106 protein-coding genes, 1 tRNA gene and 1 pseudogene (2 of these 108 only partly in view) are annotated in these 111955 nt (G+C 66.1%); 52 read left to right on the top strand and 56 right to left on the bottom strand.

The window, feature by feature from the left end; genetic code table 11:
• The 3 genes from trxB to rpmG form a co-directional block, all read left to right on the top strand.
• On the top strand, window positions 1-909 hold the 3' portion of the coding sequence (gene trxB / locus QFZ83_RS21645) for a thioredoxin-disulfide reductase (RefSeq protein ID WP_307512789.1). The gene continues 51 nt to the left of window position 1, outside the view; the window shows 909 of its 960 coding nt (coding positions 52-960); the start codon falls outside the window, past its left edge; its stop codon occupies window positions 907-909.
• Window positions 910-1091: 182 nt separating this feature from the next.
• Window positions 1092-1325, top strand: a complete 234-nt coding sequence (rpmB, locus tag QFZ83_RS21650; RefSeq protein WP_007830293.1) for a 50S ribosomal protein L28 — start codon at window positions 1092-1094, stop codon at window positions 1323-1325.
• 11 nt (window positions 1326-1336) lie between these two features.
• Window positions 1337-1510 carry a 50S ribosomal protein L33 gene (rpmG, locus tag QFZ83_RS21655; RefSeq protein WP_007830291.1) on the top strand — a complete coding sequence of 58 codons (174 nt, stop codon included), beginning with the start codon at window positions 1337-1339 and terminating at the stop codon, window positions 1508-1510.
• 299 nt (window positions 1511-1809) lie between these two features.
• Here the strand turns inward: rpmG and QFZ83_RS21660 are convergent.
• A protein-coding gene (locus QFZ83_RS21660; protein ID WP_307502085.1) for an IS3 family transposase occupies window positions 1810-2960 on the bottom strand; the annotation gives its coding sequence in 2 pieces (ribosomal slippage) (window positions 1810-2714 and window positions 2714-2960; 1152 coding nt in all).
• Between the two features lie 66 nt (window positions 2961-3026).
• Between QFZ83_RS21660 and QFZ83_RS21665 the strand changes: the two are divergent.
• Window positions 3027-4385, top strand: a pseudogene (locus QFZ83_RS21665) (IS1182 family transposase); the annotation flags it as partial.
• A gap of 138 nt (window positions 4386-4523) precedes the next feature.
• On the opposite strand, the gene QFZ83_RS21670 reads toward QFZ83_RS21665, so the two are convergent.
• The 3 genes from QFZ83_RS21670 to QFZ83_RS21680 all read right to left on the bottom strand — a co-directional run bounded on the left by QFZ83_RS21670 (window position 4524) and on the right by QFZ83_RS21680 (window position 9024).
• On the bottom strand, window positions 4524-5738 hold the full coding sequence (locus QFZ83_RS21670; protein ID WP_307509942.1) for a fatty acid desaturase: 1215 nt from the start codon (window positions 5736-5738) through the stop codon (window positions 4524-4526).
• A gap of 132 nt (window positions 5739-5870) precedes the next feature.
• Window positions 5871-7142, bottom strand: coding sequence for an RsmB/NOP family class I SAM-dependent RNA methyltransferase (locus tag QFZ83_RS21675; protein ID WP_307509943.1), 1272 nt, complete (start codon window positions 7140-7142; stop codon window positions 5871-5873).
• Window positions 7143-7170: 28 nt separating this feature from the next.
• On the bottom strand, window positions 7171-9024 hold the full coding sequence (locus tag QFZ83_RS21680; protein WP_307509946.1) for a M48 family metallopeptidase: 1854 nt from the start codon (window positions 9022-9024) through the stop codon (window positions 7171-7173).
• A gap of 54 nt (window positions 9025-9078) precedes the next feature.
• Between QFZ83_RS21680 and QFZ83_RS21685 the strand changes: the two genes are divergently transcribed.
• A complete protein-coding gene (locus QFZ83_RS21685) occupies window positions 9079-9312 on the top strand; it encodes a DUF1653 domain-containing protein (RefSeq protein ID WP_307509949.1) in 234 nt (77 codons plus the stop codon).
• A gap of 20 nt (window positions 9313-9332) precedes the next feature.
• Here the strand turns inward: QFZ83_RS21685 and QFZ83_RS21690 are convergent, their stop codons facing one another.
• Complete coding sequence (locus QFZ83_RS21690) at window positions 9333-9809, bottom strand: I78 family peptidase inhibitor (protein ID WP_307509952.1); 477 nt, start codon at window positions 9807-9809, stop codon at window positions 9333-9335.
• Entirely contained in the window at window positions 9703-10299 is a 597-nt protein-coding gene (gene purN / locus QFZ83_RS21695) for a phosphoribosylglycinamide formyltransferase (RefSeq protein ID WP_307509954.1), read from the bottom strand. The genes QFZ83_RS21690 and purN overlap by 107 nt, the downstream gene beginning before the upstream one ends.
• 231 nt (window positions 10300-10530) lie before the next feature.
• Here purN and QFZ83_RS21700 point away from each other — a divergent pair, with 231 nt between their 5' ends.
• From QFZ83_RS21700 to QFZ83_RS21715, 4 genes are all read left to right on the top strand, one after another.
• Window positions 10531-11712 carry an acyl-CoA dehydrogenase family protein gene (locus tag QFZ83_RS21700; protein WP_307509957.1) on the top strand — a complete coding sequence of 394 codons (1182 nt, stop codon included), beginning with the start codon at window positions 10531-10533 and terminating at the stop codon, window positions 11710-11712.
• Window positions 11713-11724: 12 nt separating this feature from the next.
• Window positions 11725-12840, top strand: a complete 1116-nt coding sequence (locus QFZ83_RS21705) for an acyl-CoA dehydrogenase family protein (RefSeq protein WP_307509960.1) — start codon at window positions 11725-11727, stop codon at window positions 12838-12840.
• Window positions 12841-12922: 82 nt separating this feature from the next.
• The gene (locus QFZ83_RS21710; protein WP_307509963.1) at window positions 12923-14287 is read left to right on the top strand and encodes an alpha/beta fold hydrolase; all 1365 of its coding nucleotides are present in this window, start codon (window positions 12923-12925) and stop codon (window positions 14285-14287) included.
• 10 nt (window positions 14288-14297) lie between these two features.
• On the top strand, window positions 14298-15086 hold the full coding sequence (locus QFZ83_RS21715; protein ID WP_307509966.1) for an enoyl-CoA hydratase: 789 nt from the start codon (window positions 14298-14300) through the stop codon (window positions 15084-15086).
• 8 nt (window positions 15087-15094) lie between these two features.
• On the opposite strand, the gene QFZ83_RS21720 is transcribed toward QFZ83_RS21715, so the two are convergent.
• Window positions 15095-15655: an HNH endonuclease gene (locus QFZ83_RS21720; protein ID WP_013539832.1), complete on the bottom strand. Its 561-nt coding sequence runs from the start codon at window positions 15653-15655 to the stop codon at window positions 15095-15097.
• 167 nt (window positions 15656-15822) lie between these two features.
• On the opposite strand from QFZ83_RS21720, the gene QFZ83_RS21725 reads away from it, so the two are divergent.
• The 10 genes from QFZ83_RS21725 to QFZ83_RS21770 all read left to right on the top strand — a co-directional run bounded on the left by QFZ83_RS21725 (window position 15823) and on the right by QFZ83_RS21770 (window position 27979).
• A complete protein-coding gene (locus tag QFZ83_RS21725) occupies window positions 15823-16860 on the top strand; it encodes a bifunctional riboflavin kinase/FAD synthetase (RefSeq protein ID WP_306880026.1) in 1038 nt (345 codons plus the stop codon).
• Window positions 16861-16983: 123 nt separating this feature from the next.
• Window positions 16984-19836, top strand: coding sequence for an isoleucine--tRNA ligase (gene ileS / locus QFZ83_RS21730; protein ID WP_307509968.1), 2853 nt, complete (start codon window positions 16984-16986; stop codon window positions 19834-19836).
• Window positions 19836-20354, top strand: a complete 519-nt coding sequence (gene lspA / locus QFZ83_RS21735; protein ID WP_013539829.1) for a signal peptidase II — start codon at window positions 19836-19838, stop codon at window positions 20352-20354. Before ileS ends, lspA begins: the two co-directional genes overlap by 1 nt.
• A gap of 160 nt (window positions 20355-20514) precedes the next feature.
• Window positions 20515-21525 carry a LacI family DNA-binding transcriptional regulator gene (locus QFZ83_RS21740; RefSeq protein WP_307509973.1) on the top strand — a complete coding sequence of 337 codons (1011 nt, stop codon included), beginning with the start codon at window positions 20515-20517 and terminating at the stop codon, window positions 21523-21525.
• 43 nt (window positions 21526-21568) lie between these two features.
• Window positions 21569-22582, top strand: a complete 1014-nt coding sequence (locus tag QFZ83_RS21745) for an ABC transporter substrate-binding protein (RefSeq protein WP_306880030.1) — start codon at window positions 21569-21571, stop codon at window positions 22580-22582.
• 11 nt (window positions 22583-22593) lie between these two features.
• The gene (locus QFZ83_RS21750) at window positions 22594-23415 is read left to right on the top strand and encodes an iron ABC transporter permease (protein ID WP_307509975.1); all 822 of its coding nucleotides are present in this window, start codon (window positions 22594-22596) and stop codon (window positions 23413-23415) included.
• A gap of 13 nt (window positions 23416-23428) precedes the next feature.
• Window positions 23429-24229, top strand: coding sequence for an ABC transporter permease (locus QFZ83_RS21755; RefSeq protein WP_307509977.1), 801 nt, complete (start codon window positions 23429-23431; stop codon window positions 24227-24229).
• Window positions 24219-25280, top strand: coding sequence for an ABC transporter ATP-binding protein (locus QFZ83_RS21760; protein WP_307509980.1), 1062 nt, complete (start codon window positions 24219-24221; stop codon window positions 25278-25280). The genes QFZ83_RS21755 and QFZ83_RS21760 overlap by 11 nt, the downstream gene beginning before the upstream one ends.
• Window positions 25277-26134: a phosphodiesterase gene (locus tag QFZ83_RS21765; protein ID WP_307509982.1), complete on the top strand. Its 858-nt coding sequence runs from the start codon at window positions 25277-25279 to the stop codon at window positions 26132-26134. The genes QFZ83_RS21760 and QFZ83_RS21765 overlap by 4 nt, the downstream gene beginning before the upstream one ends.
• A gap of 186 nt (window positions 26135-26320) precedes the next feature.
• Window positions 26321-27979 carry a Na/Pi cotransporter family protein gene (locus QFZ83_RS21770; protein WP_307509985.1) on the top strand — a complete coding sequence of 553 codons (1659 nt, stop codon included), beginning with the start codon at window positions 26321-26323 and terminating at the stop codon, window positions 27977-27979.
• Window positions 27980-28613: 634 nt separating this feature from the next.
• On the opposite strand, the gene QFZ83_RS21775 is transcribed toward QFZ83_RS21770, so the two are convergent.
• From QFZ83_RS21775 to QFZ83_RS21785, 3 genes are all read right to left on the bottom strand, one after another.
• Window positions 28614-29612, bottom strand: coding sequence for a bile acid:sodium symporter family protein (locus tag QFZ83_RS21775; protein ID WP_307509988.1), 999 nt, complete (start codon window positions 29610-29612; stop codon window positions 28614-28616).
• Window positions 29613-29797: 185 nt separating this feature from the next.
• Complete coding sequence (locus QFZ83_RS21780) at window positions 29798-30196, bottom strand: response regulator (RefSeq protein WP_306880041.1); 399 nt, start codon at window positions 30194-30196, stop codon at window positions 29798-29800.
• Window positions 30197-30320: 124 nt separating this feature from the next.
• Window positions 30321-31307, bottom strand: a complete 987-nt coding sequence (locus QFZ83_RS21785; RefSeq protein ID WP_307509990.1) for a quinone oxidoreductase — start codon at window positions 31305-31307, stop codon at window positions 30321-30323.
• Window positions 31308-31414: 107 nt separating this feature from the next.
• Here QFZ83_RS21785 and QFZ83_RS21790 point away from each other — a divergent pair, with 107 nt between their 5' ends.
• Entirely contained in the window at window positions 31415-32323 is a 909-nt protein-coding gene (locus tag QFZ83_RS21790; RefSeq protein WP_307509993.1) for a DMT family transporter, read from the top strand.
• Window positions 32324-32342: 19 nt separating this feature from the next.
• Here the strand turns inward: QFZ83_RS21790 and QFZ83_RS21795 are convergent, their stop codons facing one another.
• From QFZ83_RS21795 to QFZ83_RS21815, 5 genes are read right to left on the bottom strand one after another with little or no spacing between them, the layout of a single operon-like run.
• Window positions 32343-34709, bottom strand: a complete 2367-nt coding sequence (locus QFZ83_RS21795; protein ID WP_307509995.1) for a DUF5672 family protein — start codon at window positions 34707-34709, stop codon at window positions 32343-32345.
• A gap of 29 nt (window positions 34710-34738) precedes the next feature.
• Window positions 34739-35530 carry an SDR family oxidoreductase gene (locus QFZ83_RS21800; protein WP_307509997.1) on the bottom strand — a complete coding sequence of 264 codons (792 nt, stop codon included), beginning with the start codon at window positions 35528-35530 and terminating at the stop codon, window positions 34739-34741.
• 11 nt (window positions 35531-35541) lie between these two features.
• On the bottom strand, window positions 35542-36507 hold the full coding sequence (locus QFZ83_RS21805; RefSeq protein WP_307510000.1) for a DMT family transporter: 966 nt from the start codon (window positions 36505-36507) through the stop codon (window positions 35542-35544).
• A 21-nt stretch (window positions 36508-36528) separates the two neighbouring features.
• On the bottom strand, window positions 36529-38142 hold the full coding sequence (locus QFZ83_RS21810) for a gamma-glutamyltransferase family protein (protein ID WP_307510002.1): 1614 nt from the start codon (window positions 38140-38142) through the stop codon (window positions 36529-36531).
• A gap of 13 nt (window positions 38143-38155) precedes the next feature.
• The gene (locus QFZ83_RS21815; protein ID WP_306880056.1) at window positions 38156-39133 is read right to left on the bottom strand and encodes a tripartite tricarboxylate transporter substrate binding protein; all 978 of its coding nucleotides are present in this window, start codon (window positions 39131-39133) and stop codon (window positions 38156-38158) included.
• A 97-nt stretch (window positions 39134-39230) separates the two neighbouring features.
• On the opposite strand from QFZ83_RS21815, the gene QFZ83_RS21820 reads away from it, so the two are divergent.
• A complete protein-coding gene (locus tag QFZ83_RS21820; protein ID WP_306880057.1) occupies window positions 39231-40154 on the top strand; it encodes a LysR family transcriptional regulator in 924 nt (307 codons plus the stop codon).
• A 48-nt stretch (window positions 40155-40202) separates the two neighbouring features.
• Here the strand turns inward: QFZ83_RS21820 and QFZ83_RS21825 are convergent, their stop codons facing one another.
• The 7 genes from QFZ83_RS21825 to QFZ83_RS21855 form a co-directional block, all read right to left on the bottom strand.
• Window positions 40203-41714 (bottom strand): tripartite tricarboxylate transporter permease, encoded by a 1512-nt coding sequence (locus tag QFZ83_RS21825; RefSeq protein WP_306880059.1) that lies wholly within the window; start codon window positions 41712-41714, stop codon window positions 40203-40205.
• A gap of 16 nt (window positions 41715-41730) precedes the next feature.
• Window positions 41731-42219: a tripartite tricarboxylate transporter TctB family protein gene (locus QFZ83_RS21830; protein WP_306880061.1), complete on the bottom strand. Its 489-nt coding sequence runs from the start codon at window positions 42217-42219 to the stop codon at window positions 41731-41733.
• Window positions 42220-42329: 110 nt separating this feature from the next.
• Entirely contained in the window at window positions 42330-44126 is a 1797-nt protein-coding gene (locus tag QFZ83_RS21835; RefSeq protein ID WP_307510005.1) for a GspE/PulE family protein, read from the bottom strand.
• On the bottom strand, window positions 44123-44905 hold the full coding sequence (locus QFZ83_RS21840; protein WP_307510007.1) for a spermidine synthase: 783 nt from the start codon (window positions 44903-44905) through the stop codon (window positions 44123-44125). Before QFZ83_RS21840 ends, QFZ83_RS21835 begins: the two co-directional genes overlap by 4 nt.
• Before the next feature lie 4 nt (window positions 44906-44909).
• Window positions 44910-45437 (bottom strand): DNA-deoxyinosine glycosylase, encoded by a 528-nt coding sequence (locus tag QFZ83_RS21845; protein WP_307510011.1) that lies wholly within the window; start codon window positions 45435-45437, stop codon window positions 44910-44912.
• An 80-nt stretch (window positions 45438-45517) separates the two neighbouring features.
• Entirely contained in the window at window positions 45518-45991 is a 474-nt protein-coding gene (locus QFZ83_RS21850) for a hypothetical protein (RefSeq protein WP_307510014.1), read from the bottom strand.
• Between the two features lie 130 nt (window positions 45992-46121).
• The gene (locus QFZ83_RS21855) at window positions 46122-46982 is read right to left on the bottom strand and encodes a TatD family hydrolase (protein ID WP_307510017.1); all 861 of its coding nucleotides are present in this window, start codon (window positions 46980-46982) and stop codon (window positions 46122-46124) included.
• Window positions 46983-47070: 88 nt separating this feature from the next.
• Between QFZ83_RS21855 and QFZ83_RS21860 the strand changes: the two genes are divergently transcribed.
• Genes QFZ83_RS21860 through QFZ83_RS21875 form a run of 4 tightly spaced genes read left to right on the top strand, consistent with a single transcriptional unit; the run spans window position 47071 to window position 51141 of the window.
• Window positions 47071-48078, top strand: a complete 1008-nt coding sequence (locus QFZ83_RS21860; RefSeq protein ID WP_307510019.1) for a S1C family serine protease — start codon at window positions 47071-47073, stop codon at window positions 48076-48078.
• Window positions 48079-48102: 24 nt separating this feature from the next.
• Entirely contained in the window at window positions 48103-49128 is a 1026-nt protein-coding gene (locus QFZ83_RS21865; RefSeq protein WP_307510021.1) for a MoxR family ATPase, read from the top strand.
• Complete coding sequence (locus QFZ83_RS21870; RefSeq protein ID WP_307510024.1) at window positions 49109-50107, top strand: DUF58 domain-containing protein; 999 nt, start codon at window positions 49109-49111, stop codon at window positions 50105-50107. The genes QFZ83_RS21865 and QFZ83_RS21870 overlap by 20 nt, the downstream gene beginning before the upstream one ends.
• Window positions 50104-51141, top strand: coding sequence for a VWA domain-containing protein (locus QFZ83_RS21875; protein ID WP_013539797.1), 1038 nt, complete (start codon window positions 50104-50106; stop codon window positions 51139-51141). Before QFZ83_RS21870 ends, QFZ83_RS21875 begins: the two co-directional genes overlap by 4 nt.
• On the opposite strand, the gene QFZ83_RS21880 is transcribed toward QFZ83_RS21875, so the two are convergent.
• Entirely contained in the window at window positions 51125-51715 is a 591-nt protein-coding gene (locus tag QFZ83_RS21880) for a TetR/AcrR family transcriptional regulator (protein WP_307510027.1), read from the bottom strand. The genes QFZ83_RS21875 and QFZ83_RS21880 overlap by 17 nt on opposite strands.
• 140 nt (window positions 51716-51855) lie before the next feature.
• Here QFZ83_RS21880 and QFZ83_RS21885 point away from each other — a divergent pair, with 140 nt between their 5' ends.
• A complete protein-coding gene (locus tag QFZ83_RS21885) occupies window positions 51856-52659 on the top strand; it encodes an SDR family oxidoreductase (protein ID WP_307510030.1) in 804 nt (267 codons plus the stop codon).
• On the opposite strand, the gene QFZ83_RS21890 is transcribed toward QFZ83_RS21885, so the two are convergent.
• The gene (locus QFZ83_RS21890) at window positions 52641-53291 is read right to left on the bottom strand and encodes a TetR/AcrR family transcriptional regulator (protein WP_307510033.1); all 651 of its coding nucleotides are present in this window, start codon (window positions 53289-53291) and stop codon (window positions 52641-52643) included. The genes QFZ83_RS21885 and QFZ83_RS21890 overlap by 19 nt on opposite strands.
• Before the next feature lie 67 nt (window positions 53292-53358).
• Window positions 53359-53961 (bottom strand): phenylacetic acid degradation protein PaaY, encoded by a 603-nt coding sequence (locus tag QFZ83_RS21895; protein ID WP_307510036.1) that lies wholly within the window; start codon window positions 53959-53961, stop codon window positions 53359-53361.
• Between the two features lie 151 nt (window positions 53962-54112).
• On the opposite strand from QFZ83_RS21895, the gene QFZ83_RS21900 reads away from it, so the two are divergent.
• From QFZ83_RS21900 to QFZ83_RS21975, 16 genes are all read left to right on the top strand, one after another.
• Complete coding sequence (locus QFZ83_RS21900) at window positions 54113-54916, top strand: enoyl-CoA hydratase-related protein (protein WP_307510039.1); 804 nt, start codon at window positions 54113-54115, stop codon at window positions 54914-54916.
• A 3-nt stretch (window positions 54917-54919) separates the two neighbouring features.
• On the top strand, window positions 54920-55372 hold the full coding sequence (paaI, locus tag QFZ83_RS21905) for a hydroxyphenylacetyl-CoA thioesterase PaaI (protein WP_307510042.1): 453 nt from the start codon (window positions 54920-54922) through the stop codon (window positions 55370-55372).
• A 22-nt stretch (window positions 55373-55394) separates the two neighbouring features.
• Window positions 55395-56705, top strand: coding sequence for a phenylacetate--CoA ligase PaaK (gene paaK / locus QFZ83_RS21910; protein WP_307510044.1), 1311 nt, complete (start codon window positions 55395-55397; stop codon window positions 56703-56705).
• 27 nt (window positions 56706-56732) lie between these two features.
• Window positions 56733-57740, top strand: a complete 1008-nt coding sequence (paaA, locus tag QFZ83_RS21915; protein ID WP_013539789.1) for a 1,2-phenylacetyl-CoA epoxidase subunit PaaA — start codon at window positions 56733-56735, stop codon at window positions 57738-57740.
• Window positions 57737-58036 (top strand): 1,2-phenylacetyl-CoA epoxidase subunit PaaB, encoded by a 300-nt coding sequence (gene paaB / locus QFZ83_RS21920; RefSeq protein ID WP_013539788.1) that lies wholly within the window; start codon window positions 57737-57739, stop codon window positions 58034-58036. The genes paaA and paaB overlap by 4 nt, the downstream gene beginning before the upstream one ends.
• Before the next feature lie 21 nt (window positions 58037-58057).
• The gene (gene paaC, locus QFZ83_RS21925) at window positions 58058-58837 is read left to right on the top strand and encodes a 1,2-phenylacetyl-CoA epoxidase subunit PaaC (protein WP_307510049.1); all 780 of its coding nucleotides are present in this window, start codon (window positions 58058-58060) and stop codon (window positions 58835-58837) included.
• An 11-nt stretch (window positions 58838-58848) separates the two neighbouring features.
• Window positions 58849-59367 (top strand): 1,2-phenylacetyl-CoA epoxidase subunit PaaD, encoded by a 519-nt coding sequence (gene paaD, locus QFZ83_RS21930; RefSeq protein WP_307512791.1) that lies wholly within the window; start codon window positions 58849-58851, stop codon window positions 59365-59367.
• 13 nt (window positions 59368-59380) lie between these two features.
• Entirely contained in the window at window positions 59381-60475 is a 1095-nt protein-coding gene (paaE, locus tag QFZ83_RS21935; RefSeq protein WP_307510051.1) for a 1,2-phenylacetyl-CoA epoxidase subunit PaaE, read from the top strand.
• 44 nt (window positions 60476-60519) lie between these two features.
• Entirely contained in the window at window positions 60520-61668 is a 1149-nt protein-coding gene (locus QFZ83_RS21940; RefSeq protein WP_306880085.1) for an ABC transporter substrate-binding protein, read from the top strand.
• A gap of 181 nt (window positions 61669-61849) precedes the next feature.
• A complete protein-coding gene (locus QFZ83_RS21945; RefSeq protein ID WP_307510054.1) occupies window positions 61850-62878 on the top strand; it encodes a branched-chain amino acid ABC transporter permease in 1029 nt (342 codons plus the stop codon).
• Window positions 62875-64776: a branched-chain amino acid ABC transporter ATP-binding protein/permease gene (locus QFZ83_RS21950; protein WP_307510057.1), complete on the top strand. Its 1902-nt coding sequence runs from the start codon at window positions 62875-62877 to the stop codon at window positions 64774-64776. Before QFZ83_RS21945 ends, QFZ83_RS21950 begins: the two co-directional genes overlap by 4 nt.
• Window positions 64773-65504 carry an ABC transporter ATP-binding protein gene (locus QFZ83_RS21955; protein ID WP_307510060.1) on the top strand — a complete coding sequence of 244 codons (732 nt, stop codon included), beginning with the start codon at window positions 64773-64775 and terminating at the stop codon, window positions 65502-65504. The genes QFZ83_RS21950 and QFZ83_RS21955 overlap by 4 nt, the downstream gene beginning before the upstream one ends.
• Before the next feature lie 164 nt (window positions 65505-65668).
• Entirely contained in the window at window positions 65669-67720 is a 2052-nt protein-coding gene (paaZ, locus tag QFZ83_RS21960; RefSeq protein ID WP_307510064.1) for a phenylacetic acid degradation bifunctional protein PaaZ, read from the top strand.
• Window positions 67720-68478 carry an SDR family NAD(P)-dependent oxidoreductase gene (locus QFZ83_RS21965; protein ID WP_307510066.1) on the top strand — a complete coding sequence of 253 codons (759 nt, stop codon included), beginning with the start codon at window positions 67720-67722 and terminating at the stop codon, window positions 68476-68478. The genes paaZ and QFZ83_RS21965 overlap by 1 nt, the downstream gene beginning before the upstream one ends.
• Before the next feature lie 30 nt (window positions 68479-68508).
• Window positions 68509-69069: an isoprenylcysteine carboxylmethyltransferase family protein gene (locus QFZ83_RS21970; protein ID WP_307510069.1), complete on the top strand. Its 561-nt coding sequence runs from the start codon at window positions 68509-68511 to the stop codon at window positions 69067-69069.
• Window positions 69069-69371 carry a hypothetical protein gene (locus QFZ83_RS21975; protein ID WP_306880096.1) on the top strand — a complete coding sequence of 101 codons (303 nt, stop codon included), beginning with the start codon at window positions 69069-69071 and terminating at the stop codon, window positions 69369-69371. Before QFZ83_RS21970 ends, QFZ83_RS21975 begins: the two co-directional genes overlap by 1 nt.
• 64 nt (window positions 69372-69435) lie before the next feature.
• Here QFZ83_RS21975 and QFZ83_RS21980 read toward each other — a convergent pair whose 3' ends face one another.
• On the bottom strand, window positions 69436-70053 hold the full coding sequence (locus QFZ83_RS21980) for a flavin reductase family protein (protein ID WP_306880097.1): 618 nt from the start codon (window positions 70051-70053) through the stop codon (window positions 69436-69438).
• 97 nt (window positions 70054-70150) lie between these two features.
• On the opposite strand from QFZ83_RS21980, the gene QFZ83_RS21985 reads away from it, so the two are divergent.
• Window positions 70151-71104, top strand: a complete 954-nt coding sequence (locus tag QFZ83_RS21985) for an SAM-dependent methyltransferase (protein ID WP_307510071.1) — start codon at window positions 70151-70153, stop codon at window positions 71102-71104.
• Between the two features lie 65 nt (window positions 71105-71169).
• Here the strand turns inward: QFZ83_RS21985 and QFZ83_RS21990 are convergent, their stop codons facing one another.
• The 5 genes from QFZ83_RS21990 to QFZ83_RS22010 form a co-directional block, all read right to left on the bottom strand.
• Window positions 71170-71505, bottom strand: coding sequence for a DUF3325 domain-containing protein (locus QFZ83_RS21990; RefSeq protein WP_307510074.1), 336 nt, complete (start codon window positions 71503-71505; stop codon window positions 71170-71172).
• 12 nt (window positions 71506-71517) lie between these two features.
• The gene (locus QFZ83_RS21995) at window positions 71518-73197 is read right to left on the bottom strand and encodes a PepSY domain-containing protein (protein WP_307510077.1); all 1680 of its coding nucleotides are present in this window, start codon (window positions 73195-73197) and stop codon (window positions 71518-71520) included.
• 34 nt (window positions 73198-73231) lie between these two features.
• The gene (locus QFZ83_RS22000) at window positions 73232-73528 is read right to left on the bottom strand and encodes an iron uptake protein (RefSeq protein WP_307510081.1); all 297 of its coding nucleotides are present in this window, start codon (window positions 73526-73528) and stop codon (window positions 73232-73234) included.
• A gap of 116 nt (window positions 73529-73644) precedes the next feature.
• Window positions 73645-74937 (bottom strand): aminotransferase class V-fold PLP-dependent enzyme, encoded by a 1293-nt coding sequence (locus QFZ83_RS22005; RefSeq protein WP_307510084.1) that lies wholly within the window; start codon window positions 74935-74937, stop codon window positions 73645-73647.
• A gap of 8 nt (window positions 74938-74945) precedes the next feature.
• On the bottom strand, window positions 74946-75842 hold the full coding sequence (locus QFZ83_RS22010; RefSeq protein WP_307510086.1) for an amino acid ABC transporter substrate-binding protein: 897 nt from the start codon (window positions 75840-75842) through the stop codon (window positions 74946-74948).
• 137 nt (window positions 75843-75979) lie between these two features.
• On the opposite strand from QFZ83_RS22010, the gene QFZ83_RS22015 reads away from it, so the two are divergent.
• Window positions 75980-76882, top strand: coding sequence for a LysR family transcriptional regulator (locus QFZ83_RS22015; RefSeq protein ID WP_307512793.1), 903 nt, complete (start codon window positions 75980-75982; stop codon window positions 76880-76882).
• A gap of 54 nt (window positions 76883-76936) precedes the next feature.
• On the opposite strand, the gene QFZ83_RS22020 is transcribed toward QFZ83_RS22015, so the two are convergent.
• From QFZ83_RS22020 to QFZ83_RS22060, 9 genes are read right to left on the bottom strand one after another with little or no spacing between them, the layout of a single operon-like run.
• Window positions 76937-78415 carry an amidohydrolase family protein gene (locus tag QFZ83_RS22020; RefSeq protein WP_307510089.1) on the bottom strand — a complete coding sequence of 493 codons (1479 nt, stop codon included), beginning with the start codon at window positions 78413-78415 and terminating at the stop codon, window positions 76937-76939.
• Window positions 78412-79329 (bottom strand): MurR/RpiR family transcriptional regulator, encoded by a 918-nt coding sequence (locus QFZ83_RS22025; protein ID WP_307510092.1) that lies wholly within the window; start codon window positions 79327-79329, stop codon window positions 78412-78414. The genes QFZ83_RS22020 and QFZ83_RS22025 overlap by 4 nt, the downstream gene beginning before the upstream one ends.
• A 10-nt stretch (window positions 79330-79339) precedes the next feature.
• Complete coding sequence (locus QFZ83_RS22030) at window positions 79340-80653, bottom strand: amino acid deaminase (RefSeq protein WP_307510094.1); 1314 nt, start codon at window positions 80651-80653, stop codon at window positions 79340-79342.
• Window positions 80650-81630, bottom strand: coding sequence for an ABC transporter ATP-binding protein (locus tag QFZ83_RS22035; protein WP_306880110.1), 981 nt, complete (start codon window positions 81628-81630; stop codon window positions 80650-80652). Before QFZ83_RS22035 ends, QFZ83_RS22030 begins: the two co-directional genes overlap by 4 nt.
• Window positions 81627-82673 carry an ABC transporter ATP-binding protein gene (locus QFZ83_RS22040; protein ID WP_307510097.1) on the bottom strand — a complete coding sequence of 349 codons (1047 nt, stop codon included), beginning with the start codon at window positions 82671-82673 and terminating at the stop codon, window positions 81627-81629. Before QFZ83_RS22040 ends, QFZ83_RS22035 begins: the two co-directional genes overlap by 4 nt.
• The gene (locus tag QFZ83_RS22045) at window positions 82673-83512 is read right to left on the bottom strand and encodes an ABC transporter permease (protein WP_307510100.1); all 840 of its coding nucleotides are present in this window, start codon (window positions 83510-83512) and stop codon (window positions 82673-82675) included. Before QFZ83_RS22045 ends, QFZ83_RS22040 begins: the two co-directional genes overlap by 1 nt.
• A gap of 3 nt (window positions 83513-83515) precedes the next feature.
• Window positions 83516-84469, bottom strand: a complete 954-nt coding sequence (locus QFZ83_RS22050) for an ABC transporter permease (protein ID WP_041943365.1) — start codon at window positions 84467-84469, stop codon at window positions 83516-83518.
• 5 nt (window positions 84470-84474) lie between these two features.
• The gene (locus QFZ83_RS22055) at window positions 84475-85731 is read right to left on the bottom strand and encodes a lactonase family protein (protein WP_307510102.1); all 1257 of its coding nucleotides are present in this window, start codon (window positions 85729-85731) and stop codon (window positions 84475-84477) included.
• A gap of 19 nt (window positions 85732-85750) precedes the next feature.
• Window positions 85751-87334, bottom strand: coding sequence for an ABC transporter substrate-binding protein (locus QFZ83_RS22060; protein WP_307510104.1), 1584 nt, complete (start codon window positions 87332-87334; stop codon window positions 85751-85753).
• Between the two features lie 190 nt (window positions 87335-87524).
• On the opposite strand from QFZ83_RS22060, the gene QFZ83_RS22065 reads away from it, so the two are divergent.
• Complete coding sequence (locus QFZ83_RS22065; RefSeq protein WP_013539755.1) at window positions 87525-87911, top strand: RidA family protein; 387 nt, start codon at window positions 87525-87527, stop codon at window positions 87909-87911.
• A gap of 25 nt (window positions 87912-87936) precedes the next feature.
• Here the strand turns inward: QFZ83_RS22065 and QFZ83_RS22070 are convergent, their stop codons facing one another.
• On the bottom strand, window positions 87937-88530 hold the full coding sequence (locus tag QFZ83_RS22070) for an ATP-dependent Clp protease proteolytic subunit (protein ID WP_013539754.1): 594 nt from the start codon (window positions 88528-88530) through the stop codon (window positions 87937-87939).
• Window positions 88531-88584: 54 nt separating this feature from the next.
• Between QFZ83_RS22070 and QFZ83_RS22075 the strand changes: the two genes are divergently transcribed.
• A complete protein-coding gene (locus QFZ83_RS22075; protein ID WP_307510108.1) occupies window positions 88585-89382 on the top strand; it encodes a sigma-70 family RNA polymerase sigma factor in 798 nt (265 codons plus the stop codon).
• A gap of 33 nt (window positions 89383-89415) precedes the next feature.
• Here the strand turns inward: QFZ83_RS22075 and lolD are convergent, their stop codons facing one another.
• Together lolD and QFZ83_RS22085 are read right to left on the bottom strand one after the other, a co-directional pair.
• Window positions 89416-90093, bottom strand: coding sequence for a lipoprotein-releasing ABC transporter ATP-binding protein LolD (gene lolD, locus QFZ83_RS22080; RefSeq protein WP_306880117.1), 678 nt, complete (start codon window positions 90091-90093; stop codon window positions 89416-89418).
• Window positions 90086-91342, bottom strand: a complete 1257-nt coding sequence (locus QFZ83_RS22085) for a lipoprotein-releasing ABC transporter permease subunit (protein WP_013539751.1) — start codon at window positions 91340-91342, stop codon at window positions 90086-90088. Before QFZ83_RS22085 ends, lolD begins: the two co-directional genes overlap by 8 nt.
• Before the next feature lie 55 nt (window positions 91343-91397).
• Here QFZ83_RS22085 and QFZ83_RS22090 point away from each other — a divergent pair, with 55 nt between their 5' ends.
• Both QFZ83_RS22090 and recJ read left to right on the top strand, forming a co-directional pair.
• Entirely contained in the window at window positions 91398-92360 is a 963-nt protein-coding gene (locus QFZ83_RS22090) for a hypothetical protein (protein ID WP_307510113.1), read from the top strand.
• Window positions 92357-94078, top strand: a complete 1722-nt coding sequence (gene recJ, locus QFZ83_RS22095) for a single-stranded-DNA-specific exonuclease RecJ (protein WP_306880120.1) — start codon at window positions 92357-92359, stop codon at window positions 94076-94078. Before QFZ83_RS22090 ends, recJ begins: the two co-directional genes overlap by 4 nt.
• A gap of 881 nt (window positions 94079-94959) precedes the next feature.
• Here recJ and QFZ83_RS22100 read toward each other — a convergent pair.
• Genes QFZ83_RS22100 through QFZ83_RS22110 form a run of 3 tightly spaced genes read right to left on the bottom strand, consistent with a single transcriptional unit; the run spans window position 94960 to window position 97357 of the window.
• Window positions 94960-96417 (bottom strand): sensor histidine kinase KdpD, encoded by a 1458-nt coding sequence (locus tag QFZ83_RS22100; RefSeq protein WP_307510116.1) that lies wholly within the window; start codon window positions 96415-96417, stop codon window positions 94960-94962.
• Window positions 96404-97048, bottom strand: coding sequence for a response regulator transcription factor (locus QFZ83_RS22105; protein WP_013539747.1), 645 nt, complete (start codon window positions 97046-97048; stop codon window positions 96404-96406). Before QFZ83_RS22105 ends, QFZ83_RS22100 begins: the two co-directional genes overlap by 14 nt.
• Before the next feature lie 42 nt (window positions 97049-97090).
• Complete coding sequence (locus QFZ83_RS22110; RefSeq protein ID WP_307510120.1) at window positions 97091-97357, bottom strand: hypothetical protein; 267 nt, start codon at window positions 97355-97357, stop codon at window positions 97091-97093.
• A 333-nt stretch (window positions 97358-97690) separates the two neighbouring features.
• Between QFZ83_RS22110 and QFZ83_RS22115 the strand changes: the two genes are divergently transcribed.
• Window positions 97691-98497: an SDR family oxidoreductase gene (locus tag QFZ83_RS22115; RefSeq protein ID WP_013539745.1), complete on the top strand. Its 807-nt coding sequence runs from the start codon at window positions 97691-97693 to the stop codon at window positions 98495-98497.
• Window positions 98498-98570: 73 nt separating this feature from the next.
• Here the strand turns inward: QFZ83_RS22115 and QFZ83_RS22120 are convergent.
• The 7 genes from QFZ83_RS22120 to QFZ83_RS22150 form a co-directional block, all read right to left on the bottom strand.
• Window positions 98571-98646 (bottom strand) — tRNA-Thr (locus QFZ83_RS22120).
• 45 nt (window positions 98647-98691) lie between these two features.
• A complete protein-coding gene (locus QFZ83_RS22125) occupies window positions 98692-99261 on the bottom strand; it encodes a ClpXP protease specificity-enhancing factor (RefSeq protein ID WP_307510123.1) in 570 nt (189 codons plus the stop codon).
• A 33-nt stretch (window positions 99262-99294) separates the two neighbouring features.
• Window positions 99295-99906, bottom strand: coding sequence for a glutathione S-transferase N-terminal domain-containing protein (locus QFZ83_RS22130; protein WP_013539743.1), 612 nt, complete (start codon window positions 99904-99906; stop codon window positions 99295-99297).
• Between the two features lie 95 nt (window positions 99907-100001).
• Complete coding sequence (locus tag QFZ83_RS22135) at window positions 100002-100787, bottom strand: cytochrome c1 (protein ID WP_307510125.1); 786 nt, start codon at window positions 100785-100787, stop codon at window positions 100002-100004.
• 39 nt (window positions 100788-100826) lie between these two features.
• Window positions 100827-102263, bottom strand: a complete 1437-nt coding sequence (locus QFZ83_RS22140; RefSeq protein ID WP_306880128.1) for a cytochrome bc complex cytochrome b subunit — start codon at window positions 102261-102263, stop codon at window positions 100827-100829.
• A gap of 14 nt (window positions 102264-102277) precedes the next feature.
• Entirely contained in the window at window positions 102278-102895 is a 618-nt protein-coding gene (gene petA / locus QFZ83_RS22145) for a ubiquinol-cytochrome c reductase iron-sulfur subunit (RefSeq protein WP_306880129.1), read from the bottom strand.
• Window positions 102896-103076: 181 nt separating this feature from the next.
• Complete coding sequence (locus QFZ83_RS22150) at window positions 103077-103790, bottom strand: LuxR C-terminal-related transcriptional regulator (RefSeq protein WP_373424162.1); 714 nt, start codon at window positions 103788-103790, stop codon at window positions 103077-103079.
• 575 nt (window positions 103791-104365) lie between these two features.
• Here QFZ83_RS22150 and QFZ83_RS22155 point away from each other — a divergent pair.
• The 3 genes from QFZ83_RS22155 (at window position 104366) to mscL (ending at window position 109492) form a co-directional block, all read left to right on the top strand.
• The gene (locus QFZ83_RS22155; RefSeq protein ID WP_307510129.1) at window positions 104366-106339 is read left to right on the top strand and encodes a YadA-like family protein; all 1974 of its coding nucleotides are present in this window, start codon (window positions 104366-104368) and stop codon (window positions 106337-106339) included.
• Between the two features lie 157 nt (window positions 106340-106496).
• Complete coding sequence (locus QFZ83_RS22160) at window positions 106497-108998, top strand: tetratricopeptide repeat protein (protein WP_307510131.1); 2502 nt, start codon at window positions 106497-106499, stop codon at window positions 108996-108998.
• A 59-nt stretch (window positions 108999-109057) separates the two neighbouring features.
• Entirely contained in the window at window positions 109058-109492 is a 435-nt protein-coding gene (mscL, locus tag QFZ83_RS22165) for a large conductance mechanosensitive channel protein MscL (protein WP_013539736.1), read from the top strand.
• An 8-nt stretch (window positions 109493-109500) separates the two neighbouring features.
• Here the strand turns inward: mscL and pdxA are convergent, their stop codons facing one another.
• The 3 genes in view from pdxA to QFZ83_RS22180 are tightly spaced (each overlapping or abutting the next) and all read right to left on the bottom strand, a layout consistent with a single transcriptional unit that may run on beyond the window.
• Window positions 109501-110541: a 4-hydroxythreonine-4-phosphate dehydrogenase PdxA gene (gene pdxA / locus QFZ83_RS22170; protein WP_307510132.1), complete on the bottom strand. Its 1041-nt coding sequence runs from the start codon at window positions 110539-110541 to the stop codon at window positions 109501-109503.
• Window positions 110538-111311, bottom strand: a complete 774-nt coding sequence (locus QFZ83_RS22175; RefSeq protein ID WP_306880135.1) for a Nif3-like dinuclear metal center hexameric protein — start codon at window positions 111309-111311, stop codon at window positions 110538-110540. Before QFZ83_RS22175 ends, pdxA begins: the two co-directional genes overlap by 4 nt.
• Window positions 111308-111955, bottom strand: partial view of an MFS transporter gene (locus tag QFZ83_RS22180; RefSeq protein ID WP_307510134.1) — the 3' portion only. Its footprint extends 705 nt past the window's final position; the window shows 648 of its 1353 coding nt (coding positions 706-1353); its start codon lies off the right edge, out of view — the gene reads right to left on this strand; it ends in the stop codon at window positions 111308-111310. The genes QFZ83_RS22175 and QFZ83_RS22180 overlap by 4 nt, the downstream gene beginning before the upstream one ends.

Here is a 111955-nt window from a genome sequence, read left to right on the forward strand (position 1 = left end):
GGCTATACCGCAGCCGTTTATGCAGCTCGCGCAAATCTTCAGCCCTTGCTCATCACAGGCATTGCCCAGGGCGGGCAATTGATGACCACCACCGAGGTCGACAATTGGCCGGCCGACGTGCATGGCGTGCAGGGCCCGGAGCTGATGCAGCGCTTTCTCGAGCATGCCGAACGGTTCAAGACGCAGATCGTTTTCGATCACATCAACAAGGTCGACCTGAGCAAGCGCCCGTTCACCCTGACCGGTGACAGCGGCACCTACACCTGCGATTCGCTGATCATCGCAACGGGCGCATCCGCCAAATACCTGGGCCTCGATTCCGAAGAGAAGTTCATGGGCCGCGGCGTCTCCGCTTGCGCAACCTGCGACGGCTTTTTCTACCGCGAGCAGGAAGTCTGCGTGATCGGCGGCGGCAACACCGCTGTCGAGGAAGCGCTGTACCTGGCCAACATTGCGAACAAGGTCACGCTGGTACACCGCCGCGACAAGTTCCGCGCAGAGCCGATCCTGATCGACAAGGTCAAGGAAAAGGTCGCCGAGGGCAAGATCGTGCTGAAGCTGCACAACGAGCTCGACGAGGTGCTGGGCGACGGCACGGGTGTGACCGGCATCCGCATCAAGAACACACAGACCGGCGAGATTGAGCAGATCGATCTCAAGGGCTGCTTCATCGCCATCGGGCACCACCCCAACACCGATATCTTCCAGGGCCAACTGGAGATGAAGGACAACTACATCCTGACCCGTTCGGGCCTGCAGGGCTTTGCGACGATGACCAGCATTCCGGGCGTCTTCGCCGCGGGCGACGTGCAGGACAACGTGTACCGCCAAGCCATCACAAGCGCAGGTACGGGCTGCATGGCCGCGCTGGACGCTCAGCGGTTCCTTGAGCAGGACGGCACGCTCTAAATCCGGGGCAGCCCAAAAGGGCTATAATCCAAGGCTTTGCCGAAACGGAGCCCTCTCACGGGGGCTTAAAGCATTCAGGCAAAGTCGGGGTACCGCCACCCGTTTCTGGCGAGGTCAAGCTGCAAAACACCTGCGATCGCCACGATTGCGCCGGTGCCAGCTGTTCAAGAAAGAGTGTCCACATGGCACGCGTATGCGACGTAACGGGCAAAGGCCCGATGGTCGGAAACAACGTTTCCCACGCCAACAACAAAACCAAGCGCCGGTTCCTGCCGAACCTGCAATACCGCCGTTTCTGGGTCGAGACTGAAAACCGCTGGGTTCGCCTGCGCGTTTCGAGCGCTGCACTGCGCCTGATCGACAAGAACGGTATCGACGCCGTGCTCGCAGACCTGCGCGCACGCGGCCAAGCTTAAGGAGCTGAATCATGGCAACGAGCAAAGGCGGACGCGAAAAGATCAAGCTGGAATCCACCGCGGGTACCGGCCACTTCTACACGACCAGCAAGAACAAGAAGACGATGCCTGAAAAGATGTCGATCATGAAGTTCGACCCGAAGGCGCGCAAGCACGTCGAATACAAGGAAATCAAGCTGAAGTAATTCAGCTCTGGTTTTCCAAACAAAAACCCGCTGCTTACCCAGCGGGTTTTTTGTTGCCTGTCGCTCTGATGCTTGCTTGATAGTGGGCATAAAAAAACCGGCCCTCACAGGCTGTGTAAATAGTCTGCATTGAGTCCGCGAGATATGCCCCTCAGGCGTTTGTCTGAGGGGCATTTTTCATTGGAGGCTGACCAATGGGACATCGACACGGGCAGCACCGAGGGCAAGCAATGCTGTTTCCTCTGATGCTCGATGAACTGGTGGGGCGGGACGCGTTGGTTTGAATCGCCCCGGATTCCCTAGACACTTTTGAGCCGTTGGAAATGGCGTCGCTCGAACTCTACGGGCGACAGGTCGCCAGCGGTGTTGTGGCGACGCCTGGGGTTATAGAACATCTCGATGTAGTTGAAGACATCTGCCCTGGCCTCATCGCGCGTCGAATAGATTTGTCGGCGAATGCGCTCTCGCTTGAGTAACTGGAAGAAGCTCTCTGCGACTGCGTTGTCATGGCAGTTGCCGCGCCGGCTCATGCTGCTCACCAGGTTGTGATCGCGCAGGAAGCTTTGCCAGTCATGGCTGGTGAACTGGCTGCCTTGGTCGGAATGCACGGTGACCGTCGCTTTGGGTTGGCGCCGCCACAAAGCCATCAACAAAGCATTGAGGGCCAATTCAGTATCGATGCGGTGCCCCATGGACCAGCCGATGACATGGCGCGAGAACAAGTCGATCACCACGCTCAGATACAGCCAGCCCTCGTGGGTACGGATGTAGGTGATGTCCGTGACCCAGGACTGGTTGGGCTCGCTGACTATGAAGCGTCGCTGCAGATGATTGGGGGCGACCACGGCAGGCTTGCCACCACGACTTCCAGGCCGTCGGCGGTAGCCCGTCTGGGAGCGCAGCCCCTCGAGCTTGAGCAGGCGAGCCACGCGATGCTTGCCGCATGTCTCGCCCAGATCGCGCATGTCCATGGTCAGCTTGCGGTAGCCATAGACGCCTCCACTCTCCAGCCAGGCGTGCTTGAGAAGGCCCAGCAGACGTTGATCGTCCTTGCCACGAAAACTCATCGGCTCGATCTTCCAGGCGTAGTAGCCGCTGGGGTGAACGGCCATGACCTTGCACAGCCTGCGAACGCTGTGCTCGCCTTCATGGCGCTCGATGAATGCGTACTTCACCCGGACTGCTTGGCAAAGTACGCTGCGGCCTTTTTTAGGATGTCGCGCTCCTCGGTCACACGCTTGAGCTCGGCCTTCAGCCGCCGCAGTTCGTCTGTCTGCGACACCTGCGCCTGCCGATCACCGGTGGGCATGCGCTGGGCCTTGATCCATTGATAAAGACTGTGCTGACTCACGCCCAGCCGGGCCGACACATCGGCCACCTTGTGGCCGCGCTCGGTGATCTGCTTGACCGCTTCGGCCTTGAATTCTTCGGGATATCTCTGCTTACTCATGGCACCTCCTATTGGGCCTCAGGTTTGAGGCTCAGAGGTGTCTAGAAAACCCGGGGCGATTCAGTTCGAGTGGTGGACGCTTGGGTGCAGGCGCTGGATTTGAAGGCACTGGGCTTTGCCAAGGCGCAAACGCAGCGCCTGGGTACACCGCCCTACGACCCGGGCGATCTGCTGCGGCTGTACATCTGGGGCTACCTGAGCGCGATCCGCTCCTCGCGGGCACTGGAGCGCGAGTGCCATCGCAACGTGGAGTGCATGTGGCTGCTGGGGCGCCTGGCACCGGATCACAAGACGATCGCCGAGTTCAGGCGCCAGAACACGGCTGCCTTGGTGGCCAGCTGCGCGGCGTTCGTGCAGTTCGCGCGCCAGAGCCGGCTGATCCGGGGCAGCACGGTGGCCATCGATGGCACGAAGGTGCAGGCGGTGGCCTCGCGCAAGGCGGTGGTGGGCCAGCGCGAGCTGGCGGCCCAGGCGCAGCGCAACGCGCAGGAGATTGCCGCCTACCTGCGGCTGCTGGACAGCCAGGACAGCGACGATGACCAAGGCGGCGAAGGGCCTGGCGGCGGCCCTGGCGCGCCAGATGAAGTGCGCGCCGCCCTCAAGCGCCTGAAGGCCCAGGGCCGAGCCATTGCCAACGAGGCGCAGCAGCTCATGCGCAGCGGCGCGAGCACCGTGGTGCGTGGCGAGCCCGAGGCACGTCCGATGCGCAGTCTGAACAGCCAGCCGGGCTACAACCTGCAAACGGCGGTGGAGACGCAAAGCCACCTGATCGTGGCCCATGAGGTGGTCTGCGAGGTGAGCGATCAGCGCCAGTTGCAGCCCATGGCCGAGGCGGCCAGCAGGGTCCTGGAGCAGCCCTGCACGGTGGTGGCCGACGCGGGCTATGCCAATGGGCAGCAGATCGCGGCGCTGCAGGCCCAAGGCATCACCAGTTACGTGGCGGTCAACCGTTCGGTGAACAACCAAGGCGATGGAAGCCTGTACCAGCCAAGTGCCTTCGTCTATGACGCAACCAGCGACAGCTTCACCTGCCCGGCGGGCCAGTTGCTCCAACGCAAGCAGCTCTCGCGCAAAAACAAGATGGTGATCTATGCCGCGCAGCAAAGCGACTGCGCCGACTGCCAGCGCAAGGCCCAGTGCACCACGGCCAAGCAGCGCTTCGTCTCGCGCCACCTGTACGAAGAGGCATTGCAGGCCAATGCGAGCAGATTGGCCGCGCAGCCCTGGATGATGGCGCTCAGGCGCCAGACGGTGGAACACCCCTTCGCCAGCATCAAGCACCTGATTCTGGGCAATGCCCGGCTGCTGATGAGGCACACGAGCGGAGCGCGCGCCGAGTTCAGCCTGGCAGTGATGGCCTACAACCTCAAGCGGGTGTTCAACATGAAGGGCGCCGCCTGGATGCACCAGGCGCTGCGGGGCTGAGGCCCTTCGCGCATTTGCTCGCCCAATGAAAAATGCCCCGCTATCGCGGGGCATCTCGACTCAAGCGGCCAGCAGACTATTTACACAGCCTGCTCAGGCCGGTTTTTAATGGGGGATGGGGATGCTGCGCTAGTTAGTTCAAGTGCGAGCAGAACGCAGGCGCGTAGAGAACTCGCGCAGACCAGCAATACCACTCGCTTCCGCACGGTGGCACCAAGCAGCAAGGTCGGCTGCCAGTTGCTCGCGCGATTGCGAGGTGTTCAGCCAGAGTTGGCGCAACTCTTCGCGCATCGTCACCATCTTGTCGAGCGCCGGATGGGCTGCGCGAGCCTGCACGATATGCGTGCGAGCCGACGCGGGCACCTTGTCATCGTCACGGTGCAGCCAACGCTTGGCCGCCTTGAGCACCGACAGGTCAGCACCCTTGGTCTTCAATTGAGCCAGTTCTTCACTGGTAGCGCGGCGCATTTCGCGGGCATAGCCCGCCATGACTTCGTAGCGATTGGCGATGACAGCTTCGAGCGTCTTCTCGTTGGCCACGGGCTGGATATCGCCCATCTGCATCTTCGGCGGCACCTTCTTGACCTTGGCCCAGCCGATGACCTGCATCGCCTGGATGTAGATCCAGCCGATGTCGAATTCGTACTTCTTGACCGAGAACTTGGCCGATGTCGGGTAGGTGTGGTGGTTGTTGTGCAACTCTTCGCCACCAATGATCAGACCCCAGGGCATGATGTTGCGGCTGGCATCGGGTGCCTCGAAGTTGCGGTAACCCCAATAGTGGCCGATGCCGTTGATGATGCCGGCGGCGGTAATCGGGATCCAGAGCATCTGGACTGCCCACACGGCCATGCCGAGCGTACCGAACAGCGCCAGGTTGATCACCAGCATCAGGCCCACGCCTTGCCAGCTGTAGCGCGAATAGAGGTTGCGTTCGATCCAGTCATCGGGCGTGCCGTGGCCGTAGCGATCGATCGTGTCCTTGTTCTTCGATTCCTTGCGATACAGCTCCGCGCCGCGCCAGAGCACTTCGTCGATGCCCTTGACCTGCGGGCTGTGCGGGTCTTCCTGGGTTTCACACTTGGCGTGGTGCTTGCGGTGAATGGCGACCCATTCCTTGGTCACCATGCCGGTGCCGAGCCACAGCCAGAAGCGAAAGAAATGCGAGGGGATCGGGCCCAGATCCATGGCCCGGTGCGTTTGCGTGCGGTGCAGGAAGATCGTGACCGCGGCAATCGTGATGTGCGTGGTGACGAGCGTGTACAGCACGACTTGCCACCATGTGAGGTCCCACAAGCCGTGTCCGAGCCATTGGATGGCCGCATTCAGAACGGCAGAGTCAGGAAGCAACATTGAGTCAGGTACTCCATAGCCACACGAAGGTGCAGCCTTAAGCTAACCCGCGATTTTAAAGGGGCCGGCCCAAAACAAGGCCGTTTACCCTTCAAGAAAATCGCTGATTAACCCTAGTTTGGAGTCCCGCCCCTATTTGCGGTTCCATACGGCCGCGAAGAAACCGTCGGTCGAATGGCGATGCGGCCACAGGCGCAGATAGCGCCTGCCGTCCGCCCCACCAGCGCAAAGTGCCTCGAAACCCTCCACTTTGAGGCCCTCCAGCAGTTCCGCGGCGTCCACGGGCTCGAAATCGGGATTCGCGGCGCCAAAAGCCTCGGCGATGGCCTCGTTTTCTTCCGGCAGCACGCTGCAGGTGGCATAAACCAGCCGCCCGCCCGACTTCACAAGCCGGGCCGCGCTTTGCAGGATGGCGGTCTGCTTGACCGTCAACTCCTCCACCGATTTGGGCGATTGGCGCCATTTCAGGTCCGGATTGCGCCGCAGCGTCCCGAGCCCCGAGCACGGCGCGTCGACCAGCACCCGGTCGATCTTGCCTGCCAGTCGCTTGATCCGGTCGTCCCGTTCATGAGCGATGGCAGCCGGGTGAACGTTCGACAGCTTGCTGCGCGCCAGCCGTGGCTTGAGCGCATCGAGCCGGTGCGCCGAGGTATCGAAGGCATAGAGACGCCCTGTATTCCGCATCGTGGCACCGATGGCCAGGGTCTTGCCCCCCGCGCCGGCACAGAAATCGACCACCATCTCGCCGCGCTTGGCGTCCAGCAGCAACGCGAGCAGTTGCGAGCCCTCGTCCTGCACCTCGACAGCGCCGCGAGCGAACGCGTCCAGCTTGGTCAGAGCCGGCTTGCCTTCGATGCGCAAACCCCACGGCGAGAACGGAGTCACTTCAGATTTGATAGCAGCCTTCGCAAGCTCCGCCTTCACCTCCGCGCGCTTGTCGGTCAGTGCGTTCACACGCAGATCGAGCGGCGCCGGCTGCTGCAGGCTTTCGACCAGCGGCCAGAACCCATCACCGAGCTGGGCCTTGAGCGGCGCCACCAGCCACTCGGGCAGGTTGTGGCGATGGCGCTCCAGCAGGTCTTCCGGCTTGACTGCATCGCAGTTGTCGAGCCAGCGCTTCTCGGTGTCGTTGAGCGCGCTCTTCAGAAAATCGCGTGGCCCGTGAAAGCCGAGGATCGCCATGCGGCGCTCCTTCGACCCACTGCCCGAAGGCGAGAGGTGGTCAAACAGCAGCTTCTTGCGAAGCACGGTGTAGACGGTTTCGGCCAGCGTGGCGCGCTCGCGCGGGCCGAACTCGCGGTGGTCGCGAAAGAAGCGGGAAACGACCTGGTCGGCCGGGTGATCGAATTTCAGGACAAGGCCCACCAGATCGGCGGTGGCCTCCAACAGGGCTTTGGGGTGCATCCCCCGATTGTCTCAGGCGCCCGCTGTGCTACGCCTCGCGCGTCCAGACCGCCCCGAAAGCATGCTGCTCGATGTCCGCCAGCGTGGGCGAATACCCAGCCCAGAGCACCAGCGCGGCGCCCGGCAGCGTCAGCGTCTGTTCCAGCTGACGACACAGCTGCCAGCGGTCGTCGTCGTCCAGCCCCGGCAGTTCGACGAACACGATATAGGCGCGGCGCCACGGGAATTCGCGCAGGTTCTTGCGCACCAGCCAAGCCCGCGACACGGGCAGGCAGCGAACTAAATCTGCCTTCAATTCACCCAGTTCGTGGTCGTTCAGGTCGTGCCGTCCGATCTGGCTGAAGAATGGGGTCTCGGTGATTTCCTCCCAGGCGCGCGCCTCGGCCTCCTCCGCCTCCTTGAGCCTGCCACGCCACAGCTTCAGTGCCTCCTCGTCGTGAGGTCCGGCGTCGGGGTCTTCCAGCGAAGCGACAGCGCTCTTGGCGGCCCACCAGCGGCTGGCGGCGCCCGACTGGTGCAGCCGCTCGAGCACCGCGAGCCGGCCGGCGCGGTCGCTCACGGGCAGCATCTGGACCAGCCCGCGCAAAGCACCCGGGTGCTCCGGCGCAATGCGCAGCGCGCTCTCGTAGCGCACGCGCACCGGCGCCGCCGGATCGAGCCGGCGCTCGGAATCGGCCCACTCGACCATCTCGTCGGGCGTGTTGCGCTCGCCCCGTGCCGCCAGCACCGTGATGCGCTCGCGGATGCGCGCGCGGTGCGCGTGGTGCTGCTTCCAGTCGCTGGCGTGGGCGCGGCGCCACTGATTGTCGAAATGCCCGATCCATTTCGCGCTGTCGGCCAGCAGATCGAGCGCCGGCCGCTCCGACCACGGCGGCAGGACCGCCTTTTGACCCAGCGATTCCAGCCGGTCGCGCAGCACCGGGTGCGTGTCGTCCAGATCGCTGACGCGGCGCATCGCCTCGCGCAACGCCTGGCGGGCGAAATCGTCGCTGGGCGGCACGTGCGCTAACTTGCGCAGGGCGGCAAAGGGCCCCGGGGCCTGCGGTTCCAGTTCGGCGCGAGCCCAGTGCGCGGGCCAGAACTCGTTGGCGTACCAGTCGCCCTTGATCGCGATTTCGGTCAGCGCGGCAGCCGCCACCGCGGTGCCCAGCAGCCGGCCCGAGATGCGGTCGGCCTCGTACTCGTCCTGCCGTGCCAGCGCGAACGTCTTCGCCGCGAAGCGCGGGAAGTACCAGCGGAAAAACGCGTGCGACACCAGCGCCATCACGCCTTCGTCGCTCTGCAGGCTCGCGTCCAGCTTGAGCCAGGAAAGCCGCGTGCGATAGATCCAGGCACTCAGCTTGCCGTGGTTGCCACGCAAGTGGCCGTACTCATGCGCCAACACCGACAGCAGCCGCTGCCGGTTCAGCATCATCAAAAGAGGCAAGCCGATGCTGAGCGAGTTGACCGCTCCGCCGAACAGCCCGAAGCGCGGTACCTGGCGAATGCTGGCGTTGAAATCGTCGTCCAGGTAGACGCGGTGGACCGGCGGGCCCTTGATCTTGCTGCGGATGCGGTCCAGCGCCTCGAAGAGCGCCGGCGCATCCTCCCGCAAGAGTTCCTTGCCCTCCGGCTCGTCGAAGCGCACCCAGAGTGCACGCACCGTGGCCCAGAGCAGCCCCAGCGCAAAGACCAGCAGCCAGCCGCGCGACACGCTGAAGCGCTCGCGCCCGAGCGACAAAACCACCCAGGCGATGATGCCCACCGAGAGCCCGAGGCAGCCCAGCACCCAGAGATAGCCGAGTGCGGCAAACGCCGCCACGCCGCGCCGGTAACGCGCGCTGTTGTCGGCACTGGCATGCTCGCTCAGTCGAACCAGGTGAACAAAATCCGCGCGATCCATTCGACTCCCGTCAAATCAAGCACCGACCGTTTTTTAAAAAGAAAGAAGCTCCCGTTGAACGACGACAACCTGCCACCCCTGATCGAAACGCCTCCAGGCCGCTACCGCCACTACAAGGGCGGTGAATACGAAGTCCTGGGCACCGTGCGACACAGCGAAACCCTGGAGCCCATGACGCTGTATCGCGCGCTTTACGGGGCTCAAGGCCTCTGGGTCCGCCCCGCGGCAATGTTCGGCGAAACAATCGAAATCGGCAGCGTGGTGCAGCGCAGGTTCGCGCCGATCTAACCGGGCTCGCGGGACACGGGTCAGCCGCAGCCAACCGCGGTCACGCGGTTGCGCCCATCGACGTGGAGGTTGAGCCGCCCGCCGTTGAATTCCATGGTGACTGCCTCGCCCGGCTTCAGCACGCGGACGATCCCGGCACCGGACCGGGCGCGGGCCGCGGCTTCCAGCTGCGGCGTCAGAGGCTGCCCGACGGCGAACTTGGCGCTATCGGCGTTGCATTGATAGACCGGCTCCGTCCGTGCGGCAGGCGCCGGAGCGGGGGCAGGTGCGGGCGCCGGTGTCGACGCTGCACAGCCCGCCACGAGAGCGGCGCCAGCGACAGTCGCCAGCAGGTTTGGGTATCTATTCCTCACTTCGAACTCCCCCGAAAACCTGCCAATATAAACAAAATTAACGAATGTGACTCGATGTATCCGCAAGCCATTCGGCAATGGCGCGTGGATACAACTGATGCTCCTGCGCCAGCACCCTGCCCGCCAGCGTGGCGGCGGTGTCATCGGGCAGCACAGGCACCACGGCCTGCGCGAGGATCGGCCCGTGGTCGAGTTCGGTGGTGACCTGGTGCACGGTCACACCGGCCACCTTGCAGCCCGCATCGATGGCGCGCTGATGGGTATGGAGCCCCGGAAAGGCCGGCAGCAGCGAGGGATGGATGTTCACCAGCCGCCCGGCATAACGCCCGACGAAGCCCGGCGTCAGGATGCGCATGAACCCCGCCAACACGACCAGCGCCGGCGAATACGCGTCGACAACCTTTGCCAGTGCCTCGTCGAAAGCCTCGCGCGTCGGAAATTCCTTGTGCGGAACGACTTCGGCGGCAATGCCCTGCGACCTGGCAAGCGCCAACCCTCCGGCGTCGGCTTTGTTGCTGACAACGGCGGCAATGCGCGCGCCGAAGCGCTCGGCCCAGCGGTCGCGCTCGGCGGCACGCACGATGGCCGCCATGTTGGAGCCGCCGCCGGAAATCAGGATCACGATGTTCTTCATGGGAGGGCGGGATTATCCGTGTACGGCGGCCGCCGCCGGGCCGCCCCAAGGCGAGCCGGCCTCCCCCTCGGGGGGTGGCGAACTACACGTAGCCAAGCGAAGTGAAAAGCCGGGGGGTACATGCCCGGCTTGTCGCAACGCGGACACCGGATCGCAGCACGACCGTGCTAAAACTCGCAGCTCCGGAGACACACCGCGTCGGCGGTGACCGATCAACACAGCGAGGCACGCATGGATTTGAGCTTCACGCCCGATGAACAGAAGTTCCGCGAAGAGATTCGCGCATGGGTCAAGGACAACCTCCCCAAAGAGATTTCGCACAAGGTGCACAACGCGCTCGAACTCACGCGCGACGATCTGCAGAACTGGGCCAAGATTCTTGGCAAGAAGGGCTGGCTGGGCTACGGATGGCCCACCGAATTCGGCGGTCCCGGCTGGACCGCCATCCAGCGCCACCTCTTCGAGGAAGAAACCGCCCTCGCCGGCGCGCCGCGCATCGTGCCCTTCGGCCCCGTGATGGTCGCCCCGGTGATCATGGCCTTCGGCAACGCCGAGCAGCAAAAGCGCTTTCTCCCCGGCATCGCGAGCGGCGAAGTCTGGTGGAGCCAGGGCTACAGCGAACCCGGTTCGGGTTCCGACCTGGCTTCCGTCAAGACCAAGGCCGAGCGCAAGGGCGACAAGTACATCGTCAACGGCCAGAAGACCTGGACCACGCTCGGCCAATACGGCGACTGGATGTTCAACCTCGTGCGCACCAGCAACGAAGGCAAGCCGCAAACCGGCATCAGCTTCCTCTTGCTCGACATGAAGTCGCCCGGCGTCACGGTGCGCCCGATCAAGCTGCTCGATGGCGGCCATGAAGTCAACGAAGTGTTCTTCGACAACGTCGAAGTGCCCGCCGAGAACCTGATCGGCGAAGAGAACAAGGGCTGGACCTACGCCAAGCACCTGCTCTCGCACGAGCGCACCAACATCGCCGACGTGAACCGCGCCAAGCGCGAGCTCGAGCGCCTGAAGCGCATCGCCAAGAGCGAAGGCGTCTACGACGACACGCGCTTCCGCGACGAGATCGCCAAGCTCGAAGTCGACATCGTCGCGCTCGAGATGATGGTGCTGCGCGTGCTCTCGGCCGCCACCTCGGGCAAGAACTCGCTGGACGTCGCGGGCCTGCTCAAGATCCGCGGCAGCGAGATCCAGCAGCGCTACAGCGAACTGATGATGCTGGCCGGCGGCGCCTATTCGCTACCGCTCATCCGCGAAGCGATGGAAGCCGGCTGGCAGGGCAACTTCCCGGGCGGGAATCCGGCGCTCGCACCGCTCGCATCGACCTTCTTCAACATGCGCAAGACCACGATCTACGGTGGCAGCAATGAAGTGCAACGCAACATCGTCGCGCAGACGGTCCTGGGCTGAGGAGACAAGAACATGGATTTCAATTTCACCGACGACCAGGAACAGCTGCGCGACGCCGTCCGCAAGTGGGTCGACAAGGGCTATGACTTCGAGCGCCGCCGCGGCATCGAGGCCAAGGGCGGTTTCTCGCGCGAGGCGTGGGACGAACTGGCCGAACTCGGCCTGGGCGGCCTCTACATCGCCGAAGACGACGGCGGCCTGGGCATGGGTCCGGTAGCCGGCATGGTCGTCATGGAAGAACTGGGCCGTGGCATCGTGCTGGAGCCCTTCGCGCAGACGCTGATCGCCGGCGCTGTGCTCAGCGGCTACGCCGACGCAGGCACCAAGGACAGCTGGCTGCCGCGCATCGCCGGCGGCCAGGCTATCGTGGTGCTGGCCTACCAGGAGCGCAAGTCCCGCTACCGCCTCGACGTGTGCGAGGCCACTGCAACCAAGTCAGGTAACGGCTATTCGCTGACCGGCGCCAAGAGCGTGGTGCCCGTGGGCGACGAAGCCGATGCGTACCTCGTCCCGGCGAAGGTGGACGGCAAGATCGCCCTCTTCCTGGTCGAGCGCAGCGCCAGCGGCGTCGAAGCCCGCGGCTACGGCACGCAGGACGGCGGCCGCGCGGCCGAGGTCGTGTTCGACAAGGCTGACGCCACGCTGGTCACGGCCGACGGCCTGGCTGCGCTGGAATACGCGGTCGATGTCGGCATCGCCGCCACCTGCGCCGAAGCGGTCGGCGTGATGGACAAGACGGTCGCCCTCACCGTCGACTACATGAACCAGCGCAAGCAGTTCGGCGTGACCATCTCCACCTTCCAGGCGCTGCGCCACCGCGTCGCCGACATGAAGATGCAGCTGGAACTCGCGCGCTCGATGAGCTACTACGCGACGCTCAAGCTCAACGCCCCGGCCGAAGAGCGGCGCCAGGCGCTGGCGCGCGCCAAGTACCAGCTGGGCACGTCGATGCGCTACGTGGCCGCCAACTCGGTGCAGCTGCACGGCGGCATCGGGGTGACCGACGAATACATCGGCAGCCATTACTTCCGCAAGCTCACGCAGCTGGAGATGACCTTCGGCGACACGCTGCACCACCTGGGCGAAGTGTCGGCACGCATGCAGGACACGGCCGGCGTCTTCGCCTGACAGCCGTTTTCCCATAGCATCCAACGCCCGCCCGCCTTGCGCCGGCGGGCGTTTTCACTTGGAACCCCGCCAGGAACGAAACATGCAATCACGCCGCACCATCCTCGCCCTGCCCCTCACCTTGGGGCTCGCATCGACCGCCATGCTGACCGCCTGCGCCACCGCGCCCTCGCCTTCGTTCACCGAACGCCCGCCGATCGTCTTCATGCACGGCAACGGCGATTCGGCGGCGCTCTGGCAGACCACGATCTGGCGCTTCGAATCGAACGGCTGGCCGCGCGACCGGCTTTTTGCGATCGACCAGCCGAACCCGCTGGCTCGCGACGACGACGCGGTCGCCCAGCCCGGCCGCAGCTCGACCAAGGATTCGGCCGTCTTCCTGAAGACCGAGGTCGACAAGGTGCTGAAGGCCACGGGCGCCAGCAAGGTCGTGCTGATCGGCAACTCGCGCGGCGGCAACACGATCCGCAACTACGTGCAGAACGGCGGCGGCGCGGCGGTGGTGAGTCATGTGGTGCTCGGCGGCAATCCGGCGCATGGCATCTGGGCGGTGAAGGGCTTCCGCGAAAACAACGAGTTCTCGGGCCTCTCGGGCTTCATGCAGCAGCTCAATGCGCCCAAGGGCGCGAACGGCGACGAGGTCACGCCCGGCGTGAAGTGGCTCACCTTGCGCTCGGACAACAACGACAAGTACGCGCAGCCCGACGGCGTGTGGATCGGCGCACCTGGCAAGCCGACCAACATCGGCTTCGACGGGCCGGCGCTCAAGGGCGCGACCAATGTCGTGCTGCCGCGCGTCGATCACCGCGAGACCTCGTTCTCGCCCGCGGCGTTTGCGGCGACGTGGCAGTTCCTGACCGGCCAGGCGCCGCGCAGCACGGCGGTGGCGGCCGAGACGAATGTCGTGCTCGACGGCCGTGCGATCGGCGCGGAGAACCTTTCGCTGAATGGCGGGCAACTCCGCGTCTACGCCGTCGACCCGGCCACGGGCGTGCGGCAGGGCGATGCGGTGCACAGCAAGAACATCGGTGCCGACGGCCGCTGGGGTCCGTTCAGTGCGCGCGGCGGCACGTCTTACGAGTTCGTCTTGAGCGCGCCCGGCTACGGCACCACGCACATCTACCGCAGCCCGTTTCCGCGCAGCAGCGGGGTCGTGAACCTGCGGCCCGAGCGCATCACGCCCAGTGACGGCAGCGCCAATGTGGTCGTGGTCTTCACGCGGCCGCGGGGGTATTTCGATGCGGAGCGCGACACGATGCGCTTCGACGGACAAAGCCTGCCGGCCGGGGTGCCGCCCAAGGGCTCGGGCGTGTCGAGTTCCAGACTGCGCATCGCCGCGAGCGAGCCGCAGCGCGCGGTCACTGGTGAATTCAACGGAGAGCGCATTACCGGCTTGACGTGGCCGGCGGTGAAGGAGCATGTGACGGTGCTCGAATTGACCTATTGAGGATCACGCCATGAACGACACGGCCTCTCCTTTCGTGCTCACAGCGCGCGACGCGCGCGGCGTGGTCACGCTGACACTGAATCGCCCGGCCTCTTTCAACGCCCTGTCGGAGGGCATGCTCGGCGCGCTCGAAACGGCGCTGGGCGATATCGCATCCGACGAGAGCGTGCGCGCCGTCGTCATCGCGGCCGAGGGCAAGGCTTTCTGCGCGGGCCATGACCTAAAGGAAATGCGGGCGGAACCGTCGCTCGGCTATTACCAGCAGCTCTTCGAGCGCTGCGGCGCGATGATGCTGTCGATCCAGCGGCTGCCCGTGCCGGTGATCGCACGGGTGCACGGCATCGCGACCGCTGCCGGATGTCAACTGGTGGCGGTGTGCGACCTGGCCGTGGCGTCGAGCGATGCACGCTTTGCCGTCAGCGGGGTGAACGTGGGGCTGTTCTGTGCCACGCCGAGCGTCACGCTGTCGCGCAACCTCGGCCGCAAGGAAGCGTTCGAGATGCTGGTGACAGGCGAATTCATCAGTGCTGAGGACGCGCGGGAGAAGGGATTGGTCAACCGGGTGGCGGTGCCCGCTGAACTCGATGGCGCGGTCGAGGCGCTGGTCGCCAGCATCGTCGCCAAGCCCCGCAAGGCGCTGGCGCTCGGCAAGGCCCTCTTCTATCGCCAGTTGGAAACCGGCATCGAAGCCGCGCTCGCCGACGCCAGCCAGACCATGGCCTGCAACATGATGGACGAGAGCGCGCTCGAAGGCGTTCAGGCCTTCATCGAAAAGCGCCCGCCGGATTGGAAGCGCTGAAAAAGAAGCTAGGTGTCGTGCAGCCGCGAGCTTTGCGGCAGGTGCGCCATCAGGAATTCCATCTGGTCCGCCAGGATGCGGCGGTTTCGCAGAATGAAATCTTCCCAGAGGCTGGGCACGTAGGGCGCATAGAGCAGCGGCATGTTCGCCTGCTCGGGCGTGCGGCTGCTCTTGCGGTGGTTGCACGGCTTGCAGGCCGTGACCACATTCATCCAGGTGTCGATGCCCTTCTGGGCAAACGGAATGATGTGCTCGCGCGTTAGCTCGTCTTCGTGGAAATGCCCGCCGCAGTAGGCGCAGACATTGCGGTCCCGCGAGAACAGCTTGCTGTTGGTGAGGCCCGGCCGCTGGGTGAAGGGATTGATGCGCGGCACGCCCTTGGTGCCGATGATGCTGTTGATCGCAATCTGCGACTGCTCGCCCGTGACAGCGTTGTGCCCGCCGCGAAACACCGCCACCTGCGCACCCACTTCCCAGCGAACTTCGTCCGCCGCGTAGTGAATCACCGCCTGTTCGAGCGATATCCATGACTGGGGCAGCCCTTGGGCCGACAGCTTCAAGACCTTCACACACGCCTCCTCAAGAAAGTGAGAGAACACGGAAAGACCAGGGACACGGAGCGCATCGGAGACCCACGCCAGGCAACGCACTGCGTCACAATATACCGGCTTTGTGACAAATCGGCCTGATTCGCCCAATTGGCGGGCGAAAGGCGCTATCAAAAAGATACTCACCGATGCAGGTTTTTCGCGGCTTCCGGCACCCAGGCGTAGCCCCTGCCTGCGCCCTCACCATTGGAAATTTCGACGGCGTGCACCGTGGCCATCAGGCCATGCTCGCGCTGCTGCAGACCGAGGCCCGCCAGCGCGGGCTGCCCAGTTGCGTGCTGACCTTCGAGCCGCACCCGCGCGACTACTTCGCCGCCCTGACCAAGAAGCCCGACCTCGCGCCCGCCCGCATCGGCACATTGCGCGACAAGCTCAGCGAGCTCGCGGCCTGCGGCGTGGCGCAGACCATCGTGCTGCCCTTCGACGGCCGGCTCGCCTCCCAATCGCCCGAGGATTTCATCCAGAACGTGCTGGTCGATGGCCTGGGTGCACGCTACGTGCTGGTGGGCGATGACTTCCGCTTCGGCGCCAAGCGGGCCGGCGACTACGCCATGCTCGATGCCGCCGGCGACGCGCGCGGCTTCGACGTGGCGCGCATGAACAGCTACGAGGTGCACGGCCTGCGCGTCTCAAGTTCGGCGGTGCGCGAGGCGCTCGCCGAAGGCCGGATGGCCGACGCCCAGACGCTGCTCGGCCGCCCTTACACAATCTCGGGCCACGTGGTCCACGGCCGCAAGCTCGGCCGCGCGCTGGGCGCCTCGGCACCGGGCCAGGACGACGGGTTTCGCACCCTCAACCTGCGCTTCAAGCATTGGAAACCCGCCGCCAGCGGCATCTTCGCGGTCCTGGTGCACGGCCTGGCCGACAAGCCGCTGCCGGGCGTCGCCAACCTCGGCGTGCGCCCCTCGCTGGACGCCAACGACGTCAACGCCGGCCGGGTGCTGCTGGAGACGCATTGCCTGGAGTGGCCCTCGCATCTGGGGTCCGAAGGGGCCTACGGTAAAATCGTCCGCGTGGAACTCCTGCACAAACTGCACGACGAATTGCGCTACACCAGCCTCGAGGCCCTCACTGCGGGCATCGCCAAGGATGGGCGCGACGCACGTGCGTTTTTCGCATCGACCCACGCCGAAACCCACCGCCAGACCACGCGCGACCGAATTTAGCCCTGCACGCCCCGTGCTGCCGCCCTTCGACAAGCTCAGGGCGAACGGCTATATCTTCCGCACCGACCGCTCAATGCAGTTCGGGCTGAGCCTGTCGAAGCCCCTCTGTTTCGCACTCCCAACATGTCTGACGCTGCCGCCACCCCCACCGATTACCGTTCCACGCTGAACCTGCCCGACACCCCCTTCCCGATGCGCGGCGACCTGCCCAAGCGCGAACCGGGCTGGGTGAAGGAATGGAACGACGAAGGCCGCTACCACCGCCTGCGGGACGCCCGCCACGGCGCGCCCAAGTTCATCCTGCACGACGGCCCCCCATACGCCAACGGCCAGATCCACATGGGCCACGCGGTGAACAAGATCCTCAAGGACATGATCACCAAGGCGCGCCAGCTCGAAGGCTTCGACGCGCTCTACGTGCCCGGCTGGGACTGCCACGGCCTGCCGATCGAGAACGCCATCGAAAAGCAGTTCGGCCGCAACCTGAGCCGCGACGAGATGCAGGCCAAGAGCCGCGCCTACGCCACCGAGCAAATCGCCCAGCAGATGCTCGACTTCCAGCGCCTGGGCGTGCTGGGCGAATGGGACCATCCCTACAAGACCATGGACTTCGCCAACGAAGCCGGCGAGCTGCGCGCGTTCAAGCGCGTGATCGAGCGCGGTTTCGTCTACCGGGGCCTGAAGCCCGTGTACTGGTGCTTCGACTGCGGCTCGTCGCTGGCTGAGTTCGAAATCGAATACGCCGACAAGAAGAGCCAGACCATCGACGTCGCCTTCAAGGCGCACGAGCGCGAGAAGGTGCTCAAGGCTTTCGGCACCGACCACACGATCCTGGGCGACATCTTCGCGGTGATCTGGACCACCACCGCGTGGACCATCCCCGCCAACCAGGCGATCAACCTCAACCCCGAGATCGAGTACTCGCTGGTCGACACCGAGCGCGGCTTGCTGATCCTGGCCAACTCGCTGGTCGAGATGTGCATGACGCGCTACGCGCTCGACGGCAAGGTGCTGGCCACGGTGAAGGGTGAGGCGCTCGGCGGGCTCGAATTCGAGCATCCGCTGTACGACGTGGATGCGGGCTACAAGCGCCTGTCGCCCGTGTACCTGGCCGACTACGCCACCGCCACCGACGGCACCGGCCTCGTGCACTCCTCGCCCGCTTACGGCGTGGACGACTTCAACTCCTGCATCGCGCACGGCGTGGCGTATGACGACATCCTGAACCCGGTGCAGGGCAACGGCAGCTACGCGCCCGACTTCCCGCTCTTCGGCGGCCAGAACATCTGGAAGGCCGTGCCGGTGATCATCGCCGCGCTGCGCGACGCCAACCGGCTGCTGACGACCGAGACCATCATTCACAGCTACCCGCACTGCTGGCGCCACAAGACGCCGGTGATCTACCGCGCGGCCGCCCAGTGGTTCGTTCGCATGGACGAGGGCGAAGGCGTGTTCACCAAGGACAAGGCGCCCAAGACGCTGCGCCAGACCGCGCTGGACGCGATCGAACAGACAAGTTTCTATCCGGAGAACGGCAAGGCGCGCCTGCACGACATGATCGCCGGGCGGCCCGACTGGTGCATCAGCCGCCAGCGCAGTTGGGGGGTGCCGATCCCGTTCTTCCTGCACAAGGATTCGGGCGAACTGCATCCGCGCACCATGGAAATCCTCGACCAGGCCGCCGACATCGTCGAGAAGGGCGGCATCGAGGCCTGGAGCCGCGTGACGACCGAAGAGATCCTGGGCGCCGAAGATGCGCCGAGCTACACCAAGAGCACCGACATCCTGGAGGTGTGGTTCGACTCGGGCTCGACCTTCTATCACGTGCTGCGCGGCACGCACCCGACGGTGCATCACGAGACGGGCCCCGAAGCCGACCTGTACCTCGAAGGCCATGACCAGCATCGCGGCTGGTTCCATTCGTCGCTGTTGATCGCCTGCGCGCTGGAAGACCGCGCGCCTTACCGCGGCCTGCTCACGCACGGCTTCACGGTCGATGCCAAGGGCATCAAGATGAGCAAGTCGCTCAAGAACGGCATCGACCCGCAGGAAATCAGCAGCAAGCTGGGCGCGGAAATCATCCGCCTCTGGGTGGCTGCAAGCGACTATTCGGGCGACATCGCGGGCGACGACAAGATCCTCGCGCGCGTGGTCGATTCGTACCGCCGCATCCGCAACACGCTGCGCTTCCTGATGGCCAACACCAGCGACTTCGACATCGCCAAGGATGCGGTGCCGCTCGATCAGTTGTTCGAGATCGACCGCTACGCGCTCGCGCGCGCCTCGCAGTTCCAGGCCGAGATCCTTGCGCACTACAAGGTGTACGAGTTCCACCCGGTGGTGTCCAAGCTGCAGATCTACTGCTCGGAAGACCTGGGCGGCTTCTACCTCGACATCCTGAAGGACCGCCTCTACACGAGCGCCCCCGGCTCGCTCGCGCGCCGCAGCGCACAGACGGCGCTCTGGCACATCTCGCAAGCCATGCTGCGCTGGATGGCGCCGTTCCTGAGCTTCACGGCCGAAGAAGCGTGGAAGTTCGTGAGCACCGGCAAACCGGGCGAATCGATCTTTGCCGAGACCTACTGCACGTTCGACGCACCCGACGAAGCACTGCTCGCCAAGTGGAGCCGCATCCGCGAGATCCGCGACGTGGTGAACAAGGACATCGAAGCCGTGCGCGCCGAAGGCAAGGTCGGCTCGTCGCTGCAGGCCGACCTGCAACTGAGCGCGCCGGCCGACGACTTCGCGCTCCTGAGCACGCTGGGCGATGACCTGAAGTTCGTCTTCATCACCTCGGCCATCGCGCTGGCCGCGGGCGACACGCTCGCGACCACCGTGGCGCCGAGCACCGCGCAGAAGTGCGAGCGCTGCTGGCACTACCGCGAAGATGTGGGCCACGATGCGGCGCACCCGACGATCTGCGGCCGCTGCACGAGCAACCTGTTCGGCGCCGGCGAATCGCGGAGCTTTGCCTGATGGCCACGACACGTTCCGCATCGGCATCGCGTTCGCGCGGTGGCAGCCTGGGCATCTGGCCCTGGCTCGGGCTGGCGGTGATCATCGTGATCATCGACCAGTTCACCAAGACGCTGATCCTGGGCTACTACAAGCTCGGTGATGCGACCTACGTGACGAGCTTCTTCAACGTCGTGCGGGCGCACAACACGGGCGCCGCGTTCTCGTTCCTGGCCGACCACTCGGGCTGGCAGCGCTGGTTCTTCACGGCGATCGGCGTGGCGGCGGCGATTTTCATCGTCTGGATGCTGAGGTCGCACGCGGGTCAGAAGCTCTTTTCGTTCGCGATGGCCTGCATCCTGGGCGGCGCCATCGGCAACGTGGTCGACCGGATGATGCACGGCTATGTTGTCGACTTCCTGAGCTTTCACGCGGGCAACTGGTACTTCCCGGCGTTCAATGCGGCGGACAGCGCGATCACGCTCGGGGCCATCTGCCTGATCGTGGACGAGATCCGGCGGGTTCGCCGGGGCAAGTAGAGCCAGTCAAGCAAATTACTCAAGGGCCTTCGGGCCCTTTTTCTTTGGGGCCGGCTCGCCCCTTCGCCGAGACGGCGAGGGTTTCTCCCCGCTTCAATCGATGTCATAACGAAGTCATACTGCCGCGGTTCAATGTAATCGATTACATGAACACTGCACGATGAGCATTCAAGCCGTAGCCGCCAAAGCCAAGGTCTCCGTGGCCACTGTGTCGCGGGCCTTCAATTTCCCCGACAAGGTCACGCCCGCCACGCGCGAGCTGGTGGAGCGCGTGGCGCGCGAACTGCACTACGTGCCCAACGCCAGCGCACGCACCTTGCGCACCCAGCGCAGCCGCACGCTGGGCGTGGTGCTGCCCACGCTGCTGAACCCGACTTTTGCCGAATGCCTGCAGGGCATCGCGCGCGCGGCGCTCGCAGGTGGCTACGCGATCCTTCCCGTTACCACGGGCTACCGGCTCGACGAAGAAGAGCGCGCGGTGCAACTGCTGCTCGCCGGCAACGTCGACGGCCTCATCCTCGTGGTCTCCAACCCTTCCACCTCGAAGGCGCTCGCACGGCTGCGAACCACCGGTACGCCTTACGTGCTTGCCTACAACCGGCATGCGGACCATCCTTGCGTCACCGTCGACAGCGAAGCTGCCGTAGCCGACGCGGTCGCGCGCCTCGTGCTGCTCGGCCATCGCCGCATCGCGATGGTCAACGGCACGCTCGCTGCGTCGGATCGCGCGCAGCAGCGTTACCGCGGCTACCAGAAGGGCATGGCCGATGCGGGGCTCAAGGCACCGCCGCTCATCGAAGTGCCCTTCGTCGAAAGCGCCGTCGATACCCTCGCCAGCGTGCTGCAGGGAGGCAACCGCCCCACCGCGCTAGTCTGCTCGAACGACCTGCTCGCCATCCGCAGCATCCGCGCCGCGCACCTGGGCGGGCTCTCGGTGCCCGAGGACCTCAGCGTGATCGGCTTCGACGGCATCGCGCTCGGCGAAGACCTGACGCCGGCCCTCACCACCATCGCCCAGCCCAACAGCGACATCGGCCGCCATAGCGTCGAGCTGCTGATCCAGTCGATGGCCGGCGGCGCCACGCTGCAGGCCGATGCGAGCCTGCTGCTGCCCCACACCTTCCGCGACGGCGAGTCGTGCGCATCCGCGTGCGACGTCGCCACCGATTGATCACCGCCTCACTCCCACCCACATCCATCCAAGGAGCTTCTTCATGTCCCTCCGTATCTCCCGCATCGCCCGCCTCGGGCTGATCGCCGCCACCTTCGTTGCCGCAGGCAGCGTCATGGCCCAGACCGCCATTTGCTACAACTGCCCCACCGAGTGGGCCGACTGGGGCACGCAGCTCAAGGCCATCAAGGCCAAGACCGGCGTCACCGTGCCGGCCGACAACAAGAACTCGGGCCAGTCGCTCGCGCAACTGGTCGCCGAGAAGGCGAGCCCCGTGGCCGACGTCACCTACCTCGGCGTGACCTTCGCGGTGCAGGCCGCGAAGGACGGCGTGGTCGAGCCCTACAAGCCCGCCGCATGGAAAGACATCCCCGACGGCCTCAAGGACCCGGCCGGCAACTGGTTCACCATCCACTCGGGCACGCTCGGCTTCATGGTCAACGTCGATGCGCTCAAGGGCAAGCCGATTCCCAAGTCGTGGGCCGACCTGCTCAAGCCTGAATACAAGGGCCTCATCGGCTACCTCGACCCCGCCTCGGCCTTCGTCGGCTACGTGGGTGCGGTGGCGGTCAACCAGGCGCGCGGCGGCACGCTGGACAACTTCACGCCGGGCATCGACTACTTCAAGGCGCTGCAGAAGAACGAACCCATCGTGCCGAAACAGACCTCGTACGCGCGCGTGCTCTCGGGCGAAATCGCGATCCTGCTGGACTACGACTTCAACGCCTACCGCGCCAAGTACAAGGACAAGGCCAACGTCGCCTTCGTCATCCCGAGCGAAGGCACGCTGGTCGTGCCCTACGTGATGAGCCTGGTCGCCAAAGCGCCGCATGCGGCCGACGCGAAGAAGGTGCTCGACTTCACGCTGTCCGACGAAGGCCAGGCGATCTGGGCCAAGGCGTACCTGCGCCCGGTGCGCGCGAGCGCGATGCCCAAGGAGATCGAGGCGCAGTTCCTGCCGTCGAGCGAATACGCGCGTGCCAAGAGCGTGGACTACGGCCGCATGGCCGAGGCGCAGCGCGCGTTCTCCGACCGGTATCTCAAAGAGGTGCGCTGAGGCCCCCTGAGATGAAGTCCGCCAACGCCTGGAACCCACGCTGGCGGCTGCTCGCCTGCGTGGCACCCGCAGCCGCCTTCTTCACCGCCTTCTGGCTGCTGCCGGTGGTGCGCCTGCTCGCCCTGCCGGCCGACAAAGGCTGGGCCACCTACTTCGCAGTGCTGACCGACGCGCGCTATCTGCAGAGCATGGTCAACACCGTGGTGCTGTCGATAGCAGTGACGCTGGCGACGCTGGTGCTCGGCGCGGCGGTGGGCATCTACCTCGCGCGCCATGCTTTCTTCGGCAAGCGCGTGCTGCTGTCGCTGCTCACGCTGCCGCTGTCGTTTCCGGGGGTGATCATCGGCTTCTTCGTGATCCTGCTGGGCGGCCGGCAAGGCCTCGTGGCCGACGTGAGCGACAGCCTGATCGGCGAGCGCATCACCTTCGCCTACGGGCTGCTCGGTCTCTTTCTCGCGTACCTGTATTTCTCGCTGCCGCGCGCCATTGCGACCTACGCGGCGGCAGCCGAGGCCATGAACGTGCAGCTTGAAGAAGCCGCGCGCTCGCTCGGCGCCTCGCGCCTGCGGGTCGCACGCGACGTGTGGATGCCCGAGCTCGCGCCCACCACGCTGGCCTGCGGCGCGATCCTGTTCGCGACGTCGATGGGCGCCTTCGGCACGGCCTTCACGCTGGCCAGCAAGTTCGAGGTGATCCCGATCACCATCTACAACGAGTTCACCAACTACGCCAACTTCGCGCTCGCCGCGTCGCTGTCGATTTCGCTGGGCCTCGTGACCTGGCTGGTGTTGTTCGTCGCGCGGCGTTTCGGGGCCAACCCGGTCGCTCGCTGAAGGAGACGCATGCATGAGCAAGAACACGCAACCCAAGGCGCCCTTCCTGCTGGCCATCACGGTGCTGGTGAGCCTCTTCATGATCGCGCCGATGCTGCTCTCGGTGATGGCAGGGCTGGTCAACAACTACAGCGCGGGCCTCAAGAGCGGCCTCACGCTGCGCTGGCTCGGCGAGGTGTGGGAGAACTACGGCGGCACCGTCGGCTGGTCGATCGGGCTCGCCGTCGCCTGCGTGATCTGCACCGTGCTGCTGGGCGTGCCCTGCGCCTATGCATTGGCGCGCAGCCGCTCGCGGGCCGCGCGCATCTTCGAGGAACTACTGACATTGCCCGTCGCCGTGCCGGGTCTCGCAACCGCGCTGGCGCTGATCCTCGCCTACGGCCAGCTCACCGCCTTTCGCACGAGCTTCGCCTTCATCCTCGTGGGCCACATCGTCTTCACGCTGCCCTTCATGGTGCGCACCGTGAGCTCGGCCTTCCAGCGCGACGATCTGCTCGCACTCGAGGAAGCCGCGCGCTCGTTGGGCGCGAACTTCCGCCAGCGCTTCATGGGCATCCTCGTGCCCGCGGTGTTCCCCGCCATCGTGGCCGGCAGCCTGATGGTGTTCACGCTCTCGGTGGGCGAATTCAACCTCACCTGGATGCTGCACACGCCGCTCACCCGCACGCTGCCAGTGGGCCTGGCCGACAGCTACGCCTCGATGCGCATCGAGATCGGATCGGCCTACACGCTGGTCTTCTTCGCCGTCATTCTTCCGGTGCTGTGGGGCCTGCAGTACCTTGCCAACCTGATGCAGAAACGCCATGGAACTTGAACGCATCCCCATCGACATCGCGAACTGCGCGAAGACCTATGCCGACGGCACGCGCGGCCTGCAACCCACCAACCTGCATGTGGAGGCCGGCGAGGTGCTCGCGCTGCTCGGGCCCTCGGGCTGCGGCAAGACCACGCTGCTGCGGCTGATCGCGGGGCTGGAGGCGCCCGATGCGGGCAGCCGCATCGTCTTCGGCGACCAAGACGTGACCGAGCGTCCCGTCGAGCATCGCGGCGTGGGCATGGTGTTCCAGAGCTACGCGCTTTTTCCGCAGATGACGGTGGCGGCCAACATCGGCTATGGCCTCCGCATCCGCGGCGTGTCGCCCGCTGAAGAGAAACGCGCGGTCGGCGAACTGGTCGACCTCGTGCGCCTCGGCGGGCTGGAGAACAAGCGCCCTGCCGAACTCTCCGGCGGCCAGCGCCAGCGCGTGGCCCTGGCGCGCGCCGTCGCCGTGCGCCCCCGCGTGCTGCTGCTCGACGAGCCGCTGGCCGCGCTCGACGCCAAGCTCAAGGAGTCGCTGCGCGACGAACTCGCCGAGCTGCTGCGCCGCCTGCACATCACCGCCATCCACGTGACGCACGACCAGCAGGAGGCGCTCGCCATCGCCGACCGCCTGGCCGTGATGCGTGCCGGCCGCATCGTGCAGGTCGGCCGCGGTGAAGACCTGTACCGCGCGCCGTCGCATCCCTTCGTCGCGGAGTTCCTCGGCCGGGTGAACCGGCTGGAGCGCGCGCCCGAGGCCATCGCGCAAGGCGTTGTCCGACTCGGCGGAAGCACCCTGCCTTGCCCGCCCGCCTGGCAGGGCCATGCGACGCTGTTGGTGCGGCCCGAAGACGTCGAGGTGAGCGCGCCCCGGCCCGACTGGGGCAGTGCCACCGTCGAGCGCCGCACCTTCCTCGGCGACCGCGTGCAGCTTCAACTGCGCGTGCACGACCAGCCGCTGCTCGTGGCCGACGTGGGGCGCGACAACCCCTTCGGTCCGGGCGATCCGGTCGGCCTTCGCGTCCATCCCGATCGCCTGATGACGTCGCAGGAGCCCACGGCATGAGCACAACAACGATGCAAGACACTTTTCTGGTCCAGTTGACCGACCTTCACATCCGCGAGCCGGGCCGGCTGGCTTATGGCCGCATCGACACCGCGCCGTATCTCCAGCAGGCGGTCCAGTCGGTGCTCGCCCTGCCGCAGCAACCCGATGCGGTCGTGATCACCGGCGACCTGACCGACTTCGGCCGCGCCGCCGAGTACGAGCACCTCGCGCGCCTGCTCGCCCCGCTCACCATGCCGGTCTACCTGATGCCCGGCAACCACGACGACCGCGACCAGCTGCGCAAGAGCTTTCCCGGGCATGCGTACCTCGGTACGGGCGAAGACACGGCCGGCTTCATCCAGTATTCGGTGCGTGTCGGCGGGCTGCGGCTCCTCACGCTCGACACCTGCGTGCCCGGCGCGAGCCACGGCACGCTGTGCGAGCGGCGCCTGGGCTGGCTCGAAGCCATGCTCGACGCCTGCCGCGATGAGCCCGTCGTGGTCGCGATGCACCACCCGCCCTTCACGACGCTGATCGGCCACATGGACGAGATCGGACTGCTCGAAGGCGCTGGCGCACTCGAGGCGCTGATCGCGCGCCATCCCAACGTCGAGCGCGTGATCTGCGGGCACCTGCACCGTGCCATCGACGTGCGCTTCGGCGGCTCGATCGCCTCGACCTCGCCGGCGCCCGCGCACCAGGTTTGCCTCGACTTGGCGCCCAGCGCGGCCTCGGCCTGGACGCTGGAGCCGCCCGCTTTCCGCGTGCATGCGTGGTCCGCGCGAAGCGGCCGCCTCGTCACCCATCTGGCGGCTTCCGGCCGCTTCGAAGGCCCCTTTCCTTTCCACGACAACGGAGCCCTGATCGACTGAAAAGGTGTGAATAAACCTGCTGCGCGGTCCGATCTCGCACCTGCGGTCCTCACCGTACAGAGTACGGCTCCGGTCCTCGGCGCAAGCTCGAACCGCTCGCTACGGTTTCTTCTCACCTTCTGAACCGCCACTTGTGGAAAATGGGGTCGAAACGAACCAAAACGAAAAGGACAGAACCCGACACCCATGAAGCATCTCCTGAATCTGCTCGCGGCAGTGGCACTGCTGGTGTGGGGCACCCATCTGGTTCGCACCGGCGTGCTGCGCGTGTTCGGCGCCAACCTGCGCAAGATCCTCGTGCAGAGCATGCGCAACCGGTTCACCGCCGCCCTCTCGGGCATCGGCGTGACCGCGCTGGTGCAGTCGAGCACCGCCACCTCGCTCATGACCTCGTCCTTCGTCGGGCAGGGCCTGGTCACGCTGCCCGCGGCGCTGGCGGTGATGCGGGGGGCCGACGTGGGCACGGCACTGATCTCGGTGCTGTTCTCGGCGGACCTGTCATGGCTCTCGCCGATGTTCATCTTCGTGGGGGTGGTGCTGTTCATCACGCGCTCGGCCACCGTGGCGGGGCGCGTGGGACGCGTGCTCATCGGGTTGGGGCTGATGCTTCTCGCGCTGCAGTTGGTGGTCGAAGCGACCGAGCCCCTGTTCTCATCGCCCGCGGTGCGTGCGCTGCTCGCGTCGATCAACAGCGACGTGCTGCTCGAGATCACCATCGGCGCGGTGCTGGCCATCGTGGCCTATTCGAGCCTCGCGGTGGTGCTGCTGGTCGCGGCCATGGCCACGTCGAACGTGGTGCCGCTGGACGTGGCGCTCGGCCTCGTGCTCGGCGCCAACCTCGGCAGCGGTTTGCTGGCCGTTCTGACCACGGCCAAGTCGGCCGTGTCGGTGCGGCAGGTGACGGTCGGCAACCTCGTCTTCAAGGCACTGGGTGTGGCGATCGTCGCGCCTTTCGTGGGCTTGTGGATCCGCTACGTGCAGCCCGAGCTGCCGAACCAGACGCACGGCGTGGTGCTGTTCCACCTCGCATTCAACGTCGTGATCAGCGTGGGTTTCATCGGCCTCACGCAGTGGATTGCGAAGCTCGTCACGCGCATGCTGCCCACCCCGCAGGCCTCGGGCACCAGCCGCCCGCACCACCTGGACCCCTCGGCGCTCTCGACGCCCTCGCTCGCCATCTCGAACGCCGCCCGTGAGGCGCTGCACCAGGCCGACATCGTGGAGACCATGCTGATCGGCGTGCTCGACGTGATCCGCAACAACGACACGCGGCTGTCGCAGGAGCTGCGGCAACTGGACGACACGGTGGACGAGCTGTACTCCGCGATCAAGTACTACATGACGCGCATCTCGCGCGAGGCGCTGGGCGAAGAGGAGAGCCGGCGCTGGACGGACATCATCAGCTTCACGATCAACATGGAGCAGATCGGCGACATCATCGAGCGGGTGATCATCGATGTGGAAGACAAGAAGATCAAACCGCAACGCAACTTTTCCGAAGCCGGGATGGCGGAGATCGTCGAGCTGCATGGGCGGCTGGTTGCCAACCTGCGGTTGAGCATGAGCGTGTTCTTGAACGGAAATGTTCGGGATGCGCAGAAGCTTCTGGAAGAGAAGGCTCGGTTTCGGGATCTGGAGCGGGCTTATGCGACGACTCACCTGGATCGGTTGTCGGATCGGACGACGCTGAGCATCGAGACGAGTTCGCTGCATATCGACTTGATCAGCGATTTGAAGCGGATCAATTCGCACATCTGCTCTATTGCTTATCCGATTCTGGAGTCGGCGGGGGCTTTGGCGCCTAGCCGGCTACGAGAGTCTCGGCTCGGGAAGATTGAGAGCTAGGTTTCTTTTTTTGTTCCGAGGCCGGGTCTCGCCCCGGCAGGCGACTTACTTTCTTTTGCTTCGCCAAAAGAACGTAAGCAAAGAAAAGGCGACCCTGCTGTCTGCGTCCCTACGCTTCGCTTCGGGCAACCTGCGGTGCTCACGTTTCGCGGGGTCTCGCCCAAACTCGCTTCGCTCAAACAAGGGCGAGCCCTCATCCGCGAAACGCTCCGCTCCTCGGCGCATACAGAAGGGCTTTCGTACGCGCCATCGCTGCGCTCGGCGTTCAACGCAATTCGGGCCGACGCTTCGCTTGGCCTTGCAACCGGCACAAGACCCACATCTACACCTCATTCAAGGCAGACGCGCACCAGCATGTCTGCCCCTCAAGCCGAGCGAAGCAATGGCCCGTTCGGTGCCCAAGCCCCTCTGGCTGCGCCGAGGAGCGCAGCGGTTCGCGGATCAGGGCTCGCAGCTGTTTGAGCGAAGCGAGTTCTGCGAGACCCCGCGAACCGCGAGCACCGCAGGTTGCCCCGTAGCGAAGCGCAGGGGTCGCAGACAGCGGGGTCGCCTTTTCTTTGCTTACTTTCTTTTTGGCGAAGCAAAAGAAAGTGAGTCGCCCGCCGGGGCGAGACCCGGCCTCGGAAAATAAAACCTACTCAGCCGTCTTCAAGACAGAACGCTCAACACGCCCTCGCCGCGCATACCTCTGAGCCAACACAGCACAAACCATCAACTGCATCTGATGAAACAACATCAAAGGCAGCACGATCGCCCCCACAGCATGCGAAGGAAACAGCACCTTCGCCATAGGAATCCCACTCGCCAGGCTCTTCTTGGAGCCACAAAAGACGATGGTGATCTCGTCCTCCAGATCAAACCCCAGCTTCCGCGCCATCAGCGTCGTCAAGCCCAGTGCGAGCCCGAGCACCACCGCACAGGCCACGAGCAACCCGACGAGCGCATGCGCCGGCACCTGCCGCCAAAGCCCCTCGATCACGGCCGCACTGAAGGCGGTGTAGACGACAAGCAGGATCGACCCCTGGTCCACGAACTTCAGCACCGAAGCCCGACGCTGAATCCATTTGCCGATCCAGGGGCGCAAGAGATGCCCGACGAGAAACGGCACCATCAACTGCAACAGGATCCGCCCGATCGACCCCAGCGAAGAACTCGCATGTCCTCCATTCGGCAGCACCACAAGATTGACCAGCACAGGCGTGATGAACACCCCCAGCAAGGTAGACGCCGACGCGCTGCAGATGGCAGCAGGCAGGTTCCCCCGCGCCATCGCCGTGAACGCAATCGCCGACTGCACCGTGGCCGGCAACACGCAGAGATACAGCACCCCCGTGTAGAGCTCGGGCGTCATCAGCGGCAGGAGCAGCGGCTTGAGCGCCAGCCCCAGCAGAGGAAACAGCACGAAGGTGCTGCAGAACACCAGCAGGTGCAGCCGCCAGTGCGTGATGCCGTTCATGATCGCCTCGCGCGACAGCTTGGCGCCATGCAGGAAGAACAGGAGGCCGATGGCGACGGTCGTCAGCAGCTCGAACAGATGCGCCACATCGCCGCTCGCGGGCAGCAGGCTGGCCAGGGTGACGACCGAGAGAAGTGCGAAGGTGAAGTTGTCGGGAAGAAAACGGGAGCGGGACATGGCGGGAAGGAGCGCCCCACGGATGCGACCCGTGCGGCAGATTCAGCAGCAGCAGAAAAATGAGTGATTTCCGCGCATGAATCTCGTCGCCAATTTGCGGAGCCCGGCGCGTGCTCCTCGCGCCTGAAAGGGTGATTTTCGCGAAGACCCGCATCGCTTGCAGGCCACCCGCCGAATGCCCGACCTCAGTGTGCTGCCTGAGAGCTGAACCGCTCCTGACGGCGGCGCTGGCAGTAGTCGATCAGGTCGTCGATTTCAGTGGCCTTGTCGAACACGGCATCGGCGCCCAGGTGCGCGCACTTGCGCCGGATCTCGGGCGTGGCGTAGTTGCTGAGCACCACGATTTTTTGCGCCGGGTTGCGCTGGCGGCAGGCTTCAAGCACGCGGAAACCGGTGCCGTCCTTCAGGAACAGGTCGACGATGGCCAGGTCCCACAGCGCCAGATTGCGCGTGAGCCAGCGCGAACCCTCGGCCTCCGTTTCCGCCTCGCCGACAGGATCGACCCGCGCCACCTCGCGCAGCGTGCCCACGAGGCTCTCGCGGATGGTGGGGTTGTCTTCGACGATGAAGGTGCGAATGTTCATGACGGGCTTGCCTCCTTGTGCTGGGGACAGCCTACAAAGTGCGCCCGTCACAAGTCGAAGGCATGACACCCCACCGCGGGTAGGACAGGACTGGCTGCACTTGTCCTGCCCCGCTTCGCCTCATTCAGAGCGTGAGGATCGTGCAGCCCGTGGTCTTGCGCGCTTCCAGGTCGCGGTGCGCCTGCTGCACGTCGGCCAGGGGGTAGCGCTGGTCGATGGGGATCTTCACCGCGCCGCTCGCGACCACCGCAAACAGGTCGTCGGCCATCGCCTGCGTGGCCTCGCGCGTGGCGATATGGGTGAACAGCGTGGGCCGCGTCACGTAGAGCGAGCCCTTGGAGGCCAGCGTGCCCAGGTTGATCGGCGGCACCGGGCCCGAGCCGTTGCCGAAGATCGCGAGCAGGCCGAAGGGGCGCAGGCAGTCGATGGAACCCTCGTAGGTGTCCTTGCCCACCGAGTCGTACACCACCTTCACGCCTTTGCCGCCGGTGATCTCCTTCACGCGGGCCGCGAAGTTCTCGGTGCTGTAGTTGATGGCGTGCGCCGCGCCGTGGTCGAGCGCCAGCTTGCACTTGGCGTCGCTGCCGGCGGTGCCGATCAGTTGCAGGCCCAATGCCTTGGCCCACTGGCAGGCGATGAGGCCGACACCGCCGGCCGCCGCGTGGAACAGGATGAAGTCCCCGGGCTGCAGGCCTTCGGCGGGCAGCGTTTTCTTGAGCAGGTACTGCGTGGTCAGGCCCTTGAGCATCATGGCCGCACCGGTCTCGAAGGAGATGGCGTCGGGCAGCTTGCAGACGTTCTTGGCCGGCATCACGCGCGCCTCGCAGTAAGCGCCGGGCGGTTGGCTCGCATAGGCGGCGCGGTCGCCTGCCTTCAGGTGCGTCACGCCCTCGCCCACCGCCTCGACCACGCCCGAGGCTTCCATGCCCAGCTGCAATGGCATCTGGAACGGATAGAGCCCGCTGCGCTGGTAGGTGTCGATGAAGTTCAGGCCCACGGCCTTGTGGCGGATGCGGATCTCGCCGGGGCCGGGGTCGCCGACTTCCACATCGACGATCTTCAGTTCTTCGGGGCCGCCATGGCGGTCGATACGGACAGCTTTGCTCAACATCGTTGAAGTCTCCACGCGCAGAAAAAGAAGAGGCGCATGGTGCCACGTTTGGGCCTTTGGCGAGGCCGCGGGGCGATGCCCACGCAGAGCCGGTAGAGTCGGCGGCCATGTCGACATCGCAGCCGCGCCTCACGTCCCTCACCGTTCTTCTTCTCACCGTGCCGCCGCTGCTGTGGGCCGGCAATGCCGTCGTCGGCCGGCTGGTGCGCGAGTTGGTGTCGCCGCTCACGCTGAACTTCGTGCGCTGGGTGATCGCGTTCGTGCTGCTGCTGCCGCTCGCGGCCTCGGTGCTGCGCAGCGGCAGTCCGCTCTGGGCGCACTGGAAGCGCTACGCGGTGCTCGGGCTGCTGGGCATCGGCCTGTACAACGCGTTCCAATACATGGCGCTGCAGACGTCCACGCCGATCAACGTCACGCTGGTGGGCTCGAGCCTGCCGCTGTGGATGCTCACTGTCGGCATGCTGTTCTTCGGCGCCCGCATCAGCACGCGCGAGATCGCCGGCGCGCTGCTCTCGATGCTCGGCGTGCTGCTGGTGCTGAGCCGCGGCGAATGGCGCCAGCTGATTGCGCTGCGGCTGGTGCCGGGCGACCTCTACATGATCCTGGGCACCATCGCCTGGGCTTTCTACAGCTGGCTGCTGGCGCGCACGCACGAACCGAAGCAGGTGCGGCAGGACTGGGCCGCCTTCCTGATGGCGCAACTGGTGTTCGGCCTCGCCTGGTCGGGCGCGCTGGCCGCCGGCGAATGGACGCTGACCGACGCCCACATCGACCTGGGCTGGCCACTGGTCGCCGCGATGGCGTTCATCGGCATCGGCCCCGCGGTGGTCGCCTATCGCTGCTGGGGCACCGGCGTGCAGCGCGCGGGGCCACAGGCGGCGAGCATCTTCATGAACCTCACGCCGCTGTTTGCGGCGGTGTTGTCGGCGGCGTTTCTCCGCGAGGCGCCGCACTGGTACCACGGGGTGGCGTTCGTGTTGATCGTGAGTGGGATCGTGGTGGCGTCGCGGCGCTGATCAAACAGCGCCCCCCAAGTCAAGACTTGCGGAACACGCCCGTCAGCAGGTCTTTCTGCTCGAACCGGTCGTCCTTGAAGCACTCGACGACCTCCAGGCCCGCCGCCTCCATCATCTGGATCAGGCTGGCCTCGGTATAGAAGCCGACATGGCAGGGGTCCGGGTAGGCGCGGTCATGGGGAATCGAGATGACGAAACAACCACCCGATGCGAGCGACTGGCATGCCGACGAAAGAAAGTCGGGCACGTCGTCGGCGTAGATGTGCTCCAGCGTATGAAAGCTCACGACGGTGTCGGCCGGCGGAAAGATCGGGCCGTCGCTGGTCATGTCGTGATCGACGAACAGGCTGGGCAGGGGCACCGACGCGAAGAGCTCGCGTGCGAGCGACAACGCCTCTTCGTTCAGGTCCACGCCGACCACTTCGGTCACCTGCGGGTTCTCGCGCAGCCAGTAGGTGCTCGCGCCGTGGTTGCAGCCGACATCGAGCACGCGCCCCCGGATGAAGGGCGCGCAGGCCTGAAGGATGTGGCGGTTCGCATGCCGCTCCCAGAAACCGAAGGGGCTCGGCTGGACGGTGACGTAAGACTCCTTGGCGTAGCGCGTTGCCTCGGGCGCCCCCCCAGCGAACAGATGCGCCAACTCCGGCTGGCCCGCCAGCCACTGCGGCGCCTCGTCGCGCCCGATCAGTCGCCACGCGTAACCCGGCCGGTCGTACAAGTCCTTCCCCGAAGCCAGAAGCGCCGGAATATCGATGGCAGCCAGGAACTCCGCCGAGTTGTATTCCTGGTGCGCAAAGCCACGGATCTTGGCCCGCACCGCAGCCTCATCCATCGCGAGGTACGAGAGATGCCAGCCGGCCTCCGCGAGGATCAGCGCAGGCTGCGCCCCGGTGCGCACTCGCATGCGCAACTGGTCCGGCGTGAGCACGTCCAGTTGCGCGCGCGTTGCCGCGACAGTCCAGACCGACGATGCCTCCGGCCCTTCGACATTGCGGTAATTGGCATAGAAGTAATAGAACGCCAGGCACAACCCGAAGATCGCGTGCCGCCGGTCGTCGCGCATCGCCTGCACCACCGACGCGCGCGGAATCTCGTCGGCATCGGAGATCAGGATCAGGTCATCGGGCGCCGCATCGTGCAGCCCTCGCACGATCTGGTTGCGCTGGAATTTCTCGCGGATCCAGAAGCCGGAGGTCGGCGTGTCGGAGAGCCAGTCGCCGACCACGGGCACCGCGTCCGCGGCTTCATCGACGACCGGCATGTCGTGTACCGCGACGTAGCGGATGCGCGGCAGGAACGCGGCAATGCGCGGGTCGGTGGCATCGAAGCGCAGGGCCTTCGGCTCACCGCTGAAGGTGCGGTCGGCTTCGACGATGACGAAGCAATCGACCACGTCGGCCAGCTCATGCAGCCGCGCCGCGAGGATGTCGGCCTCGCCGTTGTAGGTGATGCAGTCGTACACCCTGCGCGGCGCAGCATTGGGCGCCACCGGCTCGGGCGCGAACTCGATGCGATAGCCATTGCGCTCGAACATCTGCAGGATGTCGCGCTCGCCGTACCAGGCATCGAGCTGCGACAGCGGAATCAACGAACGCACCGTGAGCGGCGACAAGCTCGCCAGTTGCCGCACCTTCGCGTGGTGCCCGAACAGCAGCATCGCGTTGTAGCCATGGTGCAGCTGCGGCCCCGCATGCTCGATGGAAAAACTGCGCGCCAGCTCCAGTGGGGCGAAGCGCATGCCAACGGCTTCGAGCGCGGGACGCAGCACGCCGCTCAGTTGCACGTCTTCGAGCAGCGCGTTGTGCTGCCAGTGCATCTTCAGCGGATCGCCTTGCACCGCATCGGGCGGCGGAATCTCGACGCGGATGTGCGGGTGGTCGACCAGCGCGCGCATGAAGCGCCGGCTGCGCAGGCTGAAGCCGCCGTTCTGGATCGGCGTGACGCTGTGGCCGGGCTTGTGCAGTTCATCGGCCCACTCGAAGCGATTGCGCCAGTACGTGCCTTCGGGTGTATCGATCTTCGCGAGATGGATCGGCGCGCCGATGTAGTCGAAGTCCAGGAACTCGTCGCGCCAATTGTTTGCGTTGACGACCCAGCCGTCCTCCTGCACCACCAGCGCGAATTCGGTCTGCACCACCCGCCAGAGCGCGAACATCATGAACCAGCCGTACTCGTGGTAGTTCAGTGGTGCGATCGGCACGTGCGCGATACCCGCTGGCAGATCATGGGGCGCCTGCGGGCTGCACAGCAGGGCGCGGGCGCCGGGCATCTGTGCCCGGCTGTGCTTCAGCGTCATCGCCGCGCCACGTGCGTCGGGCAGCCCCGTGACCGACACCAGCGTGATCTTTTCGAAAGACCTGTTGCTGCTGTTGTTGTTGCTGCTCACGATGCGCCTCCCCTCGCCCGTGAGCCGACTCAGTAGGTGCCGGGGTAGGCGCCGCCGTCCGCCAGCACGTTCTGGCCCGTCATGTAACCGGCCTGCTGGCTGCAGAGAAACGCACAGATGGCGCCGAACTCCGCCGGCGTGCCGAAGCGCTTGGCCGGGATGTTCTTCTTGCGGGCTTCCCACACGGTGTCGAAGTCCTGGCCGGTCTTCTGTGCCGTGCCGGCCATCGTGCCCTTGAGGCGGTCGGTCTCGAAGGAGCCGGGCAAGAGGTTGTTGATGGTCACGCCCTGCGCCGCGACGGCCGTGCGCGCCACGCCGGCCACGAAGCCGGTGAGGCCGCTGCGCGCGCCGTTCGAAAGGCCCAGGATGTCGATGGGCGACTTCACCGAGCTCGACGTGATGTTCACGATGCGTCCGAAGCCGCGCTTGGCCATGCCGTCCACCGTCGCCTTGATGAGTTCGATCGGCGTGAGCATGTTCGCGTCGACCGCCTTGATCCACGCTTCCCGGTCCCAGTTGCGAAAGTCGCCGGGCGGCGGGCCGCCGGCGTTGGTGACGACGATGTCGAAGTCATGGCCCAGCGCGAACACGGCGGCGCGGCCGGCTTCGGTGGTGATGTCGGCCGCCACGTGCTTGACGAAGGGGCCCGATGCGCCGGCAACTTCGGCCAGCTTCTTCGCAGCCGCTTGCAGCGCCTCGGCGCCGCGCGCCACGATCACCACGTTGACGCCTTCCCGCACCAGCGCCTCGGCGCAGCCGTAGCCCAACCCCTTGCTCGCGCCGCACACCAGCGCGGTCTTGCCTGCAATGCCCAGATCCATGTTTGTTGCTCCTAACGTGCAGGGGCTTCGCGCCCCTTGCGTGTGAAAACGAAGATGCCCGCAATGACGAGCACCGTGCCGGCCGCGATCCACGCGGTGAACGGCTCATCGAGTATGACCACCCCCATGAGGATGGTCGACAGGGGCCCGATCATGCCGGTTTGCGCCGCCACCGCGGGGCCGATGCGCTCGATGGCCATCATGACCATCAGGACAGGCACCGCCGTGCACACCGTGGCGTTGAGCACCGAGAGCCAGATGACCTCGGGCGCGAGCTGCATCGCCACGCTGATCGGCCGCGTGAGCACGAACTGCAGGATGCACAGCAGGCAAGCCACGGTGGTGGCCAGGCCCACGAGCCTGAGCGAGCCGAGTCGCTTGACGAACTCGCCGCTGTAGACGAGATAGCCCGCATAACTCACCGCGCTCAGGAACACGAGGAACGCGCCCCAGGCCGCCGCTCCGCCGCCCTTGCCGCCGCCACCGGTCCAGAGCTCGTGGCCGAACACCAGCAGCACGCCCGCGTAGCTCACGACCATGCCCAGCACCTGCGGGCGCGTGGCGCGGCGCCGGTACAGGACCCAGCCGAACAGCAGCACCAGCGTGGGGTTGAGATACAGGATCAGCCGCTCGAAGCTGGCCGAGATATAGGCCAGCCCCGCGAAGTCGAGAAAGCTCGCGAGGTAGTAGCCCGAAAAGCCCAGGCCGACGACGCCGAGCCAGTCGCGAAAGGTGAGCGCCGGCTTGCCGCGCCCCGCCCACCATGCCATCACCGCGAACAGCGGCAATGCGAAGAGCATGCGCAGCATGATGAGCGTGATCGCGTCAACGCCGTAGCGGTAGGCCAGCTTGACGATGATCGCCTTGCCGCTGAATGCAATCGCGCCCAGCGAGGCGAGGATGAGACCGGGCGCAATGCTCTTTGCGCCGGCATGAGAAGAAGGGGGGATGCCGGTCTGCGCGGCGGTCTTGGTCATCCCCCGATCATCGCGCGCTCGTTAAAACCCTGCCGCCACGCCGTCGCGGCGCGGGTCGCTCGCGGCCACGTAGCCTTCGACCGACGGCTCGCCCGCGCGCCAGATGAACTGGCCGGCGCCGAAGTCCTGGTAGGAGTCGTTGATCACGTCCAGGTGGTGCCCGAGATCGCGCAGGCCCTGCACGGTGTTCGGGTTCATCGCGGCCTCGACGTTGATCTCCAGGCCCGCGTTAAAGCGCCAGCGCGGCGCATCGCAGGCGGCCTGCGGGTTCTGCTTGTAGTCGAGCATGCGCACCAGCGTCTGCATGTGGCCCTGCGGCTGCATGTTGCCGCCCATCACGCCGAAGCTCATGACCGGCTGGCCGTCCTTGGTGAGGAAGGCCGGAATGATCGTGTGGAACGGCCGCTTGCCCGGTGCCACCACGTTCGGGCTCTCGTCCTTCAGGCTGAAACCGTGGCCGCGGTTCTGCAGGCTGATGCCGAACTCGGGCTCCACACAACCAGAACCGAAGCCCATGTAGTTGCTCTGGATGAAGCTCACCATCATGCCGCTCTCGTCCGCCGCGGTGAGGTAGATGGTGCCGCCCTTGACCGGGTTGCCGGCCTTGAAGTCCTGCGCCTTCTTACGGTCGATGAGGCGCGCCTGCGAGGCAAGGTAGGCGTCGTCGAGCAGTTGCTCGGTCGTCACCGTCATCGTCTTGCGCTCCGACACGTAGTGGTAGACGTCCGCAAAGGCGAGCTTCATCGCCTCGATCTGCAGGTGCTGCGATTCGACCGAATCGACCGGGAGCGAAGCGATGTCGAACTTCTCGAGGATGCCGAGCGCGATCAGCGCCGCGATGCCCTGGCCGTTCGGCGGAATCTCGTGCAGCGTGTGGCCGCGGTACTCGCGCGAGATCGGTTCGACCCACTCGGGCTGGTAGGCCGCGAGGTCGGCCACGGTGAGCGAGCCGCCCTGCTCCTTCGCAAACTTCGCGAGCGCTTCGGCGATCTCGCCGTTGTAGTAGGCCTCGCCCTTGGTGCGGGCGATGGCCTTGAGCGCACGCGCCGCGGAGGCGAAGCGGAACAGTTCGCCGATTTCGGGCGCGCGGCCCCAGGGCAGGAAGGTCTGTGCAAAGCCGGGTTGCGAGCCCAGAAGCGGCGCGGCCGCGGCCCACTTGCCCTGCACCACCGGCGGCACGAGATAGCCGCGCTCCGCGATGTCGATGGCCGGTGCCAGCAGGTCGGCGAACGGCAGCTTGCCGAAGCGATCGCTCATCGCGACCCAGCCGCGCACCGCGCCCGGCACGGTGACCGAGTCGATGCCGCGCATCGGCGGCGTGGCGGCGTCGGCGCCGTACTTCGCCTTGAAGTACTCGGGCGTCCAGGCCTTGGGCGCGGGGCCCGAGGCGTTCAGGCCATGCAACTCCTTGCCGTCCCACAGGATGCAGAAGGCATCGCTGCCGAGGCCGTTGCTCACCGGCTCGACCAGCGTCATCACGGCCGCCGTGGCGATGGCCGCATCGACGGCATTGCCGCCCTGTTGAAGGATGCGCAGGCCCGCTTGCGAGGCGAGCGGGTGCGAGGTCGACACCACGTTGCGCGCGAAGATCGGGATGCGGGTGGAGAGGTAAGGATTGTTGAAATCGAAGTTCATTTCGGCGCTCTCTTTATTCGTTGGTGATCTTGCGTTCGACCACGATCTTTTTCCACTTGGCGGCGTCGATGGCCACCATCTTCGCGAACTGCTCGGGCGTGCCGGCAACGGCGGGCTCGATGCCCAGGCGCGCGAGCTTGTCCTTCACCTCCGGATCGGCAATGGCTTCGTTCGCCGCCTTGTTGACGCGCGCCACGATGTCGGCCGGCAGGTTCTTCGGGCCGTAGAAGCCGAACCAGGTGTTCGACTCGTAGCCCGGCAGCGTGTCGGCAATCGGCGGGAGTTCGGGCGCGAGCGGCGAGCGCTTGAGCGTCGTCACGCCCAGGGCGCGAAGGCGGCCGTCGCGCACATGCGGCATGCCGGTGGGGAGCGAATCGAACAGCACGTCGATCTTGCCGCTGATGAGGTCGGGAATCGCGAGCGCCGTGCCCTTGTAGGGAATGTGCGTCACGAACACGCCGGCCTGCGCCTTGAAGAGCTCGGCCGTGAGCTGCACGATGGTGCCGTTGCCGCTCGATGCGTAGTTGAGCTTGCCGGGGTTCTTCTTCGCGTAGTCGATCCACTCGCGCACAGTCTTGGCGGGCGAATTGACCGGCACCAGCATGATGCTGGGCGCATCGCCCACGTGGCCGATGGGCGTGAAGTCGCGCACTGTGTCGTAAGGCAACTTCGGCACGACGGCCGGCCCGATCGAATGCGTGCTGGTGGTGGCCAAGAGCAGCGTGTAGCCGTCAGCCGGAGCCTTGGCGGCCTGGTCGGAGCCGATGGCGCCGCCGGCGCCGGGCTTGTTGTCGATGATCAGCTGGGTGCCGAGCTTCTCGCCCATCTTCTGCCCGAGCGTGCGGGCGAAAAGGTCGGTGGCGCCGCCTGCGGGGAACGGCACGATGAGCCGGATCGGCTTGTTCGGATAGCCCTCGGCCAAACTGGCGGACGAGGCGGCCATGCACAGCAGCGCAACGGCGGCCCCTTGAAGGAACTGGATTCTTTTCATGGTGCTTGGATTCTGGCCCCGTGGGAAACCTCGCATGCTATGCAGCCGCCGTGCATCAAGCCAGATAATCCAGCTTATTCAACTATGAGCGCGGCTTATGACAAAGAACGCCACGGAAGAAGTCTCGCTGCAGCAGTTGCGGGCGCTGGCGGCGGTCGCCGAAACGGGCAGCTTCACATTGGCAGCGGAAAGCCTGCAGCTCACGCAGCCGGCCATCAGCCACCTGGTCAAGCGCATGGAAGAGCAACTCGGGCAGCCGCTGATCGTGCGGGGCCGCCGCATCCAGCTCACGAGCGCGGGCCAGGTGATGGTCGAAACGGCCGTTCGGGCGCTGCGGCTGATCGACGAATCGGTCGGCGCCTGCCGCTCGCAGTCGCAGTTGCGTGAAGGGCGCGTCGTGCTGGCCGTGGGCCACCTCACGGCGGGCGCCCTGCTGCCGCCGATGCTCGGACGCTTCTCGCAGAAGCACCCGACGCTCGCGACCACGCTGCTCGACAGCACGGCCGAGCAGATGATCTCGCGCATCCTCTCGCAGGAGGCCGATCTCGGCTTCGGCTCGGACATCGGGCAGAAGCACTCCGAACTTGCGACCGAGCCGCTGTTCACCGAACGCATGGCCCTCTTCGTGCGCGACGACCATCCGCTCGCGCAGCGCGTGGTGGTCGATGCGAAGCACCTGGACGCGCTGCCCTTCATCCACGTCAACCCCGACGCCAACATCTGGCGCGCGGTGAGCCGCCAATTGTCGAGCGTGGCGAACGTGTACCCGCACGTGGTGCATCACGTGTCGATGCTGTCGACGGCGTTCGGCCTCATCCAGGCGGGCGCGGGCGTGGCGCTGCTGCCGCGCTATGTGGAGGTGCTGATGCCGGGCAATCTTCGCGCCGTGGCGGTGACGCGGCCGACGCTCGAATACCCAGTTGTCGCGGTGCGGCTGGCCAAGCATCCGCTGAGCCCGGCGGCGCTGGCCTTCTTGGCGATGGCGCGGCAGCACATGAAACCGCCACGCGCAAACAAATGAAAACGGCGCCCGAAGGCGCCGTGTTTCCAAGACAGAGCCGAAGCCCGCTTATTCCTCGACGAAGGCTTCCTCGCGCTTCGACTTCACCGCAGGCAACAGCACGATCACCAGCAGCAATGCAGCGGCAGCCAGCAGGCTCGCGGAGATCGGACGCGTGACGAACACGCTCCAGTCGCCACGCGACAAGAGCAGCGAGCGGCGCAGGTTCTCTTCCATCATCGGCCCGAGGATGAAGCCCAGCAGCAATGGCGCAGGCTCGCAACCCAGCTTGAAGAAGGTGTAGCCCACCAGACCGAAGATGCCCACCATCCAGATGTCGAAGGTGTTGTTGTTGGTCGAGTACACGCCGATCGCGCAGAACAGCACGATCGCCGGGAACAGGAACTTGTACGGCACCGACAACAGCTTGATCCACATGCCGATCAGCGGCAGGTTCAGGATGATCAGCATCGCGTTGCCCAGCCACATCGAGGCGATCAGGCCCCAGAACAGCTCGGGGTTGCTGGTCATCACCTGCGGGCCCGGCTGGATGTTGTGGATGGTCATTGCGCCCACCATCAGCGCCATCACGGCGTTGGGCGGAATGCCCAGCGTCAGCAGCGGAATGAAGGAGGTTTGCGCACCGGCATTGTTGGCCGACTCGGGAGCCGCCACGCCGCGGATGTTGCCCTTGCCGAAGGGCACTTCGCCCGGCTTCAGCTTGGTCTTCTTCTCGATCGTGTAGGCCGCGAAGGCCGCCAGCAGCGCACCGCCGCCGGGCAGGATGCCCAACGCAGAACCCAGCGCCGTGCCGCGCAGAACGGCAGGCACCATGCGCTTGAAGTCTTCCTTGGTCGGGAACAGGCCCGAGACCTTGGCGGTGAACACTTCACGTTCGTCGTCGGGGCGCGAGAGGTTGGCAATGATTTCGCCGTAACCGAACACGCCCATGGCGATGGCCACGAAGCCGATGCCGTCGGTGAGCTCTGGAATGTCGAAGCTGTAGCGCGCGACACCCGAGTTCACGTCGGTACCGACCAGACCCAGCAAGAGGCCCAGCACGATCATCGCGATGGCCTTGAGCAGCGAGCCCGAGGCCAGCACCACGGCGCCGATCAGGCCCAGGATCATCAGCGAGAAGTATTCGGCGGGGCCGAACTTGAAGGCGAGCTCGGTCAGCGGCGGTGCGAAGGCAGCCAGGATCAGCGTGCCGACGCAGCCGGCGAAGAACGAGCCCAGGCCCGCAGCCGCGAGCGCGGGGCCCGCACGGCCCTTGCGCGCCATCTGGTAGCCGTCGATCACGGTCACCACCGAGGACGATTCGCCCGGCAGGTTCACCAGGATGGCGGTGGTCGAACCGCCGTATTGCGCGCCGTAGTAGATACCGGCCAGCATGATCAGCGCCGAGACGGGCGGCAGCGCGTACGTGGCGGGCAGCAGCATCGCGATGGTCGCGACCGGGCCGATGCCCGGCAGCACGCCGATCAGGGTGCCCAGAATGCAGCCGACGAGGCAATACAGCAGGTTGGTGAAGGTAAAGGCAACGCCAAAACCCATCGAGAGATGGTCAAACAATTCCATGTGCGCAGCTTTCTTCTCAACCGGTGATGAAGGTCGGCCAGACCTGGATCTGCAGCTTGAGCGCCCAGATGAATGCGATGTAGCTGCCGATGGCGAGCACCGTCGCCAGGATCAGCACGGTGGGCAGCTTGAACTCGTGGCCCGCGAGGCTGGAGATGATCACGAGCGCGTAGATCGCGATGATCATTCCCATGGCCGGCACGCCGATGCTCGGCAGGCCGCCGAGCAGGATGCCGAACGCGAGATTGGCGCCCAGGATGAACACCACCTGCTTCCAGGCCCACTTGCCGATTTTTTCGCCGTCGGTCGTTTCAACGGTGAGGCCGCTGAACATGATCCCGAGGCCGATCAAGGACATCAGGATGCCGAGCATCAACGGGAAGTAACCCGGACCCATGCGGGCGCCACTGCCCACGCTGTAGGTGGTGGCGCCCCAGGCGAACCCCACACCGACGACGGTGAACATCAGTCCCGAGAAAAAGTCTTTCTGACTTTTGATTTTCACGAACAGTCTCCTCGAACAAGTTTCGATGCGGGATTGTCCGGTCAGCTTGTGGTCAGGCGGATGTGGATTTCACTAACCAAACGGTTAGGGTTAACCCAAATGGCAACACATCACTCCAGGGGTGGCGTGGCGCTCAGAACCTCTTCGATGGTGGTCACGCCCTCGGCCACGCGCAGTGCGCCGGCAAGGCGCAAAGGCCGCATGCCGTCGATCACGGCCTGGCGCCGAAGGCCTGTGAGGTTGGGTTCCTTGGTGACCTTGTCCTTGAAGCCCTCGGTCACGCTCAGCAGTTCGTACAAGCCCATGCGGCCCATGTAGCCGGTCATGCGGCAATCGACGCAACCCACGGGCTTGTAGGCGCGCACGGAGCCGGTGATCTGCCATGGCTTGACGATGGCCTCGAGGCTCTCGCGCGTGACCGTGTCGTCGGGCTGCTTGCAATGCGGGCACAGCGTGCGCACGAGGCGCTGCGCGAGCACGCCCAGCATCACGGCGGTGATGAGGTACGACGGCACGCCCAGTTCCATCATCCGCGTGATGGCGCTCGGCGCATCGTTGGTGTGCAGCGTGCTGAACACGAGGTGGCCCGTGAGCGCGGCCTGCACCGCCATCTCGGCGGTGGCGAGGTCGCGGATTTCGCCGACCATGATGATGTCCGGGTCCTGCCGCATCAGTGCGCGCAGGCCTTCGGTAAAACCGAAGTCCAGTTGCGGCTGCACCTGCGTCTGGTTGAACGAAGGCTCGATCATTTCGATCGGGTCTTCCACCGTGCTCACGTTCACCTCCTCGGTCGCCACGCGCTTCAACGTGGAGTACAGCGTGGTGGTCTTGCCCGAGCCCGTCGGGCCGGTCACCAGGATGATGCCGTTGGGCCGCGTGACCAGTTGCTCCCAGCGCTGCGCATCGTGCTGCGCGAAGCCGAGCGCATCGAGGTCCTTCACCGCGGTGTCGGGGTCGAAGATCCGCATCACCATCTTCTCGCCGAAAGCGGTCGGCAAGGTGGACAGACGCATCTCGACTTCGTCGCCGCGCATGTTGCGGGTCTTGATGCGGCCGTCGAGCGGACGGCGCTTTTCCACCACGTCCATGCGGCCCAGCAGCTTGATGCGCGCGACCATCGCGTTCATCACGCCCATCGGCATCTGGTAGGCCGGGTGCAGGATGCCGTCGATGCGGAAACGGATCACGCCTTGCTCGCGGCGCGGCTCCAGGTGGATGTCGCTCGCGCGCTGGTCGAAGGCGTACTGCCAGAGCCAGTCGACCACCTGCACCACGCTCTGGTCGTTGGCGTCGAGCTGCTTGGTGCTCTTGCCGAGTTCGACCAGCTGCTCGAAGCTCGCGCCGCCGGTGTTGCCGCCGGCTTTCTGCGCGGCGCGCACCGATTTCGCTAGCGCGAAGAACTCGGCGGTGTAGCGCTGGATATCGGCCGGGTTCGCCACCACGCGCCGCACCGTGCGCTTGGACTGGCGCTCGACCTCTGCGATCCAGTCGGTGAGAAAGGGCTCGGCCGTCGCCACCACCACCTCGTTGGGCAGCACCTGCACCGGCAGCACCTTGTGGCGCTCGGCGTAGGCCGCGCTCATGGTGTCGGCGACCTTGCCCACGTCGACCTTCAGTGGATCGATGCGCAGGTACGTGAGGCCGGCACGGCCGGCGAGCCATTGCGTGAGGGCTTCGAGATCGAGCGGCTTGCTGTCGCTCTCGCGCGTCATCGCCACGTTGGCCAGACGCACCAGCGGCGCCTGGCGGCTTTCTGCCTGTGCGCAGCGCGCGATGGTGCGCTTGGCTTCGACGGGGGAAATGACGCCGTCGGTGGCCAGCCATTCGATCAGGCGGCGCAGGTCGAGCGGGCCTTCGTGGCGGGCGGCCAGGGGTGCGGGGGCGGAAACTGCGGGAACAGCGCTCATGGGCCGGAGGTTCGGGTGAGGGAAGTATTCAGGGGCTTGAACACCCGCAGCCACTTCGGTGCGGGAAGACTCCAGCGAGTCTGGATCGTTTGCGAGCGCTCGGCAAGCACCTCGCGCTTCGGGCGGCTCGGCGTGCGCTGCGCCAGCACCACCGTGTTGCCTTCGCGCGTCGGCTTGAAGGCCCAGACCGCATCGGCACCGAACGCGGCGGCGATCTTCTCGAGGCTGCGCTCGTAGCTCGACGAGCGGCCGAAGAGGTTGACCGTCATGCAGCCGTCTTCGGTGAGCAGCGCGCGACAGTCGGCATAGAAGTCTTCGCTGTCGAGCACAGGCGCCGCTGCTTCATGGTCGTACAGGTCGACCTGCAGCGCATCGACGGTGCCGTGCCACTCGGGCTTGCGGATCTCGACCGCCGCATCGGCAATCACCACGCGCAGCTTCGGATCGTCGGCCGGCAGCTTGAACCAGCCGCGGCAGGCCGACACCACCTGCGGGTTGAGCTCGACCGCCGTGGTGCGCATGCGCAGGGTCTTGCGGCTGAACTTGGTGAGCGTGGCCGCGCCGAGGCCGAGTTGCATCGCATGGCGGCTGGCGACGGTCTTGCCAGCGACGAAGAGCAGCCAGGCCATCATGCGCTGCACGTATTCGAGTTCGATCTCGAACGGCGCATCGAGCTTCATGGAGCCCTGGACCCATTCGGTGCCCAGGTGCAGATAACGGATGTCGCCCCAATCGGAAAAATTGACTTCGGGAAGGACGGGGGTGGTGCGCGTGGCCATCGGATCAGGTGAGTTTGTGGGCGTCGAAGACCTCGCGCCAGGCCGCGAGCTTGCGCTCGAAGCTCCACGACGCATTGGCGGGGCTGGTGGAAGGCAGCTGGTAGACCGGCACGCCGAGCGTGCGCGTGTGGCGCGCATGCTTGAAGCTCTCGCCACCGTTGTGCGCAATGGCGGCGAGCTTCGGCAGCTTCAGGCCGGCGATGTCGTTCGCGACCGGCGCGCGAATCGCCGAATCGAGGCTGCCTTCACGCTCGCAGGCCGCGTACACGTCCCACACGCCCAGGCCGCGATCGAGCAGCCATGCCTTCTTTCTTGCATAGCTGTCGGCGCCGGTCGGCAAAGGGTGGTCGGGCCAGACGGCTTGCAAGATCTTCCAGAACTGGTTTTGGGGATGCGCATAGTACTGCTGCTGTTCGAGCGAGCGCACACCCGGAAAGCTGCCGAGGATCAGCACGACGGTGGCGGGCGAGACGATGGGCGCGAGGCCTGTGAGCACCAGGTTGTCGGGGTCGGGTGCGGTGGATCGGTTCATGGACTGCATCTTGGCAGCACTGTCGCCGCCCACAAAAAAACCCGCCGAAGCGGGTTCTTTTCGAGGCCGCAGAGCAAGCCTTATTGCTTCTTGGCAGCCGCGTTCTCCGCCGTGCCAGGAATCTTCTCGCCAATGGCAGCACCTGTGCTGCGCATGCCGTCGGCCGTCTTGTGGCCGGCGGTTTCAACAGCGTCGCCGGTCTTGGCGGCCGCGTTCTTGGTGGCGTTGGTGGCCTTCTTGGTGGTTTTCTTGGTCGCGTTCCAAGCCTTCTTGGTGCCGCGCTCGGTCGCGTTCGCGGCCTTCTTGGTGGTGCTCTTGGTAGCGTCCCAGGCCTTTTCGGCACCGTTTTCGGTGGCGTTCACGGCCTTCTTGGTCGTGCGCTTGGTGGCATCCACTGCCTCGCTGCCGGCTTCCTTCACCTTCTCGGTGGTGGTCGGCTGGGCCGTTGCGGGTGTGGCGGCCGGGGCGGTGGTCTGTGCCACGGCGGACACGCCGATGGAGGCGAGCGCCAGGGCGAGCACGACAGGCATGTTGCGAACAAAAGATGTGGTCATGGAAGACTCCTTTTTGAGTGAAGTGTTGGAGTGACGGACTTGCCACTGTGCAAGCAACGCCACTTCGAACTTCAAGGATGACAGCAAAAACTCGCCCCATGCCACCCCAACCCCAACTCGGGACGTTGGCCTACGCAGCGTGCGGCGCGCGCTCCGACAAGGCCATCAGACTTTCAAGCTTCGGCAGCGTTTCGACCGCATTCCGGGTGGTGGCGTCGGCCAGCGCATCGATGCCGATGCCGCGCAATCCGGCCACCACTTGGGCGATGCGCGGCAGTTCGCCGGGGTCGTTCCGGCCCTGCGCTTGGCCGGCATCGCGCTCTGCCTGCGTGCGGTAGAGCCAGTGCGGCTGGATGTCGGGTGCATCCGTTTCCATCACGATCGAGGCAAGCGGCAACGTGGTCGCGAGGCGCCGCAATTGCAGCGCGCGTTCGAAGGTCACCGCGCCGCCGAAGCCGAGCTTGAGCCCGAGTTCGATGCATGCGTTGGCCTGTTGTTCGCTTCCATTGAACGCGTGCGCGATCCCTTGCCATGGCCGCCCGCCCGCCGTCTGCCGCAGATGCTTGAGCACCTTGTCGACCGAACGCCGCACATGGATGAGCACGGGTAACCCGTGCTTGCGTGCCAGTTGCAACTGAGTGTGAAAAAAGCGCTCCTGCTTCGGGCCGTCCAGGCCCTCGACGAAGTAGTCGAGCCCGATCTCGCCGACCGCCACGAGCCGGGGGTCGCCCTGTCGCGCGGTCAGCTCCGCATCGAGCCTTTCGAGGTCCGCGTCCTGCGCCTGGCCCGTGCAAAGTGGGTGGATGCCCAGCGCGTAGGCATCGCCCTGCTTGTGGGCGAGCTCCCGCACGGTCTCGAAGTTGAAGACGGCCACGGCGGGAATCACGCACAGGGAAACCCCTTGGGCCGCGGCGCGGGCACGGATCTGCGGCATCTCCGCACCGAATTCGGGCGCGTCCAGGTGGCAGTGGGTATCGACAAACGAAGCCATCGCGCCATGATGCCCGAAGGGATGCGCAGGCGCGGAAAGCGTGCTACTGTGAACTCCTTCACGCGTCTTTTTTGCCGGAGGTTCTCCGATGCGCAGGCCCGCTTTCTACAGCCGTTCGCCCCGCACGCCGCCGCCGGCCGCAGAACAAGCGGCCGATCAGACGGCGGATGCCGCGGCATCCCCGGACACGGCAGGCGCAGGTGGCACCGTGCAGCCGCCGCTCAACCGCACCGGGTGGCAACCCGGACGCAAGAGCTTCGCCCTCCTCCTCGTGCTGTGCGCGGCGCTGGTCACCGGCGGCACCGTGTGGTGGCCGCGCCAGGGCAAGGTGATCACGCAGAAAGACATCGACGCGGCCGTGCTGCGCACGATGCAGACAGCGACCCTCCCCTCTCCCGCGGCAAGAGCGGCCGACATCATCCGGCCCTCGGTCGTTCGCGTGGTGGGCTACGGCCCCGAGAAGGCCACGCCCGAAGCCAAGACCCAGAAGCGCGGCCGCAACATGGCCAAGGGCAAGCCGCCCGAGGCGCCGCTCGACGGTGCCGCGCCCGGGGAGGTCGAGCGCGGTGTCGGCACCGGCGTGGTCATCGTCGACAAGGGCGTGATTCTCACCAACCTGCACGTCGTGGCCGGCTCCGAGAAGATCAAGGTCACCTTCGCCGACGGGCTCGAAGCGGTGGCCGTCATCACCGGCGTGCAGCCCGAGAACGACCTCGCGGTGCTGCAGGCGCAGAAGATTCCCGACGACCTGATTCCCGCCGCGATGCGCTCCACCGCCGACCTGCGCCCCGGCGATCAGGTCGCGGCCGTGGGCTTTCCGTTCGGCATCGGGCCTTCGGTGTCGGCGGGCGTGGTGTCGGGCCTGAAGCGCTCGTTCCGCTCGCCCGAGGGCAAGCAGGAGCTGGGCAACCTCATCCAGTTCGACGCGGCCGCCAACCCGGGCAATTCGGGCGGCCCGCTCATCAACATGGACGGCGAGGTGCTGGGCATCGTCACCGCCATCCTCAACCCCACGCAGCAGCGCACCTTCATCGGCATCGGCTTCGCGGTGCCTATCGAGAACGCGGCCTCTGCGGCGGGTTCGCCGCCTTTCTGATTTCCTCGAAAGAAAGCCCTTCGCATGAGCACAGAGACAACTCCCATCTCGACCTTCGCCACGGCGCCTGCCACCGCCGAGCTGATGGAGCAGATCCTCTATGAGGTCAAGCGCGTGGTCGTGGGCCAGGACCGCTTTCTGGAGCGCGTGATGGTCGCTATGCTCGCGGGCGGCCACCTGCTGGTCGAAGGCGTTCCCGGTCTCGCGAAGACGCTCACCATCAAGACGCTGGCCGACACCGTGCGCGGCCATTTCAAGCGCATCCAGTTCACGCCCGACCTGGTGCCGGCCGACCTGGTGGGCACGCGCATCTACAACCAGAAGACGGGCGAATTCAGCACCTCGCTGGGCCCGGTGTTCGCCAACCTGCTGCTGGCCGATGAAATCAACCGCGCGCCGGCCAAGGTGCAGAGCGCGCTGCTCGAAGTGATGCAGGAGCGCCAGGTCACCATCGCCGGCGAAACGCACAAGGTGCCGCGCCCCTTCCTCGTGATGGCGACGCAGAACCCCATCGAGACCGAGGGCACCTACCCACTGCCCGAGGCGCAGGTCGACCGCTTCATGATGAAGGTGCTGGTCGACTACCCGAGCGACGAGGAAGAGTTCGTCATCGTCCAGCGCGTGATCGGCCCGCCGGTGGAGGCCAGCCCGGTCGCCACCACCGAGCAGCTTGCGGCGCTGCAGGCGGAGGCGCGGCGCGTGTATGTCGACCCGTCCCTCATCCAGTACGCGGTGAAGCTTGTCTCGGCCACGCGCACGCCCGAGAAGCACGGCCTGAAGGACATGCGCCGCTTCATCACCTTCGGCGCCAGCCCGCGCGCCAGCATCAGCCTCACCGAGGGCGCGCGTGCGCTTGCGCTGCTGCGCGGCCGCAGCTACGCGCTGCCAGAGGACATGACGGCGCTGGTCGCCGACGTGCTGCGCCACCGCGTGACGCTTTCCTACGAAGGCCTGTCCGAAGGCCTGACGCCGGACAGCCTGATCGAGAAGATCATGCGGGCGATCCCCGCACCACCCAAACCGCTCGAACATGAAAAGCTGGTGGCGTAAGGCCCCCGCGGCCGCGAACGACGAACGGCTTGCAACAGAAGCCGGCGGGGCCGAACGCGCGCTGCGCCGGCTCGAATGGACGGTCATTCGCCGCCTCGACGGCCTGCTGCAGGGCGACTACCGCACCCTGATGCGCGGCAGCGGGCTCGACCTGGCGGACCTGCGCGAATACCAGCACCACGACGACGTGCGCCACATCGACTGGAACGTCACCGCGCGCCTGCAGACGCCGCACGTGCGCGTCTTCACCGAAGACCGCGAGATGGCCGCCTGGTTCGTGCTGGATCTCAGCCGCTCGGTCGACTTCGGCTCGGGCCTGAAGGCCAAGCGCGAGATCTCGGCCGGCTTCGTCGGTGTGCTCGCACGGCTGCTCACGCGCCATGGCAACCGGGTCGGCGCGCTGGTCTACGGCAACGACCTCGAAGCCGTGATCCCGCCGCGCAGCGGCCGGCGCCATGTGCTGCATTTGCTGCACGCGATGGAGCGCCGCGCCGACAAGGCGGACGGCCCCGCGCAGAAAGGCATGACGCGCCTGGACGACCTGCTGAAATCCGCCGCGACGCTGATGCCGCGTCGCTCCACCGTCTTCGTCGTGTCCGACTTCCTGAGCGAGCCTGGCTGGGAGCGTCCGCTGGGCCAACTGGTGCAGCGGCATGAAGTGATCGCCGTTCGCCTCTTCGATCCGCTCGAACTCGAACTGCCTGACCTCGGCCTCGTGCCGCTGCGCGATGCCGAGACCGGCGAGCAGCTCTGGGTCGACACCCACGATGCCGGATTCCGCAAGCGCTTCGCGCGCCTGGCCGCCGAACGCGAGGCGACGCTGCGCGCCTCGCTCGCCAAGGCCGGCGTCGACGCCCTGGAGCTTTCGACCAGCGACGACCTGGTGGAAGCCATCGTTCGTTTCGCCGATCTGCGCAAGCGCCGCACGCGCGTCGGTTCAGGGGCAAGCTCGGGCAGCGTGAAGGCGGTGGCAGCATGACATTTCTCTGGCCTCAATTCCTCTGGTTGCTGGCGGCGTTGCCGCTGCTGGTGTTGCTCTATGTCTGGCTGATCCGCCGCAAGAAGAAGATGGCGGTGCGCTATGCCAGCCTCTCGATCGTGCGCGAGGCGATGGGCGCGGGCCAGAGTTTCAGAAGGCATCTTCCGCCCTTGCTGTTCCTCCTGGCCATGGCCGCCATGCTGGTGGCCGCGGCGCGGCCGATGGCGGTGGTGATGCTGCCTTCGAACCAGCAGACCATCATCCTTGCGATGGACGTCTCGGGCAGCATGCGCGCGGCCGACGTGCTGCCCAACCGGCTGGTGGCGGCGCAGGAAGCGGCCAAGAGCTTCATCAAGGATCTGCCCCGCACCGTGAAGGTGGGCATCGTCGCTTTCGCGGGCAGCGCGCAGGTGGCGCAGCTGCCCACCACCAACCACGACGACCTGGTGACCGCCATCGACAGCTTCCAGCTTCAGCGCGCCACCGCCACCGGCAACGCCATCGTGGTGTCACTCGCCACGCTGTTCCCCGATGCCGGCATCGACGTCGAGCAGTTCAGCGCACCGAGCCGCCAGCGCGGCACGCCGATCGACCAGACCGAGAAGAAGCTCAAGGACTTCACACCCGTGGCGCCCGGCTCCTTCACCTCGGCCGCGATCATCATGCTGACCGACGGCCAGCGCACCACCGGCGTCGATCCGCTCGATGCGGCCAAGGCCGCGGCCGACCGCGGCGTGCGCATCTACACGGTGGGCGTGGGCACGGTCGATGGCGAAACGATCGGCTTCGAAGGCTGGTCGATGCGCGTGCGGCTCGACGAGGAAACACTCAAGGCCGTCGCCAACAAGACCAATGCCGAGTACTTCTACGCGGGCACCGCGAACGACCTGAAGAAGGTCTACGAAACGCTGAGCTCCAAGCTCACCGTGGAGAAGAAGGAAACCGAAATCTCGGCGCTGTTCGCGCTCGGCGCGGCGGTGCTCACACTGCTGTCGGCGGGGCTGTCGCTGCTCTGGTTCAACCGGATTCTTTAGCGCTGGACTTCGACTTCGGCGCGGCCTCGAGGCCGGCGAGCACCTCGCGCAGGATTTCCTCCGACAGCGCCTCGTCGTCCACCGCGCGGGCCATCACAACGCCGCCATACATCGACGCCAGCGTGCGGATCGCATCGCCCCGCGCATTCTTCTTCGATCGCCACGGAAAGTTGCGGGCGAACCGGTCGATGACCGACTTCAGGTACGCCGTGAGCGACGCATTCACGCCTTCGCCGTTGCCCGCTTGGCCGGCGAACGCCGCGATCAAACAGCCCTCGGCGCGCGCGTCGCGGTGCTCGTGGCTCAGGTAGCTCTGCACGTAGGCGCGCATGCCCTCGGACGTTTCGCCGGCCACATCGAGATCGGCGAGCGCGGACGCGGCGGAGTGCGTGATGCACTCGGCCATCAGCGCCTCCTTCGAGTCGAAGTGGTTGTAGAAGGGCCCGTGCGTGAGGCCCGTGGTTTTCATGATCTCGCTCACGCTCACACCAAAGCCGCGCTCCTTGAACAGGCGCGAAGCCTCGGCAAGGATCTTCTGGTGCTTTTCGGCGGTTTCCGCTGCGGGGTATCGCATGTGACCTCTTTCTGTTCCGGGGTACTTCAGGACCTCGATTGACGCTAAGCATGATAACTATCATGCTTCGCCACTTCAAACATGATGGTCATCATGCTTTGAGCCACAACCCGTTGAACCAACTCTTGAATGGAATCGAAATGAGCGAACAAGCAACCCTCGGCACCGCCGTCGTCACAGGCGCATCGGCCGGCCTCGGCAAGATCTACGCGGACCGCCTGGCCCGCCGCGGCCACGACCTCGTGCTGGTGGCACGCCGCGCCGACCTGCTGGAAGAAGTCGCGACCGCCCTGCGCGCCAAGTACGGCGTGAAGGTGCAGACACTGGCGGCCGATCTGGCCGTTGCCAGCGACCTCGAGCGCGTCGTCAAGGCTGTGTCCACCGACGCGTCGATCACGCTGCTGGTCAACAACGCCGGCGTCTCGACGCTCGCGCCCGTCGCGCAGACCACGGCCGCGCAACTGCAGAGCATGCTCGACGTGAACATCAACGCCCTCGCGCACCTGAGCCATACCGCGCTCGCCGCCTTCAAGTCGCGCGACCGCGGCACGCTGGTGAACATCGGCTCGGTGCTGGGCTTTCACACGCTGCCGATCAGCAGCATCTACAGCGGCACCAAGGCCTTCGTGGTCGCGTTCACGCGCGGGCTGCAGGACGAAGTGGCGGGCACCGGCGTGAAGGTGCAACTGGTGTTGCCGGCGGCGACGGCCACCGACATCTGGGAACTCTCGGGCGTGCCGATGTCTGCGCTGGCCGAAGGCACGATCATGGCCGCCGAAGACTGTGTGGACGCGGCCCTGGCCGGCCTCGACCTGGGCGAGCCGATCACCCTGCCCTCGGTGAACGATGCGGCCCTGCTCGCGACTTTTGTCGATGCAAGCGCCAAGCTGTTCGGCGCCTCGCAGACCAGCAAGCCGGCCGCGCGCTACTTGAAGGCGGCCTGATCGGGCTCGGCCTCGGCCTTGATCGCCGCGTAGTCCGGCGACTTCACAGCGCCGATGCCTCCGAGGAAGAGATCGGCCACGATCGGGGCAATCGCCGCGTGGTCGAGCTTTCCGGTGGGCTTCATCCAGGTGAACATCCAGTTAATCATGCCGAACAGCAGCATGGTCAGTGGCTTGGCGAGGTCGTCACTCGGCGCGCCGGGCCGCAGCGCCGACACCGCGCGCGCAAAGCCCGCGACCACCTCGCGCTCCTTGTCGAGCACGCGTTCGCGGTCTTCCTCTTCGAGAAAGCGCACGTCGTCGGTGAGCACACGGTGCGCGTCCTGCGCGCCGGCGTATTCCTCGACGATGCGGTAGATGAAGCGGCGAAGGCGCTGCTCGTCCGTGTGCGTCGAGGCCTCTTCCTCTGCTACCAGCGCCGCCAGCTTCGACACGTGCGTCTCGGCGATGCTGATGAGGAGGCTGCTCTTGTCCTTGTAGTAGTGATAGAGCGTGGCCTTCGAGAGGTTGCACGCCTCGGCCACCTGGTTCATCGACGTGGCGGGATAACCCCGGCGCGCGAACAGCTGGGCGGCCTGCGCGAGGATCAGCTCGCGCTGGTCGTCGTAGGTGGCGGATCTTCCACGCGGCATCGGGTCGGGTTCCTTGGATTCAAGCGGTTGGGGACAACGCGCGATCTTGCATGAAGCACACGGCGAGTCAGCCGCGCCGCTTGGCGATGAGCGAACGCACATCGATGGCCGGCAGGCGCGGGCGGTCCGCTTCCATCTCGGCCAGCGGCGCCACTTCGCGCAGGCTCTCGAGGCTGCGCACCGTGAGCGCCTGGTAGACGTGCGTGCCTTCGAGCTTCCAGGCGATCTCGTCGTCGCTGAGCTCGCGTTTCACCTTCGCCGGAATGCCCGACACCAGCGAGCGCGCCGGGACCTTCATGCCGGCCGGAACGAAGGCGCAGGCCGCGACGATGGCCTTCTCGCCGATCTCGGCCTCGTCCATCACCACCGCGTTCATGCCCACCAGCGCATCGCGCCGCACGATGCAGCTGTGCAGGATCGCGCCGTGGCCGATGTGGCCGTTGACCTCCACCACCGTGTCGTTGTCGGGAAAGCCGTGGATGCAGCAGTGGTCCTGCACATTGGAGCCCTCCTCCAGCACGATGCGGCCGAAGTCGCCGCGCAGGCTCGCCAAGGGGCCGACATAACAGTTGGGGCCGACGATCACGTCGCCGATCAGCACGGCGCTGGGGTGCACGTAGGCGCTCGGGTCGACGACGGGAATCACGCCGTCGATGGAATAGCTGGGCATTCGGTCGGTCTCCTTTTTTTGGGGGGACTCAGGGTTTGCCCTGAATCGACCCGCTTGTGCCGGGATTGCGGTCAATCCTAAAATCAACCGAACGGTCGGTCAATAGTGTTTACTAGCCGATTCGTACCCACACAAGGATGAAAGACACGCCATGTCGGAACCTTTAGTTCTCGTTAGCAACGCCGGTGCCGTCCGCACGCTGAGCCTCAACCGCCCCGCGGCGCTCAACAGCTTCACGACCGGGCTGCATGCCGAATTGATGGCGGCGCTCGAATCGGCGGCCAGGGACGACAGCGTGCGCTGCGTCGTGCTCACCGGTGCCGGCCGTGCCTTCTGCGCCGGGCAAGACCTCGCCGATCCGTCGGTCGCTCCCGACCCCACACCCGGCGCGGCGCCCAAGGACCTGGGCCACGTCATCTCCACTTACTACGCCCCGCTGGTCGCGCGCCTGCGCTCGATGCCGGTGCCGGTTGTCGCCGCCGTGAACGGCGTTGCCGCCGGAGCGGGCGCCAACCTCGCGCTGTGCTGCGACCTCGTCGTGGCCGGCCGCTCGGCCAGCTTCATCCAGGCCTTCACCAAGATCGGCCTCGTGCCCGACACCGGCGGCACCTGGCTCTTGCCACGCCTCGTGGGCTCGGCGCGCGCGCTAGGCATCGCGATGCTCGGCGACAAGCTCCCTGCGGAAGAAGCCGCGCGCATCGGCCTGATCTGGCAGTGCGTAGACGACGCGGCATTGGCCGACACGGCCGCCGCACTCGCATCCAAGCTCGCCGCGATGCCGACCCGCGCCCTCGTCGCGACCCGCCAGGCGATGGCTGCTGCGCAGGACTTGGACCTCGACGCGGCGCTCGCCGAAGAAGCCCGCATCCAGCGCGAGATGGGCAACGCCAACGACTACCGCGAAGGCGTCGAAGCCTTCCGCGCCAAGCGCGCGCCCGTTTTCAAGGACCGCTGAGTCATGACCGAACCCACCCGCACACCGCAGCAGACGGCCGAGTACGTCCGCGACGGCATGCTCGCCAACGACAACGCCACCAAGGGCCTGGACATGCGCATCGTCGAGGTCGGCCCCGGCCAGGCCACCATAGAGATGCGCGTTCGCCCCGACATGCTCAACGGCCACGCCACCTGCCATGGCGGCTTCATGGCCACGCTGGCCGACTCGACCTTCGCCTTCGCCTGCAACTCGTACAACGAGCTGACCGTGGCCTCGGGCTTCTCGATCGACTTCATCGCCCCCGCGCGCGAAGGCGATGTGCTCACCGCGCGCTGCCACGAGGTCTCCAAGGCCGGCCGCACCGGCGTGTACGACACCGAAATCACCAACCAGCGCGGCGAGCGCATCGCGATGTTCCGCGGCCGTTCGTACACCGCCAAGGGCCGCCCCGCCGTTCCTGCCGTCCCTGCCTGAACGAAGAGACAAGAAGACCACCATGACCGCCCGACACCCCGCCCCCGGCGAACTCGACCTTATCGAAACCGCGAGCCGCGACGAGATCACGGCTCTGCAACTCACGCGCCTGCGCGCCACGCTGCAGCGCGCCTACGACAACGTGCCGCACTACCGCAAGGCCTTCGATGCGAAGGGCGTGCACCCCGACGATCTGAAGTCGCTCGCCGACCTGTCGAGGTTTCCGTTCACGGTGAAGAGCGACCTGCGCGACAACTACCCCTTCGGCATGTTCGCCGTGCCGCGCGAAAACGTGGCGCGCATCCATGCCTCGTCGGGCACCACCGGCAAGCCGACGGTGGTCGGCTACACGCTGAAAGACATCGACACCTGGGCCGATCTCGTCGCCCGCTCCATCCGCGCAGCGGGCGGACGGCCCGGCGACATGGTGCATGTGTCGTACGGCTACGGCCTCTTCACCGGGGGCCTCGGCGCGCACTACGGCGCCGAGCGCGCGGGCTGCACCGTCATTCCGATGTCGGGGGGGCAGACCGAGAAGCAGGTGCAGATCATCCAGGACTTCAAGCCGAACATCATCATGGTCACGCCCAGCTACATGCAGGTGATCATCGAGCAGTTCGAGCGCCAGGGCCTCGACGCGAAAGACAGCTCGCTGAAGATCGGCATCTTCGGCGCCGAGCCGTGGACCGAGGCGATGCGCCGCGACATCGAGGCCAAGGCCGGCATCGACGCGGTCGACATCTACGGCCTCTCCGAAGTGATGGGCCCCGGCGTCGCGAGCGAATGCGTCGAGAGCAAGGACGGCCCGGTGATCTGGGAAGACCACTTCTATCCCGAGATCATCGACCCCGAAACCGGCGAGCTGAAAGCCGACGGCGAAGAAGGCGAACTGGTCTTCACGTCGCTGAGCAAAGAGGCGATGCCGATCATTCGCTACCGCACACGGGACCTCACGCGCCTGTTGCCGCCCACCTCGCGTTCGTTCCGCCGCATGGGCAAGATCGTCGGGCGCAGCGACGACATGATGATCATCCGCGGCGTGAACGTCTTCCCCACGCAGGTCGAGGAGATCGTGCTCGCGCACAAGAGCCTGTCGGGCCTCTACCAGGTGCACGTGAGCCGTGTCGACAAGCTCGACCAGGTCGAGGTCCACTGCGAACTCAACCCCGCCGACGCCGCCTCGGCCGACCGCACCGCCGTCGGCGAATGGGTGCAGCACCGCGTGAAGACGCTCATCGGCATTTCGACGCGCGTGGTGGTTCACGCGCCTGACGAGATGGAACGCACACAGACCGGCAAGGCACGCCGCGTGATCGACACGCGCCCGCGCTGAATCCCCCACACACGAAAGGACACGCACATGTACACCCAGGCCATGGACACCATGGGCAAGGACGCAGGCGACGGCAAGAAGGCCGTGCGTTCCGCCGACGAGATGCGGCTCGAGGAGCGCTTCGACGCGCAGATCGACGCCGGCGAATTCATCGAGGCGAAGGACTGGATGCCCGAGCACTACCGCAAGACGCTGGTGCGGCAGATCAGCCAGCACGCGCACTCCGAAATCGTCGGCATGCTGCCCGAGGGCAACTGGATCAGCCGCGCGCCGACGTTGAAGCGCAAGGCGATCCTCCTGGCCAAGGTGCAGGACGAAGGCGGCCACGGGCTCTACCTGTATGCCGCCGCCGAGACACTGGGCACCTCGCGCGACCAGATGTTCGATGCGCTGCACAGCGGCAAGGCCAAGTACAGCTCGATCTTCAACTACCCCACCCTCACCTGGGCCGACATGGGCACCATCGGCTGGCTGGTCGACGGCGCGGCCATCATGAACCAGGTGCCGATCTGCCGCTGCTCGTATGCACCGTATGCGCGCGCCATGATCCGCATCTGCCGCGAGGAGAGCTTTCACCAGCGCCAGGGCTACGAGGCCCTGCTCACCATGATGACCCACGGCACCGACGCGCAGAAGGCGATGGTGCAGGACGCGGTCAACCGCTGGTGGTGGCCCTCGATCATGATGTTCGGCCCGCCCGACGACCAATCGCCCAACAGCGCGCAATCGATGCGCTGGGGCATCAAGCGCTTCAGCAACGACGAGTTGCGCCAGAAGTTCATCGACGCCGCCGTCGAACAGGCCGCCATCCTCGGCGTGACCCTGCCCGACCCCGATCTCAAGTGGAACGAAGAGCGCCAGGCGCACGACTTCGGCGCCATCGACTGGAGCGAGTTCTGGCGCGTGGTGGGCGGCGACGGCCCCTGCAACCGCGAGCGCCTGCAGGCGCGCGTCGACGCCTGGGAAGACGGCGAATGGGTCCGCGAAGCCGCGATGGCCCACGCCAACAAACAACCGATGAAGGAGGCCGCATGAGCGCCGATACAACCAAACAAGAGTGGCCCCTGTGGGAAGTGTTCGTGCGCAGCAAGGCGGGCCTGGACCACAAGCACTGCGGCAGCCTGCACGCGGCCGATTCGAAGATGGCGATCCAGATGGCGCGCGACGTGTACACGCGCCGCCAGGAAGGCAGCAGCATCTGGGTGGTGCGCTCCGAGCAGATCGTGGCGAGCGACCCGGGCGAGAAGGACATGTACTTCGATCCGGCCGAAGACAAGGTCTACCGCCATCCGACCTTCTACGCGCTGCCCAAGTCCGTGGACCACATGTGAGCGGCCATTGACGGGACCACCATGCAAGCATCGATCGAACTGAACCGCACGCCCGCCGTGCAATACCTGCTGCGCATCGGCGACACCTGCTTGGTGCTCTCGCAGCGCCTGGGCGAATGGTGCGGCCATGCGCCCGTGCTGGAAGAAGACATCGCGATGGCCAACATCGCGCTCGACCTCGTCGGCCAGGCCCGCGCGCTGCTCACGCATGCCGGCAAGCTCGAGGGCGTTGGCCGCGCGCACGACGAAGACCAGCTCGCCTACCTGCGCGACGAACGCGACTACTTCAACCTCACGCTGGTCGAGCTGCCGCGCGGCGACTTCGCTTTCGCCGTGCTGCGCAACACCATGGTCGCCACGCTGCTCAAGCTGCTGTGGCAGCGTCTCGCGGCATCGAGCGATGCGGAAGTGGCCGCCATCGCCGGCAAGGCGGTGAAGGAAGCGCGCTACCACCAGCAGCACTCGGCCGACTGGGTCGTGCGCCTGGGCGACGGCACCGATGAATCGCGCCGCCGCACCGAGAAGGCGTTGAAGCAGCTCTGGCTCTATGTGCCTGAACTCTTCGAGAGCGACGCAGTGGACGCTGAAGCCAGCGCCAGCGGCCTCGGCCCCGCATGGAGCGAACTGCGCGAGCCGTGGCACGCCGAGATGCAGCAGGTGCTCGATGCGGCTGGCCTCCCGATGCCCAAGGAGGCCGCCTTCCGCAGCACGGGCAAGCAGGGCGTGCACAGCGAGCACATGGGCTACATCCTCACGGAAATGCAGCACCTGCAGCGCAGCTTTCCCGGAGGCGTGTGGTGACTGCAGACGCGATGACCGCTTCGCGCATCGATGCGGCGTGGGCCGTTCTGCACACCGTGCTCGACCCCGAAGTGCCGGCCGTGTCGGTCTGCGACCTGGGCATCGTGCGCGAAGTGATCGAGCACGACGACGGGCTGGAGATCGTGCTCACGCCGACGTACTCCGGCTGCCCCGCGACCGAAGCCATCGAGCACGACGTGCTGGCCGCCATCGAGCAGGCCGGCCTCGGCCGTGCACGCGCAACGCTGCGCCGCGCGCCTGCATGGACGAGCGACTGGATCAGCGACGAAGGCCGCGCCAAGCTCAAGGCCTACGGCATCGCGCCGCCGGCGCACCTCACACCCGAAGTCGCCGCCAACACCGCGATGCCGATCAAGCTCTTCGGCCGCATCGCCGGCGAACGCATCGCCTGCCCGCGCTGCGCGAGCGAGCGCACCGAACGCCTCTCGGCCTTCGGCTCCACCGCCTGCAAGGCCCTGTACCGCTGCATGGCCTGCCGCGAGCCTTTCGAACACTTCAAGCCAATCTGAGACATCCCCCACGATGAGCACCCTCTTCCACCCCCTGCGCGTGAAGGCCATCGAGCCCGACACGCACGAGGCCGTCATCGTCTCGTTCGAGGTGCCGGTCGACCTGCAGGAAGTCTTCGGCTTCACGCAGGGCCAGTACCTCACGCTGCGCCACGACATCGACGGCCAGGACCTGCGCCGCTCCTATTCGATCTGCGCGGGCCTGGACGACGGCGAGCTGCGCGTCGGCGTGCGCAAGGTGCGCGGCGGCGTGTTCTCCAACTGGATCAACGCGAACCTGCAGCCCGGCGACACCCTGCAGGTGATGGCACCGCAGGGCCGCTTCTTCGTGCCGATCGAGCCGGCCTCGGCCCGGCACCACGTCGGCATCGCGGGCGGCAGCGGCATCACGCCGATCCTCTCGATCATGAAGACGGTGCTGGCGCGCGAACCAGCGAGCCGCTTCACGCTGATCTATGGCAACCGGCAGCTTCAGTCCACGATGTTCAAGGAAGAGATCGAGGACCTGAAGAACCGCTACATGACGCGCCTCGTGCTGCTGCACGTGTTCTCCGACGAGCACACCGATTCGCCGCTGGGCTTCGGCGTGATGAACCGCGAGAAGATCGGCGAGTTCCTGCAGTCGGTGGTGCCGGCCAAGCGCATCGACCACGTGTACGTGTGCGGCCCGTTCCAGATGAACGACGAGGCCGAGGCCGCGCTGCTTGCAGCCGGCGTGCCCGAGGACCGCATCCACATCGAGCGCTTCGGCGTGGCCCTGCCCTCGACGTCCTCCTCCGGGCAGGTTGGCGCCGTGGTGCACGAGCCGCAGCCCGGCGACGCCAAGCAGGCCCGCATCACCATCGTGCGCGACGGCCTGCAGCGCGAGATCACCTTCACCGAAGGCCAGCCCAGCATCCTCGATGCGGCATCCGCGGCCGGGCTCGAAGTGCCGTTCTCGTGCACCTCCGGCGTGTGCGGCACCTGCCGCGCGAAGTGCGTGGACGGGGAAGTCCGCATGGAAAGAAACTTCGCGCTCGACAAGAATGAAGTGGCCGCCGGGTTCGTGCTGACCTGCCAGGCCCATCCCCTCACCGACCGTGTCACCTTGTCCTTCGACGAGCGTTGACACCTCGGTCAAACAACGATTTTTCAACCCGGAGACAAGACCCAATGAAATTCTTCTTCCAGCCCCTTCTGATCGCCGCGCTGTGCGCCACCGCCGCCGCGGCGTGGGCCGACGTCAATGTCGGCGTGACGGTGTCGGCCACCGGCCCGGCCGCCTCGCTAGGCATTCCCGAGAAGAACACCATCGCGCTGATGCCCAAGACCATCGGCGGCCAGAAGATCAACTACATCGTGCTGGACGATGCCTCCGACACCACCGCGGCCGTGGCCAACACCCGCAAGCTGATCGCCGAGAACAAGGTCGACATCGTGCTGGGCTCCACCACCACGCCCAACTCGCTCGCGATGATCGACGTGGTGAGCGAAGCCAAGGTGCCCATGATCTCCATCGCCGCCTCGGCCCGCATCATCGAGCCGATGGATGCGAAGAAGAAGTGGGTCTTCAAGACGCCGCAGAACGACATCATGATGTCCCTCGCCATCGCCGAGCACATGGCGGCCAACGGCGTGAAGACGGTCGCCTACATCGGCTTCTCCGATGCGTATGGCGAAGGCTGGTCGGAAGAATTCGCCAAGGCCGCGGCGCTCAAGAAGATCACCGTGGTCGCCAACGAGCGCTTCTCGCGCAGCGACACCTCGGTGACCGGCCAGGCGCTGAAGATCATGGCCGCCAAGCCCGACGCCGTGCTGGTCGGGGGCTCGGGCACGCCCGCCGCACTGCCGCAGAAGACGCTCAAGGAGCGCGGCTACACCGGCAAGATGTACCAGACGCACGGCGTGGCGAATTCCGACTTCCTGCGCGTGGGCGGCAAGGATGTGGAAGGCACCTTCCTGCCCGCAGGCCCCGTGCTCGTGGCCGCCCAGCTGCCTGCCGACAACCCGGTGAAGAAGTCCGCGCTGGCCTACGTGACGGCCTATGAAGCGGCCAACGGCAAGGGCACCGTGTCGACCTTCGGCGCGCATGCATGGGACGCGGGCCTCTTGATGACCTCCGCAGTTCCGGTCGCGCTGAAGAAGGCGCAGCCGGGCACGCCGGAGTTCCGCGCGGCGTTGCGCGATGCGCTGGAACAGGTCAAGGAAGTGTCGGGCGCGCATGGCGTGTTCAGCATGACCGAGAAGGACCACCTGGGCCTGGACCAACGCGCGCGCGTGATGGTGAAGATCGAGAACGGCGCCTGGAAATACCAGCCTTGATGTCTTGACCTTGCTCCCTTCCCCTCCGGGGGAGGGCAGGGGTGGGGGCACGACGGCACACGGCAAGGCACTGCGCCGAACAAGGGCCGCTTGCCCCCATCCCAACCTTCCCCAAGAGGGGGAAGGAGCCATACGGTGCAGCGACTGATTCGATAAACGGGCCAAGCCCGAAGGTTTTCTTATGGATTTGCAGATCGCCCTGTTGTTGGGGCAGGACGGCATCGTCAACGGTGCCGTCTACGGATTGATGGCGCTCGCCCTCGTGCTGGTGTTCTCGGTCACGCGCGTCATCTTCATTCCCCAGGGCGAGTTCGTCGCCTTCGGGGCGCTCTCGATGGCGATGCTGCAGGCCGGCCGCGTTCCGGCCACGCTGTGGCTCTTGCTTGCGCTCGCGGTAACGGTGCTGATCGTAGAGTTCTGGCGCTGGAAGCGCGGCGCGGTGGTCGACTGGGCCTCGGCGCTCGCCTGGTGCGTGGTGCTGCCGCTGGCCGCCGCCGCACTGGTGCTGCTGCTCAAGCCGACCTCGATGGCGGGTCAGACACTCACCACGCTCGTCCTCATCACGCCGCTCGGCCCGCTGCTCTACCGCCTGGCCTATCGGCCGCTGGCGGATGCCAACGTGCTGATGCTGCTGATCGTCTCGGTCGCGCTGCACGGCGTGCTCGTGGGCTTGGGCCTGCTCTTCTTCGGCGCCGAGGGTTCGCGCACCACGGCCTTCTCCGATGCGCGCTTCGACATCGGCGGCATCCCGGTCAGCGGGCAATCGCTGGTGGTCGTCGGTGTCACGCTGCTGCTGGTGATCGCGATGTTCCTGTTCTTCGGACGCTCGATGGTCGGCAAGGCATTGCGCGCGACCGCCATCAACCGCGTCGGCGCGCGGCTCTCGGGCATTCCGACCGAACTCTCGGGTGACTTGAGCTTCGCGCTCGCGGCGCTCATCGGCGCGGTGTCGGGCCTGCTCATCGCACCGCTCACCACCGTGTACTACGACACCGGCTTCCTCATTGGCCTCAAGGGCTTCGTCGCGGCCATCGTCGGCGGGCTCGCGAGCTATCCGCTGGCGCTGGTCGGCGCGCTGCTGGTCGGGCAGCTCGAAGCCTTCGCCTCTTTCTGGGCCAGCCCGTTCAAGGAAGTGCTGGTCTTCACTTTGATCATTCCCGTGCTGTGGTGGCGTTCGCTGCGCAGCCATCATGTGGAGGACGAGGAATGAGCTCGCCATCCAACAACATCGCCGTCAACGCGCCACCCGCCGGCAAGCCGCTGGTCACGCCGCGCCAACTCACGCTGGTCTTGGTCGTCGCGCTCGCGCTGGCATGGGGCTTCCTGCCCGAGTTCACCGTGTCCGTGCTGAGCAACATCGGGCTCTATGCGCTGGTCGCCGCGGGGCTGGTGATGCTCACCGGCGTGGGCGGCATGACCTCGTTCGGCCAGGCTGCGTTCGTCGGCATGGGCGCGTACGCCACGGCGTGGATCTGCACATCGCCTACCGCCGCCGCATGGATGGGCGGCGCGGTGAGCCCCGCGCTGCTGCCGTGGGCGGGCCTCGCATTGGGCCTGGTCTTCACCTTCGCGCTCGCCTGGGCGCTGGGTGCGGTCACGCTCAAGCTGCAGGGCCACTACCTGCCGCTGTGCACCATCGCCTGGGGCCTGAGCCTTTACTACCTGTTCGGCAACATGGAGTTCCTGGGCGGGCAGACCGGCATCACCGGCGTGCCGCCGCTGGTGGTTGCCGGCGTGTCGCTCGCCACGCCGCGTGCCTTGGGCGTGGTGATCTGGGGCGTGCTGCTGCTCGCGCTGTGGGCGATGCACAACCTCCTCGATTCCCGCGAAGGCCGCGCCATTCGCGCGCTCAAGGGCGGGCGGCTGATGGCCGAGTCGATGGGCGTGGATACCGCGCGCCACCGCATCAAGCTCTTCGTGCTGGCCGCGCTGCTCGCGGCAGTGTCGGGCTGGCTCTATGCGCACCTGCAGCGCTTCGTGAACCCCACGCCCTTCAATCTGAACATCGGCATCGAGCTCCTGTTCATGGCGGTAGTCGGCGGCGCGGGTCACCTGTGGGGCGCGGTGCTCGGCGCGGCGCTCATCACGCTGCTGAAGGAAAAGCTGCAGGACGTGCTGCCCGCGCTGCTGGGCACGAGCGGCAACTTCGAGGTGATCGTGTTCGGCCTCCTGATGCTCTTCGTGCTGCAGCGTTTTGCCGACGGGCTCTGGCCCACGCTCTCGCGGCTCGCGAGCCGATGGGTGCGCAACGAGGCGCCGAAGGCTGCGCTCGCGGCGTCGAAGGCCGCGCCTGCGCAACTCGCTCAGCGCACGCTGCCCGCATCGGGCGAACTGCTGCTCGAAGCCAGCGACGTGAGCAAGCGTTTCGGCGGCCTCGTCGCCAACAACGCGATCTCGATGACGCTGAAGGCCGGCGAAATCCATGCGCTGATCGGACCGAACGGCGCGGGCAAGAGCACCTTCTTCAACATGATCTCGGGCGTGGACGACCCGAGCTCGGGCGTGGTGCGGCTCTCCGGCCAGTCGATGGCGACCAAGCCTTCGCGTGCCTTCGCCGCGCTCGGCCTCGGCCGCACCTTCCAGCACGTGCGCCTGCTCGGGCAGCGCAGCGTGGTCGAGAACGTCGCGCTTGGCGCCCACCTGCGCGCCAAGCGCGGCTGGCTCGCCGCGATGCTGCGGCTGGACCGTGCCGAAGAAGCGGCGCTGATGGCCGAAGCCCGCCGCCAGATCGAACGCTGCGGCCTCGGCGCGCATGCCGACACGCCGGCCGCATCGCTCTCGCTGGGCCAGCAGCGTGTGGTCGAAATCGCACGCGCCCTCGCCGGTCAGCCTTCGGTGCTGCTGCTCGACGAACCCGCCGCAGGCCTGCGCCACCTGGAAAAGCGCGCGCTCTCCGTGCTGCTGAGCCAGCTGCGCGCCGAGGGCCTGGGCATCCTCGTGGTGGAGCACGACATGGAATTCGTGATGAACCTGGCCGACCGCATCACGGTGCTGGAGTTCGGCACCGTCATCGCCACGGGAACGCCGGCCGAAGTGCAGGCCAATCCGCGCGTGCTCGAGGCCTACCTCGGCGGCGCCGACGACGAACTGCTGGAAGACGCACGATGAGCCACCCCCTGCTTCAACTGGATGACTTCTGCGTCGCCTACCGCACCGTCGAGGCGGTGCACAGCGTGCGCCTGCATGTGAACGAAGGCGAGATCGTCACCGTCATCGGCCCCAACGGCGCGGGCAAGACCACGCTCTTGTGCGCGGCGATGGGCCTTCTGCCCTCCACCGGCGCGCTCACGCTTTCCGGCGAACGCATCGCGCGCCCCGGCGTTGAGACCATGGTGGCGCGCGGCGTGGCGCTGGTGCCCGAGCGGCGTGAGCTGTTCGGCGAGATGTCGGTCGAAGACAACCTGCTGCTCGGCGGCTTCTACCAATGGCGCAAGGGCAAGCGCGACCAGCGCGCGCGCATGGAGGAAGTGTTCGAGATCTTCCCGCGCCTGCGCGAGCGCAAGCCGCAGCTGGCCTCCACGCTCTCGGGCGGCGAACGCCAGATGCTGGCCATCGGCCGTGCGCTGATGGCGCGCCCGCGCCTCCTGATGCTCGACGAACCCTCGCTTGGCCTCGCGCCGCTGGTCGTGCGCGAAGTGCTGCGCGTGGTCTCGCAACTGCGAAGCCATGGCGTCTCGGTGCTGCTCGTGGAGCAGAACGCGCGCGCCGCGCTGCAGGTGGCCGACCGGGCGTATGTGCTGGAGATGGGCGACGTGGCGCTGGAAGGCAATGCACGCGACCTGCTGCACGACCAAAGAATCATCGACACCTACCTGGGCATCGGCAACAAACACTGAACCCGCCTTGCTCTCCCGTCTTTCTCCCTCCCCTTCCGGGGGAGGGCTGGGGTGGGGGCACGACGGCATTTGATGAAGCACTGCGCCGAACGAACGCCGCTTGCCCCCATCCCAGCCTTCCCCCGGAAGGGGAAGGAGCCAATACAAAGCCAAAGGACACCTTCATGACCACCCTTCAAAGCTACATCGCCGGCCGCTGGATCGGCAAGGAAAGCGCGCAGCAACTGCGCAGCGCCATCAACGGCAAGCCCGTCGCGAGCACGCATGCCGAAGCCATCGACTTCGCCGAAGCGCTGCAGTACGCGCGCCGCACCGGCATTCCCGCGCTCATGAAGCTCGACTTCCAGCAGCGCGCCGAACGCCTGAAGGCGCTGGCCAAGTACCTCGCCGCGAACAAGGAAACGCTCTACGCGGTCTCGGCCCACACCGGTGCCACGCGCGCCGACAGCTGGATCGACATCGAAGGCGGCGCCGGCACGCTGAGCGCCTACGCCGGCATCGGCTCCAACGAGCTGCCTTCGGGCAACCTCGTGCATGAAGGCCCGGCCTTCCCGCTCGGCAAGAAGGGCGGCTTCGCGGGCACGCACATCCTCGTGCCGCGCGGCGGCGTGGCGGTGCACATCAACGCCTTCAACTTTCCGGTGTGGGGCCTGCTCGAGAAATTCGCGCCCAGTTTTCTCGCGGGCATGCCGTGCATCGGCAAACCCGCCTCGGCCACCAGCTACCTCACCGAGGCTGCAGTGCGCCTCATCGTGCAGTCGGGCATCCTCCCCGAGGGCAGCCTGCAACTGGTGATCGGCGGCACGGGCGACCTGCTCGACCGTCTCGAAGGACCGGACGTGGTCACCTTCACCGGTTCGGCCGACACCGCGGCCAAGCTGCGTGTGCATCCGAACATCGTTCGCCAGTCGATCCCGTTCAACGCCGAGGCCGACTCGCTCAACTGCGCGATTCTCGCGCCCGACGTGACGCCAGACGACGAGGAGTTCGATCTCTTCGTGAAGGAAGTGGCGCGCGAGATGACGACCAAGGCCGGCCAGAAGTGCACCGCGATCCGCCGCGCGATCGTGCCGCGCCAGCACCTCGATGCGGTGGCCGAGCGCCTGCGCGCGCGGCTCGCGAAAACGGTCATTGGCGATCCGTCGCGCGAAGAAGTGCGCATGGGCGCCCTCGCCTCGCACGCGCAGCAGGCCGATGTGGCCGAGCGCGTGGCCACGCTCCTGCAGGGCGCCGAGCTGGTCTACGGCGAGCGCGACGGCTTCTCGCCCGTGGGCGACGGCGTCGCCGAAGGCGCCTTCTTCGCGCCCACGCTGCTCTTGAGCCGCAAGCCCCTCGAACACGATGCGGCGCACGACGTCGAGGCCTTCGGCCCCGTCAGCACGCTTATGCCGTATGACGGCATCGACGAAGCCCTCGCGCTGGCCGCACGCGGCCGCGGCAGCCTCGTCGGCACGCTGGTCACGCGCGATCCGGCCATCGCGGCCAGGGCGATTCCGGTCGCTGCCGCATGGCATGGCCGCCTGCTGGTGCTCGACCGCGAAGCCGCCACCGAATCGACCGGCCACGGCTCGCCGCTGCCGCAACTCAAGCACGGCGGCCCCGGCCGCGCGGGCGGCGGCGAAGAGCTGGGCGGCCTGCGCGCGGTGAAGCACTACCTGCAGCGCGCCGCGGTGCAGGGCTCGCCGACGATGCTGGCCGCGATCACCGGCGAGCACGTGCGCGGTGCGGCCGTGCGCGAGAGCGAGGTGCATCCGTTCCGCAGCTACTTCGAAGACCTGCGCATCGGCGACTCGCTGCTCACCCACCGCCGCACCGTCGGCGAGGCCGACATCGTGGCCTTCGGCGGCATCTCGGGCGACTATTTCTACATGCACTTCGACGAAGTGGCGGCCAAGGAGTCGCCCTTCGGCAAGCGCATCGCGCACGGCTACTTCGTGCTGTCGGCGGCGGCGGGCCTGTTCGTCTCGCCCGCGCCGGGCCCGGTGCTCGCCAACTACGGCCTGGACACGCTGCGCTTCGTCAAGCCCGTGGGCATCGGCGACACCATCCGCGCGCGCCTCACCTGCAAGCGCAAGATCGACCGCAACAAGAAGGACGCGAGCGGCCAGGGCCAGGGCGTGGTGGCATGGGATGTCGAGGTGACGAACCAGGACGGCGATGTGGTGGCAAGCTACGACATCCTGACTCTCGTCTCCAAGAAACCGGAAGGAACCTGATGTTCGATCTCACAGGAAAAGTCGCGCTCGTCACCGGCGGCAACGGCGGCATCGGCCTCGGCATGGCGCAAGGCCTCGCGAAGGCCGGCGCGCGTGTCGTCGTCGCGGCGCGCAATGCACAGAAGTCGGCTGCCGCGGTCGAGGCGCTCAAGGCATTGGGCAGCGACAGCTTCGCGCTCGAACTCGACGTGACCAGCGAAGCGTCGGTGCAGAAGGCGTTCGACGAAGCCGTCGCGCGCTGCGGCCGGCTCGACATCCTCGTCAACAACGCCGGCACCACGGTGCGCAAGCCGGTCGACCAGCTCGCGCTCGCCGAATGGCACCAGGTGATGGACACCAACCTCACGAGCGCCTTCCTCTGCAGCCGCGCCGCGCATCCGCATCTTCAGCGCGCGGGCGGCGGCAAGATCATCAACATCGGCTCGATGATGTCGATCTTCGGCGCGCCCTATGCGCCGGCCTATGCCGCGAGCAAGGCGGGCATCGTGCAGCTCACCAAGTCGACCGCGCTCTCGTGGGCGGCCGACAACATCCAGGTCAACGCGATCCTGCCCGGCTGGTTCGAGACCGAACTCACCGACGGCGCGCGCAGCCAGATTCCGGGCCTGTACGACCGCGTGGTGGCCCGCGCCGCCGCCGGCCGCTGGGGCCAGCCGGCCGACATCGCCGGCACCGCGGTGTTCCTCGCGAGCCCCGCGTCGGACTACGTGACGGGCACGGCCATCCCGGTCGACGGCGGGTTTTCTATCTCTGGCTGAAGACGGGCGGCCCGTGTAGATTCGGCCGCCATGCTCTTCTGGTTCCAGATCTTCCTTTTCGTCGCCGGCACTGCCGCGCTGCTCTATGTCTCGCGCGGGCCGCTGCAGCAGCCCGGCTCGCATGGCTTCTATCGCTTCTTCGCGTGGGAATGCATGCTGGTGCTGATCGTCGTAAACCTGCCGGTGTGGCATGTCGATCCGTTCTCGGCAACGCAGATCGTCTCGTGCGTATTTCTCGCGCTGTCGATCTGGCTGCCGATCCACGCGGTGCGCCTGCTCAAGGCACAGGGCAAGCCCAGTGATGCGCGCAACGACGATCCGGCCCTCTACGGTTTCGAGAAGACCTCCTCGCTTGTGACCTCGGGCGCCTTCCGCTACATCCGCCACCCGATGTACACCGCGCTGATGCTGCTGGCCTGGGGCGCCTTTCTCAAGCAGTTCACCTGGCTCACGCTGGCGCTGGTGCTGGCGGCCACGCTGCTCTTGGTGCTGACGGCGCTGCGCGACGAGAAGGAATGCATCGCGCATTTCGGCGACAGCTACCGCGACTACATGCGCGGCACGCGGCGCTTCATTCCGTTCCTCGTGTGATGAGAGCCGCAACCGTGCATCGGGTCGTGCTGGCACTCTGGGCTGCGGTTGCACTCGTCTCCCTGGGCGGATGTGTGTTGGCGCCCGCCGTCGTGCGCGCCTCGCAGCAGCCGTATCACAACAGGATGGATGCGCTCGAAGAGCGCTACGTGCAACTGCGGGCCGAGCGCAAGAACCTGGTCACTGCGCTGGAGGGCGTCTCCGCGGAAGAAGGCGCGCCGCAGCGGGAGCGACTGGCGGCGGTGAACGCTGAAATCCGGGAGGTTGCCTTGCAGCTCGATCTGCCGGTCTCCAACAAGTAGCTGCCCCTTGTGGCGCATCCTCGTGGCACCTGCGCCGCGCGAGCCTGGCGCATCACCCTGAGAGTCAGAGTTGCACCGGCGGCAGCGGCCGCGCATCCACCGCCTCGCCATCGACGATGAAGTGCCCACCCGCGACGTGATGCAGCGTGCGCAGCTCGTTGTGGCCGGTGAAGTTCCAGCGCCCGTCGGCGAACACGCGCGCATCGGCCTGTGCGGCGATCACCTCTCCGAGGAAGAGGTCGTAGCGCTCCTGGATCGGCGGCTCGGGCAAGAGGCGGCATTCGAGCCATGCGGCGCAGCCTTCGAGCAATGGCGCATCGGTCGCGGTGCCTGCGAAGGTCTGAAGGCCGTAGGCCGCGAACTTGTCGCGTCCGGACTGTTCGACGATCTCGCGGCCCGAGCTGTTGCCCAGCGCTTCGGTCAGGTCGAGCTGCGCGCGCACCGGCACCTGCAGCGCGAAGGTGCCCGCGCCTTCTAGCAGCACGCGCGTCCAGGTGCTCTTGTCGAGCACCACCGCCACCTTGGGCGGATCGAAATCCAGCGGCATCGCCCACGCGGCCGCCATGATGTTGCGCTGGCCGCCGTGCGCCGCGCTCACGAGGACCGTGGGGCCGTGGTTGAGCAGGCGGTAGGCCTTGGCGAGCGGGACGGGGCGGCGATGCGAAGACGAGGAGGCGTTCATGAAGTCGTCGGAAAATGAAGCAGGAACTGAGGCCGAAGCGGCGGCAAGCGTCGCACAAAGCCCGCCCTTCGTCATCTTCTGCCCGGAGCGCCCCTTCATGGAACCCTCGAAAGCCAGCTACACCGCCCTCGTCACCTCGCTGATGCGCGCGGTTCACACGCGCAGCGATCCCGCACCGCTGCTGAACGACCCGTGGGGCGACCGCCTCGTGCCCGAGGCGGTGCAGGCCGGCCTGCGCGAGCGGGCGATGGCACGGCTGGACCCCGCACTGCGCGCCGAAGCCGCGCCCGCCAGGGTGCTGGATGCCGCGATGCGCGCGAACGCGGCCTATCCCGGCGTCATCCTGCGAAGCCGCTACACCGAAGACATGCTGGAAGCCGCGGTCGCGCGCGGCATCACGCAATACGTGCTCATCGGCGCGGGCTTCGACAGTTTTCTCTGCCGCCGCCCGGCCTGGGCCGAAGGCCTGCAGATCTATGAAGTGGACCACCCCGCGACGCAGCAACTGAAGCGCGAGCGCCTGCGGCACTGCGGCATCGCCGAATCGGATGCGGTGCATTTCGTGGCGGCGGACCTGTCCGAAGAGACGCTGCAGTCGGCGCTCGCGCGCTCGCCCTTCGATCCGGCGCAGCCGACCTTCTTCTCGTGGCTCGGCGTCACCGTGTATCTCACGCGCGAAGCGAACCTCGCAACGCTGCGCGCCATCGCTTCCATCGCCCCTGCGGGGAGCGAGCTGGTCTTCACCTACATCGACGAAGCGGCGCTGCAACCCGGCCATGTGGGCACCGAGGGGTTCCGCAAGCTGCGCAGCGATGTGTCGGGCGTCGGCGAGGCCTTTCTCTCGGGCTTCGATCCAGCAACGCTCGCTGCGCTGCTGCTGGAGACCGGTCTGGTGCTGACGGAGGACCTGGACGGCGAACAGACCGTGGTCCGGTACGACGCGAAGGGCGTCAACGGCCTGCAGCGGGCGGGCGCGGGGCACATCGCCCATGCACGCGTGAATGACCGCGTAAAGCCTCGTGCGGTCAGCGCTGCGCCGCCTGCCGCCTGACCTCGCTCGGGCTCCCGCCCGTGGTCGCGGAACAGGCACTGTCCGCTCGAAGAAGCCGCCTCGGTCTACGACCGGCCGGCTTCTTCCCGCGCGGTGGTCGCAGGAATCCACATCACCAGCGGACGGAGCCAGCGCGGGCGCCAGCTCAGCGTGAAGGTCACGACCAGCGCCGCACCGGCGAGTGTCATGAACCAGACCAGCGAGGCCATCGAGACGTGGTCTGCGCCCAGGCACAGCACGAGCGATGCGACCACGCAGGCGGCCCCGAGGATGCGCAGGAGCCGGACCATGCGCGGCGAGCACTGCGCATCGGAGCGCACCTGCTCCCAGTGCACATCCATGGACAGCGCGAGGAAGCCCGCGGCGGCAATGCTGGTGACCATGGCGGCGAAAAGGAGCATGGCGTCGGTCAGTCAGGCACGGGCGGCCGAGGTGTTGGCGTCGGGCGCGAATCGGGCGGAGGCGACCATCGCCGCATCGGCACGGCGCTTGAGCATGCGCGCGGCCACCACGGCCAGCGCGGCGCTCGCGATGAGGGACAAATCGACGCCCGCCACCGGCCAGTAACCGGTGCCGATGGTGCGCAGCAGGTGGTCGCCGGTGGTGACCCAGTTGAGCAGCACCGCGGCCACCGCCATCACGGCCACGGCCCAGCACTGCTCCGCCCAGGCGGGCGACAGGCGGCCTTCGGCGGTCGGCGCGGTACGCCAGATGCCGTGCGCGAAGGCCAGCAGCCACGCGCCCAGGAAGATGCCCTTCTCCCAGCTGCCACGCAGCGGCAGGGTGTCGGGCAGCAGGCGGTTGCCGATGAGCATGGCGAAGGTCGCGACCAGGAGGCCGGTCACCGTCGCGACCGCGCAGGCATCGACCCAGCGCGCGCCGCTCACGCCCTGCTTGGCGTGCTGGCGCTTGCGCTTTTCCACGAAGAAGATGAAGCCGGTGGCGATGCAGGCGCAGCCCGAGAGGCCGCCCAGCACGTACAGCCAGCGCAGCAGCCAGTGCTCGAAATGCTGCAGGTGCAGGCCGGTGAGGAAGTCCACGATGCCGGCCACGACCGTCGGCGGCGGGTCTTCGCGGATCAACTCGCCCGTGGACCCCTTGAAATGGATGCCTTCGCCGGTGAGGGTGACGCGGTCGCTGCCCGCGCGATAGACGCTCACATAGGCGTTGGCATCGTTCACATGCTGCACCACGAGCATGCCGACCTCGCCCGCCGCGTCACGTGCGGCCCAGCGCCGCTTGGCCTCGGCCACCATCGCATCCACCGACGCCAGCGTGCCGGGGACGCCGGCGCGGTCGTGCGGCAGCCCGGTCTTTTGCGCGTCGAGTTTTTCGTGCAGCTCGTGCAGCGGCTCCAACTGTGTGTGCGTGACCGGGAAGTAGACGCCCGCGAAGACCACCAGGCCCGACAGCGCGAAGATGAAATGGAACGGCAGCGCCACCACGCCCGTCAGGTTGTGAAGATCGAGCGCGCTGCGCTGCGTGTGCTTGGCCGGACGGAAGGTGAAGAGCTCGCGGAAGATCTTGCGGTGCATCACCACGCCGCTCACCAGCGCCGCCAGCATCACGAGCGCGGCGAGGCCGACGATCCAGGTGCCCAGGTTCAGCCAGTCCAGATGCAGGCTGTAGTGCAGCGGGTAGAAGAACTCGCTGCCGAGCTTGAGCCGGTCGTCGGGCAGCGCCTTGCCGACGCGCGGGTCGATGGTCCGGTTGCCGAAGACGCTGTCTTCAGGGTCCTTCGCGTTGGGAAGCGTGAAGTTCGCATACAGGCTCAGCACCGGATCGCGGTGGGTGGTGTAGGCGGTCCATTGCTTGGGGCTGAAGCTCTCGGCCATCGGCCCGTTCACGCGGCTGCGCGCCTGATCGATGCTCTCGGCGGTGGGTTTGATGTCCTGGAAGATGGGCAGCAGCATGCCGTCGAACGACGGCATCGGCTGCGGGTCGAAGCGGGTCTCGGGGATCGCCCAGCGGTCGATCTCGCGGTCGAACACCGACAGCGAGCCGAAGAAGAAGACGACCATCAGAACGAAACCGAGCGTCAGGCCGAACCAGGTGTGCAGCCAGGCCATGGACAGCCGGAAGTTCTGATTCACGGGAAAGCTCCTGGAGAAAAAAGATCGGCTCTGCTCAGAGCAGCGCGAGCTGCACCAGCGACGCTGCGCCCGTCATGACGAGCCCACCGCCCAGCAGCACGAGCCACACGCGCATGAGGCTGCCCGCCGCAAAAGCCCAAAGGAACGCGACCAGGAACACGAGAAAGGCCAGCATGCTGCTGAGAGACTCGGCGTCGTGGAACGGCATGCCGGCGCTGAACAGCAGGCCGACGCCCAGCGCGATGAAACCCCAGCAGAAAACGTAGCTGCCCAGCACGCCGGCAGCGATGCGGGAGACGACGTGGACGGCGGAGGCAGCGCTACGGGCCATGGCTTGGACGGGATCGAAAGAACGGACCAAATGAGAACGGCTCGCATTATCTTCGATGCGAGCGGCGATCCGGTCGATCAACCCTACGGCGCGGCCTTGGATACCCCAAGGCCAGATCACACGGCAGCCGCGATCTCCTGCGTGACCTTGAGAAACCGCTCCACATCGGCCATCGAATGGCAGTGCAGCGGCGAGACGCGCACCGTGCCTTCGAGCCCGAAGGATTCGAGCATCCGCTTCGAATAGATGCTCGTCGCCACGCGCTCGTACACCGTGACGCCGCGCTTGCCGTACTCGACCACCGCCTGCGTGCAGTCGATGCGGTCGAAGCCGATGCCCAGGATCAGGTCGCGCTTCGTCAGGTCTTCGTGGTCGAGGAACACCTCGACGCGGCGCATCTCGCGCAGCCCGGTCGCATTGCCGGTGCCATCGAGCAGCGCGGCGAGCAGCGCGCGCTCGTGCAGTTCGATGCGGCCGATGCCTTCGACAAACAGCGCACGACGCTCGGTAGCGTCGGTGAACTGGCCGCCGATCCAGCAGACGTAATCGACGATCTCCGTGAGCGCCGCGAACTGCCACGGCGCGGAGCTGCCCAGGTCCCAGTAATCCGGCTTCTTGCCCGCGAGCTTGTGGTGCGGCAGCACGGCCGCGCGGCCGGACATCCACGAGAGCCCCGAGCCGCGGCAACCGAAGAACTTGTAGGGCGCGAGGTTGATGCCGTCCACCGGCGTCTTCTCGAGGTCGATGAGGCCGTGCGGCGCATGCTGCACCGCGTCCACGAGGATGTAGAGGTCAGGCTTGATGGCCCGCGCGCGGCGCACGATCTCGGCCATGTCGAGCTTGGCGCCCGAGATGTTCGAGGCGTAGATCACGTTGAGGAGGCACGTGTCCTTGTCGACGAGGCGAACGATCTCTTCCACATCGACGCCGCCCGTCACCGGGTTGCTCTTCGCCACGCGCAGCTCGCGGCCGAGCCGGTCGGCGTAGAGACTCATCGCATCGAACGCCGACGGATGTTCGAGCACCGTCGTGACCATGTTCGTGCCCGGCACGTTCTCGGCCACCGCGCGCACCATGTCGAACATGGCGCCCGAGGCGGTGAGCGAGGCATAGACGCTTCCGCCGCGCGCATTGAGGATGGTGCGCAGGTCGTCACCGGCCTTCGCCTGGATCTGCTGCAGCTCGACGGCGGTCGCGTGGATGCGCTCGGCGTTGTCGGGAATCGCATCGACCTCTGCAAAGCGCTCGGCCGCGGCTTTCAGGCGAAACGAGCCGCCGGCGTTGTCGAAGTACAGGCGTTCGTGGCCGTGCTGGTCGCGGTCCACGAGGAGGAAGCGCGACTTCACCTCGCGCATCAGCGCATCGGAGAACGCGAGACCGCGGGGGCGGTTTTCAAGGGTGGTCGCCATGTGTGTGCTCAGACGCCCTTGTTGTTCGGGTTCTTGTAGATGTCGCGCACCGCGTCGGACATCGGGAAATTCAGGTTCGCGTTCTTCGGCGGAATCGGCGACATGAACCACTTCGCATAGAGCTGCTCGATGGCGCCCGACTTCATGAGGCCGGTGACCGTTTCGTCGACCAACGCCTTGAACTGCGGATCGTCCTTGCGCAGCATGATCCCGTAGGGCTCCTGGCGCAGCGACTCCTTCAGGAGCTTGTATTCGCCCGGGTTGGTGGCGCTGGCGATCATGCCGGCGAGCTGCACATCGTCGAGCACGTAGGCGTCGGCGCGGCCGGTCGAGAGCAGCAAGAAGCCGTCGGAGGTGTCCTTGCCCGCGATCTCGTTCACTTCGATCGTGCCGCTCTTGCGCGCGCCGCGCAGCAACTGGATCGAGGTGCTGCCCGAGACCGTGGCCACGTTCTTGCCGTTCAGATCAGCCAGTGCATTGATGCCCGAGCTCTTGCGCACCGCGGCGGTGATGTTGGTGACGAAATGGCTCGGCGCGAAATCGACCTGCGCCTGGCGCTGAGTGGTGTTGGTGGTGGTTGCGCAGTCGAGGTCGACCGTGCCGTTCTGCAGGAGCGGAATGCGGTTGGTCGAATTGAGCATCGTGTAGCGCACCTCGATCTTCGCGAGGCCGAGCTTGGCCTTCACCGCATCGACGATCTTCAGGCAAATGTCGTTGGTGTAGCCGATGGGCGCGCTGTCGGCGCTGAGCTTGTAGGAGAACGGGATCTGGCTGTCGCGCGCGCCGATCTGGATCGTGCCGCTCTCCTTGATCTTCTGCAGCGTGCCGCCGTCCTGTGCGCTGGCGGCGCCGCAGGTGAAGGCGATGGTGAGTCCCAGGGCGAGGGGCAGGTTGAAGAAGTCCATGGCGTGTATTCCTTGGTTTGCAGTGAGGGGTGAGCTGGGCGAATCTTCTGCGCCTCGATGAATTTCTAAAAGCGATTTTTTGTGATCGAATTGCATGAAGAAAAGCGTTCTTTCAGCGCCCGGAGACTTCCACCGTGATGACCTTCAAGCAACTCGAAGCCCTCTACTGGATCGGCCAGCTCGGCGGCTTCGCGCAGGCCGCGAACCAGCTGCACACCTCGCAGTCCGCCGTCTCCAAGCGGGTGCACGAGCTGGAGCTGCTGTTCGACACCGAACTCTTCGACCGCAGCCAGCGCAGCGCGCGCCTCACCGAAAAGGGCGAGGAGATGTTCGTGCTCGCCAAGAAGCTGCTGGAGCAGCGCGATGCGGCGGTCGAGCAGTTCGGCAAACCCGGCGTGGTGGAGCGCCGCATCCGCATCGGCGTGACCGAACTCACCGCCATGACGTGGCTGCCGCGCCTCGTCGGCCTGATCCAGCAGCACTACCCCAAGGTGATCCTCGAACCCGACGTGGACGACAGCCTGCAGCTGCGCGACAAGCTCCTGGTCGATGCGCTCGACCTGGTCATCGTGCCCGACACCTTTGCCGACTCGCGCATGCAGAGCAAGGTCATCGGCAAGGTGAAGAGCGCGTGGATGTGCAAGCCCGGCGTGGTGCAGACGACGGGCACCGTGCGCCTGCACGACCTCGCGCGGCACCGCATGCTGGTGCAGGGCAACAACTCGGGCACCGGGCGCGCCTACGACGCGTGGATGAAAGACCAGGGCGTGCAGCCTTCCAACGTGATCGTGGTGAGCAACCTCGTCGCGCTCACCGGGCTCACCGTGTCGGGGTTGGGTGTGAGCTACCTGCCGCGCGAATGCCTCGCGCCGCTGGTGGCGGCCGGCATGCTGTCAGTGATCGAGGTCACGCCGCCGCTGCCGGTGGTGCGCTACGTGGCGATGCACAAGGGCGAGCACCGCAGCGCGCTCACCTCGTCGATCGTGATGCTGGCGCAGGAATGCTGCGATTTCACGCGGATGTTCCAGGCGCAGGATTGAACGGCAGGGACGTGTGGGGGCAGCTTTGGTCGGGGCGCGAGCCCGCGCAAGGCTTCAGCGCCCGCGCGTGAGCATCCGCCCCGCGCGCGCCAGCACCTTCGCTTCGCCCTCGCCCCCGCGGTACGCCAGCACGCCGTTCACGAACACGCGTTTGACACCTTCGCTCACGCCGTGCGGCTTGTCGTAGGTCGCGGTGTCGGCGATGGTCTCGGGGTCGAACACCACCACGTCGGCCATCGTGCCGACGCGCAGCAGGCCACGGTCGGCGATGCGCAGGTTGCGCGCGGTCATGCCGGTCATCTTGTGAACGGCCTGTTCCAGCGTGAACAGGCGGCGCTGGCGCCAGTAGCGCGCGAACACGCGAGGGAACGCACCCCACAGGCGCGGATGCGGATGACGGTCGTGCGGCAAGCCGTCGCTGCCGATCATGGTGAGCGGGTGCGCGATGACACGCTCCACATCTTCTTCCTGCATCTGGAAGTAGCAGGCGCCGCCGGGCTTCAGCCGCACGCACGCCTCTTGCTCGGTGGTGCCCCACTCGCGCGCGATATCGGAAAGCAGCCGACCTGTCATCTCCGGATGCGGATCAGACCAAGTGAGCAGCACGTCGATGACGCCGTCCACCAGGTCTTCGCGCAGCACGGTGGAGCCGGCCACGTAGGGGTACACGTCCATCGCGATCTGCTGGCGCTGCGCGAGCGATTCGATCAGCGGCAGCGTCTCTTTCGTGCGGCCCCAGTTCGCGGGGCCGGCGCACTTGTGGTGCGAGATGACCAGTGGCACGCCCGCGTTGAAGGCCGAGTCGCCGGCCTCGTGCAGCGCCTCGATGATCTGCTGCATCTCGCTGCGCAGGTGCGTGGCGTACACGCCGCCATGGCGCGCGACGACACGGGCGAGCGCGGTGACCTCTTCCGCAGGCGCGGCAAAGGCTTCTTCATAGAACAGGCCCGACGACATGCCGTGCGCCCCATCGGCCATGCAGCTGTCGAGCAGCGCTTCCATGCGCGCGAGCTCATCGCCGCTCGCGGGCCGGTCGAGCGCTTCCATCGTTGCAAAGCGCAACGTGGTGTGGCCGACGAGCGCGGCCACGTTGAGCGCGGGCTGCGTGGCATCGACGGCGGCGCGGTACTCGGCCATCGTCGCGTGCTTGAACGAATCGGCACCCAGCAGCGTGAGCGGTGGTTTCGATTGCGGCGTGCGGTAGGGAGCGAGCGAGATGCCGCAGTTGCCCGTCACCACGGTGGAGATGCCCTGCGACACCTTGGGCAGGCACAGCGGATCGCGCAGCACGATCGCATCGTCGTGCGTGTGCGCGTCGATGAAGCCGGGCGCGATGACCTTGGCGCGGCAGTCGATCACCTCGACGTCGGCGAGCGTGAGCCCTTCGGGCAAGCGCCCGCGCAGGCCCTCGCCGAGCGCGAGGATGCGGTCACCCTGCAGCAGCACATCGCCGGGCCACGAGGGCCCACCCGAACCGTCGACCACGAGGCCGGCTTCGAGCAATACGGCTTTCACGGCTTGAGGGTCGCTCACGATGCACGTCCTCCTTTTTCGTCGTTGATGCCGCCGCCGTCCCAGCTTTGCAGTGGGTGCGTGGTCGCGTCGATGCCGTGGCGCTGGAAGGCTTCGCGTGCGCGCTGCAGGCGCTGCACCGCCGGTTCGCCGCGTCGTTGCGCGACCAGCACCGTGAGGATCTCGATGGCGGTGAGGTGCGTGAGATACGCGTCGATGCCCACGTGCATCACCGCATCGTCGGGCACGGAGAGGCCCAGCAAAAAGTCGGCTTTCGCGGCGAGCGCTGTGCCCGGCCGCGTGAGCGCAACCACCTTGGCGCCCTGCCCGCGCGCGATGTCCACCGCGTCCAGCAGCGAGGGCATGCCGCCCACGTGCGAGATCGCGATGACCACGCCGCCCGGCCGCTGCGCCGCGCCGGCCACCTGCTGCAGGTGGTAGTCGGCCCAGGCGTTCGCCGAGAGGCCGAGGCGGAACAGCCGCGCCTGCAGATCGTTGGCCATGAACCACGAGGTGGCGCCCGCGCCGTACAGGTCCACATGCGGCGCGGCCGCGATGGCGGCCACGGCGCCGTCGAGCACCTGCATGTCGAGCTGGCCGCGCACGCCCGAGACAGAAGCCGCGGCGCTGCGCGCGATCTTTCCGACCACTTCGTCGGCCGCGTCCTCGATGTTGACGCGGCGGTGCAGCGGCGAGCCGCCGAGCGCGAGCTCCTGCGCGAGCGCGAGCTTGAACTCGCGCAGGCCTGCAAACCCGAGGTCGCGGCAGGTGCGCATGATGGTCGGCACCGAGCTGCGCGAGCGCTCGGCCAGTTGCTCGAAGCTCTCTTCCAGCACGCGGTCGGGGTCTTCGAGGATCAGGTCGAGAATCGCGCGCCGCGTGGCCGGGGCGCCGCTGCGAATCTCCGCGATCTTCCGGAGCAGGGAGGGGGTCATCGTTGCGATTTCAGAAATGCATGGCGACGGCGTCGCTCACGCTGTAGTCGTTCTCGACGATGGGCATCCAATGCCATTTGTCGAAGGTGGTGCAGGGGTGCGAGATGCCGAGGCCGACGCGGTCTCCGACCTTGGGCGCATCCGCTTCCTCGTTCGCATCCCAGCGCAGGTACGCGTGCTGGTCGTTGAGTGCGGTGATCTTCCAGCCGGCGGGCACGGCCTCTGCTTCGAGCGCCCCGCGTGCCGCGCGTCCGATAGGCACGGGCATCGAGAGATCGAACGAGATGTCGCGCTTGCCGACAGCAAGGATCGCAAGGCCCGGCTCAGGACGCGATTGCACCGTGGCCCAGACCTCCATGGCGGGGCGCAGGCTTTCGCCGCAGTCGCAACCCAGGCGCTCGTCCACCGCGCTCACCATGCGCTTGTAGAAGCCGTGGTCGTGCGTGACGTAGCAACCCGAGCGCAGCAAGCCCCGTACGGGAGAACCCAACGCGGGCTTCAGGCGTCCGGCCACGAGGTCGAAGATCGCCGAACCGCCGGCCGAGACCAGCACCTCGTCGGTCTCGAAGAGCTTCTGCGTATCGCAGTGGCGTGCGATGGCTTCGACGCGGTCCATCAGCGTGTTCGCATATGCGGTGTCGGGCTCGCTCACGCCGGTGGCGCCCTGCCCTTCGTAGGTCTCAATGCCGACGAGCTTGACCGCGTCGCTTGCGCGCAGGCGCGTGGCGAGCGTCACGGCCTCTTCGTGCGTGCGGCAACCGGTGCGCGCGCCTTCGACGCCGATCTCGATCATCACCTCGAAGGGCACGCTCGCGGTGTGGCGCTTGGCCCAGTCCTCGATGAGCGCGAGCTGCGCGAGCGAATCCACCAGGAACACGACGCGCAGACCCGCATTCGCGCTCAGCAGCAACTGGATGCCCGCCAAGTCTTCATCGCTCACCACCTGGTTGGCGATGAGCGTGCGGCGCGCGCCGGCCGCCACGCCCACGGCCAATTGCGTGACGGTGGCGAAGGTCAGGCCCCACGCGCCCGCATCGAGCTGGCGCTGGAAGAGCTGTGGCGACATGGTCGTCTTGCCGTGCGGCGCAAGGTCGATACCCCATTCGCGCACACGCGACTGCATCCACGCGAGGTTGTGCTCCAGCGCCTCGCGCTTGAGCATTGCGAGCGGCAGCGGCAGGTCGCCGGCCAGCACGTTCCAACCGGCGGCACCGACTTCGCTGCGCAGGCGTGCCGGCTGGGTGCGCGGGTAGCCCTTGAAGTTGCTGCCCAGCAGCGGGTCGGTGAAGTTGGCTTTGGTAGCGGTGTCTGTCATGGTCGTCATGCGGCGATGTTGGAGAGCAGTTCCTTGCGGATGCAGGCGCTGTAGTGTCCGGGAGAAATTTCGTCGAGCGGCGGCACGGTCTGCGCGCAAGCCTCGATGGCGTGCGGGCAGCGCGTGCGGAACACGCAGCCCGAAGGGGGAGAGATGGGGCTGGGGATGTCGCCCTTCAGGGCAATGCGCTCGGTCGCGAGCGTCGGATCGGGCTTCGGGCTCGCAGCGAGCAGCGCCTGGGTGTACGGGTGCGAAGGCCGCGCGAAGAGCTCGTCGGTCTCGGCCACTTCCATCACCTTGCCCAGGTACAGCACCACCACGCGGTCGCACAGGTACTCGACCACATCGAGATCGTGCGAGATGAAGAGCATGGTCAAACCCAGGCGCTCGCGCAGGTCGGCCAGCAGGTTGATGACCTGCGACTGGATCGATACGTCGAGTGCGGACAGCGGCTCGTCGGCCACGATGAACTCCGGCTCGACGGCAAGCGCCCGCGCCACGCCGATACGCTGGCGCTGCCCGCCCGAGAACTCGTGCGGAAAGCGGCTCGCATGCTCGGCGCGCAGGCCGACGGTCTCCAGCAGTTCGGCGATGCGCTTGTCGCGCGCCGCTGCCCCTTTGTGCAGCCCGTGCGTCGACAGCGCCTCACCGAGGATCGCGCTGATGCGCATCTTCGGGTTCAGGCTCGCGTACGGGTCCTGAAAAATGATCTGCAGCTTGCTGCGGAGCTTCCGCATGCGCTCGCCCGAGAGCGCGCCGATATCGTCGCCGCGATAGAACACTTGTCCTTCTGTGCGCTCGACCAGCCGCAGCACGGTGCGGCCGATGGTGCTCTTGCCCGAGCCCGATTCGCCGACGAGGCCCAGCGTCTCGCCAGGCTGGATCGCGAACGACACGTCGTCGACCGCGCGCACGGGGCGATCGCTGCTGCCGAAGTATTTCTTCAGGCCGCGGACTTCGATCAAAGGAGAAACAGCAGCGGTCATGCGACCCTCGCAAGTTGGGCTTCGGGCTGCACGCGAATGCAGCGGGCCTGGCGGTCCTGGCGGATGTCGATGAGCGGGGGAATCGCATCCTTGCAAGCCGGCAGTGCATGGTCGCAGCGCGGCTCGAAGGCGCAGCCGGGCGGTGGCGCGAGCGGGCTCGACACCTGCCCGCGGATCGCAAAGAGGCGCTTGGGCTTGGGTTGGCCCGGCAATCTCGCCTTGCCCGGCAGGCAGGCCAGAAGGCCCTGTGTGTACGGATGCTCCGGCTGCGCGAACAGCGGCCGCACCGGCGCGCTCTCGACCACGCGGCCCGCATACAGCACCACCACATCGTCCGCATGGTGCGCGACCACGCCCAGGTTGTGGGTGATGAAGAGGATGCTCATGCCCGTCTCGGCCTGCAGGCGCCGCATGAGTTCGAGGATCTGCGCCTGGATGGTCACGTCCAGCGCGGTCGTGGGCTCGTCGGCGATCAACAACGTCGGGTCGCAGGCCATCGCGAGCGCGATCATCACCCGCTGGCGCATGCCGCCCGAGAGCTGGTGCGGGTACTCGTGGATGCGCTGCGCCGCCGCAGGAATCTCCACCAGCTCCAGCATGCGCAGCGCATGCGCGAGCGCCGCCTTGCGGTCCAGCCCCTTGTGCAGTCGCACGCTCTCTGCAATCTGCTCGCCGATGGTGAAGACCGGGTTCAGGCTGGTCATCGGCTCCTGGAAGATCATCGACAGCTGGTTGCCGCGGAGAGACCGCATCTCGCGCTCGCCGATCTGCAGCAGGTCCAGCGTCTTGCCTTCGCGCGTGACGAACGAAGCGCTGCCGCTGACCTGCGCGTTCGCGGTCTTGGGCAGAAGGCGCATCAGCGTGAGGCTGGTGACCGACTTGCCCGAGCCCGACTCGCCGACCAGCGCGGTCGTCTTGCCCGGCTGGATGGAGAAGCTCACATCGGCCACCGAGCGGATCAGGCCGTCCTCGGTGGGGAAGCTGGTGCTCAGGTTGCTGACCGTGAGGCGTGGCGCGTGTGGCGTGTTGTTGGCGTTCGTCATCACGAGGTCTTCTTGAGCTTGGGGTCGAGCAGATCTCGCACGCCATCACCGAGCAATTGCAGCGAGAGCGCCGTGAAGATGATCGCGAGGCCCGGGAACAGCACCACCCAGAAGGCCTGGTGCGCGTACTGCTGGCTGCCCGCAACCATGGTGCCCCAGGTCGGGATCTCGGGCGGCACGCCGACGCCGAGGAACGACAGGCCCGCCTCGGCCAGGATGGCGTAGGCAAAGATGAAGGAAACCTGCACGAGGATCGGCGACATCAGGTTCGGCAATATGTGCCGCCACAGGATGCGCGAGGTGCGAACGCCCAGCGCACGCACCGCTTCGACGAACAGGAGTTCCCGCACCACGAGCGTCGAGGCCCGCACCACCCGCGCCACGCGCGGCGTGTACACCAGCACCAGCGCGAGCACGGTGTTCATGAGCGAAGGCCCGAGGATCGCCACCAGCGCGATGGCCAGCAGGATGTCCGGGAAGGACATCATCGCGTCGACCACGCGCATGAGCGGGGCGTCTAAGCGCCGGAAGAAGCCGGCCATGAGACCCAGCACCGTGCCGGCGACAACCGCGCCGAGAGCAGTGAGCGCGGCGATGGCGAGCGAGTAGCGCGCGCCGTGCACGATGCGCGAATAGAGGTCGCGGCCCAGTTCGTCGGTGCCGAGCAGGTGTTCAGCGCTCGGTGCCTTCAGGCGGTCAAGCACTGCGGTGTCGTTGGGGTCGATGGAGGCGAACAGCGGCGCGCCGATGGCGAGCACGGCAATCACCAGCAGCACCAGCGCGGAGACCATCACGATGCGGCGGTGCATCAACTGGCGGAGCATTCTTGGCATCTGCACGGCTCAGACCTTCACGCGAGGATCGACCACGGCATACAGCAGGTCGATCGAGAAATTGATGAGCACGTAGATCGCGGCAATCACGAGCAGCGCCCCTTGAATGACGGGGTAGTCGCGCCGTAGCACCGCACTCACCACGAGGTTGCCGACACCGGGCAGGCCGAACACCGTCTCGGTGATGACGGCGCCACCGATCATCAGCGCGACCGTCAGGCCGATCACCGTGACGATGGGCACCAGCGCATTGCGCAGCGCATGCTTGAGCACCACCTTGCTCTCGCTGAGGCCCTTGGAGCGCGCGGTGCGCACATAGTCTTCACCGAGCACATCGAGCATCGAGGCACGCGTGAAGCGGATGATGAGCGCCGAGTTCAGAAGGCCCAGCACCGTCGCCGGCAGTACCAGCGCATGCAGCCGCTCCATGAACGGCGCATCGGGCGCGCCGTAGCCCGAGACCGGGAACCAGCCGAACGACACCGCGAAGATCTGGATCAGCACGATGCCCAGCCAGAAGCTCGGAATGCTCGCGCCGAGCATCGCGATGCCGGTGAAGAGCTGATCGACCACGCGTCCGCGGAACACGGCCGAGACGATGCCGCAGGGAACGCCGATCAGCGCCGCGATGGCCACGGCCATGAGCGCGAGCAGCGTGGTGGGCTCGGCACGCTCCCACAGCGCCTGTGTCACGGGGCGCTGCAGAAAGATCGAGGTGCCCAGGTTGCCTTGCAGCACTTCGCGCAGCCAGTAGCCGAACTGCACGGGCAGCGGTTTGTCGAGGCCGTAGTCCTTCTGCACGCGCGCGATGTCGGCGGCGGTGGCCTGGTCGCCCAGCAGCACCGAGACCGGATCGCCCGAGGCGGCGCGCGTGAGCACGAAGACCAGCACCGCCACGATGGCCAGCACGATGAGCATGCCGCCCGCGCGGGAGGCGATGTAGCGGAGCGAAGCACTCTTCATCTTCATCACGACGAGAACTCGATGGCCGCCGCGCTGCCGACGGCCACGTACTGGCCGGTGAACTGGATGTCGCCCTTCTTCACGCGGAACACCGTGACGTTGTCGCCCTGCTTGTTGTGGCACACATAAAGAAAGCGCCCGCTCGGATCGAGCGTGCAGCTGCGCGGATAGTTGCCGCGCGTCCACTCCTCGCGCACAAGCGTGGGCGCGCCGGTGCGGGCGTCGATCTTGAAGAGCGAGATCGAATCGTGCAGGCGGTTGAGCGACACGAAGTGCTGGCCGTCCGGCAGCATGCGGATGCCCGAGGCGTAGCTGGTGCCCTTGAAGCCGGCCGGCAGCGCCGAGGTTTCGCTCACCAGCGTGAGCACGCCGGTGGCGCCGTCGTAGCGCATGAAGGCGATGGTCGAGGCCTCTTCGTTCACGAGGTAGAGCCACTTGCCGTTCGGATGAAAGACGAAGTGGCGCGCGCCCGAGCTTTCCGAAACTGCGACGGTGCTCGGCTGGCTCAGCACGCCGGTGATGCGGTCGAAGCGGTACGAGATCACGCGGTCCAGCCCCAGGTCGGCGACCAGCACGAAGTTGCCGGTCGGGTCGCTGTGCACCATGTGTGCATGCGGGCCGTCGTGGTCGCTCGTGGCAAAGCCTTCGTGCGAGCGGGCCGCGGCCGGCACCACGTCGGCGCCGGGCTTGCAGGGCGTCGCGCCGCAGGCGGCCGCGTCCTTGTAGACAACGGCGGCAACATCCGAATCGAAGCCGCCATCGGCGCGCAGCGCGATCACGCTGACATCACCGCTCGCGTAGTTGGCAGTGAAGAGAAAGCGCCCATCGGGATGCACGCTGATGTACGCGGGGTCCTTGCCGCCGCAGGCCATCTCGGCCACGAACGACAGCGCGCCATTGGCGCCAATGCGGAAAGCGGAGACCGAGCCCGCCTCGAACTCGTTGGCCGCATAGAGCATCGGCAGCTTCGGATGCCGCGCGAGCGATGCGGGGTTGCGCAGCTTGGCATCGCTGCCCGTGCTCGCGACGGCGGGCGGCGCGCCCGAAATGGGCTTGAGCGCGCCGGTCGCGCCGTCCATCACGAACTGGTGGACGCCGAGGCCGCGCCCGCCGCGCCACGGCTTGCCGCCGTCGCTGTAGGTGCCGACGTAGGCGTACACAGGGCCGGACGTTGCGGCCTGTGCGGTGGAGGCCGTAAGGCCGAGGGCTCCGAGACCGGAGGCCAGTGCGCTGGCTTGCAGAAGTTGGCGACGCGATGGCATGGCGGTTTTCCTTCTGGTCTTACTTGATCTTCGCGTTCCAGAAGAACGGCCAGGTCGCGGGCGTGTAGTTGTCCAGCGCCGGGCTCTTGGCCGAGAGGCCGTTGAACTTGCCGACGTTGATGTACGGCACTTCGTCGTAGACGACCTGCTGCACCTTGCCCCACAGCGCGCCGCGCTTGGCGGGATCGCTCTCGACGTTGAAGGCCTGCAGCGCCGACTTCTTGGCGGGCGAATCCCACCAGCCCGGTGCGCCGTCGCCCAGTTGCGGCGGCGAGAGCATCGGCTCGGGGAACTGGCCCGAGTGGGTCACGTAGATATCCCAGAGCTTGGCATCGTTGCGGCGCTGCACCAGCGTGGCCCAGTCGACCACGTTGAGGTCGACCTTGAAGCCCGCGCGCTTGAGCTGCTCGGCCATCAGCAGCGACATGTTGTAGTGAAAGTCGTACTGGCGGCTGGTGAGCACGCGGATCGGCTCGCCCTTGTAGCCCGCCTTGGCCGCGGCCTCCTTGGCCTTGGCGGCGTTGCGCTGGTTGTACTGGTCGCCGCCGGCGGTCGAGTAGAACGGCGAGCCCTTGGGGAAGTGGTTGGCCTCGGCCACGAAGAAGCGCGTGTCGCCGAAGCCAGCGGCGAGCATCTCGCCTTCGCCGAGCGCGGTCTGGATCGCCTGGCGCACTGGCTGGCTCGCGGCCACGCCTTCCTTGGTGTTGAGCACGAGGTACGGGAAGCCGAACGACGGCGTCATGATCGGCACGGTCTTGCCGCCCGACTTCTCCAGGCGCGGCAGCGCTTCCACCGGCAGCAGGTCGGCAAAGTCGTACTGGCCCGCGAGCGCGCCTTCGACGCGCGTGCTGGCGTTGGGCACGGGCACGAAGCGCAGTTCCTCGATGGCCGCTTCGCGCTTGCCGCCGTAGCCGCTTGCGGGTTCCTTGCGCGCTGCGTACTTGTCGAAGCGGGTGAGCAGCACGAACTGGTCGGGGCGGCGCTCCTTGAACTTGTAGGGGCCGGTGCCGACGAACTCCTTCAGCGGCGAGGCGATCGAGTCCTTGGCCATGATCGCGGCCATGCCGCTGGGCAGTGCGAGCTGCGAGAGCAGCGGTGCATAGGGCGCCTTCAGCACGATCTCCACGCCCATCGGGCCCTTGGCCTTCAGGCTCTCGATTTCCTTGCCCACGGCCTTGCCGCGCGGCGACTGGTCCATCCAGCGCTGCAGGCTCGCCACCACATCGTCGGCGTTGAGTTCGCGGCCGTTGTGCAGCATCACGCCCTTGCGCAGGGTGATGGCGTAGGTCTTGCCGTCGGCCGATATCTTCGGCATCGTCTCGGCCAGCATCGGCACCACGTTCCACTTGGCATCGAAGGTGTAGAGCGTCTCGTACACGTGCTGCATGATGGTTCCGACCAGGTCGGCGGTCGATGCCATCGGGTCGAGCGTCTGCGGCTCGGCCACCATCGCGAGCGTGGCGAAGTTGCGCGGCCCCTGGGCATGCGCCTGCTGATACGGCAGCGCGGCGCACAGCATCGCGAGGAGGGACGCACCCAGCAGGCTGCGTTTGGACAGCTTGGGCAGGCGCCGGACAAGACCGGCGTTGGCGGCATGGGGCATGGGGAACTCCTTCGTGGGGCAGTCGAGGTTATGAAAGAAATTTTCTTTTCCGCCCGGACTTTGAAGCATCAACCATGCCAAATCATCCGTGTTAACCCTTGTTCGAGGGTTATTCTGAAATAGATTTTCAGATTGGATCGATACTTGCGATCCGGTTTCCTTTCACTTCCCTCATTTCAGGAGTCCTCCCATGCCCCTCGAATACCTCGGCGCCCCGCCCGTCGCTTCGGACCGCCAGGCCCGCCCCTTCTCCCCGGCCGTGCGTGCGGGCGATTTCATCTATGTGTCGGGCCAGGTGCCCGCCAATGCGGACGGCGAAATCGTGGTGGGCGGCATCGAGGCGCAGACGCGCCAGGTGATGGAGAACCTGAAGAAAGTGCTCGCGCTGGCCGGCGCCACGCTCGACGACGTGTGCAAGAGCACCGTCTGGCTGCACGACGCGCGCGACTTTGGTGCCTTCAACCGCATCTACATGAGCTACTTCGGCGAGAACAAGCCGGCGCGCTCGACCACCGAGGCGCGCCTCATGGTCGACGCGAAGGTCGAGATCGACGTCGTCGCCTACAAGCCGAAGTGATCGGCCGATATCGGCCGATTGCGGGCTACTTCAGCTCGGTCTTGCGCTGGATGATCCGCGAGACCAGCCCGTACTCCACCGCCTCCTCCGCCGAGAGCCATCGGTCGCGCTCGATATCGGCCAGCACCACGTCGATGTGCTTGCCGGTCTCGCGTGCGATCTCGTGCGCGATGCGCTGGCGGGCCTTGATGATTTCCTGCGCCTGAATGGCGATGTCGGTCGCCTGCCCGCCCGCGCCGCCGCTGGGCTGGTGGATCAAAAAGCGCGTGTTCGGCAGGCACACGCGCCGCTCGCGCGGGGCCGCCAGGAACAGGTGCGTGGCGGCGCTGCCCACCCAGCCGGTGCCGATCATGTTCACCGGCGCGCTGATGAAACGCACGATGTCGTGGATCGCATCGCCCGACTCCAGATGCCCGCCGGGCGAGCTCACGAGGATGTCGATGGGTTTTTCGGCGTTATCCGCGTCGAGCGCGATGAGCCGGCGCGTCACGTCGGCGGCCACCGAGTCGGTGATGCTGCCGAAGATCAGCAGCGTGCGCGATTTGAAAGCCTTTTCCTCCAGGTAGGAGTTGCGCGGCTCGGCCGTGGCCGCGGGCTGGGTGTCGTCGTCGGTTTCCATGATCAAGAAAAACTCCTGTGGTTGAACTGTCTTGACGAACAAGGCCACAGTTTCGTGACATTGCAGGGGCTGTGGCAAGCTGCGCCGATGCTCGATGAACGCTATCTCTCGCAATTGCCGGCACTGCGAAGCCGGCTGGTTCGCGCAGCGGCGCGCATGCTGGGCGGACAGGCCGAAGCCGAGGACGTGGTGCAGGACACCTACCTGCGCGCGCTCGAGGCGGGCGATCAGCCCACCCTCGATGCGGCCCAGGCCTGGCTGACCACCGTCATGCAGCACCTCGCCATCGACCGGCTGCGGCGGCGCAACTGGATGCAGCAGTGGCTTTCCGATGCGAAGGCATCGGCTGCGCCTCCTGAAGCCGCCTCGACAGAAGACCGCGCCGCGATGGCCCAGGAGATCGATCGCGCCCTGCACTTGCTGGCCACGCGGCTGAGCCCAGCCGATGGCGCCGCAGTGCTGCTGCGCGAGGTGTTCGAGGCCAGCTTCAAGGAAATCGCAGAGGCCAGCGGCAAGACCGAGGCCGCGTGCCGGCAGCAGTTGCATCGCGCGCTGCTGCGGTTGCGGCAGGACGACAGGGACGTGGAAGAACGCGGCGCTGATGCCGTCTTCCATGTGTACCGGCAAGCACTGCACGACTGCGATGCGCGAACGCTGTTCGCGATGCTGCGGCAGCCACCGGCACGTGCGCTCGCCATGTCGGCTGCGACGAGCCCCAGGTCCGATGCACCGCGTGTGGTGTGCCAGGTGATGCAGATCGGCGGACAGCTCGGCCTCGTGCTGACCTTGGGTGGGAAGGTGCTGTGCGTGCTGCCGCTGGATGCGCGGCAGACCGAAGAAGCGTTGTATTAGCTCCTTCCCCCTGGGGGAGGGAGAAAACAAAGGTCAGACCGCGAGACGACCCGCGACCAACTGCAGCACCCGGTCACAACGCTTCGCCAGCTCTTGGTCATGCGTGACCATCACGAACGCCGTGCCATGGCGATGCGCCAGATCGAGCATCAAATCGAACACCGTGTCGGCCGTGCTGCGGTCCAGATTGCCAGTCGGCTCATCCGCCAGCACGCACGCGGGTTGCGTGACCAGCGCACGCGCGATCGCCACGCGCTGGCGCTCGCCGCCCGAGAGCTCGGCCGGGCGATGCTGCACACGCTCGCCCAGGCCCACGCTCGTGAGAATCTTGCGAGCCGACTCCGCCGCCTGCGACGATTCGACGCGCCGAATTTTCAGCGGCATCGCCACGTTGTCCAGCGCACTGAACTCCGGCAGCAGATGATGGAACTGGTAGACGAAGCCAAGATGCAGGTTGCGCAGTCGCCCCTGCTCCGCTGCATCGGCATGCGCGATATCCTTGCCGAGCAACTCGACCTTGCCTGCGGTCGGCGAATCGAGCCCGCCCATCAAGTGCAGCAACGTGCTCTTGCCCGAACCGGATGCGCCGACGATGGCCAGCGTTTCGCCGGCATGCACGTCCAGGTCCACGCCATGCAGCACCGTCAGGTCGATGCGGCCTTCGTGAAAACGTTTGGTGAGGCCACGTGCCTTGAGAACGACTTCACTCATAGCGCAGCGCCTCCGCGGGGTTGACGCGGCTGGCGCGCCAGCTCGGGTACAGCGTGGCCAGGAAGGCGAGGACGAGGGAAATGATCGCGATGGGCATGATGTCGCTCTGCTGCGGGTCGCTCGGCATCTTGCTGATCAGGTAGATGTCCTTGGGCAAAAAGCTCGCATGGAAGAGCTGTTCGAGGAAGGGCACGATCACGTCGATGTTGTAGGCGATGCCCAGGCCCAGCAGGAGGCCGGCCACCGTGCCGATCACGCCCACCATCGCGCCCTGCACCACGAAGATGCCCATGATGCTGCGCGGCGAACTGCCCAGCGTGCGCAGGATGGCGATGTCGGCGCGCTTGTCGGTCACCGTCATCACGAGCGTGGACACGAGGTTGAACGCCGCCACCGCCACGATCAGCGTGAGGATGATGAACATCATGCGTTTCTCGACCTGCACGGCCGCGAACCACGTCTTGTTCTGGCGCGTCCAGTCGCGGATCAGGAATTCGCCGGGCAGGCTCACGGCCAGCTGGTCGGCCACGTCGCGGGCCTCGTTCAGGTCCTTGAGCTTCAGGCGGATGCCGGTCGGGCCTTCGAGGCGGAACACCTTGGCCGCGTCCTGCTCGTGGACCATCGCCAGGGCCGAGTCGTACTCGTAGTGGCCCGAATCGAAGGTGCCCACCACGGTGAACTGCTTCAGGCGCGGCACCACGCCGGCCGGCGTCACCTGGCCGCCCGGTGCCACCAGCGTGACCTTGTCGCCGGGCTGCACGAACATCGAACGCGCGAGTTCGACGCCCAGCACGATGCCGAATTCGCCCGGCACCAGCTTGTCGAAGGTGCCCTTGCTCGCGATGCCGCCGGTGTCGGTCACTTCGGGTTCGAGCTTCGGGTCGATGCCTCGGACGATCGCGCCCTTCATGTCCTCGCCGCGCGCGATCAGCGCCTGCGTGTTGATGAAGGGGGCCGCACCGATGACCTCGGGGTTCTTGCGCGCGGCGGCCATGATTTCGTCCAGGCTCTGCAGCGCCTGCCCGTCGCGCGAGAAGATCTCGATGTGCGACACCACGCCGAGCATGCGGTCGCGCACCTCTTTCTGGAAGCCGTTCATCACACTGAGCACAATGATCAGCGCCGCCACGCCCAGCGCGATGCCGAGCATCGAGACACCGGAGATGAAGGAGATGAAGCCGTTGCGCCGCGTCGCCCGGCCTGCGCGCGTGTAGCGCCAGCCGAGCTGCAGTTCATATGGGAGTCGCATAGGGGCGGGATTGTGGCATCTCGAAACGTTTGGGGGCTTCCGGGACAATAGAGGGATGGCCGAACACCCCCCACGTCACTTGTTGATCCCCTTCGCCGGCCGCGGTTCCCCGGCGTGCCGCGCCGCTCTGCCGGCACTCAAGCTCCCGAATCTCGAATCCCTGCTCTCCCGCCTCTCCCTCGCGGACACCGACACGCAGGACGAAAGCACGCGCTCGCCTCCGCACGAGCGGGCGCTCGCCAAGGCGCTGGGCATCGCCGCCGCCGACGGCTGCATCCCCTGGGCCGCGCTCGAAGCCCGCGAGGCCGGTCTTGCCGCCCCCGACGACACCGAAGGCTGGGGCGTCGTCACGCTGTGCAACTGGCAGGTCGGCATCGACGACGTGGCGCTGGGCGATCCGGCCGCCATCGAGATCGATGCCGCCGAATCGGCCGCCCTGCTGGAGGTCGCCCGCCCGTTTTTCGAGGAAGACGGCATCGCGCTGCACGCTTCTTCCACGCCCGGCCGCTGGCTCGCCCGCGCGCGCATCTTCGACGGCCTCGCCACGGCCTCCATCGACCGCGCGGTGGGCTACCCGATTTCGCAGTGGTCGCCGCTAGGCGACTCGGCACGGCCGCTGCGCCGCCTGCAGAACGAGATGCAGATGCTGCTCTACACGCAGCGCGTGAACGACGACCGCGCCGCGCGCGGCGTGCCGCCAATCAACTCCTTCTGGCTCAGCGGGACCGGCGCATTGAAAGGCACCACGCCTGCATTCACCTCGCCGACGGTCACCGATGCGCTGCGGGTTCCCGCCCTGCGCGACGACGGCCCAGGCTGGGCCGAAGCCTGGCAGGCGCTGGATGCCGGCGCCATCGCCTCGCTGCTCGCCGACTACACGCGCGGCGCCGATGTGACGCTCACGCTCTGCGGCGACCGCGCCGCGCAGCGCTACACCGTGCAGCAGCGCGGCCTCGCGCGCTGGGCGAAGAGCCTCTTCGACCGCACGCGCGCCGCCACGGTGCTGGAGTCGCTGTGAAGATCATCGCCCGCGACATTCCCCCGCGCACCGTCTGGGCCCTCGAGCAGGCCGGCGTTCACCCGCTGCTCGCGCGCCTCTTTGCGGCGCGCGGCGTGATGGCCAAGGACGAGCTGGACGACGGCCTCGCCCGCCTGCTGCTTCCCGACACCCTGCGCGGCACGCGCGAAGCCGCCGTGCTGCTGGCCGACGCGATGGCGCAGGACAAGCGCCTCTGCATCGTCGCCGACTACGACTGCGACGGCGCCACCGCCTGCGCGGTCGGCGTGCGCGGCCTGCGCCTTTTGGGCGCCAAGCACGTGAGCTACCTCGTGCCCGATCGCGTGGTCGATGGTTACGGCCTTACGCCGCCGATTGCCGAGCGCGTGGCCGACAGCGGCGCCGACATGCTGATCACCGTCGACAACGGCATCGCGAGCGTCGAAGGCGTCGCGGCCGCGAAGGCGCGCGGCCTGCAGGTGCTGGTGACCGATCACCATCTGCCCGGACCCGAACTGCCCATCGCCGATGTGCTGGTGAATCCGAACCAGCCCGGCTGCGACTTCGAGAGCAAGAGCATCGCGGGCGTCGGCGTCATGTTCTATGTGCTGCTCGCGCTGCGCTCCGAGCTGCGCGCGCGCGGCGTGTTCGACGTGGCGTCGCAACCGAAGCTCGATGCATTGCTGCCGCTGGTCGCGCTTGGCACGGTCGCCGACGTGGTGAAGCTCGACGCCAACAACCGCCGCCTCGTCGCGCAGGGCCTGCGCCGCATCCGCGCAGGCGCGATGCCCGCGGGCGTGGCCGCGCTCTTCAAGGCCGCGGGCCGCACGGCGTCGGTTGCCACCACCTTCGACTTCGGCTTCGCGCTAGGCCCGCGCATCAACGCGGCCGGTCGGCTGGCCGACATGACGCTGGGCATCGAATGCCTGCTGACCGACGACGCCGGCCGCGCCGACGAACTCGCGCGCATGCTCGACGGCATCAACCGCGAGCGGCGCGACATCGAGGGCGGCATGCGCGACCAGGCGCTGCTGCTGGCCGAATCGCTCTTCTCCACCGACGGCGAAGGCATCGAGGCGCCGCCGGCCGCCATCAGCGTGTTCGACGCGAACTTCCACGAGGGCGTGGTCGGCATCGTGGCCTCGCGCATCAAGGACCGTTTCCACCGCCCGACCTTCGTGTTCGCCGCGAGCGGCGCGCCGGGCAAGGAACAGGAACTCAAGGGCTCGGGCCGGTCGATTCCGGGCTTTCACTTGCGCGATGCGCTGGACCTCGTGGCCAAGCGCCATCCGGGCGTGCTGCTGCGCTTCGGCGGGCATGCGATGGCGGCCGGCTGCACGGTAGCGCGCGAGCATTTCAAGACCTTCGAGCAGGCGCTCGCACAGGTGGCGGGCGAGTGGCTGGCGGCATCGGCGCTCACGCGCCAGATCGAGACCGACGGGCCGATCGCGCGCGAGTACATGCGCATCGACCTCGTGGACACGCTGCACCGCGAGGTGTGGGGCCAGGGCTTCGCGCCGCCGACTTTCAGCGAGGAAGTTGAAGTGGTGTCGCAGCGCCTCGTGGGCGAGAAGCACCTGGCGCTCAAGCTCCGGCACCAGGGCCAGCCGATCGATGCGATCTGGTTCAGCCACACCGAACCGTTGCCGCCGAAGGTGAAGCTCGCGTTCCGGCTCGATGCGGACGAGTGGCAGGGCGTGCGGCGCCTGCGCTTCCTGGTCGAAGGGGCGGAGTTTTAGAAGAAGAAAAAGAAACCAGGCCTCTCCGGAGGACCTGGGTTACCAGGATTACCTGGTTGGAGGGGGGAGACTGCGTTTAGCCGCGCCGATTGCCATGTTTTCAGGCACGTACAAGCCGGCAGATGCAAGCGGTCGAATGCTCGTCGGAGCACCGTTCGACGGGTTGCACCCGCGCTCCCCCGGAGTCATTGCACGTACAAAGCCACCGACACGACCAACGCCCAGCTGTAGGCCACGACCACGCACAGCCCCATGAGGAAGCCTTCCGCCCTGCGGCTGGCTTCCGTCGCACGGGAATGCGCGTGCAGCGTCTCCGAATTCCGGAGCAGCAACCCGTCGATGTCCACAGCGTCAACCCCCCTCCTCGCAGCACCTCCCTGATTCACAAGCCGGCCCCATCGAAGCAATCGCTCCTCCGTCCGTGGACAGAAAAAGTCGTCACGCTCCCTCCCAGGATCTGCGTCCGATGCGGCCTGCATTGCGTTCTCTCCCGCGCCTCCGATGAGCGCACGCCGCGACTTTAGAGACAACTGAATTTCAAACAACCAATGACTAATACCAGTCGGGCCATGACCCGTGCAATTGCGCTGTGTGGAAGAGCGTCTTCGATTGGAAATAAAACTTCCGTATACGCGCCATTGCGCAACACCAGTGAATTCTGCGTATTCCCAATGGCGGGCCACGGTGCTGGAGTGCGCGATCGGTTGTGACCACGAACATCGACGCCAGGTTCAGTGCGTTGCGGCCTTGCAAGGGTGACGGTGGTCCGCCATTGCAAATTGGAATTGATGCATTGCGCATCGAATTAAAAAGCCGGCGCGGTATTTACCCAAACTTAGTTGTCAATTTAAATCTCACGCCTATGCCTCGACCAATTCGAATCACCGGGAATTTTCGATCGTACCCGGCCCTATCACGAATTCTCTAGGAATAAGAATTCGGAAAAGCGTCCCCTGCCCCATCACCGATTTGACTTCAATACGGTAATTGAGGCGCGTGGCAAATCGCTTCACGATGGCCAATCCCAATCCCACGCCTTTGCTGCGACCTTGATCGTCGACTTCTTCCTGATGGAAAGCATCAAAAATCCGCTGCCGCGCTTCGAGTTTGATTCCGGGCCCCTGGTCCCAGATTTCAATGGAAGCGCCCCTCGATGTTCTGCGGGCGCATACCAGCACACCATTTTTTGTGTATTTGAGCGCATTGGAAACCAGGTTTTCAAGCATCCGCAGCAGCATGGAAGCATCGGTGCCCACGGTAATTCTCGCAATTCGAAAACGCAATTGCACGCCATCGCGTTCGGCGATTTTCTCGAAATGCAGATCGAGCTTTTGAAATAGCGATTGAATTTCCGTGGCCCGGATCTTCACCCCGGCGTCGAGCGCTTCAATTCGCGCGAATTCGAGAATATTGTTGATATAAATCTGAAGCGCATCGATTTCCTGCCCCAAGCGATCCAGCGTCGATTCCGCCGATTGATTCGTCTTGGTCGCCGCCATGGCGGACAGCACCCACAATTTCGCCGCATGCAGGCGCTGCTGGAAATCGTGGCTCGCCCCCGCGAAGAATTCCGAGCGGGTATCGAGCGTCTTGTATGCGGTGTCCTTCAGTCTTTCGAGTTTGTCGTTGGCAATTTCGAGCTGGTTCACCAATTGACTGGCTTCATGGGTGCGCGCGAGCAAATCGTTGAGCTGGCGAACCGCAATGAAAATATTCAGCCACAGCACGGCCAGCACACCCATGTCTAGCGCCACGATGACCGACAAGCTCGCAACGCCGTTGGAATACAGGTTGGCCGAAAAAGCGCCCCACAGCAGCACGTTGTAAAGAACCACGGCAATGGGGGTCACCGGCCACATGCCGGTCATCGACACGCTGATGCTGAGCAGGCCAATGCACATGATCAACACGCGCACCGTGAGCACCGGCCCCACGAACAAATGGATGGTCCAGATCCAGTAGAAGCAGGCAATGACGATGATGACGATCGGGATCAGCTTCAGCCCGAGGGATTTCTTGACGACCGCCGGTGGCAATTGCGTCAGCGGCCAGAAAAGCGCGACGCGGATCAGCCAGGTCACCACCGAGACGGTGAGCCAGGTCCACATCGACGCCGAATCCAGAATCGGCGCGCTCGCCTCGGCGACCAGGAGCCCGAAGATCGTGATCCAGTAAGCCACCTGCTGGACAAAGAATTGGCGCTCCGCCAGATGACGGTGCGCCAGCGTCGCGTGAATCAGGGAGCGGGAGAGCCGCCCCTGCTTTTCCATCAGCGATTCGTCGAGCGGCTCGCTTTTGTTCTTGGTGAAGCCCCGAAGAAGCTCCTCAAGCATTCCCATCGCTGCTCCTCGTGGCGAAACCTGCCAGGAGCCCGAGTTGCAATGCCTTCTGAACGGCGTGTGCGCGCGATTTCACGCCCAGCGCTTCCATGGCGGAATCGATGTGGTAATTGACCGTTCCCGGGTGCAATGACAGCAATCGCGCGATTTCCTTGGTAGAGCGCCCCGCGCCGACGAATTCGAGGCATTGGCACTGGCGGTTGGTCAGCCGAATGGCATTCGGATTCGCGCCCAGGTCGGGCAATTCGGGAAAGACCTTTTCGCCCGCAATCGCCTTGTCCAGACTCGCCTCGAGCTCCTTGATTTCGATGGCTTTGAGGATGTAGCCCTGGAACCCGCTGGCCTTGGCCTGGGCGATGTAGTCGGTCCGGTGCGTGCCGGTCAGGATGCAGGTGCGCCCTTCCTTGCCCAGCTTCTTGATTTCCATGGCAAGCGACAGGCCTACCGCGCCGGGCACGTCTAGGTCGAGCAGGATCAAGCCCCATCGGTCGGGCGTTGCCTTCAATGCAAGCAGCGCCTTATCGGCGCTGTTGCAGACCTCGATATTGGCGACGAGCGGACTTCGCGCAATTTTTTCTGCTGTCGCTTCCGACACCAGAGGTTGGTCTTCTATGAACAGGACGTTGATCATTGGTACTTTTCGCCGGGGTGTTTTTGTTCTGCCGAATGGAGGTCAGGTATTGCGATGTCGGCCGCGCGGCTCGATGGTCTGCAGCGGAACGAGCGCGGCAATTCGCGGGGGCAGGGGCAGATGGCGGATCGGCCAGTCGCGGGCGCTTTGCCCGCGCCGGAAGGCGTAGGAGCCCTGGGCAATCAGTTGGGGAAGTCGGCTCATGTGGGGTGGCGTCGAGCCGTATTTTGCGGAGACCTTGCTGGGGCGACCCGCGTCGTCGATGACATCGTGAAGCGCTGCGCGGCGTGCTTCGATCAGTTCATCCATGCCCCCTACTTTACTAAAAGCAAACAAAGTCAATTGGCAAGAATAACTGTGAACTATGGCTTGGCGGCGATGTGATTTCGCAAATGAAATTGACTACTTTTATCTAAGTCGCCGACCTGCCTTTTCCACGCATCGGCGAGTTTTTTCTTCGGCGCTGCCCGCCGCGGGCACACGACATGGCGGGCGCAGATTCGGCACGCATTCCTACGCGCAGCCGATCGCAAGGTTTTACGGTGGTTTTTCGAAGGCAGGCGCCTGTGCTCAAGCCCGGAGGCACAACGGACAACGGGCCCGGCGCGCTTCGTTTCATTCAACTTTTCCAAGGAGACCGACATGGAAACCACAGACCTTCGCCCCCTTGCCGTGGTGACGGGCGCCTCGTCAGGCATCGGCTTTCAACTCGCGCTGCTCGCCGCGCGCAACGGCTACGACTTGTTGATCGGCGCGGACGAGCCCCTGGAGCAGGCCGAGACCGAGCTGCGCGTGCTGGGCGCGAACGTGGTGTCGGTGCGCGCCGACTTCGCCACGCGCGACGGCGTGGACGCGCTGCTGGCCGCGGCCGAGGGTCGGCCCATCGACGCGCTGTTCGCGAATGCGGGCCACGGCCTCGGCCACGGCTTTCTCGACCAGGACTTTCACGACGTGCAGCATGTGATCAACACCAACATCACCGGCACCATCTACCTCGTGCAGTGCGTGGGCCGCGAGATGCGCAAGGCGGGCCAGGGGCGCATCCTCATCACGGGCTCGATCGCGGGCTTCCAGCCGGGGAGCTTCCAGGCGGTCTACAACGGCAGCAAGGCGTTCATCGATTCCTTCGCGATGGCGCTGCGCAACGAGCTGAAGGGCACGGGCGTCTCGGTGAGTTGCTTGATGCCCGGCGTGACCGACACCCACTTCTTCGCGCGCGCCGACATGCTCGACACGCGCGTCGGCCAGCAGACCGACAAGGCCGACCCGGCGGAAGTGGCCAAGGCCGGCTTCGACGCGATGATGAAGGGAGAGAGCGGCGTGATCGCCGGATGGCGCAACAAGATGCAGGTGGCGCTGTCGCGGGTGATGCCGGGGCCGAAGCTGGCGGAGCAGCATCGCAAGCTGGCGGAGCCGGGGAGTGCTGAGCGGAAGACGGCGCTGTCGTAGCCACCTCTCGCTCATCTGTCCCCTAAAGAAAAGCCCTCCGAGCGGAGAACCGCGGGAGGGCTTTTTCGGGTTTTGGTGCCGCTTGTCGGAATCGAACTGACGACCTTCCGCTTACAAGGCGGGTGCTCTACCAATTGAGCTAAAGCGGCTGAATTTCTTCGGAGTGCGTGATTCTAGTAGCCCGTTGCAAGCGCCTACTTGATGCGCTTGAGCGAGGGCCTCGAACCACCGCCACCGGCCGGCGGGCGCGGCGGCTCGTCGACGGGGTCCGTGGTCGCGCCGGCAGAGTTGGCATCGACCACTTCGCCGCCTTCTTCACCCGTGACCAGGTGAACGATCTTGCCGGCATCGCCTTCGGTGCCGCGCGAGGCGTCACGCAAAGGCATGCGCGCCGGACCCGTCGGCGAGGCAGGCACATCGCTGCCGCTGTCGACCGCGGGCGCTGGCGCGGGAAACGCCATGCCCTGTCCGTTCTCGCGCGCATAGATCGCGATCACGCGGCCTACCGGCACGCTGATCTCGCGCGCACTGCCCGCAAAGCGGGCCTTGAACTCGATGAAATCGTTGCCCAGCTTGAGCGAGCTGGTCGCATCGAAGCTGATGTTGAGCACGATCTCGCCGTTCTTCACGTACTCGCGCGGCACCTGGACGGTGTCGTCGACCTGCACCGCGACATAGGGCGTGAACCCGTTGTCGGTGCACCATTCGTACAGCGCCCGGATGAGGTACGGGCGGGTGGAAGACGACTCGAGCGCGTTGATCATGAAAGAGCAGAGAACGGGACTTGGACGCAGCTTTTACTTGCGCATGACCTTTTCGGAGGGCGTGAGCGCTTCGATGTAGGCGGGACGCGAGAAGATGCGCTCGGCGTACTTCAGCAGCGGAGCCGCGTTCTTGCTGAGGTCGATGCCGTAGTAATCGAGGCGCCAGAGCAGCGGCGCGATGGCCACGTCGAGCATCGAGAAGTTGTCGCCCAGCATGTACTTGTTCTTGAGGAACACGGGCGCCAGCTGCGTCAGGCGGTCGCGGATGTGCGAGCGTGCCTTTTCGATGGTCTTCTCGTTGCCCTTGGTGGTGCGGTTCTCCAGCGTCGAGACGTGGACGAACAGTTCCTTCTCGAAATTGAGCAGGAACAGGCGCACGCGGGCGCGGTCGACCGGGTCGCCGGGCATCAGTTGCGGATGCGGGAAGCGCTCGTCGATGTACTCGTTGATGATGTTCGACTCGTACAGGATCAGGTCGCGCTCGACCAGGATGGGCACCTGGCCATACGGATTCATCACGCTGATGTCTTCGGGCTTGTTGTAGAGATCGACGTCGCGGATCTCGAAGTCCATGCCCTTTTCGAACAGAACGAAGCGGCAGCGGTGGGAAAAGGGGCAGGTCGTTCCTGAATACAAGACCATCATGGCGAGAGACTCCTAAAAATCAAAAAGAGTGGGTCGCGTTGGCAACCCACTCTGTGGGACCGGATGCACGAGGCAACCGGTCGGCGTGGACGGAACTACTTGACGTCTTTCCAGTACGAGGCGTTCAGTCGCCACACGAAAACCACCGACATGGCCAGGAACAGCAGGACCCAGACGCCAATGCGAATGCGGGTGTTCTGCGCCGGCTCGGCCATCCACTCCAGGTAGCTGACCAGATCGCCGACGGCGTTGTCGTATTGCACCGAGCTCAGGGTGCCCGGGGTGACCTGCTCCCACTTGCCCGTGAAGACTTCAGTGGCATGGCCGTGCTGCTCGACCTTGGTGTAGACCGGCCGGCGCTCGCCCTGCAGTTCCCACAGGGGGTTCGGCATGGCGACGCTCGGGAACACGAGGTTGTTCCAGCCGGTGGCCTTGGTGTCGTCGCGGTAGAAGGTGCGAAGGAAGGTGTAGAGGTAGTCGGCGCCGGTGCCGCCGTGGCCGGCACGCGAACGCGCGACCAGCGTGAGGTCGGGCGGCGTGGTGCCGAACCACTCCTTGGCCTGGCGCGCGTCGATGTTGGCCTTCATGGTTTCGCCGACCTTGTCGGTCGTGAACAGAAGGTTGTCCTTGATCTGCTGCTCGGTGATGCCGATGTCCTGCAGGCGGTTGTAGCGCATGAAGGCGGCCGAGTGGCAGTTGAGGCAGTAGTTGACGAACAGCTTGGCGCCGTTCTGCAAAGCCTGCACGTCGGTCGTCTTGTTGGGCGCCTTGTCCCACGCCAAGCCGCCCGATTCGGCCGATGCGGGGGCGGAGAAGGTCAGCCCCAGCGCCAGACCCAAGGTAGCCATGACCGCGAGCCAGCCGGAAATTCTTTTCTTCATCGTGTTTCTCTCAAGCTCTTGCACTTCTCGTGTCTCGTCTCAATGCGCGGCGAAGACCACGCGCTCGGGCACGGGCTTGAATTCGCCCTTGCGGCTCCACCAGGGCATCAAGAGGAAGAAGCCGAAGTAGAAGAGCGTGCCGATCTGCGAGATGGTCTGGGCGATGTCGAGGGCAAAGGAGCCGATGACCAGGTTGCCCCAGACGCCGGGAGGCTGGATGCCCAGGTAGCCCAGGATCAGGAACAGAAAGACGAAGACGCCATACACATACTTGTGCCAGCTCGGGCGGTAGCGGATCGACTTGACTTCGCTGTGGTCCAGCCACGGCAGGAAGAACAGGATGATGACCGAGCCGCCCATCACGACCACGCCCCAGAACTTGGCATCGAAGGCCTTGAGCAGGAAGATGGCCACGGCCGCCACGACGACGATCGCGATCTTCAGCGCCGTACCCGACTTGCCCTTGACGAAGTTCAGGATGGCAGCCAGGCCGATGATGAGGGCGAACACGTTGACCATGTCGTCGGTGGTTGCACGCAGCATCGAATAGAACGGCGTGAAGTACCAGACCGGGGCGATATGGTTGGGCGTCTTCAGCGAATCGGCCGGGATGAAGTTGTTGTACTCGAGGAAGTACCCACCGGCTTCGGGCGCGAAGAAGATCACCGCCGAGAAGATTGTGAGGAACACCACCACGCCGAAGATGTCGTGCACCGTGTAGTACGGATGCGACGGAATGCCGTCGAGCGGATGGCCGTCGGGGCCGCGGTTGGCCTTGATCTCGATGCCGTCGGGGTTGTTGGAACCCACTTCGTGCAGCGCAATCAGGTGGGCGACCACGAGGCCGAGCAGCACCAGTGGCACGGCGATCACGTGGAAGCTGAAGAAGCGGTTCAGCGTGGCGTCGCTCACCACGTAATCGCCGCGGATCAGGAGGGCCAGGTCAGGGCCGATGAACGGGATGGCGGCGAACAGGTTCACGATCACCTGGGCGCCCCAGTAGGACATCTGGCCCCAGGGCAGCAGGTAGCCCATGAAGGCTTCGGCCATGAGGCACAGGAAGATCGCGCAGCCGAACACCCAGATCAGCTCGCGGGGCTTGCGGTAGCTGCCGTACATGAGGCCGCGGAACATGTGCAGGTACACCACGATGAAGAACGCGGAGGCGCCCGTCGAGTGGATGTAGCGGATGAGCCAGCCCCAGGGCACGTCGCGCATGATGTACTCGACCGATGCGAACGCCTGGTTCGCGTCGGGCTTGTAGTGCATGACGAGGAAGATGCCGGTGACGATCTGGATCACGAGGACCAGCATCGCCAGCGAGCCGAAGATGTACCAGAAGTTGAAGTTCTTCGGCGCGTAGTACTTGCCCCACTGGTCGTTCCAGAGCTTGGTCAGCGGGAAGCGGTTGTCGACCCAGTTGAGCAGCTTCTCGCCAGCCGGCGCGTTGGGGGAAATTTCGTGGAATTCAGCCATGTTCTTCTTCTGCCTCAGGCCTTCTTGGAGTCTTCACCGATCAGGAGCTTGGTGTCCGACAGGTACATGTGCGGGGGCACAGGCAGGTTGTCGGGCGCGGGCTTGTTCTTGAAAACGCGGCCGGCCAGGTCGAACGTCGAACCGTGGCAAGGGCAGAGGAAGCCGCCTTCCCAGTCGGCCGGCAGCGAAGGCTGGGGGCCGGCCTGCAGGCGGTCCACCGGGGAGCAGCCCAGGTGGGTGCAGATACCCACCACGACCAGCACTTCAGGCTTGATCGAGCGATGCTCGTTCTGGGCGTACTTGGGGGTGAATTCGTCGGGGTGGCGCTTGGAGAGCGGATCGGCCAACTGGCCGTCCAGCTTGGGGAGCTCAGCAACCTGCGCGGGCGAGCGCTTGAGGATCCAGACCGGCTTGCCGCGCCATTCGACGGTCATTTTCTCGCCGACCTTGAGCGCCGAGATGTCGACTTCGACAGCGGCGCCGGCGGCCTTGGCCTTCTCCGACGGCTGGAACGTGCTCACAAATGGAACTACGGTGGCCACGCCACCCGCTACGCCGGCACAGCTGGATGCGATCAACCACGTCCGCTTGCTTGTGTCGATCCGGGGCGAGCCGGAGGTCATGTCACTCATGGGGATCCTCTTGTCTTCTTCGCTGGAGCAGGGGTCAACCCGCGATTGTAGCGGGGCGCCGAAGGGATATTCAATGGCTGCCATGCGCGTGGCCGGCGAACGATGGCCGGCGCGGCGCGTCCGTGGAACGCGCACCACACATGCCGGGCGGCGGGGCCGCGGTGGCTCGACCAGGCAGCCTTCAGTTCAGAAGGCCGTGCTGCATCGCCTCGTGGACCGCCTGGGTCCGCGACTTGACCGCGAGCTTCCGATAGATGCTCTTGGCGTGGAACTCGATCGTGTTGACCGACAGGTAGACCGCCTCCGCGATCTGCCGGTTGCTCCATCCCTGCGCAATCAGCCGCAGCACCTTGAGCTCGCGCGGCGAGAGCCGGGCGGGTGCCGACGGCGGTTCGGCAAGAGGCACGGTCCGGATCGGCTCGATCGTCCGCGTCTTCGCCGATGCGGCGATCAGCCCGAGGATGCGCCGCGCGACGCGCGAGTCCATCGGCGCCCCGCCGCGCTCGATCGAGCGCAGCAGGAAGGAGAGTTCGGCATCGTCCGCTTCCGTCAGCAGGTAGCCGATGGCGCCCGCGGAGATCGCGGCGTTCACCAGTTCATGGTCGTCGCACGGCGACATGGCGATGGTCTCGATGTGCCGGTAGGTCTCGCGCACATGGCGGATCAGCGAGACGCCGTCGCTGCCCGGCAGGCACATGCCGACCAGCAGGAGGTCGTAGGGCAGCGAGGCCAGGAGGTTGCACGCCTCGGCGCGCGTGGATGCGACCACGACGCGGCGGCCGGGCGCGAGGTTACCCAGTATGCGGCGCAGCCGGGCGGCCACGTCGGGGTCTTCCTCGACGATCAGTGCACCGTGAAAAGTGCTCACGTACGACAGCTGCGACGCCGACGGCATCGGCGCCGTTCTCAAAGGGTGACTGGAAAGATTGATGGCCACGCGCACGTCCCTCTTGCTACGCAAGGTAGCTTCCAAATGTTGACTTTCGTTTCAGATACCGCAGGAACAATGCCCGCGCGAAAGCGCACCGGCCGAGCCGAGTGCGTCAAGGCGACCAGCACCTTGATTTCATTGGGAAATTAGCCAGGAACGAGGGGCGCCGATGCGCTTCCAACGGCGCCTCCGGGGCTTGTTTTGGCCCTGTTGTTACGCACTTGTGACCGCGCGTGTTACGTAGCATCGCGCCCCTTCGGAACGCATCGGAACCGGCATCTCGATGCGGCATTCCCTCCGCGCGGTTCGGCCAACTCCGCATGCGCATTGGCTTTCAACAGGCTTTCACTTGCGCCACAGGCAGTGCGGCCGTCGAAGGCATAGGCCAAGAACTACCGATCCCGGTGATGTTCATCGGCGCCACGATTCCTAGCATTGGTTGCATCGGGTAACGCAATGAAACCCGACCTCACTTCGAGGTTAACCCGGGCACGTCGGGGCTCGCGAAGTTGTCGCCCATCCACCAAGGAAACAGTCAGATGACTACACCCAAGCGCTCCGCTTCCAACCCCGGTTCCCGCAGCGTTCGCCCCGCGGGGATCAGCCGTGTTCTGGCCTCTGTGTTGGTAGGTGCGGGGTACGTGATGACGTTGCCGGTTGCATACGCGCAAGTGGCCGTCGGCGGCGTCAACGTCGTCGTCGATCCTCCCGGCCTGGGCATCCTCAACATCACGAGCGGCAACAACGGCGTTCTGACGTCCGCCGACGGTATCTCCACGCCCAACCTGACGGCAACCAGCCTGACCTCATCGAGCGTCAGCGCCGGAACCGTGACCGCGACCAGCATCAGTTCGGCCAGCATTTCGGCCGCCAACGGAACGCTCGGCACGCTGAGCGCAAACAACGTGACGACCGGCAACCTGTCGTCGGGCAACGGGACGATCCAGTCGCTGACGTCGACCAACATCCTCGCCACCGGCGTGACCGCCACGAACATCCTCGGCACGAACGTCGATGCCACCAACATCAACACGGCGAACATCACGGCGGGCAACGGCAGCATCTCGTCGCTCACGTCCACCAACGTCAGCACGAGCAATCTCACGGCGTCCAATGGCACTGTCAACACGCTGAGTGCGACCAACGTCAGCACCACGAATCTGACGGCCAACAGCGGAACAGTCAACACGTTGAGCGCCACCAATGTCAGCACCACCGACCTGACCGCCAATAGCGGGACGGTCAACACGCTGAGCGCCACCAATGTCAGCACCACCGACCTGACCGCCAACAACGGAACGATCAACACGCTGAGTGCCACCAACGTCAGCACCACCGACCTGACAGCCAACAACGGCACGATCAACACGTTGAGCGCTACCAACGTCAGCACCACGAACCTGACCGCCAACAGCGGAACGATCAACACGTTGAGCGCCACCAACGTCAGCACCACCGACCTGACCGCCAACAACGGCACGATCAATACGCTGAGTGCCACCAACGTCAGCACAACGAACCTGACAGCCAACAGCGGCACCATCAATACGTTGAGCGCTACCGACGTCAGCACCACGAACCTGACGGCCAACAGCGGAACGATCAACGCGTTGAGCGCCACCAACGTCAGCACCACCAACCTGACAGCCAACAGCGGCACCATCAACACGCTGAGCGCCACCGACGTCAGCACCACGAACCTGACGGCCAACAGCGGAACGATCAACACGCTGAGCGCGACCAATGTGAGCACGACGAACCTGTCGGCGAGCAACGGCACGATCAACACCTTGAGTGCCACGGACGTCAGCACCACCAACCTGACGGCAAGCCGCGCCACGATCAACACGATCAGCGCCACCAACGTCAGCACCACCAACCTGTCGGCAGCCAGCGCAACCATCAACGCGCTGACCGCCAACACGGTGGCTGCGACCACGGTGAACGCCAGCACGGTCAATGCGAGCACGGTGAACGCCACCACCGTGAATGCCAACACCGGCAACTTCCAGACGCTGACGGCAGCCAACGGCAACATCACGGTGCTGAACACCCAGACCGGCAACATCACGACGATCAACGCGGTGACCGGCAACGTCACCACCTTGAACGCAGGCACGGTGAACGTCACCGGCAACGTGACGGCCGGCGGTTCGATCACGGCCGGCAACGGCATGGTGGCCAATGGGCGCGTGCAGAACGTGGCGCCCGGCATCCTGCCGACGGACGCAGCCAACATGTCGCAGTTGAACCAGGTTCGCAGCGAAGTGCAGGACATGCGCAAGACCAGCAGCACCGGTGCGGCCATTGCCCTGGCTGCCGCCTCGGTGCCGGCGCTCGAAGCGGGCAAGAGCTTCGGCATCGGCGTGGGCGTGGGCTCCTACGACGGCCGCTCGGCGGTCGCCGCGGCTGCGAGCTTCCGCCTGAGCGAATCGGCCCAGATCAAGGTGAACTTCGGCAGCGGCAACAACGGCAAGGTCGGCGGCGGCATCGGCGCCTCCTGGTCCTGGTAATCCGTTCCGTGCACCCGCGGCGCAAGCGCGCCGGGGGTGCTTGCCAAGGATGAAATCGAAGGCCGGCACCTATACTGGGTGACCGGTCTTTTTTGCTGCCGCAAAGGGTCGGGGCCGATGTGCCTGGTGTCCCTGCGATCCGTCCTTCACACAGCCCATGACCACCTCTTCCATCGCGCCAGCACCCGCCACTTTCGAGGAAAACGCCAAGGCCGCCGCCTCGGCGCTGCTGGAGCAAGGCCTCGCGCTGCATCGGCAGGGCCGCCTTGCAGAAGCGCTGCAGATCTACCAGGCCCTGCTGTCCCGATTCCCCGGCCATGCCGACGCGCTGCACCTGACGGGCGAAGCGCTGTACCGGCAAGGCCGGCCCCGGCTGGCGCTCAACCATGTGAACCAGGCGATCGCGCAGTCGCCGCATCACTTCTATTTCAATACCCGCGCGACGATCTTCATGCACCTGAACCTGCTGGCCGAAGCGCAGCAGGACCTGCGCCGCGCGATCAAGGCATTTGCGAACTACCCCGAGGCGTACATCAATCTTTCGGCGGTCTACCGCCAGCAAAAGAAGTTCAGGCAGGCACGCGAAGCCGCGGCCGACGCCACGCGACTCGCACCACAAGCGCCCGCCGCATGGAACAACGCCGGCGCGATCGACATGGAACAGAACCGCTTCGACGAAGCCGTCCTTCACTTCCAGCAGGCCCTGAAGCTCGACGCGAACTACACCGCGGCCCACAAGAACATCGGCAAGATCCGCGCGCACCAGAAGGATTGGACAGGCGCCCTCGCCTCGCTCGAACCGGCGGCGGCCGACCCGCGCGACCTGGAGGCCTCGTACCTGCTCTCGCGTGCGCTGCTCAGCGCCGGCCGCCCCGCGGACGCCATCGCGCCCATGCAGCACGCCATGCGCAACTGGCCGGCCGAGGAGCGCCACAAGGCACTCTCCGATCCCGAAGGCGTGGCGGCGCTCTATGGCGTCTGCGGCGCGCTCGAGGGCGTGTCGATGCGCTTCGCGGAATCGGCCGAGCTCTACAAGATCGCGCTCGACAGCCTGCCGGAGCACGAGCTGCTGCTGAACAACCTGGGCACGGTGAATTTCAGGCTCGGCCATTTCGACACCGCCATCGAGGTGCTCAAGAAGGCACTCGAAGTGCATCCGAAACAGGTGCTCGCACGCTGCAACCTGGGCGTGACCTACGTGATGGCCGGCCAGTCGGAGGCGGCCATTGCGCAGTTCGAGCAGTGCCTGCGCGACGACCCGAACTTCATGCCGGCCATGGTCTGGATGCTGGGCGAAAAGGCCCACATCGCCGACTGGCGCGGCGTGCCCGAACTGCGCGAAAAAATCGCCACGCTGCTGGACACCCCGGGCAACGACCAGACGGTGTCGTCGTTCATCCTGATGTCCAACTACGACGACGCCCGGCGCCTCATGGCCTGGACGCAACGCTCCGCCGCGCTGGCCGACAGGAACGTGGGCATCCAGCCGTTTGCCGATGCAGGCGCGCTGCGCACGTCGCCGCGCATCCGCGTGGGCTACTACTCGTTCGACTTCCGCAACCATCCGGTCGCGCATCTCACGGCCGAATTGTTCGCCCGGCACGACCGCAAGGATTTCGAGGTGTTCGCGTATTCGTACGGACCCGACGATGGGCACCCGGCCCGCGCGCGCATCGCTTCATCCGTCGAGCATTTCGTGGACATGCAAGGCCAGTCGATCCAGCAGATGGCCGAGCGCATCCGCGAGGACGAAGTCGACATCCTCATCGACCTCTCGGGCGACACGCGCGGTGCGAAGCCGCAGGTAATGGCCTACCACGCGGCGCCGGCGCAGCTCATGTGGCTGGGCTACATGGGCACCAGCGGCACGCCGAACTACGACTACCTGGTCTCCGACAACTTCCTCTCGCCACCCGGCACGGAAGACTGCTATTCCGAGAAGCTGCTTCGCCTGCCCGAGACCTTTCAAGTCATCGACTCGCAGCGTCCCACCAATCCGCAGAAGGCCACGCGTGCCGACCACGGGCTGCCCGAGGACGCGTTCGTGCTGTGCAATTTCTCGCAGTCCTTCAAGATCCAGCCGGAGACTTTCGCGGCCTGGGTGCGCATCGTGCGGCGCATTCCGAACGCGGTGCTCTGGCTGGCGCAGGGGCCGAACGGCTTCGAGACGAACCTGCGTGCGCAGTGGGAGGCGGCCGGCCTGCCGGCAGAACGCCTCATCGTTTCGCCGCGCATGTCGATCGACAGGCACTTGGCGCGCATCGGCCTGGCCGACCTGTTCATCGACACCTTTCCCTACAGCAGCGGTGCCACCGCGAACGACGTGCTGTGGGCCGGCGTGCCGCTGCTTGCGCTCACCGGCACGACGATGGTGTCGCGCATGGCGGGCAGCCTGCTGGGCGCCATCGGCCTGCCGGAGCTGGTGGCGACGACCCACGACGAATACGTCGAGAAGGCCGTGCACTACGCCACGCATCGGGATGAACTGGCCGTGCTGCGCGGCCGGCTTGCGGAGGCAAAGGACGCGCGCCGCGGCTACTTCGACACGCCGCGCTTCGTGCAGCACCTGGAAGACGGCTTCCGGCAAATTGCCGCGCGCAGCCGTGAAGGGTTGCCGCCGGCGCACATCGGCGTTGCCCTCCGCCCTCTGGAGAATTGAGCAATCGCGGGCATACTCGGCACTCCTTCAACAGCAGAGCTCCAGCAGCCTTTTGAATCATGAGCATCCTCAGTGAATTCAAGGAATTTGCCGTCAAGGGCAACGTCATCGACCTCGCGGTCGGCGTGATCATCGGCGCGGCGTTCGGCAAGATCGTCGACTCGCTGGTTGCGGACATCATCATGCCGCTGGTGGGCGTGGTGTTCGGCAAGCTCGATTTCTCGAACCTCTACGTGGTGCTCGGCACAGCACCTGCCGGCGTGGCGAACACGCTGGCCGATCTCAAGAAAGCCGGCGTGCCGGTGCTGGCCTACGGCAGCTTCATCACCGTGGCGGTCAACTTCGTGATCCTGGCGTTCATCATCTTCATGATGGTCAAGCAGATCAACAGGCTGCGAAAGACCGAAGCGGCGGCACCTGCTGCGCCGGCCGCAACGCCAGAAGACATTACCTTGCTGCGCGAAATCCGCGACAGCCTGAAGCGCCCTTCTTAAGAAGACTCTCAGGCGCTTCCCAGCGCCTTCGCCATGCGAAGCGCCTCTACGAGGCTCGACGCATCGGCGAGCCCGGCACCCGCGATATCGAACGCGGTGCCGTGATCGGGGCTGGTGCGCACCAGCGGCAGCCCCAGCGTCACATTCACCCCCTTTTCCACGCCGAGGTACTTGACCGGGATCAGGCCCTGGTCGTGGTACATCGCGATCACCACATCGAACTCGCCGCTGTCCGGCACGCCATGCCGGGCGCGGGCGCGCATGAAGACGGTGTCGGGCGCATGCGGCCCGTTGGCATCGATGCCTTCGGCGCGCGCGGCCGCAATGGCCGGCGCAATGATTTCGCGCTCTTCCGAACCGAAGAGGCCGCCCTCGCCCGCATGCGGATTGAGACCCGCGACGCCAATGCGCGGCGCGCGTCCCAGTGCGTGGGACAGCGCACGGTGCGTGATGCGCAGCGTCTGCAGCACGCCCTCGAAATGCGCGGCCTCGATGGCGTCGCGCAGCGACATGTGGATGCTCACGAGCACGGTGCGCAGCTCGTCGTTGGCCAGCATCATGCGCACGGGCACGTCGGCCACGCTGCGGCCCAGGTGCGCCGCCGCCTCGGCCTGCAGCAGCTCGGTGTGGCCGGGATAAGGAAAGCCGGCCGCGGCCAGCGCCTCCTTGTGAAGCGGCGCGGTCACGATGGCGGCGATCTCGCCACGCAATGCAGCCCGTGCGGCCCAGACCACGCAATCGCCGGCCACGCGGCCGGCCTCCGCGCTGATCTGACCGAGCACGATGTTGGCCGGCGGCGCGATCACCTGCAGCACTGGGATGCAGCCGGTCGGAACGCTGGCGGCTTCGGCCACGGTCTCGATCTCCGCGACGGGCCATGCCGGTTGGCCCGGCCCGGCCAGCGCCTGCGAAGCGCGCCGCATCGTGGCCACGTCGCCGGCCACGAAGGCACCGCGGGTCGCATCGGGTGCGTTGCGGAAGGCCTTGGCGATGATCTCCGGGCCGATGCCCGCGGGATCGCCCAGGGTGATGGCAATCGCTGCGCTCATGCCGGGTTGTCGATGTCGATGAACTCGTGCTTCAGCCCGAGCTGCGCCGCCACATGCGCGGCCACGGCCTGGGCGCCGTAGCGCTCGGTCGCGTGGTGCCCGCAGGCGAGAAAGGCCACGCCCATTTCGCGCGCGTAGTGAGCCTGGGGCTCGGAGATCTCGCCGGTGATGAAGGCGTCGGCGCCGGCTGCGATAGCCGCTTCGAAGTAGCCCTGGGCGCCGCCGGTGCACCAGGCGATGTTCTTGATGGGGCGGTGCGCCGTATCGAGCAGCGTGACCGGGCGCTTGAGCACTTTTTCGACGTGCGCAGCCAGCGCCTTGGCACTGGCGAAGTTCTCGCCGTTTTCGCGCGCACCGAGGAAGCCGAGCTCCTGCTCCCCGAAGCGTCCGCCAGACCCCGCATGCGCCACGAGCCCGAGCTGCAGTCCCAACTGCGCGTTGTTGCCCAGTTCCGGATGCGCATCGAGCGGCAGGTGGTAGGCGAAGAGATTGACGTCATCGCCGAGCAAGAGACCCAAGCGCTGCTTCATCCAGCCGGTGACGCAGCCGTCCTGGCCGCGCCAGAACAGGCCGTGGTGAACGAAGATCGCATCGGCCTCGGCGTGGATAGCGGCCTCGATCAGCGCGCGGCTGGCGGTCACGCCCGAGACGATCTTCCGGACCACGGTGCGGCCTTCGACCTGCAGGCCGTTGGGTCCGTAGTCCTTGAAGCGCCCGGGGGCCAGCAACAGGTCGAATGCGTGGAGCAGTTCGTGGCGTGTGGTGCTCATCGCGGCATTGTCGCGCTGCCCGGGGCCCCGACGCCATCGCGCATGGCATGGCCGCGCGCGGCCAGTGGCAACAGGGCGAGCAGGAAGCCCAGCGCCGCCAGCGCGGCGACGTAGTGCGCCGGCGCCATCGTGTCGTGCTGCAGCCAGAGCGTGAGGATCACCGGCGTGAGCCCGCCGAAGACCGCATACGACATGTTGTAGGCGAACGAAAGCCCGGTGAAGCGCACCGGCGCCGGAAAAGCGCGCACGCCCGCGATCGGCACCGTGGCGATGGTGCCCACGAAGAGGCCGACCAGCCCGTAGTGCCAGAACAGCGTGGCCGGCGTGCCAGGCAGCCCCGTGTAGAACAGGTAGGCCGTGGCGAAGAGGCCACCCCAGCCGACGAGCATCACCCCGCGCGTGCCGATGCGGTCGCTCAGCCAGCCGACCAGCACGCAGCCGATGGTCAGGGTCAACGTGGCGAGCGCGTTGGCTTCGAGCGCCAGCGCGGCCGGAATGTGGTGCACCTTCTGCAGGTAGGTGGGCGTGTAGAGCACCACCACGACGATCGCGGCCGACAACACCCAGGTCTGCAGCGCCACGTACACGCAAGCCAGCCGGTGCTCGCGCAGCACGGTGCGCAGCGGCAGCTCGCGGGCGACCGA

Source organism: Variovorax sp. W1I1, from assembly GCF_030815625.1.
Taxonomy (GTDB): Bacteria; Pseudomonadota; Gammaproteobacteria; order Burkholderiales; family Burkholderiaceae_C; genus Variovorax; species Variovorax paradoxus_C.

Bases quoted from the DNA above. Each gene is read 5' to 3' on its own strand.
- rpmB (WP_007830293.1), top strand. From the start codon at position 1,092: ATGGCACGCGTATGCGACGTAACGGGCAAAGGCCCGATGGTCGGAAAC.
- rpmG (WP_007830291.1), top strand. From the start codon at position 1,337: ATGGCAACGAGCAAAGGCGGACGCGAAAAGATCAAGCTGGAATCCACC.
- QFZ83_RS21670 (WP_307509942.1), bottom strand. From the start codon at position 5,738: ATGTTGCTTCCTGACTCTGCCGTTCTGAATGCGGCCATCCAATGGCTC.
- QFZ83_RS21675 (WP_307509943.1), bottom strand. From the start codon at position 7,142: ATGCACCCCAAAGCCCTGTTGGAGGCCACCGCCGATCTGGTGGGCCTT.
- QFZ83_RS21680 (WP_307509946.1), bottom strand. From the start codon at position 9,024: ATGGATCGCGCGGATTTTGTTCACCTGGTTCGACTGAGCGAGCATGCC.
- QFZ83_RS21690 (WP_307509952.1), bottom strand. From the start codon at position 9,809: ATGACACCGCCGCCACGCTGGCGGGCAGGGTGCTGGCGCAGGAGCATC.
- purN (WP_307509954.1), bottom strand. From the start codon at position 10,299: ATGAAGAACATCGTGATCCTGATTTCCGGCGGCGGCTCCAACATGGCG.
- QFZ83_RS21700 (WP_307509957.1), top strand. From the start codon at position 10,531: ATGGATTTGAGCTTCACGCCCGATGAACAGAAGTTCCGCGAAGAGATT.
- QFZ83_RS21705 (WP_307509960.1), top strand. From the start codon at position 11,725: ATGGATTTCAATTTCACCGACGACCAGGAACAGCTGCGCGACGCCGTC.
- QFZ83_RS21710 (WP_307509963.1), top strand. From the start codon at position 12,923: ATGCAATCACGCCGCACCATCCTCGCCCTGCCCCTCACCTTGGGGCTC.
- QFZ83_RS21715 (WP_307509966.1), top strand. From the start codon at position 14,298: ATGAACGACACGGCCTCTCCTTTCGTGCTCACAGCGCGCGACGCGCGC.
- QFZ83_RS21725 (WP_306880026.1), top strand. From the start codon at position 15,823: ATGCAGGTTTTTCGCGGCTTCCGGCACCCAGGCGTAGCCCCTGCCTGC.
- ileS (WP_307509968.1), top strand. From the start codon at position 16,984: ATGTCTGACGCTGCCGCCACCCCCACCGATTACCGTTCCACGCTGAAC.
- lspA (WP_013539829.1), top strand. From the start codon at position 19,836: ATGGCCACGACACGTTCCGCATCGGCATCGCGTTCGCGCGGTGGCAGC.
- QFZ83_RS21740 (WP_307509973.1), top strand. From the start codon at position 20,515: ATGAGCATTCAAGCCGTAGCCGCCAAAGCCAAGGTCTCCGTGGCCACT.
- QFZ83_RS21745 (WP_306880030.1), top strand. From the start codon at position 21,569: ATGTCCCTCCGTATCTCCCGCATCGCCCGCCTCGGGCTGATCGCCGCC.
- QFZ83_RS21750 (WP_307509975.1), top strand. From the start codon at position 22,594: ATGAAGTCCGCCAACGCCTGGAACCCACGCTGGCGGCTGCTCGCCTGC.
- QFZ83_RS21755 (WP_307509977.1), top strand. From the start codon at position 23,429: ATGAGCAAGAACACGCAACCCAAGGCGCCCTTCCTGCTGGCCATCACG.
- QFZ83_RS21760 (WP_307509980.1), top strand. From the start codon at position 24,219: ATGGAACTTGAACGCATCCCCATCGACATCGCGAACTGCGCGAAGACC.
- QFZ83_RS21765 (WP_307509982.1), top strand. From the start codon at position 25,277: ATGAGCACAACAACGATGCAAGACACTTTTCTGGTCCAGTTGACCGAC.
- QFZ83_RS21770 (WP_307509985.1), top strand. From the start codon at position 26,321: ATGAAGCATCTCCTGAATCTGCTCGCGGCAGTGGCACTGCTGGTGTGG.
- QFZ83_RS21775 (WP_307509988.1), bottom strand. From the start codon at position 29,612: ATGTCCCGCTCCCGTTTTCTTCCCGACAACTTCACCTTCGCACTTCTC.
- QFZ83_RS21780 (WP_306880041.1), bottom strand. From the start codon at position 30,196: ATGAACATTCGCACCTTCATCGTCGAAGACAACCCCACCATCCGCGAG.
- QFZ83_RS21785 (WP_307509990.1), bottom strand. From the start codon at position 31,307: ATGTTGAGCAAAGCTGTCCGTATCGACCGCCATGGCGGCCCCGAAGAA.
- QFZ83_RS21790 (WP_307509993.1), top strand. From the start codon at position 31,415: ATGTCGACATCGCAGCCGCGCCTCACGTCCCTCACCGTTCTTCTTCTC.
- QFZ83_RS21800 (WP_307509997.1), bottom strand. From the start codon at position 35,530: ATGGATCTGGGCATTGCAGGCAAGACCGCGCTGGTGTGCGGCGCGAGC.
- QFZ83_RS21805 (WP_307510000.1), bottom strand. From the start codon at position 36,507: ATGACCAAGACCGCCGCGCAGACCGGCATCCCCCCTTCTTCTCATGCC.
- QFZ83_RS21810 (WP_307510002.1), bottom strand. From the start codon at position 38,142: ATGAACTTCGATTTCAACAATCCTTACCTCTCCACCCGCATCCCGATC.
- QFZ83_RS21815 (WP_306880056.1), bottom strand. From the start codon at position 39,133: ATGAAAAGAATCCAGTTCCTTCAAGGGGCCGCCGTTGCGCTGCTGTGC.
- QFZ83_RS21820 (WP_306880057.1), top strand. From the start codon at position 39,231: ATGACAAAGAACGCCACGGAAGAAGTCTCGCTGCAGCAGTTGCGGGCG.
- QFZ83_RS21825 (WP_306880059.1), bottom strand. From the start codon at position 41,714: ATGGAATTGTTTGACCATCTCTCGATGGGTTTTGGCGTTGCCTTTACC.
- QFZ83_RS21835 (WP_307510005.1), bottom strand. From the start codon at position 44,126: ATGAGCGCTGTTCCCGCAGTTTCCGCCCCCGCACCCCTGGCCGCCCGC.
- QFZ83_RS21840 (WP_307510007.1), bottom strand. From the start codon at position 44,905: ATGGCCACGCGCACCACCCCCGTCCTTCCCGAAGTCAATTTTTCCGAT.
- QFZ83_RS21845 (WP_307510011.1), bottom strand. From the start codon at position 45,437: ATGAACCGATCCACCGCACCCGACCCCGACAACCTGGTGCTCACAGGC.
- QFZ83_RS21850 (WP_307510014.1), bottom strand. From the start codon at position 45,991: ATGACCACATCTTTTGTTCGCAACATGCCTGTCGTGCTCGCCCTGGCG.
- QFZ83_RS21855 (WP_307510017.1), bottom strand. From the start codon at position 46,982: ATGGCTTCGTTTGTCGATACCCACTGCCACCTGGACGCGCCCGAATTC.
- QFZ83_RS21860 (WP_307510019.1), top strand. From the start codon at position 47,071: ATGCGCAGGCCCGCTTTCTACAGCCGTTCGCCCCGCACGCCGCCGCCG.
- QFZ83_RS21865 (WP_307510021.1), top strand. From the start codon at position 48,103: ATGAGCACAGAGACAACTCCCATCTCGACCTTCGCCACGGCGCCTGCC.
- QFZ83_RS21870 (WP_307510024.1), top strand. From the start codon at position 49,109: ATGAAAAGCTGGTGGCGTAAGGCCCCCGCGGCCGCGAACGACGAACGG.
- QFZ83_RS21875 (WP_013539797.1), top strand. From the start codon at position 50,104: ATGACATTTCTCTGGCCTCAATTCCTCTGGTTGCTGGCGGCGTTGCCG.
- QFZ83_RS21880 (WP_307510027.1), bottom strand. From the start codon at position 51,715: ATGCGATACCCCGCAGCGGAAACCGCCGAAAAGCACCAGAAGATCCTT.
- QFZ83_RS21885 (WP_307510030.1), top strand. From the start codon at position 51,856: ATGAGCGAACAAGCAACCCTCGGCACCGCCGTCGTCACAGGCGCATCG.
- QFZ83_RS21890 (WP_307510033.1), bottom strand. From the start codon at position 53,291: ATGCCGCGTGGAAGATCCGCCACCTACGACGACCAGCGCGAGCTGATC.
- QFZ83_RS21895 (WP_307510036.1), bottom strand. From the start codon at position 53,961: ATGCCCAGCTATTCCATCGACGGCGTGATTCCCGTCGTCGACCCGAGC.
- QFZ83_RS21900 (WP_307510039.1), top strand. From the start codon at position 54,113: ATGTCGGAACCTTTAGTTCTCGTTAGCAACGCCGGTGCCGTCCGCACG.
- paaI (WP_307510042.1), top strand. From the start codon at position 54,920: ATGACCGAACCCACCCGCACACCGCAGCAGACGGCCGAGTACGTCCGC.
- paaK (WP_307510044.1), top strand. From the start codon at position 55,395: ATGACCGCCCGACACCCCGCCCCCGGCGAACTCGACCTTATCGAAACC.
- paaA (WP_013539789.1), top strand. From the start codon at position 56,733: ATGTACACCCAGGCCATGGACACCATGGGCAAGGACGCAGGCGACGGC.
- paaB (WP_013539788.1), top strand. From the start codon at position 57,737: ATGAGCGCCGATACAACCAAACAAGAGTGGCCCCTGTGGGAAGTGTTC.
- paaC (WP_307510049.1), top strand. From the start codon at position 58,058: ATGCAAGCATCGATCGAACTGAACCGCACGCCCGCCGTGCAATACCTG.
- paaD (WP_307512791.1), top strand. From the start codon at position 58,849: ATGACCGCTTCGCGCATCGATGCGGCGTGGGCCGTTCTGCACACCGTG.
- paaE (WP_307510051.1), top strand. From the start codon at position 59,381: ATGAGCACCCTCTTCCACCCCCTGCGCGTGAAGGCCATCGAGCCCGAC.
- QFZ83_RS21940 (WP_306880085.1), top strand. From the start codon at position 60,520: ATGAAATTCTTCTTCCAGCCCCTTCTGATCGCCGCGCTGTGCGCCACC.
- QFZ83_RS21945 (WP_307510054.1), top strand. From the start codon at position 61,850: ATGGATTTGCAGATCGCCCTGTTGTTGGGGCAGGACGGCATCGTCAAC.
- QFZ83_RS21950 (WP_307510057.1), top strand. From the start codon at position 62,875: ATGAGCTCGCCATCCAACAACATCGCCGTCAACGCGCCACCCGCCGGC.
- QFZ83_RS21955 (WP_307510060.1), top strand. From the start codon at position 64,773: ATGAGCCACCCCCTGCTTCAACTGGATGACTTCTGCGTCGCCTACCGC.
- paaZ (WP_307510064.1), top strand. From the start codon at position 65,669: ATGACCACCCTTCAAAGCTACATCGCCGGCCGCTGGATCGGCAAGGAA.
- QFZ83_RS21965 (WP_307510066.1), top strand. From the start codon at position 67,720: ATGTTCGATCTCACAGGAAAAGTCGCGCTCGTCACCGGCGGCAACGGC.
- QFZ83_RS21970 (WP_307510069.1), top strand. From the start codon at position 68,509: ATGCTCTTCTGGTTCCAGATCTTCCTTTTCGTCGCCGGCACTGCCGCG.
- QFZ83_RS21975 (WP_306880096.1), top strand. From the start codon at position 69,069: ATGAGAGCCGCAACCGTGCATCGGGTCGTGCTGGCACTCTGGGCTGCG.
- QFZ83_RS21980 (WP_306880097.1), bottom strand. From the start codon at position 70,053: ATGAACGCCTCCTCGTCTTCGCATCGCCGCCCCGTCCCGCTCGCCAAG.
- QFZ83_RS21985 (WP_307510071.1), top strand. From the start codon at position 70,151: ATGGAACCCTCGAAAGCCAGCTACACCGCCCTCGTCACCTCGCTGATG.
- QFZ83_RS21990 (WP_307510074.1), bottom strand. From the start codon at position 71,505: ATGCTCCTTTTCGCCGCCATGGTCACCAGCATTGCCGCCGCGGGCTTC.
- QFZ83_RS22000 (WP_307510081.1), bottom strand. From the start codon at position 73,528: ATGGCCCGTAGCGCTGCCTCCGCCGTCCACGTCGTCTCCCGCATCGCT.
- QFZ83_RS22005 (WP_307510084.1), bottom strand. From the start codon at position 74,937: ATGGCGACCACCCTTGAAAACCGCCCCCGCGGTCTCGCGTTCTCCGAT.
- QFZ83_RS22010 (WP_307510086.1), bottom strand. From the start codon at position 75,842: ATGGACTTCTTCAACCTGCCCCTCGCCCTGGGACTCACCATCGCCTTC.
- QFZ83_RS22015 (WP_307512793.1), top strand. From the start codon at position 75,980: ATGACCTTCAAGCAACTCGAAGCCCTCTACTGGATCGGCCAGCTCGGC.
- QFZ83_RS22025 (WP_307510092.1), bottom strand. From the start codon at position 79,329: ATGACCCCCTCCCTGCTCCGGAAGATCGCGGAGATTCGCAGCGGCGCC.
- QFZ83_RS22030 (WP_307510094.1), bottom strand. From the start codon at position 80,653: ATGACGACCATGACAGACACCGCTACCAAAGCCAACTTCACCGACCCG.
- QFZ83_RS22035 (WP_306880110.1), bottom strand. From the start codon at position 81,630: ATGACCGCTGCTGTTTCTCCTTTGATCGAAGTCCGCGGCCTGAAGAAA.
- QFZ83_RS22040 (WP_307510097.1), bottom strand. From the start codon at position 82,673: ATGACGAACGCCAACAACACGCCACACGCGCCACGCCTCACGGTCAGC.
- QFZ83_RS22050 (WP_041943365.1), bottom strand. From the start codon at position 84,469: ATGAAGAGTGCTTCGCTCCGCTACATCGCCTCCCGCGCGGGCGGCATG.
- QFZ83_RS22055 (WP_307510102.1), bottom strand. From the start codon at position 85,731: ATGCCATCGCGTCGCCAACTTCTGCAAGCCAGCGCACTGGCCTCCGGT.
- QFZ83_RS22060 (WP_307510104.1), bottom strand. From the start codon at position 87,334: ATGCCCCATGCCGCCAACGCCGGTCTTGTCCGGCGCCTGCCCAAGCTG.
- QFZ83_RS22065 (WP_013539755.1), top strand. From the start codon at position 87,525: ATGCCCCTCGAATACCTCGGCGCCCCGCCCGTCGCTTCGGACCGCCAG.
- QFZ83_RS22070 (WP_013539754.1), bottom strand. From the start codon at position 88,530: ATGGAAACCGACGACGACACCCAGCCCGCGGCCACGGCCGAGCCGCGC.
- lolD (WP_306880117.1), bottom strand. From the start codon at position 90,093: ATGAGTGAAGTCGTTCTCAAGGCACGTGGCCTCACCAAACGTTTTCAC.
- QFZ83_RS22085 (WP_013539751.1), bottom strand. From the start codon at position 91,342: ATGCGACTCCCATATGAACTGCAGCTCGGCTGGCGCTACACGCGCGCA.
- QFZ83_RS22090 (WP_307510113.1), top strand. From the start codon at position 91,398: ATGGCCGAACACCCCCCACGTCACTTGTTGATCCCCTTCGCCGGCCGC.
- QFZ83_RS22100 (WP_307510116.1), bottom strand. From the start codon at position 96,417: ATGGGAATGCTTGAGGAGCTTCTTCGGGGCTTCACCAAGAACAAAAGC.
- QFZ83_RS22105 (WP_013539747.1), bottom strand. From the start codon at position 97,048: ATGATCAACGTCCTGTTCATAGAAGACCAACCTCTGGTGTCGGAAGCG.
- QFZ83_RS22110 (WP_307510120.1), bottom strand. From the start codon at position 97,357: ATGGATGAACTGATCGAAGCACGCCGCGCAGCGCTTCACGATGTCATC.
- QFZ83_RS22115 (WP_013539745.1), top strand. From the start codon at position 97,691: ATGGAAACCACAGACCTTCGCCCCCTTGCCGTGGTGACGGGCGCCTCG.
- QFZ83_RS22125 (WP_307510123.1), bottom strand. From the start codon at position 99,261: ATGATCAACGCGCTCGAGTCGTCTTCCACCCGCCCGTACCTCATCCGG.
- QFZ83_RS22130 (WP_013539743.1), bottom strand. From the start codon at position 99,906: ATGATGGTCTTGTATTCAGGAACGACCTGCCCCTTTTCCCACCGCTGC.
- QFZ83_RS22135 (WP_307510125.1), bottom strand. From the start codon at position 100,787: ATGAAGAAAAGAATTTCCGGCTGGCTCGCGGTCATGGCTACCTTGGGT.
- QFZ83_RS22140 (WP_306880128.1), bottom strand. From the start codon at position 102,263: ATGGCTGAATTCCACGAAATTTCCCCCAACGCGCCGGCTGGCGAGAAG.
- petA (WP_306880129.1), bottom strand. From the start codon at position 102,895: ATGAGTGACATGACCTCCGGCTCGCCCCGGATCGACACAAGCAAGCGG.
- QFZ83_RS22150 (WP_373424162.1), bottom strand. From the start codon at position 103,790: ATGCCGTCGGCGTCGCAGCTGTCGTACGTGAGCACTTTTCACGGTGCA.
- QFZ83_RS22155 (WP_307510129.1), top strand. From the start codon at position 104,366: ATGACTACACCCAAGCGCTCCGCTTCCAACCCCGGTTCCCGCAGCGTT.
- QFZ83_RS22160 (WP_307510131.1), top strand. From the start codon at position 106,497: ATGACCACCTCTTCCATCGCGCCAGCACCCGCCACTTTCGAGGAAAAC.
- mscL (WP_013539736.1), top strand. From the start codon at position 109,058: ATGAGCATCCTCAGTGAATTCAAGGAATTTGCCGTCAAGGGCAACGTC.
- pdxA (WP_307510132.1), bottom strand. From the start codon at position 110,541: ATGAGCGCAGCGATTGCCATCACCCTGGGCGATCCCGCGGGCATCGGC.
- QFZ83_RS22175 (WP_306880135.1), bottom strand. From the start codon at position 111,311: ATGAGCACCACACGCCACGAACTGCTCCACGCATTCGACCTGTTGCTG.